At 65.7% G+C, this 115,343-nt stretch carries 109 protein-coding genes and 2 tRNA genes (2 of these 111 cut by a window edge); 26 read left to right on the forward strand and 85 right to left on the reverse strand.

The window, feature by feature from the left end; all coding sequences use genetic code 11:
- The 6 genes from CH290_RS13470 to rpsB all read right to left on the reverse strand — a co-directional run.
- Positions 1-485, reverse strand: partial view of a class I SAM-dependent methyltransferase gene (locus CH290_RS13470; protein ID WP_019664239.1) — the 5' portion only. The gene continues 229 nt to the left of window position 1, outside the view; 485 of the gene's 714 nt are visible here — the first part of the coding sequence; its start codon is at positions 483-485; its stop codon lies off the left edge, out of view.
- Positions 482-1,354 (reverse strand): phosphatidate cytidylyltransferase, encoded by an 873-nt coding sequence (locus tag CH290_RS13475; protein ID WP_051104842.1) that lies wholly within the window; start codon positions 1,352-1,354, stop codon positions 482-484. Before CH290_RS13475 ends, CH290_RS13470 begins: the two co-directional genes overlap by 4 nt.
- Before the next feature lie 90 nt (positions 1,355-1,444).
- Positions 1,445-2,002, reverse strand: coding sequence for a ribosome recycling factor (gene frr / locus CH290_RS13480; RefSeq protein ID WP_019664241.1), 558 nt, complete (start codon positions 2,000-2,002; stop codon positions 1,445-1,447).
- 58 nt (positions 2,003-2,060) lie between these two features.
- Positions 2,061-2,789 (reverse strand): UMP kinase, encoded by a 729-nt coding sequence (pyrH, locus tag CH290_RS13485; RefSeq protein WP_019664242.1) that lies wholly within the window; start codon positions 2,787-2,789, stop codon positions 2,061-2,063.
- A gap of 222 nt (positions 2,790-3,011) precedes the next feature.
- The gene (tsf, locus tag CH290_RS13490; RefSeq protein ID WP_033189587.1) at positions 3,012-3,836 is read right to left on the reverse strand and encodes a translation elongation factor Ts; all 825 of its coding nucleotides are present in this window, start codon (positions 3,834-3,836) and stop codon (positions 3,012-3,014) included.
- 92 nt (positions 3,837-3,928) lie between these two features.
- On the reverse strand, positions 3,929-4,789 hold the full coding sequence (gene rpsB, locus CH290_RS13495) for a 30S ribosomal protein S2 (protein ID WP_019664244.1): 861 nt from the start codon (positions 4,787-4,789) through the stop codon (positions 3,929-3,931).
- A 336-nt stretch (positions 4,790-5,125) separates the two neighbouring features.
- Between rpsB and CH290_RS13500 the strand changes: the two genes are divergently transcribed.
- Complete coding sequence (locus tag CH290_RS13500) at positions 5,126-5,641, forward strand: M23 family metallopeptidase (RefSeq protein WP_020110287.1); 516 nt, start codon at positions 5,126-5,128, stop codon at positions 5,639-5,641.
- On the opposite strand, the gene CH290_RS13505 is transcribed toward CH290_RS13500, so the two are convergent.
- From CH290_RS13505 to CH290_RS13565, 14 genes are all read right to left on the reverse strand, one after another.
- On the reverse strand, positions 5,638-6,990 hold the full coding sequence (locus CH290_RS13505; protein WP_033189586.1) for a MinD/ParA family ATP-binding protein: 1,353 nt from the start codon (positions 6,988-6,990) through the stop codon (positions 5,638-5,640). The two genes, CH290_RS13500 and CH290_RS13505, sit on opposite strands and share 4 nt — an antisense overlap.
- Positions 6,991-7,171: 181 nt before the next feature.
- Positions 7,172-8,095, reverse strand: coding sequence for a tyrosine recombinase XerC (locus CH290_RS13510; RefSeq protein WP_019664247.1), 924 nt, complete (start codon positions 8,093-8,095; stop codon positions 7,172-7,174).
- A gap of 51 nt (positions 8,096-8,146) precedes the next feature.
- Positions 8,147-8,929 (reverse strand): siderophore-interacting protein, encoded by a 783-nt coding sequence (locus CH290_RS13515; protein ID WP_019664248.1) that lies wholly within the window; start codon positions 8,927-8,929, stop codon positions 8,147-8,149.
- Positions 8,930-9,007: 78 nt separating this feature from the next.
- The gene (gene dprA / locus CH290_RS13520) at positions 9,008-10,132 is read right to left on the reverse strand and encodes a DNA-processing protein DprA (protein ID WP_019664249.1); all 1,125 of its coding nucleotides are present in this window, start codon (positions 10,130-10,132) and stop codon (positions 9,008-9,010) included.
- A complete protein-coding gene (locus CH290_RS13525) occupies positions 10,129-11,637 on the reverse strand; it encodes a YifB family Mg chelatase-like AAA ATPase (protein ID WP_019664250.1) in 1,509 nt (502 codons plus the stop codon). Before CH290_RS13525 ends, dprA begins: the two co-directional genes overlap by 4 nt.
- Complete coding sequence (locus CH290_RS13530) at positions 11,637-11,990, reverse strand: YraN family protein (protein WP_020110310.1); 354 nt, start codon at positions 11,988-11,990, stop codon at positions 11,637-11,639. Before CH290_RS13530 ends, CH290_RS13525 begins: the two co-directional genes overlap by 1 nt.
- Before the next feature lie 273 nt (positions 11,991-12,263).
- A complete protein-coding gene (locus tag CH290_RS13535; protein WP_019664252.1) occupies positions 12,264-12,602 on the reverse strand; it encodes a histone-like nucleoid-structuring protein Lsr2 in 339 nt (112 codons plus the stop codon).
- A gap of 199 nt (positions 12,603-12,801) precedes the next feature.
- Positions 12,802-12,960 carry a hypothetical protein gene (locus CH290_RS30270; protein WP_019664253.1) on the reverse strand — a complete coding sequence of 53 codons (159 nt, stop codon included), beginning with the start codon at positions 12,958-12,960 and terminating at the stop codon, positions 12,802-12,804.
- Positions 12,961-12,972: 12 nt separating this feature from the next.
- Positions 12,973-13,278, reverse strand: coding sequence for a DUF2469 domain-containing protein (locus CH290_RS13540; RefSeq protein ID WP_019664254.1), 306 nt, complete (start codon positions 13,276-13,278; stop codon positions 12,973-12,975).
- A 43-nt stretch (positions 13,279-13,321) separates the two neighbouring features.
- Positions 13,322-14,059 carry a ribonuclease HII gene (locus tag CH290_RS13545; protein ID WP_080738245.1) on the reverse strand — a complete coding sequence of 246 codons (738 nt, stop codon included), beginning with the start codon at positions 14,057-14,059 and terminating at the stop codon, positions 13,322-13,324.
- A gap of 13 nt (positions 14,060-14,072) precedes the next feature.
- Entirely contained in the window at positions 14,073-14,858 is a 786-nt protein-coding gene (gene lepB, locus CH290_RS13550) for a signal peptidase I (RefSeq protein ID WP_019664256.1), read from the reverse strand.
- Between the two features lie 119 nt (positions 14,859-14,977).
- Positions 14,978-15,319, reverse strand: coding sequence for a 50S ribosomal protein L19 (rplS, locus tag CH290_RS13555; protein ID WP_026347639.1), 342 nt, complete (start codon positions 15,317-15,319; stop codon positions 14,978-14,980).
- 201 nt (positions 15,320-15,520) lie between these two features.
- Entirely contained in the window at positions 15,521-16,345 is an 825-nt protein-coding gene (locus tag CH290_RS13560) for a hypothetical protein (protein WP_441347085.1), read from the reverse strand.
- Positions 16,346-16,390: 45 nt separating this feature from the next.
- Positions 16,391-18,739 carry a Tex family protein gene (locus CH290_RS13565; RefSeq protein ID WP_033189585.1) on the reverse strand — a complete coding sequence of 783 codons (2,349 nt, stop codon included), beginning with the start codon at positions 18,737-18,739 and terminating at the stop codon, positions 16,391-16,393.
- A 64-nt stretch (positions 18,740-18,803) separates the two neighbouring features.
- Here CH290_RS13565 and CH290_RS13570 point away from each other — a divergent pair, with 64 nt between their 5' ends.
- A complete protein-coding gene (locus CH290_RS13570; RefSeq protein WP_230621008.1) occupies positions 18,804-19,760 on the forward strand; it encodes a serine hydrolase in 957 nt (318 codons plus the stop codon).
- A gap of 8 nt (positions 19,761-19,768) precedes the next feature.
- Here CH290_RS13570 and trmD read toward each other — a convergent pair whose 3' ends face one another.
- The 26 genes from trmD to CH290_RS13700 form a co-directional block, all read right to left on the reverse strand.
- On the reverse strand, positions 19,769-20,470 hold the full coding sequence (trmD, locus tag CH290_RS13575; protein ID WP_033189583.1) for a tRNA (guanosine(37)-N1)-methyltransferase TrmD: 702 nt from the start codon (positions 20,468-20,470) through the stop codon (positions 19,769-19,771).
- Positions 20,470-21,000, reverse strand: coding sequence for a ribosome maturation factor RimM (rimM, locus tag CH290_RS13580; protein ID WP_019664262.1), 531 nt, complete (start codon positions 20,998-21,000; stop codon positions 20,470-20,472). Before rimM ends, trmD begins: the two co-directional genes overlap by 1 nt.
- 9 nt (positions 21,001-21,009) lie before the next feature.
- Positions 21,010-21,252 carry an RNA-binding protein gene (locus CH290_RS13585; RefSeq protein WP_003939023.1) on the reverse strand — a complete coding sequence of 81 codons (243 nt, stop codon included), beginning with the start codon at positions 21,250-21,252 and terminating at the stop codon, positions 21,010-21,012.
- Positions 21,249-21,722, reverse strand: a complete 474-nt coding sequence (gene rpsP / locus CH290_RS13590) for a 30S ribosomal protein S16 (protein WP_019664263.1) — start codon at positions 21,720-21,722, stop codon at positions 21,249-21,251. The genes CH290_RS13585 and rpsP overlap by 4 nt, the downstream gene beginning before the upstream one ends.
- Positions 21,723-21,892: 170 nt before the next feature.
- A complete protein-coding gene (locus tag CH290_RS13595) occupies positions 21,893-22,732 on the reverse strand; it encodes a CPBP family intramembrane glutamic endopeptidase (protein WP_020110315.1) in 840 nt (279 codons plus the stop codon).
- A complete protein-coding gene (locus tag CH290_RS13600) occupies positions 22,729-23,814 on the reverse strand; it encodes an amidohydrolase family protein (RefSeq protein ID WP_020110316.1) in 1,086 nt (361 codons plus the stop codon). Before CH290_RS13600 ends, CH290_RS13595 begins: the two co-directional genes overlap by 4 nt.
- A gap of 7 nt (positions 23,815-23,821) precedes the next feature.
- On the reverse strand, positions 23,822-25,378 hold the full coding sequence (ffh, locus tag CH290_RS13605) for a signal recognition particle protein (protein WP_026347641.1): 1,557 nt from the start codon (positions 25,376-25,378) through the stop codon (positions 23,822-23,824).
- Positions 25,379-25,500: 122 nt separating this feature from the next.
- On the reverse strand, positions 25,501-26,337 hold the full coding sequence (locus CH290_RS13610) for a M23 family metallopeptidase (protein WP_019664267.1): 837 nt from the start codon (positions 26,335-26,337) through the stop codon (positions 25,501-25,503).
- Positions 26,338-26,536: 199 nt separating this feature from the next.
- On the reverse strand, positions 26,537-29,104 hold the full coding sequence (locus tag CH290_RS13615) for a [protein-PII] uridylyltransferase (protein ID WP_026347642.1): 2,568 nt from the start codon (positions 29,102-29,104) through the stop codon (positions 26,537-26,539).
- On the reverse strand, positions 29,094-29,432 hold the full coding sequence (locus tag CH290_RS13620; RefSeq protein ID WP_019664269.1) for a P-II family nitrogen regulator: 339 nt from the start codon (positions 29,430-29,432) through the stop codon (positions 29,094-29,096). The genes CH290_RS13615 and CH290_RS13620 overlap by 11 nt, the downstream gene beginning before the upstream one ends.
- A gap of 78 nt (positions 29,433-29,510) precedes the next feature.
- Entirely contained in the window at positions 29,511-30,770 is a 1,260-nt protein-coding gene (locus tag CH290_RS13625) for an ammonium transporter (protein WP_170947592.1), read from the reverse strand.
- Positions 30,771-31,041: 271 nt separating this feature from the next.
- Positions 31,042-32,439, reverse strand: a complete 1,398-nt coding sequence (gene ftsY / locus CH290_RS13630) for a signal recognition particle-docking protein FtsY (protein ID WP_033189582.1) — start codon at positions 32,437-32,439, stop codon at positions 31,042-31,044.
- 61 nt (positions 32,440-32,500) lie between these two features.
- Positions 32,501-36,145, reverse strand: a complete 3,645-nt coding sequence (gene smc / locus CH290_RS13635) for a chromosome segregation protein SMC (protein WP_094620651.1) — start codon at positions 36,143-36,145, stop codon at positions 32,501-32,503.
- Positions 36,146-36,225: 80 nt separating this feature from the next.
- Positions 36,226-36,501 carry an acylphosphatase gene (locus CH290_RS13640; RefSeq protein ID WP_019664273.1) on the reverse strand — a complete coding sequence of 92 codons (276 nt, stop codon included), beginning with the start codon at positions 36,499-36,501 and terminating at the stop codon, positions 36,226-36,228.
- Positions 36,498-37,412, reverse strand: coding sequence for an SMP-30/gluconolactonase/LRE family protein (locus tag CH290_RS13645; RefSeq protein ID WP_019664274.1), 915 nt, complete (start codon positions 37,410-37,412; stop codon positions 36,498-36,500). The genes CH290_RS13640 and CH290_RS13645 overlap by 4 nt, the downstream gene beginning before the upstream one ends.
- A gap of 1 nt (position 37,413) precedes the next feature.
- Positions 37,414-37,842, reverse strand: coding sequence for an OsmC family protein (locus tag CH290_RS13650; protein ID WP_033189928.1), 429 nt, complete (start codon positions 37,840-37,842; stop codon positions 37,414-37,416).
- A gap of 19 nt (positions 37,843-37,861) precedes the next feature.
- Entirely contained in the window at positions 37,862-38,734 is an 873-nt protein-coding gene (gene mutM, locus CH290_RS13655) for a bifunctional DNA-formamidopyrimidine glycosylase/DNA-(apurinic or apyrimidinic site) lyase (protein ID WP_020110323.1), read from the reverse strand.
- Positions 38,727-39,506 carry a ribonuclease III gene (rnc, locus tag CH290_RS13660; RefSeq protein ID WP_033189929.1) on the reverse strand — a complete coding sequence of 260 codons (780 nt, stop codon included), beginning with the start codon at positions 39,504-39,506 and terminating at the stop codon, positions 38,727-38,729. The genes mutM and rnc overlap by 8 nt, the downstream gene beginning before the upstream one ends.
- A gap of 23 nt (positions 39,507-39,529) precedes the next feature.
- On the reverse strand, positions 39,530-39,712 hold the full coding sequence (rpmF, locus tag CH290_RS13665; RefSeq protein WP_080733022.1) for a 50S ribosomal protein L32: 183 nt from the start codon (positions 39,710-39,712) through the stop codon (positions 39,530-39,532).
- Positions 39,713-40,357: a YceD family protein gene (locus CH290_RS13670; protein ID WP_179275209.1), complete on the reverse strand. Its 645-nt coding sequence runs from the start codon at positions 40,355-40,357 to the stop codon at positions 39,713-39,715.
- 137 nt (positions 40,358-40,494) lie between these two features.
- Complete coding sequence (locus CH290_RS13675; protein ID WP_019664279.1) at positions 40,495-41,262, reverse strand: DivIVA domain-containing protein; 768 nt, start codon at positions 41,260-41,262, stop codon at positions 40,495-40,497.
- Positions 41,263-41,413: 151 nt separating this feature from the next.
- Positions 41,414-41,902 carry a pantetheine-phosphate adenylyltransferase gene (coaD, locus tag CH290_RS13680; protein ID WP_033189930.1) on the reverse strand — a complete coding sequence of 163 codons (489 nt, stop codon included), beginning with the start codon at positions 41,900-41,902 and terminating at the stop codon, positions 41,414-41,416.
- A complete protein-coding gene (gene rsmD, locus CH290_RS13685) occupies positions 41,899-42,483 on the reverse strand; it encodes a 16S rRNA (guanine(966)-N(2))-methyltransferase RsmD (RefSeq protein ID WP_051104844.1) in 585 nt (194 codons plus the stop codon). Before rsmD ends, coaD begins: the two co-directional genes overlap by 4 nt.
- Before the next feature lie 31 nt (positions 42,484-42,514).
- Entirely contained in the window at positions 42,515-45,913 is a 3,399-nt protein-coding gene (locus CH290_RS13690) for a pyruvate carboxylase (RefSeq protein WP_033189931.1), read from the reverse strand.
- A gap of 137 nt (positions 45,914-46,050) precedes the next feature.
- Positions 46,051-48,324: an ATP-dependent DNA helicase RecG gene (gene recG / locus CH290_RS13695; RefSeq protein ID WP_033189932.1), complete on the reverse strand. Its 2,274-nt coding sequence runs from the start codon at positions 48,322-48,324 to the stop codon at positions 46,051-46,053.
- A 28-nt stretch (positions 48,325-48,352) separates the two neighbouring features.
- On the reverse strand, positions 48,353-50,038 hold the full coding sequence (locus tag CH290_RS13700) for a DAK2 domain-containing protein (RefSeq protein WP_033189933.1): 1,686 nt from the start codon (positions 50,036-50,038) through the stop codon (positions 48,353-48,355).
- A gap of 229 nt (positions 50,039-50,267) precedes the next feature.
- Between CH290_RS13700 and rpmB the strand changes: the two genes are divergently transcribed.
- Both rpmB and CH290_RS13710 read left to right on the forward strand, forming a co-directional pair.
- Positions 50,268-50,459 carry a 50S ribosomal protein L28 gene (rpmB, locus tag CH290_RS13705; RefSeq protein WP_008717389.1) on the forward strand — a complete coding sequence of 64 codons (192 nt, stop codon included), beginning with the start codon at positions 50,268-50,270 and terminating at the stop codon, positions 50,457-50,459.
- Between the two features lie 172 nt (positions 50,460-50,631).
- Entirely contained in the window at positions 50,632-51,420 is a 789-nt protein-coding gene (locus tag CH290_RS13710) for an enoyl-CoA hydratase-related protein (RefSeq protein ID WP_371828594.1), read from the forward strand.
- 12 nt (positions 51,421-51,432) lie between these two features.
- Here CH290_RS13710 and CH290_RS13715 read toward each other — a convergent pair whose 3' ends face one another.
- Entirely contained in the window at positions 51,433-52,125 is a 693-nt protein-coding gene (locus tag CH290_RS13715; RefSeq protein ID WP_026347647.1) for a uracil-DNA glycosylase, read from the reverse strand.
- 49 nt (positions 52,126-52,174) lie between these two features.
- The gene (locus CH290_RS13720) at positions 52,175-53,290 is read right to left on the reverse strand and encodes a thiamine-phosphate kinase (RefSeq protein WP_033189935.1); all 1,116 of its coding nucleotides are present in this window, start codon (positions 53,288-53,290) and stop codon (positions 52,175-52,177) included.
- 47 nt (positions 53,291-53,337) lie between these two features.
- On the opposite strand from CH290_RS13720, the gene CH290_RS13725 reads away from it, so the two are divergent.
- Together CH290_RS13725 and CH290_RS13730 are read left to right on the forward strand one after the other, a co-directional pair.
- Entirely contained in the window at positions 53,338-53,574 is a 237-nt protein-coding gene (locus tag CH290_RS13725; RefSeq protein ID WP_020110330.1) for an Lrp/AsnC ligand binding domain-containing protein, read from the forward strand.
- Positions 53,575-53,608: 34 nt separating this feature from the next.
- The gene (locus tag CH290_RS13730) at positions 53,609-54,202 is read left to right on the forward strand and encodes a DUF3515 domain-containing protein (RefSeq protein WP_019664290.1); all 594 of its coding nucleotides are present in this window, start codon (positions 53,609-53,611) and stop codon (positions 54,200-54,202) included.
- An 18-nt stretch (positions 54,203-54,220) separates the two neighbouring features.
- Here CH290_RS13730 and CH290_RS13735 read toward each other — a convergent pair whose 3' ends face one another.
- On the reverse strand, positions 54,221-55,327 hold the full coding sequence (locus CH290_RS13735) for a D-alanine--D-alanine ligase family protein (protein WP_283164032.1): 1,107 nt from the start codon (positions 55,325-55,327) through the stop codon (positions 54,221-54,223).
- Positions 55,328-55,385: 58 nt separating this feature from the next.
- Positions 55,386-56,384, reverse strand: a complete 999-nt coding sequence (locus CH290_RS13740; protein ID WP_019664292.1) for an NAD(P)H-dependent glycerol-3-phosphate dehydrogenase — start codon at positions 56,382-56,384, stop codon at positions 55,386-55,388.
- A 162-nt stretch (positions 56,385-56,546) separates the two neighbouring features.
- Here CH290_RS13740 and cofC point away from each other — a divergent pair, with 162 nt between their 5' ends.
- From cofC to CH290_RS13755, 3 genes are all read left to right on the forward strand, one after another.
- Positions 56,547-57,200 (forward strand): 2-phospho-L-lactate guanylyltransferase, encoded by a 654-nt coding sequence (gene cofC / locus CH290_RS13745; RefSeq protein WP_306436863.1) that lies wholly within the window; start codon positions 56,547-56,549, stop codon positions 57,198-57,200.
- 151 nt (positions 57,201-57,351) lie between these two features.
- Positions 57,352-59,499, forward strand: coding sequence for an RNA degradosome polyphosphate kinase (locus CH290_RS13750; RefSeq protein WP_371828049.1), 2,148 nt, complete (start codon positions 57,352-57,354; stop codon positions 59,497-59,499).
- Positions 59,499-60,434, forward strand: coding sequence for an NUDIX hydrolase (locus CH290_RS13755; protein WP_020110333.1), 936 nt, complete (start codon positions 59,499-59,501; stop codon positions 60,432-60,434). The genes CH290_RS13750 and CH290_RS13755 overlap by 1 nt, the downstream gene beginning before the upstream one ends.
- 128 nt (positions 60,435-60,562) lie before the next feature.
- Here CH290_RS13755 and CH290_RS13760 read toward each other — a convergent pair whose 3' ends face one another.
- The 3 genes from CH290_RS13760 to leuC form a co-directional block, all read right to left on the reverse strand.
- Positions 60,563-61,261, reverse strand: a complete 699-nt coding sequence (locus CH290_RS13760; protein ID WP_019664298.1) for an HU family DNA-binding protein — start codon at positions 61,259-61,261, stop codon at positions 60,563-60,565.
- 148 nt (positions 61,262-61,409) lie between these two features.
- Positions 61,410-62,027, reverse strand: a complete 618-nt coding sequence (gene leuD / locus CH290_RS13765) for a 3-isopropylmalate dehydratase small subunit (protein WP_019664299.1) — start codon at positions 62,025-62,027, stop codon at positions 61,410-61,412.
- A gap of 69 nt (positions 62,028-62,096) precedes the next feature.
- A complete protein-coding gene (gene leuC / locus CH290_RS13770; RefSeq protein ID WP_020110334.1) occupies positions 62,097-63,539 on the reverse strand; it encodes a 3-isopropylmalate dehydratase large subunit in 1,443 nt (480 codons plus the stop codon).
- 166 nt (positions 63,540-63,705) lie between these two features.
- Here leuC and CH290_RS13775 point away from each other — a divergent pair, with 166 nt between their 5' ends.
- From CH290_RS13775 to CH290_RS30275, 3 genes are read left to right on the forward strand one after another with little or no spacing between them, the layout of a single operon-like run.
- On the forward strand, positions 63,706-64,407 hold the full coding sequence (locus CH290_RS13775) for an IclR family transcriptional regulator (RefSeq protein WP_033189937.1): 702 nt from the start codon (positions 63,706-63,708) through the stop codon (positions 64,405-64,407).
- Positions 64,408-64,465: 58 nt separating this feature from the next.
- Positions 64,466-64,975 carry a pyridoxamine 5'-phosphate oxidase family protein gene (locus CH290_RS13780; RefSeq protein WP_033189938.1) on the forward strand — a complete coding sequence of 170 codons (510 nt, stop codon included), beginning with the start codon at positions 64,466-64,468 and terminating at the stop codon, positions 64,973-64,975.
- A 52-nt stretch (positions 64,976-65,027) separates the two neighbouring features.
- On the forward strand, positions 65,028-65,195 hold the full coding sequence (locus CH290_RS30275) for a DUF5302 domain-containing protein (protein WP_020110335.1): 168 nt from the start codon (positions 65,028-65,030) through the stop codon (positions 65,193-65,195).
- A 57-nt stretch (positions 65,196-65,252) separates the two neighbouring features.
- Here CH290_RS30275 and CH290_RS13785 read toward each other — a convergent pair.
- Positions 65,253-65,325 (reverse strand) — tRNA-Glu (locus tag CH290_RS13785).
- A 103-nt stretch (positions 65,326-65,428) separates the two neighbouring features.
- A tRNA-Gln gene (locus CH290_RS13790) sits at positions 65,429-65,500 on the reverse strand.
- Between the two features lie 206 nt (positions 65,501-65,706).
- On the opposite strand from CH290_RS13790, the gene CH290_RS13795 reads away from it, so the two are divergent.
- Complete coding sequence (locus CH290_RS13795; RefSeq protein ID WP_170947594.1) at positions 65,707-67,254, forward strand: bifunctional 3'-5' exonuclease/DNA polymerase; 1,548 nt, start codon at positions 65,707-65,709, stop codon at positions 67,252-67,254.
- Here the strand turns inward: CH290_RS13795 and CH290_RS13800 are convergent.
- Genes CH290_RS13800 through CH290_RS13810 form a run of 3 tightly spaced genes read right to left on the reverse strand, consistent with a single transcriptional unit; the run spans position 67,221 to position 70,513 of the window.
- On the reverse strand, positions 67,221-68,201 hold the full coding sequence (locus CH290_RS13800; protein WP_019664305.1) for a YihY/virulence factor BrkB family protein: 981 nt from the start codon (positions 68,199-68,201) through the stop codon (positions 67,221-67,223). The genes CH290_RS13795 and CH290_RS13800 overlap by 34 nt on opposite strands.
- A 31-nt stretch (positions 68,202-68,232) precedes the next feature.
- Positions 68,233-69,705 (reverse strand): glutamate--tRNA ligase, encoded by a 1,473-nt coding sequence (gene gltX, locus CH290_RS13805; RefSeq protein WP_033190001.1) that lies wholly within the window; start codon positions 69,703-69,705, stop codon positions 68,233-68,235.
- Between the two features lie 34 nt (positions 69,706-69,739).
- Positions 69,740-70,513 (reverse strand): fumarylacetoacetate hydrolase family protein, encoded by a 774-nt coding sequence (locus CH290_RS13810; protein ID WP_026347653.1) that lies wholly within the window; start codon positions 70,511-70,513, stop codon positions 69,740-69,742.
- Between the two features lie 146 nt (positions 70,514-70,659).
- Between CH290_RS13810 and CH290_RS13815 the strand changes: the two genes are divergently transcribed.
- On the forward strand, positions 70,660-71,859 hold the full coding sequence (locus CH290_RS13815) for an MFS transporter (protein ID WP_033189940.1): 1,200 nt from the start codon (positions 70,660-70,662) through the stop codon (positions 71,857-71,859).
- Positions 71,860-71,958: 99 nt separating this feature from the next.
- On the opposite strand, the gene CH290_RS13820 is transcribed toward CH290_RS13815, so the two are convergent.
- From CH290_RS13820 to CH290_RS13840, 5 genes are all read right to left on the reverse strand, one after another.
- The gene (locus tag CH290_RS13820; protein ID WP_020110337.1) at positions 71,959-72,969 is read right to left on the reverse strand and encodes a 3-isopropylmalate dehydrogenase; all 1,011 of its coding nucleotides are present in this window, start codon (positions 72,967-72,969) and stop codon (positions 71,959-71,961) included.
- Between the two features lie 41 nt (positions 72,970-73,010).
- A complete protein-coding gene (gene serA / locus CH290_RS13825; protein ID WP_033189941.1) occupies positions 73,011-74,606 on the reverse strand; it encodes a phosphoglycerate dehydrogenase in 1,596 nt (531 codons plus the stop codon).
- A 176-nt stretch (positions 74,607-74,782) separates the two neighbouring features.
- The gene (ilvC, locus tag CH290_RS13830) at positions 74,783-75,784 is read right to left on the reverse strand and encodes a ketol-acid reductoisomerase (protein WP_019664311.1); all 1,002 of its coding nucleotides are present in this window, start codon (positions 75,782-75,784) and stop codon (positions 74,783-74,785) included.
- Between the two features lie 60 nt (positions 75,785-75,844).
- Positions 75,845-76,348, reverse strand: coding sequence for an acetolactate synthase small subunit (ilvN, locus tag CH290_RS13835; RefSeq protein ID WP_019664312.1), 504 nt, complete (start codon positions 76,346-76,348; stop codon positions 75,845-75,847).
- Entirely contained in the window at positions 76,345-78,297 is a 1,953-nt protein-coding gene (locus CH290_RS13840; protein WP_019664313.1) for an acetolactate synthase large subunit, read from the reverse strand. The genes ilvN and CH290_RS13840 overlap by 4 nt, the downstream gene beginning before the upstream one ends.
- Positions 78,298-78,556: 259 nt before the next feature.
- Here CH290_RS13840 and CH290_RS13845 point away from each other — a divergent pair, with 259 nt between their 5' ends.
- Both CH290_RS13845 and ilvD read left to right on the forward strand, forming a co-directional pair.
- On the forward strand, positions 78,557-79,066 hold the full coding sequence (locus tag CH290_RS13845; RefSeq protein WP_230621035.1) for a PH domain-containing protein: 510 nt from the start codon (positions 78,557-78,559) through the stop codon (positions 79,064-79,066).
- A 55-nt stretch (positions 79,067-79,121) separates the two neighbouring features.
- Positions 79,122-80,963, forward strand: a complete 1,842-nt coding sequence (ilvD, locus tag CH290_RS13850) for a dihydroxy-acid dehydratase (RefSeq protein WP_033189943.1) — start codon at positions 79,122-79,124, stop codon at positions 80,961-80,963.
- Positions 80,964-81,016: 53 nt separating this feature from the next.
- On the opposite strand, the gene CH290_RS13855 is transcribed toward ilvD, so the two are convergent.
- Positions 81,017-81,889, reverse strand: a complete 873-nt coding sequence (locus CH290_RS13855; RefSeq protein ID WP_019664316.1) for a DoxX family protein — start codon at positions 81,887-81,889, stop codon at positions 81,017-81,019.
- Between the two features lie 78 nt (positions 81,890-81,967).
- Between CH290_RS13855 and CH290_RS13860 the strand changes: the two genes are divergently transcribed.
- The gene (locus CH290_RS13860) at positions 81,968-83,110 is read left to right on the forward strand and encodes a PQQ-dependent sugar dehydrogenase (RefSeq protein ID WP_033189944.1); all 1,143 of its coding nucleotides are present in this window, start codon (positions 81,968-81,970) and stop codon (positions 83,108-83,110) included.
- Between the two features lie 55 nt (positions 83,111-83,165).
- Here CH290_RS13860 and gatB read toward each other — a convergent pair whose 3' ends face one another.
- On the reverse strand, positions 83,166-84,671 hold the full coding sequence (gene gatB, locus CH290_RS13865; protein ID WP_020110342.1) for an Asp-tRNA(Asn)/Glu-tRNA(Gln) amidotransferase subunit GatB: 1,506 nt from the start codon (positions 84,669-84,671) through the stop codon (positions 83,166-83,168).
- 94 nt (positions 84,672-84,765) lie between these two features.
- Here gatB and CH290_RS13870 point away from each other — a divergent pair, with 94 nt between their 5' ends.
- Positions 84,766-85,230: an acyl-CoA thioesterase gene (locus CH290_RS13870; RefSeq protein WP_208601162.1), complete on the forward strand. Its 465-nt coding sequence runs from the start codon at positions 84,766-84,768 to the stop codon at positions 85,228-85,230.
- A 3-nt stretch (positions 85,231-85,233) separates the two neighbouring features.
- On the opposite strand, the gene CH290_RS13875 is transcribed toward CH290_RS13870, so the two are convergent.
- From CH290_RS13875 to CH290_RS13885, 3 genes are all read right to left on the reverse strand, one after another.
- Positions 85,234-86,265, reverse strand: a complete 1,032-nt coding sequence (locus tag CH290_RS13875) for an ATP-dependent 6-phosphofructokinase (RefSeq protein WP_026347655.1) — start codon at positions 86,263-86,265, stop codon at positions 85,234-85,236.
- Positions 86,266-86,340: 75 nt separating this feature from the next.
- Positions 86,341-87,003, reverse strand: coding sequence for a response regulator (locus tag CH290_RS13880; RefSeq protein WP_019664321.1), 663 nt, complete (start codon positions 87,001-87,003; stop codon positions 86,341-86,343).
- A gap of 101 nt (positions 87,004-87,104) precedes the next feature.
- Positions 87,105-88,346, reverse strand: coding sequence for a sensor histidine kinase (locus tag CH290_RS13885; protein ID WP_019664322.1), 1,242 nt, complete (start codon positions 88,344-88,346; stop codon positions 87,105-87,107).
- Positions 88,347-88,513: 167 nt separating this feature from the next.
- Between CH290_RS13885 and CH290_RS13890 the strand changes: the two genes are divergently transcribed.
- Together CH290_RS13890 and CH290_RS13895 are read left to right on the forward strand one after the other, a co-directional pair.
- The gene (locus tag CH290_RS13890; RefSeq protein ID WP_033189945.1) at positions 88,514-89,155 is read left to right on the forward strand and encodes a hypothetical protein; all 642 of its coding nucleotides are present in this window, start codon (positions 88,514-88,516) and stop codon (positions 89,153-89,155) included.
- Positions 89,152-90,513, forward strand: a complete 1,362-nt coding sequence (locus tag CH290_RS13895) for an alpha/beta-hydrolase family protein (RefSeq protein ID WP_027498572.1) — start codon at positions 89,152-89,154, stop codon at positions 90,511-90,513. The genes CH290_RS13890 and CH290_RS13895 overlap by 4 nt, the downstream gene beginning before the upstream one ends.
- A 2-nt stretch (positions 90,514-90,515) precedes the next feature.
- On the opposite strand, the gene CH290_RS13900 is transcribed toward CH290_RS13895, so the two are convergent.
- The 3 genes from CH290_RS13900 to gatC are packed head-to-tail and all read right to left on the reverse strand — an operon-like array spanning position 90,516 to position 93,351.
- Positions 90,516-91,577: an alpha/beta hydrolase gene (locus tag CH290_RS13900; RefSeq protein ID WP_020110346.1), complete on the reverse strand. Its 1,062-nt coding sequence runs from the start codon at positions 91,575-91,577 to the stop codon at positions 90,516-90,518.
- A 5-nt stretch (positions 91,578-91,582) separates the two neighbouring features.
- On the reverse strand, positions 91,583-93,055 hold the full coding sequence (gene gatA, locus CH290_RS13905) for an Asp-tRNA(Asn)/Glu-tRNA(Gln) amidotransferase subunit GatA (protein WP_033189946.1): 1,473 nt from the start codon (positions 93,053-93,055) through the stop codon (positions 91,583-91,585).
- A complete protein-coding gene (gatC, locus tag CH290_RS13910) occupies positions 93,052-93,351 on the reverse strand; it encodes an Asp-tRNA(Asn)/Glu-tRNA(Gln) amidotransferase subunit GatC (protein WP_026347656.1) in 300 nt (99 codons plus the stop codon). Before gatC ends, gatA begins: the two co-directional genes overlap by 4 nt.
- Positions 93,352-93,653: 302 nt before the next feature.
- Here gatC and CH290_RS13915 point away from each other — a divergent pair, with 302 nt between their 5' ends.
- A complete protein-coding gene (locus tag CH290_RS13915; protein ID WP_019664328.1) occupies positions 93,654-94,304 on the forward strand; it encodes an ACT domain-containing protein in 651 nt (216 codons plus the stop codon).
- A 1-nt stretch (position 94,305) separates the two neighbouring features.
- On the opposite strand, the gene ligA is transcribed toward CH290_RS13915, so the two are convergent.
- From ligA to CH290_RS13955, 8 genes are all read right to left on the reverse strand, one after another.
- Entirely contained in the window at positions 94,306-96,492 is a 2,187-nt protein-coding gene (gene ligA / locus CH290_RS13920) for an NAD-dependent DNA ligase LigA (protein WP_020110348.1), read from the reverse strand.
- Between the two features lie 40 nt (positions 96,493-96,532).
- Positions 96,533-97,552 carry a methionine synthase gene (locus tag CH290_RS13925; protein WP_019664330.1) on the reverse strand — a complete coding sequence of 340 codons (1,020 nt, stop codon included), beginning with the start codon at positions 97,550-97,552 and terminating at the stop codon, positions 96,533-96,535.
- A complete protein-coding gene (mnmA, locus tag CH290_RS13930; RefSeq protein ID WP_019664331.1) occupies positions 97,549-98,640 on the reverse strand; it encodes a tRNA 2-thiouridine(34) synthase MnmA in 1,092 nt (363 codons plus the stop codon). The genes CH290_RS13925 and mnmA overlap by 4 nt, the downstream gene beginning before the upstream one ends.
- Complete coding sequence (locus CH290_RS13935) at positions 98,640-99,878, reverse strand: cysteine desulfurase family protein (RefSeq protein WP_027498573.1); 1,239 nt, start codon at positions 99,876-99,878, stop codon at positions 98,640-98,642. The genes mnmA and CH290_RS13935 overlap by 1 nt, the downstream gene beginning before the upstream one ends.
- A gap of 121 nt (positions 99,879-99,999) precedes the next feature.
- Positions 100,000-100,941 (reverse strand): lysophospholipid acyltransferase family protein, encoded by a 942-nt coding sequence (locus tag CH290_RS13940; RefSeq protein WP_033189947.1) that lies wholly within the window; start codon positions 100,939-100,941, stop codon positions 100,000-100,002.
- Positions 100,938-101,768, reverse strand: a complete 831-nt coding sequence (locus tag CH290_RS13945) for a GNAT family N-acetyltransferase (protein ID WP_019664334.1) — start codon at positions 101,766-101,768, stop codon at positions 100,938-100,940. The genes CH290_RS13940 and CH290_RS13945 overlap by 4 nt, the downstream gene beginning before the upstream one ends.
- Before the next feature lie 148 nt (positions 101,769-101,916).
- On the reverse strand, positions 101,917-102,873 hold the full coding sequence (locus tag CH290_RS13950; RefSeq protein WP_019664335.1) for an electron transfer flavoprotein subunit alpha/FixB family protein: 957 nt from the start codon (positions 102,871-102,873) through the stop codon (positions 101,917-101,919).
- A gap of 45 nt (positions 102,874-102,918) precedes the next feature.
- Entirely contained in the window at positions 102,919-103,719 is an 801-nt protein-coding gene (locus CH290_RS13955) for an electron transfer flavoprotein subunit beta/FixA family protein (RefSeq protein ID WP_019664336.1), read from the reverse strand.
- A gap of 221 nt (positions 103,720-103,940) precedes the next feature.
- Here CH290_RS13955 and CH290_RS13960 point away from each other — a divergent pair, with 221 nt between their 5' ends.
- Genes CH290_RS13960 through CH290_RS13970 form a run of 3 tightly spaced genes read left to right on the forward strand, consistent with a single transcriptional unit; the run spans position 103,941 to position 107,559 of the window.
- Positions 103,941-104,732, forward strand: a complete 792-nt coding sequence (locus CH290_RS13960; RefSeq protein ID WP_019664337.1) for a class I SAM-dependent methyltransferase — start codon at positions 103,941-103,943, stop codon at positions 104,730-104,732.
- A gap of 32 nt (positions 104,733-104,764) precedes the next feature.
- Entirely contained in the window at positions 104,765-106,315 is a 1,551-nt protein-coding gene (locus tag CH290_RS13965; RefSeq protein ID WP_170947595.1) for a 1,4-alpha-glucan branching protein domain-containing protein, read from the forward strand.
- Entirely contained in the window at positions 106,312-107,559 is a 1,248-nt protein-coding gene (locus tag CH290_RS13970) for a glycosyltransferase family 4 protein (protein ID WP_019664339.1), read from the forward strand. The genes CH290_RS13965 and CH290_RS13970 overlap by 4 nt, the downstream gene beginning before the upstream one ends.
- Here CH290_RS13970 and CH290_RS13975 read toward each other — a convergent pair.
- The gene (locus tag CH290_RS13975) at positions 107,542-108,318 is read right to left on the reverse strand and encodes an acyltransferase (RefSeq protein WP_019664340.1); all 777 of its coding nucleotides are present in this window, start codon (positions 108,316-108,318) and stop codon (positions 107,542-107,544) included. The genes CH290_RS13970 and CH290_RS13975 overlap by 18 nt on opposite strands.
- A gap of 269 nt (positions 108,319-108,587) precedes the next feature.
- Between CH290_RS13975 and CH290_RS13980 the strand changes: the two genes are divergently transcribed.
- Positions 108,588-109,898: an outer membrane protein assembly factor BamB family protein gene (locus tag CH290_RS13980; protein WP_230594063.1), complete on the forward strand. Its 1,311-nt coding sequence runs from the start codon at positions 108,588-108,590 to the stop codon at positions 109,896-109,898.
- Here CH290_RS13980 and CH290_RS13985 read toward each other — a convergent pair.
- From CH290_RS13985 to CH290_RS14005, 5 genes are read right to left on the reverse strand one after another with little or no spacing between them, the layout of a single operon-like run.
- Complete coding sequence (locus CH290_RS13985) at positions 109,865-111,067, reverse strand: THUMP-like domain-containing protein (RefSeq protein ID WP_020110355.1); 1,203 nt, start codon at positions 111,065-111,067, stop codon at positions 109,865-109,867. The two genes, CH290_RS13980 and CH290_RS13985, sit on opposite strands and share 34 nt — an antisense overlap.
- 33 nt (positions 111,068-111,100) lie before the next feature.
- Positions 111,101-112,138, reverse strand: a complete 1,038-nt coding sequence (locus CH290_RS13990) for a class I SAM-dependent methyltransferase (protein WP_019664343.1) — start codon at positions 112,136-112,138, stop codon at positions 111,101-111,103.
- A 57-nt stretch (positions 112,139-112,195) separates the two neighbouring features.
- A complete protein-coding gene (locus tag CH290_RS13995; RefSeq protein ID WP_019664344.1) occupies positions 112,196-112,975 on the reverse strand; it encodes an enoyl-CoA hydratase/isomerase family protein in 780 nt (259 codons plus the stop codon).
- A gap of 28 nt (positions 112,976-113,003) precedes the next feature.
- Positions 113,004-113,804: an NUDIX hydrolase gene (locus CH290_RS14000; RefSeq protein ID WP_020110357.1), complete on the reverse strand. Its 801-nt coding sequence runs from the start codon at positions 113,802-113,804 to the stop codon at positions 113,004-113,006.
- A 34-nt stretch (positions 113,805-113,838) separates the two neighbouring features.
- Positions 113,839-114,681: an ABC transporter ATP-binding protein gene (locus CH290_RS14005; protein ID WP_020110358.1), complete on the reverse strand. Its 843-nt coding sequence runs from the start codon at positions 114,679-114,681 to the stop codon at positions 113,839-113,841.
- Between the two features lie 31 nt (positions 114,682-114,712).
- Between CH290_RS14005 and glgX the strand changes: the two genes are divergently transcribed.
- Positions 114,713-115,343, forward strand: the 5' portion of a protein-coding gene (glgX, locus tag CH290_RS14010) for a glycogen debranching protein GlgX (protein WP_020110359.1). Its footprint extends 1,523 nt past the window's final position; the window shows 631 of its 2,154 coding nt (coding positions 1-631); the start codon lies at positions 114,713-114,715; its stop codon lies beyond the right edge, outside the window.

The following is a 115,343-nucleotide window of genomic DNA, read 5'->3' on the forward strand; positions in this document are numbered from 1 at the left end:
TTCGGCAGGTCGGCGCGCATCCAGTCTCCGTAGGGCGACGACGAGACGTCGAGATCCACCACGACGAGACTTCCACCCGGAGTGAGCACTCGCAGCGCTTCGGTGATCCCCGGCCCCGCCCCGACGCCGAAGAAGTAGGCCGTTCGGGCGTGCACCAGATCCACGGACGAGTCCGGCAACGGTAACGATTCCGCGTGACCCGCGACCACCTCGACGTTGTGCAGGCCGCTCACTCGTGTCGCAGCCGCCTCCCGGAGTGGCTCGTGCGGCTCGACGCCGATGACCCGACTCGCGTCGGCCGCGAAGTCCGGCAGATGGAATCCTGTTCCGCATCCGACGTCGACCACGACGCGGCCGGCCCAAGGAACCACCGCACGCAGATACCGTGGGATGTTTCCGTCGGCGTCCTGCGCCAGATTCTCCGCCTCGTAGATCTCCGGCCAGTGCCAGATGTTCGGGCTGGGGATGGTGCGGGGATCCGTCACAGCAGGATCGCGAACACCAGCCACGCTACGAAAGCCGACGGAAGCAACGAGTCCAGACGATCCATGATGCCGCCGTGACCCGGTAGCAGCGTACCCATGTCCTTGATCCGGAGATCGCGCTTGACCTGAGATTCGATGAGGTCGCCGAGCGTACCCGTCACCACGAGCACGACGCCGAGGAGAACGCCGATCATGGAGTTGGCGTCGAGGATGAGTGTGACCGTCAGAAGGCTGCCGATCACGCAGAACAGTAACGACCCGGCCAGACCTTCCCAGGACTTCTTGGGACTGATCGCCGGGGCCATCGGGTGCTTGCCGAACAGCACCCCGGCAACATATCCGCCGACGTCGGAGCAGACGACCGCGATCAGGAACACCAGAACCCGTCCCGCACCGTTCTCTTCCAGCACCATCAGCACGGCGAACGAAGCCAGAAGCGGTAGCCAGCAGGCCACGAGAACGGTGACGGCGAGTTCGCGCAGGTAATTCTTCGGTGCCGATCCAAGCCCCTGCTGCAGCAGCAGCCAGACCATGCACACCAGCACGGTCGCCGCCGTGGCACTCAGCACACCCGTCGTACCCCACGGCCATCCGGACCAGATGATCGCTTGACCACCGGCGATGAGCGGGATACGCGGAACCAGAATGCCCGCCTCACGAAGACGCTTGGACACCTCGTAGGTCGCGACCGCCAGCGCGACGGCGACCACTCCTATCCACACCCGCGGCGCGAACACCATGATCAGGATCAGCGATATCCCCAGACCACCACCGACGCCGATGGCGGCGGGAAGATTACGGCCGGCCTTGCCGGGCGACTTGGCAGCTGCACTGCCCGTACCGTTCGGGTCGGGTGCGGCAGACCCCAGTGGTCGTTCCGTACCCGCCACGACGCTGTCTCCTTGCTTCACGTGTTCCACTTCGGTTCCGCGAGGACCCGACCTCCGCAGCGCGGAAGGTCAGACCTCCATCAAATCCGCTTCCTTACGCTTGACGAGCTCGTCGATCGCGGCGGTGTACTTCGACGTCGTCTTGTCGAGCTCGTTCTCGGCCCTGACGACCTCGTCCTCGCCTGCCTCGCCGTCCTTCTGGATGCGCTTGAGCTCTTCCATGGTCTTGCGTCGGACGTTGCGGATGGACACCTTGGCGTCCTCGCCCTTGCCCTTGGCCTGCTTGACGAACTCGCGGCGTCGTTCCTCCGTCAACTGGGGCACCCCGATGCGGATCAGGTTGCCGTCGTTGGTGGGGTTCACGCCCAGGTCGGAGTTCCTGATCGCGGTCTCGATGGGGCCGAGCTGAGCAGCTTCGTACGGCTTGATGACGACGAGCCGAGCCTCGGGGACGTTGATGCTCGCGAGCTGGGTGATCGGGGTGGGCGCCCCGTAGTACTCGACGACGATGCGATTGAACATGCCGGGATTCGCGCGGCCGGTACGGATGCCCGACAGATCGTCGCGGGCGACGGTGACAGCCTTCTCCATCTTTTCTTCTGCGTCGAAGAGCGCTTCGTCGATCACGGTCTGTCCTCCATAGTTCTTGCCGGCATCCCGGCTCCTCGTTCGTCGGTCACGTCGTTCACGACTTGACCAAAGTACCGATGCTCTCGCCTGCAACCGCACGCGCGATGTTGCCCTGCGTCAACAGGTTGAACACCATGATCGGCATCTGATTGTCCATACACAGGCTGAAGGCGGTGGCGTCGGCGACCTTCAGTCCCTTCTCGAGCACCTGCCGATGCGTGATGGAGTCGTACATCGTTGCCTCGGGATCGAGCTTCGGGTCGGCGGAGTACACCCCGTCGACGGCCTTGGCCATGAGCAGCACTTCCGCGCCGATCTCGAGTGCACGCTGAGCGGCCGTGGTGTCGGTGGAGAAGTACGGCATTCCCATCCCGGCACCGAAAATGACCACTCGGCCCTTCTCGAGATGACGCCGTGCGCGTAACGGGAGGTACGGCTCCGCCACCTGCCCCATGGTGATCGCGGTCTGCACACGGGTCGCGACGCCCTGCTTCTCCAGGAAATCCTGCAGTGCGAGGCAGTTCATGACCGTACCCAGCATGCCCATGTAATCGGAGCGCGAACGATCCATACCGCGTACCTGAAGCTCTGCTCCGCGGAAGAAGTTTCCACCGCCGATGACGACGGCTACCTGGACGCCCGTGGAGACCACTTCGGCAATCTGTTCGGCTACGTTGTTGACGACATCCGGGTCAAGGCCGACCTGGCCTCCTCCGAACATCTCACCACCCAGCTTCAGCATCACTCGCTTGAATCCGGGGCGGTCGGTGGCGGGATCGGTCATTGCTCTCCTCGGTTCTCGCCTTCTCGAATGCGCACGGTGAAAAAGGCACTTCGAAGCACCTACGGTCTCATCCTGCCCTATCGGCAGCGTCGCGGGCGACACCGCCCACGACGCGTCGGCACTCGGCCACGCCGGTCCCGACACGGACGATGCCGCCCGCTCGACGTGTGTCGAGCGGGCGGCATCGCAGGTGACCGATTTCGTCGACTCACGAGAAGTCGATCAGTTCGCCCCGACCTCGAAGCGTGCGAAACGCACCAGCGTCGCGCCTGCCTCGTCGAGGATGGCCTTCACGGACTTCTTGGAATCCTGGACCGAGGACTGCTCGGTCAGCACGACATCCTTGAAGAATCCGTTGACACGGCCTTCGATGATCTTCGGCAGAGCCTGCTCCGGCTTGCCTTCCTCGCGTGCGGTCTCCTCGGCGATACGACGCTCGGACGCGACGATCTCCTCGGGAACCTCGTCACGCGTGACGTACTTGGCCTTGAGTGCGGCAACCTGCATGGCTGCGCCGCGAGCGGCCTCGGCTGCGGCTTCGCCCTCGCCGGTGTACTCGACGAGAACGCCGACGGCGGGGGGAAGATCTGCGCTGCGCTTGTGCAGGTAGGTGGCCACGGGTCCGTCGAAGGACACGACGCGACGGATCTCGAGCTTCTCACCGATCTTGGCCGAGAGCTCCTGCAGGGCGGTGTCGACGGTCTTGCCGTCCAAGTCGAGTGCCTTCAGCGCGTCGACGTCGGCGGGCTTGCCTTCGGCGGCAACAGCGGCGACGGAATCCGCGAACGCCTGGAACTCCTCGTTCTTCGCGACGAAGTCCGTCTCGGAGTTGATCTCGACGAGGACGCCACCCTTGGCGACGACCAGGCCTTCGGCGGTGGACCGCTCGGCGCGCTTGCCGACGTCCTTCGCGCCCTTGATGCGCAGCTGCTCGACGGCCTTGTCGAAATCTCCGTCGGTCTCGGCGAGTGCGTTCTTGCAGTCCATCATTCCGGAGCCGGTGAGCTCACGGAGCCGCTTGACGTCAGCGGCGGTGTAGTTCGCCATGTTGAGCGAGCCTCCTCGAATGCTGTGGGTATGGGTCGTCACGCGCGAAGGGCCCTGGGCGGGGTGTATCCCCCGGCCCAGGACCCGTTCGATCAAGCCTGTGTTGCAGGTGCTTCCGCAGCAGGCGTCTCGGCCGGAGCCTCGGCAGCTGCTTCCTGCGTAGCCTCGGCAGCGGGCGAAGCCTGAGCGAGCTGCTCGAGCTCCCACTCGGCGAGGGGCTCGCCTGCGCCGACCTCGGGCTTCGCGTCGGTCGAGGTGTTCTGGCCCGCGCGAGCCTGGACACCCTCGGCCACTGCAGAGGCGACGACCTTGGTCAGCAGGGCTGCGGAACGAATTGCATCGTCGTTGCCCGGGATCGGGTAGTCGACGACGTCGGGATCGCAGTTGGTGTCGAGGATCGCGATGACCGGGATCTTCAGCTTGCGAGCCTCACCGACGGCGATGTGCTCCTTGTTGGTGTCGACGATCCAGATGGCCGAGGGAACCTTGGCCATGTCACGGATACCACCGAGGGTGCGGTCCAGCTTGGTCATCTCACGCGTGAGCATGAGGATTTCCTTCTTGGTGCGTCCCTCGAAGCCACCGGTCTGCTCCATCGCCTCGAGCTCCTTGAGGCGGAGAAGGCGCTTGTGGACCGTCTGGAAGTTGGTGAGCATGCCACCGAGCCAGCGCTGGTTGACGTAGGGCATTCCCACGCGGGTCGCCTCGGCGGCGATGGACTCCTGCGCCTGCTTCTTGGTGCCGACGAACAGAACCGTGCCACCGTGAGCGACGGTTTCCTTGACGAACTCGTACGCCTTGTCGATGAAGGTCAGAGTCTGCTGCAAGTCGATGATGTAGATGCCGTTGCGGTCGGTGAAGATGAATCGCTTCATCTTCGGGTTCCAGCGACGGGTCTGGTGTCCGAAGTGTGTGCCGCTGTCGAGCAGCTGCTTCATGGTTACTACAGCCATGGCTGAATAACTCTCTTTCGATTGCCGGTTGACGCAGAGTGCCGTGTGACCTCTGCCCTGGCGACCGCTGGCTGCCGGACCCGCTCGCATCGATGCGGGACCGCCGACAACCGGTTACGAAGTACGTGCCACCGAGGTGGATACTTGCGTTACGCGGACGCGCGAAGTCGACCCGTGCAGGCACAGGTCGCTCACACAGTGTACGACGTCCGCGCCCCTGGTCATAACCGGCCTCCGACGACAGTCGCATACAAGCCTGTGGATGAAGGATTTCGCTATCCACAGGCAGAGCCTCACGGCGTCGGTCGGCGCTGACCTGTCGTGCACGCTGAGGCGATGCGAAAACTCGTCGGTCGTTCAGCGACAACTCTTCTCGTCACCATCGCCCTCGTGGTCGCCGTCCTTCCACCGGTAGGCGCAACGCCGGCCCGTGCCGACGGCACCGGATTCACGTGGCCGCTGGCACCCCGCCCGCACGTGCTCCGCGCGTTCGACCCACCCGAGCACGACTGGCTACCCGGTCACCGGGGTGTCGATCTCGCGGGCGTGGACGGACAGAACGTTCTGGCTGCAGGCGAAGGAACCGTCGTCTTCGCCGGAACCGTCGCGGGCAAGCCCGTGGTGTCGATCGATCACCCGAGTGGCTTGCGGACCACGTACGAGCCGGTACGTGCGGCGACGTCCGCGGGTACCCGGGTCGGACGCGGCGACGTGATCGGGGTTCTGGAAGCAGAACACCCCGGCTGCGATGGAGCATGCCTTCACTGGGGGGTGCGTCGCGGACGCGACTATCTGGATCCGACCGTCCTCGTCGAACGTGCACCCGTTCGACTCAAGCCGCTGACGTCCTAACGCCAGCTCGGTCCGGAATGACGGCCCGACGCAGCGGGGAAATCATCCGCGACCATTGCCGCGAGTTCGACGAAGGCAGCCCTGGTCTGAGGTCGCAACAGATCGAGGTCCACGACAGCGCCCTCGGCCAGGTGCTCGTCGAACGGCACGACGAGCACGGCACGACACCGTTCCAGAAAGTGCTGGGTCAACAAGTTCATGTCGACGGCAGACGAACCGGGACGGACCGAACTGATGACGACGACGGTGCGCTCGACGAGGTGGCCGTACCCGTGCAGCTGCAGCCAATCCAGGGTGGCGGCGGCGCTCCGAGCACCGTCCACGGCCGGTGAAGACACGAGCACGAGCGCGTTGGCGAGCTGAAGCACACCGTTCATCGCCGAGTGCATGATCCCGGTACCGCAATCCGTCAGAATCAGGTTGTAATACACCTGCAGCATCTCGATGACGGACCGGTAGTCCTGCTCGCCGAACATCTCCGACGCGGCAGGATCACGTTCTCCGGCAAGGACTTCCAACCGACTGGGAGCCTGCGACGTGTGTGCACGAATATCCGAGTACCGGCGGATGTTCGGCGCGTCCGCCAACAGATCGCGCACGGTGGACGACGTCTGCCTCGGAACCCTCTCGCCGAGCGTGCCGAAATCCGGATTCGCGTCCACGGCGATCACACAATCCCCGCGGAGCGACGCGAAGGTGGCACCGAGACCCAGCGTGGTGGTCGTCTTGCCGACGCCGCCCTTCAAGGAAAGGAAGGCGATGCGGTAGTCACCGAGCACGGGCTGCCGAATGCGTTCCACCTGGTTGCGGTAGCGCTCCTCGGCAGTCGACTCGCCTGGATTGATGACGCCGCCGGTGAGCCGGTGAACGCCCCGGCGCCACCCGGAGGTGGACGCACGTTTGGGTCGGCGGAGCAAACTGTCTGGGGCGAGATCCTGACTGGTCGGCTGAAAGCGAGGGTCGTGCGGCTGGCCTCCGGGGAACCCACCGCGATCGCGGTCGTCGGAAGTACCGGCCGGGCCCGGCGCCCACGGCGGGGTCCATTCCTCCGGACGCGGGGTGCCCGCGGACGGTCTCGCAGCGGGCGGTCTGTCAGCGGGCGGCGCAGGTGCGTCGGGCTGGGACGGCGACGTGAACCTGGGCGGCGCGGGCTGCCGTTCCGAACCGCGCGGAGTCTGCCAGGGCGGAGCTTGACGTTCCCCGTTCATCGACGTCCCGGTGAACGGAGCCTGGTGAGCGGTGCGTACCGGCTCGACGGGCGTGGTGCTGGGTCGAGCTGCACCGTTCGAGCCGGTCTGGGCACGTATCGACCACGCCGCCGATGCGCCGTGCGTGTGCTCGCGGTCCACGGTCCCCCCGTCTCCACAATCATGGGCATGTTCTGTGTCACTCACGGCAGTGCCGGAAGGACACCGGATATCCGAACACGACATCTCTTCGAGCCCGGAATACTTCGCAAGCGGTCTGTTTCCTACGACGCTACCAAACACTTGCGAATCAGCATGTGGCAGCGCTCACGCGGCGAGCAGGTCACGCCCGCGGATGCGCCCTGTCGTGGACCGCGCGCAGACGGTCGACCGACACGTGGGTGTAGATCTGAGTGGTGGCGAGTGACGAGTGCCCGAGAAGTTCCTGCACCACCCGCAGGTCGGCTCCCCCTTCGAGAAGATGGGTAGCTGCAGAATGCCTCAACCCGTGCGGGGCGAGGTCAGGTGCACCCGGCACGGAGGCCAGGACCTCGTGCACGGCCGTGCGGGCCTGACGCGGATCCAACCGTCCCCCACGACGTCCCAGCAGGAGCGCGCCGCCGGACCGCTCCGTGGCGAGCTCCGGGCGTCCGTGCGCGAGCCACTGGTTCAACGACTCCGCCGCCGGCCCACCGAACGGCGCGGACCGCTCCTTGTCCCCCTTTCCGATCACGCGGACCACCCGACGCTGATCGTCGACGTCACCGATGTCGAGTCCGCAGAGCTCGCTGACGCGGATTCCGGTGGCGTAGAGCAGCTCCACGACGAGCCGGTCCCGCACGGCGATCGGATCGAGTTCCTCGGCTCCGACCTTCGCCCACGACATCGCTTCGTCGGCTTGGTTCTGCTTCAGAACGGACGGAAGATGCCTCCCTGCCCGGGGGGCCGACAGTCGCAGCGCTGGATCCGTGTTCATTCGGCCTGTTCCGACGCACCAGGCCGTGAAGGATTTCGCCGACGACGTCCGTCGAGCCAACGACGTTCTGGCCGCCCCGCTTCGGGCCTGCGAGGCCAGCCAGGATCGAAGCACCTGCAGGTCGAGCCCACTCAGTTCACTCGTCTCGTTCACGCCGACGACGTAGTTCAGCAGCGATTCGGCGTCGCGCAGGTAAGCACGGACCGTGTGCGGCGAACGGTCGCGACCCAGTGTCAGATACTCCGCGTACTCGTCGAGATGGACTCTCAGAGTCGTCGGCAAGGCATCCATACCCGTAAGACTCTCCGCCGCGGCGCCCGTCGGCAAGCGGACGCGCGGGCGTCAGGCAGATGCGCCGGACTCGGCCTGAGCCAACTCGCGCTTCCACTCACGGAACTTCTCTTCGGTCCGTCCTCGACGCCAGTACCCGGAGATCGACGCCCAGTCGGCGGGCACTCCGCGTTCCTTGCGGACGTATCCACGCAGGTTGTGCATCACGGCCTGCGCCTCGCCGTGAATGAAAACCTGGGCGCGGCCCGGCAACCACTCCGTCGATTTCACGGCCTCGATCAGCGGAGCGTTGTCCCCTGCCTTGTCGTCCTCCACCTCGTTGGACGGGGCGCCCCGATGCACCCAGGTGACGTCGACGACGGCCAGCGTCTCGAAGTAGATCTCGTCCTTGCGGTCTGCGACCTCGACGAACACCTTGGCAATCGCGTCCTCGGGAAGCGATTCGACCGCCGCGGCGATCGCCGGGATCGCGGACTCGTCACCGGCGAGTAGGTGCCAGTCCGCCTCGGGCTTCGGACGGTAGGCCCCGTTCGGGCCGTACACACCGATCTGTTCCCCGGGCTGCACGCGTGCTGCCCATGGACCGGCAACACCCTCGTCACCGTGCACGACGAAGTCGATCGCGATCTCGCGCTTCCGAGTGTCGACCGATCTGACCGTGTAGGTCCTGAGCACCTCGTCGTCACCCTGAGCGAAGATCAGCTTGACGTAGGAATCGGTGAAGTCGGTCGGCGTGAATCCGTCGAAGCCCGGGTCGCCGAGGTAGACCCGATGCATGTGGGGCGTCAAGGCCTCGGTACGGAGGACGGTCAGAACAGTTTTCTCGCGTGCCACGTGGTTTCAGCCTTTCCGAGCTGTCTCGTGCGATCGGTGAGTAAGTATTACCTAAATAGGCTACCGGTCCCGACGTCGTCATGGCCGCACCAGCCGGAACCAGCCGGTGTCGTCACTGGAGACGAAACCCTCGAGTTCGAGCAGCGGCAGCACCGATCGCACCTTCGCGACGGGCACGGACGATGCCTCCGACAACTCCTGCGGGGAGCGCGTTCCTGTCGCGGGTAGCGCTTCGTACACCAGCAAGGCGTTGTCGGACAGCGCGTCGAGGTCACGAAACATCGAGGGACGACCTTCTCCGACTTCCCCGGACGGTCCGGCTTCGGCCACGACGTCGTGGGCGTCGGCCACGAGGCGCGCCTCACCTTCGCGAATCATCCGGTGGCACCCCTTGGACGACGCGGAGGTGACGGGTCCTGGCACCGCCAGCACCGGCTTTCCGAGTTTGTGCGCCCAGGCTGCGGTGTTGCGTGCACCGCTCCTCCACCCCGCTTCGACGACGACGACCGCGGATCCGAAAGCAGCGACGATCCGGTTGCGTGAGAGGAAGCGATGGCGAGCCGGGGTAGTACCGGGCCCGTACTCGCTGATGACCGCACCACTGTCGGCGATCCTCTGCAGCAACCTCGAATGCCCCGATGGATAGGCACGGTCAACGCCGCAGGCCAGTACGGCGACCGTTCTGCCGGACACGCCGAGGGCGGCACGATGCGCGGCTGCGTCGATTCCGAACGCGGCACCCGACACGATGGTCCACCCGTCGACGGCAAGATCGCCGGCGATCTCGGCGGTGACGTGTTCCCCGTATGCCGTCGCCGCTCGGGTGCCGACGATCGAGACGGACCGCTCCACGAGCTCGTCGACGGGTGTGGCGCCGAGGACCCACAACGCGCACGGCCCGCACCGATCGGCACCCTCGCCGAGTCCGGCGCCGTCGAACGCCAGCAGTCGCCACATCGGCCATTCCGGATCGTCCGGAGTCACCAATCGTCCACCCAGTGTGTCCATCAGGTCCAGGTCGGCGGCTGCCGTGTCGACGTGCGACCGCACGGCGAGCCGCTCACCCAACGCGCCGCCGACGACCGCCGCTCGAGCCTCCTCGGGTCCGGCGGACAGCGCGAAGTCCAGCAGCGGACGGTGTGGGCCCTGCGCGGCCCGAGACAGGTACGCCCAGGCCAGTTTTCGCGGATCGTGCGTCCTCACGAGATACCCCTGTCCCTGAAATCCAATGCCGCTCCTACTTCTTCCAGGCCCGGCGCGTCGCTCCCCGCGAGATCGCTGAGCGTCCACGACACTCGAAGTGCTCTGTCGGCCCCTCGCGCCGTCAACGATCCGGTGCGCAGGGCGCGTTCGAGAGGTCGCAGCGCGGCGTTGCTCAACCTGAACTTCTGCCGCAGTGCGGGCCCGGGTACCTCGGCGTTGGTCGTCCATCCGAATTCACGCCATCGCTCCGCTGCGGCGTCTCGCGCACCCGTCACACGTGATCGAACCGCGTCGGTCGACTCGCCCACGTCGTCCACCAACGCACCCGTCGCCACCGCCTGCATCGCGATGCGTAGATCCACCCGATCCATCAGAGGCCCGGAAAGTTTTCCCAGATACTTGCGCCGAACCGTGGGTGCGCAGACACAGTCGGCACTTCGGGCGGGCGCACACGGACATGGGTTGGCCGCGAGAATCAGCTGGAACCGTGCAGGGTAACGAGCAACTCCGTCGCGTCGTGCGATCCGGATCTCCCCATCTTCGAGCGGAGTTCGCAGCGCTTCCAACGTCTTGGCGCCCATCTCGGCGCATTCGTCCAGGAACAACACTCCCCTGTGTGCGCGGCTGACGGCGCCGGGTTTGGCCATTCCCGTGCCACCGCCGACCAGCGCACTCACGGTGGTCGTGTGGTGAGGTGCGATGAACGGCGGCGCCGTGATCAGCGGCCGATCCCCCGTCAACGTTCCTGCCACCGAGTGGATTGCCGTGACCTCCAGCGACTCCGCATCGGTCAGCGAAGGGAGGATGCCGGGAAGTCGTTGCGCCAGCATCGTTTTGCCGATACCCGGAGGACCGGTCAGCATGATGTGGTGCGCGCCTGCTGCGGCGACCTCCAGTGCCCACCGTGCCTCCTCCTGCCCCACGACCTCGCTCATGTCCGGGTACACGGCATCGTCGCTCGGCACCGACGGAACACCCCGATCGAGCACCGTCTCGCCGCGGAGCCACGCGACGACCTCGGTCAACGACGACGCGCCCAGAACCTCGATTCCCTCGACCAGACTGGCTTCGGCCAGTGCGGACGACGGTACGACCACCCGTTGCCACCCGGCCCGTTCGACGGCCATGACGGCGGGAAGTACTCCGCGCACACCTCGCAGTCGACCGTCGAGCGCCAACTCCCCGAGAAAGACCGCACTTTCCGAGGATCGCCGTGGTATTTGCTTCGCCGCATCGAGAACCGCCAGAGACAGTGCCAGGTCGTACACGGATCCGACTTTCGGCAGCGTCGCCGGCGACAACGCCAACACCACTCGCGTGTCCGGCCAGGTGGCACCGGAGTTGCTGACCGCGGCCTTCACACGGTCCCTGGATTCGTTCAATGCCGTATCCGGCAGCCCGACGAGGTGAATTCCCGGCAAGCCGCGTCCGATGTCTGCTTCGATCTCGACCACTTGACCGTCCACGCCGCTGACGGCCACCGAGAATGCGCGCCCCAACGCCATCAGAACACCCCGCGCAGATGCGAGACCGCGGGATCACCGTCGTTGCTCATCACGATCGCGACCACATCGAACCGGATACGCACCCACGGGCCGCCGCGTTCGTCGAGCCATGCGAGAGCCAACCGTCTGATTCGCTGCTGTTTGGTGTAGGTCACCGACTCTGCGGGAGTCCCGAATCCGGTACCCGACCTCGTCTTCACCTCGACGAAGACCGTGACGTCCCCGTCACGGGCGACGATGTCGAGTTCACCGTGTCTGCACCGCCAGTTTCGGTCGATCAGCTCCATCCCGTTGTCGACCAAATGCAGCGCGGCCAAGGCCTCACCGCGCGCCCCCAATTCCTGATTCGACACTCGTCCCCCTCGCGGTCGTCGGTTCGCCGAGTGGGCAGAACCTGATGGAACGATGCACGAGGGGACGATCGACGGAACGGTGAATTCCCACGTCGAATTCTGCCCTGTGGAATTCACGAGAACTGTGGATGACGGACGTGCCCGAGACCGAAATACTCGGGATCATGTCGGTCTCGAATGGTAAGGCCGAACGCGACGCCGAACAGTGCCCGGACACGACGATGCCCCCGCTGTTGCACAGCGGGGGCATCCGAAAGACACCAGGTGGTGACGCTAGTGCGCGGCCTCGTACGCAGCCTGAACGTCCTGGCTGATTCGTCCGCGAGCACTCACTTCGTGACCGTTCTCCCGCGCCCAGGCTCGGATGTCCTGAAGATCGGTCTTGGCGCGGGAAGCGGACCCGGATCCCTTACGAGGTTTACGACCGGACACCTTTTCTGCGTGCTCGATCCAGAACGCAAGTTGTTCGTGAAGTTCGTTTGCGTGCTTCAGGTTCAAATCGATCCGGTACTGGTTGCCACCGATTCCGAATTCGATGGTTTCCCCTTGCCCCTCTTTGATGACCGATCCGTCGACATCATCGATCATTTGGACGAGAGTCTTGCGCGCCATGTCCGAACCTCTAACCGTCAAAGGAATATGCTGATCGATTCTTTTTACCACCGTGTATCGCCGGTTTCAAAAGAATGAGTGCGATTCACAGCACGGTGTCAGGAAAGGAGAAATCGAGATCGGCGCGCGTTTTACGCATAGAATTCTTCGATCTGTTGCACCACAACGCAATCCGTCATCGAACGAAACTGCACGCGAGCTAGGGACCGAGTAACTGCCAGGCGACCTGACCTACCACCAAGCACACCGCAGCGACGCCGATCAATTGCGCAACGACCATTACGTTCCGTCGGCGCCGACGGCGGCCGAAGAGGTACACGATCGCCGCGAGCACCAACAACCAGACGGTGACCGACACCGAATGTTCCCGCTACTCGGGCAGCCGGAGGTCCGGCTTTTCGAGTTCCTCGATGTTGACGTCCTTGAACGTGATCACCCGGACGTGCTTGACGAAACGGGCCGGGCGGTACATATCCCACACCCAGGCGTCGGACATACGAAGTTCGAAATAGATCTCACCGTCCGCGTTGTGCGGAATCAGCTCCACCGAATTGGCGAGATAAAAGCGTCGTTCGGTTTCCACGACGTAGTTGAACTGCCCGACGATGTCCCGGTACTCCCGGTACAACGAGAGCTCCATCTCGGTTTCGTACTTTTCGAGATCTTCGGCACTCATCGGTTTTCTCTCATCCTCGTTCTTGCTCGACGTCGAAGGTTCATCATCGCGCACTCCGCTCGTCCAGGTCCATTCGGCCCAGCACGGATGCAACCGCGTCGGCGCCCCTCTTCGCTGCGGACACGTTCGCGTACGACATTCGATGCTCGGCGCACGGGCCGAGCTCGGTCATCGCCGCCGCATGAACCTTCGTGCTGTATCCCTTGTGCACCGCGAAACCATATCCGGGAAACCGCGAATCCATGTCGACCATGACCCGATCGCGGGACACCTTGGCCAGGACGCTTGCCGCGGCGATGCAGGCGGCAGTCGCGTCTCCGCCGATCACCGGAAGCGATGGAGCCGGCAGGCCCGGCACCCGGAACCCGTCGGTCAACACGTAACCGGGAGTCGTTCCCAGACCTGCCACGGCGCGACGCATCCCCTCGATGTTGGCGACGTGGACGCCGATCCGATCGATTTCCTCGGCCTCGATGAACACGACACTCCAGGCGAGGGCCAACCGGGTGATCTTGGGGAACAGTTCCTCGCGGCGTTTCTCGGTCAGCTTCTTCGAATCGTTCAGGTCGGCCAGCGACGCGTACGGTTTGGGGCCCAGGATGCAGGCTGCAACGGTCAGCGGACCCGCACACGCGCCTCGACCCGCCTCGTCGACGCCCGCTACCGGTCCCAGACCGCCTCGATCGAGGGCCGACTCCATCGTCCGTAGGCCCGAGGACCTACGAATGACAGGGCGGGGTGGCCACGGCGGGCGGCCACGCGATCGACTGGTACTGACCATCGGTGCTGTCGGCTCACTGCCCCTGGATGTCCGGGGAGTCCAGGGTCCCCCAGCGCGAGGGCGGAAGTGCGATCAAGAACGCCTTGCCGATGACGTTGTCGACGGGAACCGTGCCCATCAGTTCGTCGGATACGTGAAACCTGGAGTCGGCGGAGTTGCTTCGGTTGTCTCCCATGACCCACAGGTTGCCTTCGGGGACCGTCACCGCGGGGAAACAGCGTCCGGATTTCAATTCGGTGTCACACGTCAACGTCCCTGGTGTGAACGGGAAATCCATTTGTACGTACGGCTCGTCCAACGGTTTGCCGTCGACGAGAACCCGTCCCTGATCATCGCAGCACTCGACTGTTTGGCCACCGGTCGCGATGACTCGCTTGACCAGATCGTTCTCGTCCGGAGCCACTATGCCGATGAGCGAACCCACTTCTTGGGCCCCGCGGACGATCGTGTTGTCCGATCGCGTGGACACGAAGTCGCTGTTCCACGAATCCGGCCCACGGAAGACGACGACATCTCCTGGTTTCGGATCGCCGAAGCGGTAGCCGATCTTCTCCACGACGATCCGGTCCCCGGTGCATCCGGCACAACCGTGCAGCGTCGGCTCCATCGACTCGGACGGAATCAGATACACGCGTGCGATGAATGTCTGCAGCAGAAAACTCAGGACCAGAGCGACCAGAACGAGGATCGGCAGTTCACGCCAGAACGAACGCTGCTTCTTCTTTTCCTTGCGGGGTGCAGTCGGCTCCTCGGAGCGCGACTCGGATCGATCGTGTGGATCCTGCGGGGCATCTGACACCGCACCAGATTAGCCGCACCCGGTTTCCGCGATCGACCGGTACACCGAAAGCACGACAGCCGCACCACCCCTGACGGGGCGATGCGGCTGTCGTGTCAATACGGCCGGACGCGCTTACTTCAGCGCTTTTCCTTGATCTTGGCGGCCTTGCCACGCAGATCGCGGAGGTAGTACAGCTTGGCGCGACGAACGTCACCGCGGGTGAGGACGTCGATCTGCGCGATGTTGGGGCTGTGGACCGGGAAGGTGCGCTCGACACCGACGCCGAACGACACCTTACGAACGGTGAACGTCTCACGAACGCCACCACCCTGGCGGCGAATCACGACGCCCTTGAAGATCTGCACGCGCTCTTTCGAGCCTTCGATAACCTTGACGTGCACGTTGAGCGTGTCGCCGGGGCGGAAGTCAGGAATGTCGCTGCGCAGCGACTGCTTGTCCAAGAAATCCAGAGTGTTCATCGGTGTGGCCATCCTTGCGTTCTTCGCACGAGTAGAGGAACCGAGCGGTACCGCACGTTCGGAAAGAAATCCGACTACACGGAACTCGGCTGGTTCGTACTCCGATTAGGTCTGTGCCTGGTACAGGCAACCCGACCATTGTGCCAGACCGCCGAGGGTAACGCGAAATCGCCTCGGCGACCGCCGGCGGGCGTTTCGGTGTCACTCGGTCGGGGCAGGCGCCGCCTGAACTGTCCGGTCCAGTTCGTCCTCCGTCGCCGCGAGCGCGTGGTCGATGCTGGGCTTTCCTGCCACCAGATCCTGCAGGTAGATCTTCGCGCGAATCGCGGGACGACGAATGGTGCGTTCTCGCCGCAACGAGCGTTCCATCTTCCGGGGTCGGCGGGTGTAACGCCACCGCGCCCACGGCGAGCCCGGCCTGCCCAGACGAAGGGCGCCGACGAACAGGATGGGAGCGAAGAACAACCCGATCAATCCGGTCCAGATCTTCCCCTTCGCCAGCACGACAGCGCACAGTGCGAGATGGGCCAACGCCAGTGCAACGAACCCCGCCCGGACCACCGGGTCGGCGTCCGCGCGGATATCGGCGATGTTCAGCAGCGCAAGCGGGTGAAAACCGAGCAGCAGCAACCCCGTCCCCGCGACGGCGACGAACACGGCGTCGACGGATGCTCGGCCCTGCTCGGACCAGTAGACGTCCTTCAGATAGAACACCAGCGCGAACTCGTCGAGAACGAGTGCAGCGCCCACGCCGAACAGGGCTGCGAGGACGGCTCCCGTCTCCCGAGTGCCGTCCTCGAACACCGCAACGAGCGAGATGCCGGACACGAGCATGAGCACGATCCCGAAGACGACGTGGTGGACGTGCTGGCCCCCGGGAGTGATGTTGCCCGGCCACCACTTCACCTGAGCCCGAATCATCCTGACGCTGAGCCTGATCAGCAGAAACCCGGCGAGGAAGCCGAGAAGGAAGCAGAGCAACGGCAGTCGTCCGTGCGCGACGATCTCGCGATCCAACCAACTCACCGCTGCATCGTGCTCCTCGTGGACGGGCGTGCCACCCGTCGCATGCTACTTACCGAATCCGGCCTTGCGCAGCGCATCGGCCATCGACCCACCGGCAGGCGCGGCGGCCTGCCGTCCACCGCGGTTCTCCCGCCGGGGCTGCTGACGCCGGTCCTGGCCGTCACCACCGCGTGGAGCGCCCGCGCCGCGGGAACCACCACCGCGGGGACCACCGGTGCTGCGCGGCTTGTCCTTCGCGGACGCACCCGGCTCGTCGTCGAGGCGCAGACTCAGCCCGATGCGCTGGCGCGGAATGTCGACCTCCATGACCTTGACCTTCACGACGTCGCCGCTCTTGACGACTTCCCTGGGGTCCTTGACGAAGTTGTGCGACATCGCGGAGACGTGAACGAGCCCGTCCTGATGCACACCGACGTCGACGAATGCTCCGAACGCCGCAACGTTGGTGACCACGCCCTCCAGAGTCATCCCGGGCCGAAGATCCGCGACCTTCTCGATTCCGGCCGCGAAAGTGGCCGTCTTGAATTCGGGGCGCGGGTCACGGCCGGGCTTCTCGAGTTCGGTGATGATGTCGCTGACGGTCGGTATTCCGAACCGGTCGTCGGCGAAGGTCCGTGGGTCCAGTCCGCGGAGCAGCGACGTGTTGCCGATGACCTCGCGTACGCCGACTCCTGCCGAATCGACGATCTTGCGCACCACGGGGTATGCCTCGGGGTGGACACTCGAACGGTCGAGCGGATCGTCCCCGCCGGAGATACGGAGGAAGCCCGCGCACTGCTCGAATGCCTTGGGGCCCAGGCGCGCAACATCCTTCAGTTTGGATCGGCTGGCGAACGGACCGTGTTGATCGCGGTGCGCCACGATACTTTCCGCCAAGGACCCGGCGATGCCGGACACACGGGACAACAGCGGCACCGAAGCCGTGTTGACATCCACACCCACCGCGTTCACCGCGTCTTCGACGACGGCACCGAGCGAGCGCGCGAGAAGGGACTCGGAGATGTCGTGCTGATACTGGCCGACACCGATGGATTTGGGATCGATCTTGACCAGCTCGGCCAGCGGATCCTGGAGACGACGCGCGATCGACACCGCACCGCGGATGGACACGTCGAGTTCGGGAAGCTCGCTCGATGCGTAGGCCGAAGCGGAATAGACCGACGCGCCTGCCTCGGACACGACGATCTTGGTCAGACCTGCCGCCGGGTACTTCGCGATCAGCTCCGCCGCCAACGAATCGGTCTCGCGTGACGCAGTGCCGTTGCCGATGGCGATGAGCTGCACGGAATGTTTGGCCGCCAACGCTGCCAGGGTGGCCAGAGCCTGATCCCACTTGCCCTGCGGCTTGTGCGGATAGATCGTGTCGTAGTCCACGACCTTTCCGGTGGAATCCACGACGGCGACCTTGGTTCCGGTGCGGAACCCCGGGTCGAGCCCCATCGTCGCGCGGTTGCCTGCCGGTGCCGCGAGCAACAGGTCCTTCAGGTTGGAGGCGAACACGTCGACGGCGTCCTTCTCCGCGGACTGACGCAGTCGCATGCGAACGTCGATCGCGAGCGTCACCACGAGCTTGGTTCGCCACGCCCACCGGACGGTGTCGAGCAACCAGCGGTCCGCGAGACGACCACGATCCGCGATGCCGAACTTCGCGGCGATTCGACCTTCGTACACCGTCGGGACGCCGGGGGCCTGCTCCTCCTGCTCGGGTTCGAGGCCGAGCGAGAGCACCTCCTCCTTCTCTCCACGCAGTGCAGCGAGAATGCGGTGCGACGGCAGGGTCGTGAACGGCTCGGAGAATTCGAAGTAATCGGCGAACTTCGCGCCCTCGTCTTCTTTGCCCTTGCGCACCGTCGAGGTCAACTGACCACGGGTCCACATGAGTTCACGAAGCTCACCGACGAGATCGGCGTCCTCGGCGAACCGCTCGACCAGAATGGCCCGTGCACCGTCGAGTTGCTCGGTGTCGAACGACGCAGGATCGGTGTCGGGGTTCGTGATGAGTGCGTCGGCGACCGGTTCGTGGCCGGCTTCGCGAGCGATCTGAGCCTTGGTGCGCCGCTTCGGCTTGAACGGCAGGTAGATGTCTTCGACACGGGCTTTGGTCTCGGCGAGCGTCAACGACTGTTCGAGCGCCTCGTCCAGCTTTCCCTGCGAGCGAATGGACTCGATGACTGCGTCACGACGCTCGTCGAGCTCACGCAGGTAGCGCAGGCGCTCTTCGAGTTGCCGCAGTTGCGCGTCGTCGAGCATGCCGGTGACTTCCTTGCGGTACCGGGCGATGAACGGGACCGTCGATCCGCCGTCGAGAAGGTCCACCGCTGCGGCGACCTGACCCTCGCGGACGTCGAGTTCCTCGGCTATGCGCTTGTTCACAGTTTTCAGAGCAATCGTCACGGCGCACGACCCTACAGCTAGTGTGGGACATGTTGTTCGACGGACCAGTGTGGGAGAACTCGAGATGTCCAGGCCGATGCAAGTCCTGGCAGTTTCCTGCGCCGCACTCGTCGCCGCGATAACGGTTCTCTTCTCGGGCTGCAGCGTCCCCGAGGACTCGGCCGTCAGCGGCACCCCGAGCACGAGCGAATCACCATTTCCCGATACCGAGGTCGTCGACGACCTCGACCTCGACTCCCGCATCCCCGAAGCACTCCGTTCCTCCGTCGAACGCGGCGCCGACGTGGACTTCGCGTTGTTGGATCGCGTGACCGGAGAATACTTCGCCGCCGGTGACACCGAACAGATCGAGACGGCGTCGGTGTCGAAGCTCTTCATCGCGGACGACGTACTGAAGGGCGCGGAACTGGCAGGCGTACCGGTCGACGCCGACGACCTGGAGGCGATGACGACGATGCTCGAGTCGTCGGACGACAACGCCGCGAACACCCTCTGGTACAAGTACGGCGCGGGTGACATCGTCACGCGCATCGCGCAGCGATACGGGCTGACCGCAACGGCGCCGCCGTGGGACGGCCAGTGGTGGAACACGACGACGACGGCCGCCGAACTCGTGCGCTACTACTCTGCGGTGCTCGACGGGTCCGGTGGGCTGTCCCCCGCGTCGACCTCGCTCATGATCGGCCTTCTCCGCGAGTCGACTCCCGTGGCCACCGACGGTTATCACCAGCATTTCGGCATCGTGGACGGACTTCCCGGTGAGCCGGTGCACGCCATCAAGCAGGGGTGGATGTGTTGCATCGCGGATCGCTGGCTGCATCTGTCCACCGGCACCGTGGGCGTCGACAACCGCTTCGTGGTGGCCATGATCTCGCGGGAAGAGATCCACTACGAGGACGACATGGATCACTACCCCGATACCGCCGTGGTGGACGTGACCGACGACAGCAGCGCTCAGCATGCGCGTGACACACTCACCGGGTTCGTGACGATGTTGTTCCCGGACGGGAAGCTCGACTGACCGGGCTTCTACAGGTCGGACTGCCCGTCCGAATCGGCGAGCAGGTCCGGTCGTCGTTCCCGCGTCCGGGCAAAGGACTGCTCGCGCCTCCACGCCGCGATTCTGGCGTGGTCACCGGAGAGCAGAACGTCGGGGACGTCGTGCCCTCTCCACGTCACCGGTCGCGTGTAGCTCGGCCCTTCCAACAACCCGTCGGAGAACGAATCCTCCTGATGGGATTGTTGGTTTCCGAGTACGCCCGGCATCAGTCTCACGACGGCTTCGCTCATGACGAGCACGGCGGCTTCACCGCCGATGAGCACGTAATCGCCGATGCTCACTTCCTCGACGCGTGCACGCGTCGAGGCTTCGTCGAATACCCGTTGGTCGATACCCTCGTAACGTCCGCACGCGAACACCAGATGCTGTTCCCGAGACCATCTTTCGGCTGTGCGCTGCGTGAACGGCACCCCGGCAGGGGTGGGAACGACCAGAAGAGACTCCGGCGTCAGAACGTCGTCGAGCGCATCACCCCACACCGTGGGCTTCATGACCATTCCCGGTCCACCGCCGTACGGAGAATCGTCGACGGCCTTGTGCACGTCGTGGGTCCAGGCGCGCAGATCGTGCACGTCGACGGACACGAGACCCTTGTCGATTGCCTTGCCCAGCAACGCTGTTCGAAGCGGCTCCAGATACTCCGGGAAGATGGTCACCACGGAGAGGCGCATCACGGCTCCGGATCCAGCAAACCCTCGGGTGGATCGATCACGACACCGTCGGTCAGCGATACGGACGTGACGATCGCCGCGACGAACGGGACCAGAATCTCGGCGCGGGATCCGTCGGCCGGTGAGATCGACAGCAGCTCTCCCGCGGCGGAGTGGAGCACTTCCTTCACCGTCCCGACCTCGGTGCCGTCGACGTGGCGGACCGACAGGCCTTCCAGTTCGTGGTCGTAGAATTCGTCCGGATCGTCGGACGGGGGCAGGTCGTCCGACTCGACGAAGAACAGGGTGCCGCGAAGGGCATCGGCGGCCGTCCGGTCCGCTATGCCCTTCAAGCGCAGCAGAAGCCGCCCGGAGTGTTCCCGGGCGGCTTCCACTGTGTAGGACATCGTGTCGGTTCGGTTACGTGGTGCACGTCCGCGAAGCTCCGAGCCGACGGCGAAGCGGGCATCGGGATCGTCGGTGCGAACCTCGACGACCAGCTCCCCTTTGACGCCGTGCGACTTCGCCACACGACCGACTACGAGTTCCATCGTCGGTTCTTATTGATCGGTGTCGACGACGTCGACGCGGATTCCGCGTCCGCCGATACCGGAGACGAGCGTGCGCAGCGCGGTGGCCGTGCGGCCGCCGCGTCCGATCACCTTGCCGAGATCGTCGGGATGCACGTGCACCTCGACGGTGCGCCCGCGGCGTCCGGTGATCAGCTCGACGCGTACGTCGTCAGGATTGGCGACGATGCCGCGAACGAGATGTTCGACGGCATCGGCGACAACTGCACTCACTTCTCAGCAGCCTCGGCGGCCGGCGCGTCTGCCGTCTCGGTGGCAGCGGCGTCGTCGGCCTTTGCAGCGTCGTCGGCCTTGGGGGCCTTCTTCTTCTTGGCCGTGGTTGCGTCACCGAGCGGCTCGGCGTCGGCCTGAGCGAGTGCTGCGTTGAACAGGTCCAGCTTGGACGGCTTGGGCTCTGCGACGCGCAGGGTGCCCTCGGCGCCGGGGAGGCCCTTGAACTTCTGCCAGTCACCGGTGATCTTCAGCAGAGCCTCGACGGGCTCGGTCGGCAGAGCGCCGACGCCCAGCCAGTACTGTGCGCGCTCGGAGTCGATGTCGATGATGCTGGGGTCCTGCTTGGGCTCGTACTTGCCGATGGTCTCGATCGCACGGCCGTTGCGGCGGGTGCGAGAGTCGGCGATGACGACGCGGTAGTGCGGGGTGCGGATCTTGCCGATACGCATGAGCTTGATCTTGACAGCCATGAAGGTGAAGCCTCTTTCGTTGTGGTCACGGCGCAATTCAGCGGTGCGCACGGACTGCGCACCCGGTTTTGCGTTGATGGGGGTGTTGTGACCGCCGTACGGTACGTAACCGGTGACGGGCGAACAGCGTCTTATTGTGCCAGACGCACCCCGATGTCGGTTAATCGGTGTCAAGCGACGAGCAGAATCGCCAGCGCAGGGAGCGCATTGTTGGTCGAGTGGGCGATCGTCGACGACATCACCGAGCCGGATCTCATGCGTGCGATACCGATGGCCAGGCCTCCCCACACGAGAATCACGAGCCGCCATCCCTCCCGGTGCCAGAGCGCGAACGCAACAGCGGTGACGACGAGAATCACCCACTTGTTTCCCAGCCACGCACCCCGCATCGGGGGTACACGCCGTTCGAGAGCGCCCCAGGCCATGCCGCGAAACATCACCTCCTCACAGAACGGTGCACCGAGCCAGATCCACAGAGCCAGAACGATTTTCCACGTCGGCGACAACACCCCGAGCCCGGCGAGGGGCACCTGGTCCCCCAGGTCCGTCTGCGACAGTACGACCAAGGCCAGCACGATCGCGCCCGCCAACGCTGCAAGACCCCAGATCAGACCCGTTCTGAGTTGGTTGCCGAACTCCGTCGCGGAGGTGGGAAGGCCGAAGTCGACGACGGGCCCGTTGCCGCGCCTCCAGCTGATCGCGAGCGACAACGTCAGGGCAGCCAGGCTCGGAAGCATGATCGCCAACACGTAGACGCCCGGCACGTCGGTGTCGAACACCAGGGGCGCGAGAAGGAAGCCCGCGAGGTTGACGAGCAGTACCGTCGACGCCGCCGGGATTCCCCACCGACCACGCGGCCGTCGGCGCGCGGCGGCCTCCTCGGCTCGCCAGTACGAGGCAGAACCGGAACTGTCGTGGTGCACCGCATTCATCGGTGCCATTCCCGTCCAGCTGGGCTCGCCGGACCGGTCGGGGCCGGTGCGCGGGTCGGGTCCGTAGGGTGATGTCACGCTGGGCGCTTGGTCGGAATTCCGCGCAATACGATCACGTCGGGCGAGGACAGTACATCCGGCCCGGTTCGTGGGTCCTCGGAGTACACGAGCAGATCGGCCGGCGCCCCGTGCTCGAGACCGGCTTGGCCGAGCCAGGTCCGCGCGTTCCAACTGGCAGCGCCGAGTGCGTCGGTGGGAGACATCCCGATACGGGTGAGTGCATGGACCTCGTCGGCGATCCGGCCGTGCCGAATCGATCCGCCTGCGTCGGTGCCCGCGAAGATGGGCACACCCGCGTCGTGCGCGCGACCCACCGTGTCCGCGACGCGTGAATGCAGGTCGCGCATGTGGCGTGCGTACACCGGATACTTCGTCGCGGAATCGGCGATCGACGGGAAGGTCTCGATGTTGACGAGTGTCGGTACCAGTGCGGTCCCGTGCTCGACCATCATGTCCACGGTCTCGTCGGTCAGCCCGGTACCGTGCTCGATGCAGTCGATGCCCGCACCGATCAACCCGGGCAGCGCATCCTCACCGAACACGTGCGCGGTGACGCGTGCACCCTCCTCGTGGGCGGCGTCGATCGCTGCCTTCAAGATCTGTTCGTCCCACAGCGGGCGCAGATCCCCGACACTGCGGTCGATCCAGTCCCCCACGAGCTTGACCCAACCGTCCCCGAATCGGGCTTGCTGACGGACGGCGTCGGGTAACTGCGATTCGTCCTCGATGTCCACCGCCAGACCGGGGATGTACCGCTTCGGCGACGCTATGTGCCGTCCCGCCCGAATGATTCGCGGCAGGTCCTCGTAGTCGTCGAGGACACGCGTGTCCACCGGTGATCCGGCGTCGCGCAACAGCAGAGCCCCCACGTCACGTTCGGTGCGGGCCTGCTCGATCGACCCCGCCAGATCCTCGTGGCCGCCGCCGTACTTGATGCCGACGTGGCAGTGCGCGTCGACCAGCCCGGGAAGGATCCAACCGTCGTCCGCAAGCGTGTCGGCTCCCGCGACGGGCTCCGACGACACCGCGCCGTCGACTATCCAGATCTCGACGAGGCTCTCGGACGGAAGTGCCCGTCCTCGTACCCGATACGCGGCCACGGCCGATCTACTTCTTCGGCAGCTTCAGCTGTGACAGGTCGATGCCTTCGAGTCCCGGAGGAAGCTGGTCGAGCCCTTTGGGCATGGACGACAGGTCCGGCATGCCCGCAGGCATACCTCCGGGCATGCCCGGGAAGCCGCCGCGGATCTTGGGCTGAGTCGGCCCCCGACCGCCCTTCTTGCCTTTCTTGCCCTTCTTGTTCCTGACCTGCTTGCGCGCGCCCGGCATGCCCATCCGGCCTGCCATGGCGGACATCATCTTTCGAGCTTCGAAGAAACGATCGACGAGTTGGTTGACGTCGGAGACCTTCACGCCCGAGCCGTTGGCGATACGCAGACGACGTGACGCGTTGATGATCTTGGGGTCGGTGCGCTCCTGCGGCGTCATGCCGCGAATGATTGCCTGCACTCGATCCAACTGCTTCTCGTCGACGTTGGCCAGTTCTTTCATCTGGCCGGCGCCGGGCAGCATGCCCAGGAGATTGCCGATGGGGCCCATCTTGCGAACGGCCATCATCTGTTCGAGGAAGTCGTCGAGCGTGAGCTGGCCGGAGCCGATCTTGTTGGCCGTGGCCTCGGCCTGCTCGGCGTCGAAATGCTGCTCGGCCTGCTCGATCAGGCTGAGTACGTCACCCATACCGAGGATGCGGCTGGCCATGCGGTCGGGGTGGAAGACGTCGAAGTCCTCGAGCTTCTCACCGGTCGACGCGAACATGATGGGCTCGCCGGTCACCTCGCGGACGCTCAGTGCCGCGCCGCCGCGTGCGTCGCCGTCGAGCTTGGTCAGTACGACACCGGTGAATCCGACGCCGTCCCGGAAGGCCTGCGCGGTGCTGACCGCGTCCTGGCCGACCATCGCGTCGAGGACGAACAGTGTTTCGTCCGGCTGAACCGCGTCGCGAATACCCGCGGCCTGGTTCATCAGGTCGGTGTCGATACCTAGGCGGCCTGCGGTGTCGACGATGACGATGTCGAATTGTTTGGCGCGAGCCTCGGCGACGCCTGCGCGTGCGACCTCGACGGGATCGGCTGCCGAGATGCCGAGCGCGTTCTCCCCGCCGCCGATGGACGTTCCCGGGTGGGGCGCGAACACCGTTGCGCCTGCCCGTTCACCGACGATCTGCAGCTGGCTGACCGCGCCCGGGCGCTGGAGGTCACACGCGACGAGCAAGGGTGTGTGCCCCTGGTCCTTCAGCCACCTGGCCAGCTTGCCCGCCAGCGTGGTCTTACCCGATCCCTGAAGACCGGCGAGCATGATCACCGTCGGCGGGGTCTTCGCGAACTGCAGGCGGCGGGTCTCGCCTCCGAGGATCCCGACGAGTTCCTCGTTGACGATCTTGACGACCTGCTGCGCGGGGTTGAGAGCACCCGAGACCTCCGCGCCCTTGGCGCGCGTCTTGATGCGGGTGATGAACTCGCGGACGACGGGCAGAGCCACGTCGGCCTCGAGCAACGCGAGCCGGATCTCACGGGCCGTGGCGTCGATGTCGGCACCGGAGAGCCGCCCCTTGCCCCGCAGGTCCTTGAGGGTTCCGGTCAACCTGTCGGAAAGGGATTCGAACACCGATTGCACTCCTGAGCCGATAGCGAGTATTAGCCGACAGCGGGTCGAGCCTGCCGCCCCGCCACGTACGTCGCACCCAGCCTAGCGCCCGCGGCGCTGAGGCGTGGACAGCGCGTGCTCGGTCAAGCGTTGCGCGCGGTGTCGTTCCACGTCACGGACACTCCCCGCGTGGCCAGCCAGACGGACGGATCGGTCTTGATCCCGGACGCGTCGTGCACCTCGAAGTGAAGGTGCGGGCCGGTGGACTGGCCGCGATTTCCGACCGTCGCGATCTGCTGACCTGCGGCGACCTGCTGCCCTTCGGCGACCTCGTAGGTGTCCACGTGGCCGTAGACCGTCTCGGTCCCGTCGGCGTGCAGCACTTTGACCCACAGGCCGAAACCGGACGCAGGTCCCGCGGCCGTCACCACTCCGTCGGCGGCTGCGAGTACCGGCGTGCCGATCGGGGCAGCGATGTCGATCCCGCCGTGGTGCGTACCCCAGCGCTGACCGAACGTGGAGGTCAACACTCCGGACACCGGCTGCACTGCTTTGTCCTTGAGAGGTGCAAGCCCCTGCAGCAGATCCTGCGCCGCGGCACCGACATCGGGAAGACCCAGTGCGGGCAGATCAGAGGTGTCCGGGATCTCGACACCCGGCGGCAACTGGAAGCCCTCCGGAATCAGGTTCTCCGGCAATTGAACTCCGGCGGGCAACTCGAAGCCCGCGGGAAGCAGATTCTGCGGAATTCCGAAGGGTTGACTCGCCGCGGGGGCGTCGGGCAGCGGAGCCGGAGCCGCCGTGGCGGTCCCGGTTCCCAGTTGCGCCGCACCGGCGACGATCGCACCTGTTGCGGCGACGATGGTCGCCGTCTTGATTCCCGAATCCTTCGAATCGTCCTGAGCTCTGTGACGCCCGCGTGGTGTCGTCGAATCTGTCGTGGTCGGAACATAAATGTTCGACCGCCGGTGGGCTCCCACAGTCAGTACCTCATCAGTCGTCGGCGAGGCATGGAAAAACGCCCCGAGCAGGGCTGTTTCGCATGCATTGCGCTCTCGTTCACAAGTTGTTCCTGTGGCGAGAAACGTAACAAAACGATCTCGCCCGCAGACACCGTAACCGAATCTTTATGAAAACTCACAAGCGCAGTCGGAACGGCGCGTCGATCGGTACGCCGGGTCAGGTTCCTTCCGGCTTTTCCGGAGGTTTCGGTGGTTCCGGAGCGGGGACCACCGCGAGCAGCGCTCGCTCGATGTCCTCCCTCGTCGCCCGCGTGTCGGTTCCCGACAGATCGATGCAGAACGCATCGACGACGGACGTACCGAGCGTGGCCACCCGCGCCCATCTCACGTCCGCGCCCAGCTTCTCCAACGCAGTCGCAAGACGGCACAGCAGCCCGAGCCTGTCCTCGGCTCTGAGCTCGAGCACCACCTGCCCCGAGTCCGACCCGTCGAACCACAGCACCCGCGGAGGCGCTTGCGCGTACACGACAGGAACTGCCGAGTCGTCCTCCGGCTCGGTCGACTCCCCGGCCCGATCGTCCAGCGGAATCGGCTGAGCGTCCCGTTCCTTGGCATCGAGCAACGCGATCAGGTCCAGTTCACCCGCCTGGGCACGAATGATCTCCTGACGCAGCAGCCCAGCTTGAGGCGGCGTCCCGAACAGCGGCGCGACGGCGAACGAATTGACCGCCGAACCGTCGTGACTGCCCAGCGACGCCGACAGCACGCGCAACGAGTGCAGCGCGAGCACACCGGCAGCGTCGGACAGCAGACCCGGTGTGTCCGGAGCGACGACGGTCACGACATAGGTGTGCATACCGTCGGTCGGCTGCAGATCGACGTGTACGCCGCCCTTCTCCGCCAGAGCGATGTGCGCGGGATCGAGCGGGTCGGGCGTCGGCAGGCTTTCGCCCGCCATCACCATGCGGCATCGGCGCACGAGTTCCCGGATCAACGACGCCTTCCAGTCACCCCATACTCCGGGCCCGGTCGCGAGGGAATCGGCTTCGGCGAGTGCATGCAGCAGTTCCAGCAGAACCGTGTCCGCACCGAGAGTGTTCACGACGGTCTCCACCGTCGCCGGGTCGTCGAGGTCGCGGCGGGTCGCGGTCTCCGGAAGGAGAAGGTGATAGCGAACCATTGCACTGAGCAATGCGACGTCCGACGGCCACAGCCCCAGCCTGTTTCCGATCTGCGTGGCGAGTTCCGCGCCGACCACACTGTGGTCTCCCCCGCGTCCCTTTCCGATGTCGTGGATCAAAGCGCCGAGCACCAGAAGATCCGGGCGAGCCACCCGTGTCGTCAGAGCACTTGCGTACGCGGCGGTTTCGACGAGGTGCCGATCCACCGTCCAGGTGTGCACGGCGTCGCGGGGCGGAAGATCCCGCACCGCACCCCATTCGGGAATCAACCGACCCCACAACCCTGTTCGGTCAAGCGCTTCGATCGCGGCAATGGCGCGACGTCCGGAACCGAGCAGAACGAGCAAGTCGTTGAACGCTTCCTTCGGCCACGGCTCGCGCAGTTCGGGGGCGCTGTCGGACAATCGATTGAGCGTCGACGCCGACATCGGCATCCCCGTCTGCGCCGACGCGGCGGCCACTCGCGTGATCAGTCCGGGATCCTTCCCCGGACGTGCATCGCGCGCGAGCACCACTTCACCTGCATGCTCGACGACTCCCTCGTCCAGCGGGCGACGGACCGGTGCGCGGCGCAGCCGCGAGAGCCCGCGTCGTGGAAGGGAGTTCCCCGCAGTACGCAAACCCACGTCCACGGAATAGCTGATGGTTCGGGCCGAGTCGCTGAGAACGCGCGCGAGATCGAATCGATCGCCGATACGCAACGCGGCACCGATCTCGTCGGCGTCCTGTGCCCGCAGTTGATCGCGCGCTCGACCGGCGACACGGTGAAGTTCGGTGCGGACATCGAGAAGTCGACCGTGCGCGAAGGCCAGTCCGCCGCCGGGAGACGACGGGCCGAGACCGGGCATACCGTCGGTCAGTTGCGCGATGGCGAGGGCGTCGAGGAGCTGGACGTCGCGGAGCCCGCCCCGGCCACTCTTGAGATCAGGTTCGGCGCGGTGGGCGATTTCACCGCTTCTGGACCACCGCGAGGAGGTCTGAGTGATGAGTTCGTCGAAGCGCGACCGTATTCCGGTACGCCACTCCCTACGTACCCCGCCGATCAGCAAATTGCTCAGTTCCACGTCACCGGCGATGTGACGAGCTTCGAGCATCCCGAGCGCCGCGGTCATGTCCGTCGCGGCGACCTGCAGTGCCTGCGGCACCGTCCGCACGCTGTGGTCGAGCTTGATGTGCGCGTCCCACAGCGGATACCAGAGTTTGTCGGCGACCTCGGCGACGATCTCGGGGCTCATGTCGTCGTGCAGCAGAATCAGGTCGAGATCGGAGTACGGAAGCAGTTCGCGCCGCGCGAGGCCACCGACAGCCACGATCGCGAATCCCGAATCGGGTTTGATTCCCAGCTCGGATCCCTTGGTGGTGAGCCAGAACTCGTGTAGATCGACGAGGGCTTGCCGCAGCGAGGGCGCGTCGAGTCGACGGTTGCGTGCCCCGCCGTCGAGCAGCTGTTTCCTGGCGCGCGCGAGGTCGGCGGCCGCGCCGGACCTGTCGTTCGACGCCGAGCCCTTCGGTGTGGAGCCCTTCGAGACCGACGGCCCCGATCCCCCGGCGTGAGCCGAGGAATCGAGGCCGCCTGTCCGAGACCCGTGTGGGTCAGAGCGCATCGGCGCCACGTTCTCCGGTACGCACTCGGATGACCGAGTCGACCGGCGAGACCCATACCTTGCCGTCGCCGATCTTGCCGGTGCGAGCGGCTTCGACGATGACCTCGACGACCTTCTCGACCGCCGCGTCGTCGACGACGACCTCGACGCGCACCTTCGGAACGAAGTCCACGGAGTACTCGGCGCCGCGGTAGACCTCGGTGTGGCCCTTCTGGCGCCCGTATCCCTGAACTTCACTGACCGTCATGCCAAGCACGCCGGCCTGTTCGAGGCCCGTCTTGACGTCCTCCAGCGTGAACGGTTTGACGATTGCCGTGATCAGCTTCATTGTTCTGCTTCCCTTCACAAGCTCTTGATGTGCCCGGTTGCATGCGGAGCGAGGGTTCTCGCTCTTATCTCTACCTTGTCAGGCGAAGTCGTACGCGGTCTCGGCGTGTTCTGCCTCGTCGATTCCGTTGGCTTCTTCCTCGTCGGACACACGCCACCCGAGCGGCTTGAGAGCAAAGGCGATGACCGCGGTGACGATGGCGGTGAAGATGAGTGCGAACAGCGCGATCACGATCTGCACGACGAGCTGCTTGTAGTCACCACCGTAGAACAGGCCGGTCTCGGAACCGAGGAAGCCGATCGCGATGGTGCCCCAGAGGCCGGCAACGAGGTGCACGCCGACGACGTCGAGCGAGTCGTCGTAACCGAACTTGAACTTCAGGCCGACAGCAAGTGCGGAGAGGACACCTGCGATGACGCCGAGGATCATCGAGCCGACAGGCGTGAGTGCTCCCGCGGCGGGGGTGATGGCCACGAGGCCTGCGACGATGCCCGACGCGGCACCGAGGCTGGTGGCGTGTCCGTCGCGGATGCGCTCGGTGATGAGCCAGCCTGCGATGGCGGCCGCGGTGGCGGCAGTGGTGTTGACCCAGGCGAGTCCGGCTGCGCCGTCGGCAGCGAAGGCGGAACCGGCGTTGAAGCCGAACCAACCGAACCACAGGAGTGCCGCACCGAGCATGACGAACGGGAGGTTGTGCGGCCGGAAGGCGATCTTGCCGAAGCCGATGCGCTTGCCGATGATGAGGGCCAGGACGAGGCCTGCGATGCCGGCGTTGATGTGAACGACCGTGCCTCCGGCGAAGTCGATCGGCGCGACCGAGGCAACCAGTCCGCCTTCTCCGTCGTCGGTGGTGCCGAAGATCTTCGCGGCGAGCCCGTCCTCGGAGCCCGAGAGCAGTCCGCCACCCCACACCATGTGTGCGAGCGGGAAGTACGCGAGGGTGACCCAGATACCTGCGAATGCGAGCCACGTTCCGTACTTGACGCGGCCTGCGATGGAGCCGGAGATCAGGGCGACGGTGATGATCGCGAAGGTGACCTGGAATGCAACATCGATGATGTTGGCGTATCCCCACGCTCCGGCGATGAAGTTACCGTCGGCGTCGGTGATGGAATCCTTGAGACCGAAGAACTCGAAGGGGTTGGCGAACAGGCCGCCGATGTCCTCGGTTCCGTACGACATCGACCATCCCCACAGGAAGTAGATGATCGCGACGACGGTCATCGACCCGAACGACATCATCATCATGTTCAGGACGGATTTCTGCTGCGACATTCCGCCGTAGAAGAACGCCAGGCCCGGCGTCATCAGCAGCACCAGTGATGCTGCGATCAGCATCCAAGCGGCGTTGCCGGAGTTGGCCAATACATCCTCGGGACTCACGTACACCCTCCATTTCTCCTGCGCTACCGGTCGGTGCGCCGTCAAGAACAAAGAGTGGTTTTAAGAAGTTTCATCGATGACACTCTGGTGTTTCGCTCATGTGAACGCATGGGCGAAATCTGTTGCCAATACGTTTCGTCCAGGCCATTCGTATTTTTCGCAATCCCGCGCTCACCCGATTTCGGACGGCGTGAGCCCTCACGCGGTCCGAAATCAGGGGGCGGAATCAGCCGAGCAACGCGTCGACGAATGCCTCCGGCTCGAAGGGCGCGAGATCGTCCGCACCCTCGCCGAGACCGACGAGTTTCACGGGCACACCGAGCTCACGTTGCACCTGGAAGACGATGCCGCCCTTCGCCGTACCGTCGAGCTTGGTGAGCGCGACGCCGGTGATGTTCACCACTTCTGCGAACACCCGGGCCTGGGTCAACCCGTTCTGGCCGACGGTGGCGTCGAGCACGAGGAGCACGTCGTCGACCCGCGCGCGCTTCTCGATCACGCGCTTCACCTTGCCGAGCTCGTCCATCAACCCGGACTTGGTGTGCAACCGACCCGCCGTGTCGACCACGACGACGTCCACGCCCTGCTCGATACCCTTGGTCACGGCATCGAACGCGACTGCGGCCGGATCAGCGCCTTCCTTGCCCCGCACGACGTCGGCACCGACTCGCTCGGCCCAAGTCTGCAACTGGTCCGCAGCGGCAGCACGGAACGTGTCCGCCGCGCCGAGCAGAACTCGACGACCGTCCGCCACCAGCACGCGCGCAAGCTTGCCCGTCGTGGTCGTCTTACCGGTGCCGTTCACTCCGACCACCAACAGAACCGCAGGGGTTCCTTCGTGTGGCAGGGCCTTGATGGAGCGATCGAGCTCGGGGCGCAGCTGAGACACCAGAATCTCCTTCAGCAACGCCCGCGCGTCGGCCTCGGTTCTGATGCTCCTCGCTGCCATCTGCTGCCGCAGTGCCGTCATGATTTCCTGCGTCGTGGTCGATCCGAGGTCCGCGATCAGCAGCGTGTCCTCGACCTCTTCCCACGAGTCCTCGTCCAGGTCTCCACCGCCGAGCAGGCCCAACAGGCTCTTGCCCACGGCGGACTGCGACCGTGACAACCGGCCGCGAAGTCGATCGAGCCGCCCGTCGGTGGGCGCGATGTCGTCGAGGACTCGGCCGGCCGGCTCGGGCTCCGGTGTCGGCTGGGTCTCCGGTGCCGGCTCAGGCTCCGGTGTCGGCTGGGGCTCCGGTGCCGGCTCGGGCTCCGGTGTCGGCTGGGTCTCCGGTGCCGGCTCAGGCTCGGGTGCCGGCTCAGGCTCGGGAGTCGGCTCAGGCTCGGGAGTCGGCTCCGGCGTCGGCAGTGGCTCGGGTGACGGCTCGACGACTGGTTCGGGCCTGACGACGGGCTCGGGTCTGACGACGGGCTCGGGCTCGGCGGTTGCGGTGCCCTGGCTGAAGGAGAATCCACCGCCCGCCTTGTACCCACCGGAACGGTCTTTCTGCTCCTCGATCGTCGGGGTGTCGGACGACTTCAACGAGACACGGCGCCGACGGGACAGCACCAGCCCGGTGACGAGTGCGACGACAAGGACGGCCAGAACGGCCGCGAGGATGATCCACGCTTGGCTACTCACGTGTCCATCTTGTCAGGGCGGCGGGCTCTTCGAGTGCGCGGGCGTGCGCTGCGCCACTCCGTCAGGGGGTGGGCGCGGCCGCTGTTTCCTCGTCCGGCGCGGTCACGCTGCCGATCGTCTCCACACGGTCGCGGTTGAGCCGCTGCGAAATGACGGTCGTGATGCCGTCGCCCCGCATCGACACTCCGTAGAGAGCGTCGGCCACCTCCATCGTCGGCTTCTGGTGGGTGATCACGATCAGCTGAGACTTCTCCCGCAGTTGTTCGAACAAGCCGATCAAGCGCCGAAGGTTGGTGTCGTCGAGTGCGGCCTCCACCTCGTCCATGACGTAGAACGGGGACGGTCGGGCGCGGAAGATCGCCACCAGCATGGCCACGGCAGTCAGGGACTTCTCGCCACCCGAGAGCAGCGACAACCTCTTGACCTTCTTGCCAGGCGGACGTGCCTCGACCTCGATTCCGGTCGTGAGCATGTCTCCGGGCTCGGTCAGGATCAAACGTCCCTCGCCTCCCGGAAACAGCTTTGCAAAGACCTGCGTGAACTCCCGCTCGACGTCGAGCCAGGCATCGGTGAAGACCTGCAGGATGCGCTCGTCGACGTCCGCGACGACGTCCAGCAGATCCTTCCGAGCCGATTTCACGTCCTCCAACTGGGTGGACAGGAAGTTGTAGCGCTCCTCCAGTGCGGCGAACTCCTCCAGTGCGAGGGGGTTCACCTTGCCGAGAGTCGCCAGGTCACGTTCGGCTCGCTTCGCTCGCTTCTCCTGAGTGAGGCGGTCGAACCGCATCGGGGCCGGTGCGACCACTTGCTCACCGCGTTCCTTCGCGGCTTCGTACTCGGACATCTCCAGCTCGGTCGGCGCGAGCGCGACATCGGGTCCGTACTCGGCGACCAGATCGTCCAGGCCGATTCCGTGCTGCTCGAGAATCGTCGACTCCAGCTGTTCGATGCGAAGCGCCGCCTGCGCACGCGCCACCTCGTCACGGTGAACGGCGTCCGTGATGGACGCCAACTGGCCCTGCAGTGCACGGACCTGTTCTTTGACGCGTTCGAGTTCTGCCGTGGTGTTGGCGCGCTGTTCGGCCAGTTCGTCCCGGCGGGCTGCGGCGGCTGAGACGACATCGGCGAGTCGGGTCGCCACCCGCTCCCCTGCCGTGGCAACCGATTCCGCGACGGCAGCGGCGTGACGTCGAGCGATCATCTCCCGTTCCGCACGGGCCCGAGTCTCGCGCTCGGCCCGCGCCGCGCGACGCAAGGAATCGGCCTTTCCGCGTAGTGACTGAGCTCGTTCCTCGGCGGTGCGTACGTTCAGCCGTGCCTCCACCTCGACCGATCGCACCTCGGCCAGCGCTGCAGCTGCTGCCTCGCGCGCGTAGGTGGAGTCCTCCGAGTCGGGAGCGTCGGACGATTCCGACTGCTCGTCCTCGGCAAGACGGAGACGTTCCTCGAGCTCGGCGAGTGCCTGCAGCGCGTCCTCGCGACCGCTCTCGGCCTTGGCTCGCTGATCGGACAACCGCGCGGACTCCGCGTGCGCCGATCTCGCCAGCTGGCCCAACCGGCCGAGTTGTTCGTAGACCGCGGACATCGCCGCGTCGGATTCGTTCAACGCCGCCAGTGCCTGCTCGGCGGACTCACGCCGATCGGACTGCTCTGCCAGTGCACCCGACAGCGCTGCTTCCAGTTCGGCGGATCGACGTTCCGCTGCGGCGAGTTCGACGGTCGACGTGTCGATCGCTGCCTGCACTTCCAGCGTGCTCGGTCTACGGTCGGATCCGCCCGACACCCAGCCGGAGTCGATGTAATCGCCCGCAGTGGTCACGGCGCGGACACCGGACACGGTGCCCATGACCGACTGCGCGTCGTCGAACGACGAGACGATCACGACGTCCCCGAGCAGCGACTGCATGGCCGACGCCAGCGGCTCGGGGTAGTCGACCACGTCCAGTGCCCACCGCGCACCGTCGGGCAGGACCCCCGGCTTCGGGCGCTCGGCCGAACCCGATTCGAAGACCAGCACGGCGCGACCGCCGTCGGCTTCGTGCAATGCACGGACCGCGTCGCGAGCGACCTCGTACGAGTCGGCGAACACTGCGTCGGCGGCGGGCCCCATCGCCACGGCGACGGCCACGTCGAACCCGTCTTCGACGGTGATGCGCTCGGCCAGTAGCCCTGCAACGCCGGCCTGGCCGCGAGAGGTGAGCCAGCCCGCGCCGTCCTTGCGCTCGAGCCCCATGGTCAGAGCTTCGATGCGAGCCTGGTACGACGCCACTTTCTTGCCTGCGACACGGTCCTCGTTCTGCAATTCCGTGACACGAGCGTCTGCGCTGCGCAGCGCGGCGACGGCGCGCTCGTAGTGCGTGTCGAGGCTCAGCTCACTCGCGTCGAGACCGGAGATCTGGTCCTGGACGCTTTCGAATTCTTCCTGTGCCCGGTCACCTCGTTCGCGTGCCTCGTCGATCGCGACGGAGAGCCGGGCGACTTCGGCGTCGATGGATTCCGCCTTCGTTCGGAAAGTGTCGACCTGGCCCGACAACCGCGCGAACCCCTCACGACGGTCGGCGACGGCACGAACGGCCGCCATGTGTGCTCGTTCGGCCTCCGCGGCGGCGGACTCGCGCTCGGCCAGTTGATCGCGTGCCACTTCGAGATTTTCACGAGCGATCTCGACGGCCTCGACGAGCTCGAGCTCCTCCTCCGCCACGCGGTCGGCCTGTTGCTCGAGTTCGTCGGGATCCTGACCGCGGCCTCCTGACGGAGCCGAGTCGAGATGGCGGGCGCGCTCCTTCGCGATCCTGATGGTCGCGTTGACGCGCTCGGACAGCGCAGACAGCTGAAACCAGGTCTGCCCGGCAGCCTCGGCGCTCGGCGTGAGTCTCGCTACCGACTGTTCCAGTTCACCGAGCGCGACGTTGCCTGCTTCCAGGGTGTCCTGGACGGCTGCGTACTGTTCCCGCGCGGCGGCTTCGTCCTGCGTCTGGTTGGCGAATTCCTCACGGCGGGCGACCAGATCGTCCGCCGCGAGCCGCAGCCGCGCGTCGCGCAGGTCGGCTTGCACGGTCTGGGCTCGTCGGGCGACCTCGGCTTGTCTGCCGAGCGGTTTGAGCTGACGCCGCAGCTCGGCCGTCAGGTCCGTCAACCGCGCGAGGTTGGCCTGCATGGCATCGAGTTTGCGTACGGCCTTTTCCTTGCGCTTTCGATGCTTGAGGACACCAGCGGCTTCCTCGATGAACGCACGTCGGTCCTCGGGACGCGATTCCAGGATCGCCGCCAGACGACCCTGTCCGACGATGACGTGCATTTCACGTCCGATACCCGAGTCGCTCAGCAGCTCCTGTACGTCCATGAGGCGGCACGAGTTGCCGTTGATCTCGTACTCACCGGCACCGTCGCGGAACATGCGCCGCGTGATGGAGACCTCGGTGTAGTCGATGGGAAGTGCGCCGTCGGAATTGTCGATGGTCAACGTCACCTCGGCACGACCGAGCGGTGCGCGCCCGGATGTGCCGGCGAAGATGACGTCTTCCATCTTTCCGCCGCGTAGTGCTTTGGCGCCCTGCTCGCCCATGACCCAGGTCAACGCGTCGACGACGTTGGACTTACCCGACCCGTTGGGTCCGACCACGCAGGTGATTCCCGGTTCGAATCGAAGAGTCGTCGCCGAAGCGAAGGACTTGAAGCCCTTCAGCGTCAGACTCTTGAGATGCATGGCGTTTGACAGTACCGGGTCGCACCGACGCGCGGGCACACGCACATCGCGTCACACGCGCGTCGGATCACCCCGGCGCGTCAGCGTTCGACGAAACCGATGATTCCGCCCCGGGGCGGGTCCCAGCTCTCGACGACGAGCGAGACCGACCCGGGCGTCGCGCCGCCGCGGAGAAGTGCCAGCAAGCTCTCCAGCCGGTCTCTCGGGCCTTCCGCGACCACCAGGACGCGGCCGTCGGACTGGTTGGTCGCCGATCCGATCAATCCCAGCTCGAGTGCGCGAGATCGCGTCCACCATCGAAATCCGACGCCTTGCACGTGTCCATGTACCCAAGCCGTCAATCGCTGGTCCGTCACGGCGTCAGCTTTCGCACGGATCCGTCGAAGCTCGTTGCGTACAAAGAATTGTCGTCCCAGCCCGGTCCACCGAACTCCACCGAGGACGTGAGCGGCACACCTGTGCCGACCACGCACGACGAACCCGTGGCGGGATCGACACGCAGAACGCGTCCGGCGAGATTCTGAGCCAGGTAGATCATGCCGTCGGGCCCGACGGTCATGTCGTCCGATGCAGTGAACGGACCGAACCCGTCGACGGGCAGGATTCTCGCCGGGCCGGCTGGATCGTCGACGTCGAGTGCGGTGATGCGCAACGACGGTTCGAACGTGTCGGCCACGTACAGCGCGTCTGCGTCCACCGCGATGCCGTTGGCGGTGCCGAGGTCGGTGCGGACGACCGACGGCACGTGCGGTGAGGCCGACGGAACGACGGTCAGACCTGTCGTGAGTCCGAGGTTGCGCGTGGTGAACAAAGTTCCGTCGTCCGTCCGTGCGAGACCGTTGGGCATCACGAGACCGGCGGCGTACGTGGAACGGACCCCCGACGACAGGTCCAGCATGTCCACGGTGCCGTCCGGCGTGTCGAAAAGACCTGCTGCGGTGCCGTTTCCGGTCGTGAAGTACAGCACCGAGCCATCGACGACCAATCCCCCGGGCGACGTCACGTCGTCCACGGCGACGGACCTGAGGCCGTCCTGCGAGAGCGCCTGGATCCGCCCGGGACCGAGAGGGGACGTCTCGGACAGGTACATCGTGCCGTTCTCGCCGAACGCGAGGTTCTCGAGCATGCCGTAGCCGGTGGCCACGGTACTGACCGACCACTCCGTGCACGCAGGCGCTGCGCTCGCGGCGGGAGCGGTCACCAGCAGTCCTGCGGCCAGCGTGCCTGCTACTACCGCAGCCCCGACCGTCGTGTCAGGCGTCCACACGTCAGTGGTCGATCTCGATGGCGAGACCGACCGTGGTGCCGGCCTTCAGGGTGCGACCGACGGTGCACACCTTGTCGATTGCGCGTTCGACGACGGTCAGGAGGCGTTGCTGAGCCTCCGGATCCAGTTCGCTCAGGTCGACCTTCAGGATCTCGCTCAGCTCCGGATACAGCTCGTTCTCGCGGTCGGCGGCACCGGATACCTCGACGGTGGCGTCGTAATTGTCGCCCAGTCTGCGGGACAGCGGCAGATCCGAGCTCATTCCGGTGCAGGCCGCGAGTGCAATTTTTAGCAGTTCGCCCGGCGTGAACACGCCGTCGACCGACTCCGATCCGATCAGAACCTCGGCACCGCGTGAACTCTTGCCGGTGTATCGGCGGGTTCCGGTGCGTTCGACCCAGAGTGAAGTAGGAGTGCTCGTCTCAGCCATGAGAGCCGATTGTAGGGGCCTAGCTCACCGGTCGGGTCGTGCGCGGTCGAGGTTGGCACTTGGGGCAGCTGTACGAGCTGCGGTTCATGAACTTCTCACGACGGATGGGGCTTCCGCACCGTGAGCACGGCAAGCCTTCCTGCCCGTACGCGTCGAGGGAGCGATCGAAGTATCCCGATTCGCCGTTGACGTTCACGTACAGGGCGTCGAACGACGTTCCGCCCTGCGCCAACGCTTCGCCCATCACGGCGTGCGCTGCAGTCAACAACCGACGCAACGCCGGCCTGCTCAAGGTCTCGGCGATACGGTTTCCGTGAATCTTGGCCCGCCACAATGCTTCGTCCGCGTAGATGTTTCCGACACCGGACAGAACGGTCTGATCGAGGAGCGCTCGCTTGATCTCGGTGTGTTTGCCTCGCAGGACGTTCACGACCGACTCCGCGTCGAACAGCGGATCGACCGGATCCCGGGCGATGTGCGCGACCGGTTCGGGAACGATGGTCCCGTCGACATCCGTCAGTGGTGCAATTGCCCAACCCCCGAACGTGCGCTGGTCGACGAAACGGAGATCTGCCCCGTTGTCCAGGCGTGCGCGGATGCGAAGGTGCTTCTCGTCCGGCACCGTCGGTGGCTGTACGAGCATCTGACCGCTCATTCCGAGGTGCACGACGACGGCGATGTCGCATGGTTCGAGAGGAAGCCACAGATACTTGCCACGACGCTCGGCGGCCGCGATGCGACGTCCGCGCAGCTGTCCGACGAAATCCCGTGACCCGGGGAGGTGCCTGCGGATCGCGCGTGGGTGCAGCACGTCGACCGATTCGATCGTGGAGCCGACCACGTGCGCGGCCAATCCGAGTCGGACTACCTCGACCTCGGGAAGCTCAGGCATTCACGTCGGGGTCGGTGTCGACGGACAGTGCATTCCAGGCAGTGCTGGCCGCCTTCTGCTCCGCTTCTTTCTTGTTGCGGCCGACACCGACACCGAGTGCACGGCCACCGACCAGAACGGTGGCGGTGAATTCCTTGTCGTGATCGGGGCCGGTCGACGAGATCTCGTACGCAGGTACCCCGAGCGACTGTTCTGCCGTCAGCTCCTGCAGGCTCGTCTTCCAGTCGAGTCCGGCACCCAGTCGCGGTGCCCGCTCGAGCAACTCCGCGAAGAGTCGGAGAACGACTTCCCGCGCGGTGTCGATACCGTGCTGAAGGTGAATAGCACCCAGTAGCGATTCCATGCCGTCGGCCAGAATGCTCGCCTTGTCTCGGCCGCCGGTCTGCTCCTCGCCCTTGCCGAGCAGGAGGTGTGCGCCGAGACCGCCGTCGCCGAGGCCGCGCGCGACCTCGGCGAGTGCATGCATGTTGACCACGCTCGCTCGGATCTTCGCGAGCTCACCTTCGGACTTCGCCGGGTGAGCCAGGTACAGCCGCTCGGTGATGGTCAGGCCGAGGACGGAATCTCCGAGGAATTCGAGTCGTTCGTTGGTGGGCAGACCTCCCCGTTCGTACGCATACGAACGGTGTGTCAGTGCCAAGGTGAGGAGTGATTCCTCCAGAACAACGCCGAGAGCGGCGAGGAGTGACCCATGGTCGTCCTCGCCGCTACCGGCTGTTGCACTCTTCTTCGTAGCTGAGCTACGTACAGCTGGGCTGCTTTTGTCGATCACAGCGCGTCCGATCCCGAGAAAGATCAGACTGCTGCTGCGACCTGGCGGCCCTTGTAGGTGCCGCAGGACGGGCACGCAATGTGGGGCAGGGTCTTCTCGCCGCAACCACGGTTGGGGCAGGTGACGAGGGTAGGCGCAGTGGTCTTCCACTGTGCACGACGCGACCTCGTGTTGGAACGCGACATCTTGCGCTTCGGGACAGCCACTTACTTCTCCTCGACTTCGTTGTTCACAAGTTCTGTGCTCGGTTCTGAATCCACGCCAAATTTGGCTGCAAGACCAGCCCAGCGAGGATCAAGTATGTCATGACTGTGGCCGGATTCCGCAATCGCCAGGCGAACGCCGCATTCGGGGCACAATCCCTCGCAGTCCTCGCGGCAGACGGGGTGCAGCGGAAGCTCCAGCCCGACGGAATCCACGATGACCGGTTCGAGGTCGATCCGATCGTCGAGAACGCGGTGAATCTCGTCCTCGTCGGTCGTTTCTTCCGTGACGCTGTCCGGATAGGCGAACAGCTCGGTGAGGTACAGATCCACCGAACCGGTGACCGGCTCCAGACAGCGGGTGCATTCGCCTGCAGTGTCGGCGCGGACGGTGCCGGTCACCAGCACGCCCTCGGACACTGCTTCGAGCCTCAGATCGAGTTCGACGGGAGTATCGGCTTCGATTGCGATTGCATCGAGTCCGATTCGGGTCGGCGCGGCCACCGTGCGCTGGATCTCCTTCATCGACCCCGGCCGACGGCCGAGGTTGTCGATATCCAGAGCGAAACCCGAGCCCGCGGAGGAACTGGGGGTACTGCGACGGGTAGACACAACGATTCTTTCTTCTCGAAAACATGGGAACGACATCACGACAAGTCGTCACCTACTCCCGTCGAGACGGGAGCGGGCAACCACTCAACGATACGCACGCACGCATATGTGGGCAAACTCGGGGGCGATCACGCCCCGACCGAAGTCCGATTCAGGCCCGATTCAGGCCCGATTCAGCGGCGTGGTCGACGAAAGTCGTCCGCCGTATCGGATCCGTAATCGGGGACCCCGGATCCGGTACGCAGTTGCTGACGACCGCGCCCGACGGATCGGATGGTGCCGGTGAGGAACTCCTCGAATTCCGCCAGCTTCGTGTCGACGTACACGTCGCATTCGCTGCGCATGCGGTCGGACTCGGCGTGGGCGCTGTCTATCACCCGTGCGGACTCGGCGTGCGCAGCCTGCACCACCTCTGTCTGTGCGACGAGTCGTGCCTGCTCCTCGGTCCCGTCGGCGACGGACCGATCGTAGGAGGCCTGGCCGGCCTCGATCATGCGATCAGCCTCCGACCGTGCCCTGCTCGTGAGGGCGTCGTATTCCTGCTGTCCCTGCTCGACGGTACGTTCGGCAGAGTCGGTGGCGTCGTCGACGAGCTGTTCCGCGTGCGCCTTCGCTTCGGCGACCATGCGATCGGCCTGAGCTTTGGCGTCGGCGAGAATGCGGTCGGCAGAGTCGCGAGCATTCTCGACCGTGTCCTGCGCCTCGTTGTTCGCGGACGTGACGGTCTTCTCCGCCGTCGCCCGCGCGTCGCCGACCAACTTGTCCTTGTGGTCGAGAACATCCTGGGCGTCGTCGAGTTCTCCGGGAATGGAGTCGCGAACGTCGTCGAGAAGTTCCAGCACATCGCCACGAGGTACGACGCAGCCGGCAGTCATGGGAACTCCGCGCGCCTCCTCGACGATGGCAACGAGTTCGTCGAGTGCCTCGAATACGCGGTACACCGCCCACCCCAATCGTCTAGGTACTTCTAGGTACTGGCCGTGGTCGGTCCAGTGACTGCCAGTTTGCCTGGTGATCGCCACGTCTGCGAAACACCGACGTCGGTGTGTCGCTCGATGTGGGCGGCGCGGCCGCACGTGGCGGCCGCCGTGCTCACTCGGCCGCGCGCTCCGCGATCCTGGCCAGCAATCGTGTGTGCACGTGCTCGGGCACCATGTCCGCGACGTCACCGCCGAACGTCGCCACCTCCTTGACCAACGAGCTCGACAAGAAGCTGTACGTCGGGTTGGCCGGGATGAACAGCGTGTCGACACCCGAGAGCTTCTGGTTCATCTGAGCCATCTGCAGTTCGTAGTCGAAATCGTTCGCTCCGCGCAGTCCTTTCACGATCGCGGTGTACCCCTGCTCCTTGGCGTAGTCCACCAGCAATCCGTACCACGACGAGATCCGTACGTTGTCCAGATGCGCTGTCGCTTCGGCGATCATCTCGATGCGCTCGTCCACCGTGAAGAGTCCACGCTTGCTCTTGTTGATCATCACGGTCACCACGATCTCGTCGAACTGCGCTGCAGCTCTTGTGATGACGTCGAGGTGACCGTTGGTCACCGGGTCGAAGGATCCAGGGCACACCGCTCCAGTCATGGCTGCACGCTATCACCGGCGGGTTCGTCGTCCGTGGTGGCGATCTCGATGCGCGTCTCGCCGTATTTCTTGACCTTCTCCGGCAGCAACCCAGGGGGCCACACGGTTTCGGCCGAGCGACTCGATCGCTCGAGGACGACGACGGCGTCGTGTGCCAGCCATCCTCCCTCCACGAGGGCTTCGAGCATGTGTCCGACGGCGGCGTCGGTCACCGCGTAGGGCGGGTCGGCCAGCACCAGATCGAACGCGGTGTCCGCCGACCCTGCCAACACCGACGCGACCGGCGCACAGCGGACCGATGCCCCGGCGATTCCCACCGCTGCGGCGTTCTCACGGGCCACTGCCGCGGCACGCGCGTCGGACTCGACCAGCACCACTTTGTCGGCCCCGCGGGAGAGCGCTTCGAGTCCGAGCGCTCCGGATCCGGCGAACAGGTCGAGCACCGAGGCGCCCTCGAGATCCATTCGGGCACCCAGTGAACTGAACACCGCCTCGCGCACTCGCTCCGATGTGGGGCGAGTGCCGCGAGGCGGCACCTTCAGCTTCCGGCCTCCCGCGATGCCTGCGACGATCCGAGTCATCCACGGGAGTTTACTCATCCGGCGTTCACGGCTAGTCCGCCGAATCACCGCCGATGACGATGAGTAGGTCGCCGCCTTCGACCTGCTGGACACCACCGATCGCGAGCCGCGAGACGACACCGGCCTTGGGAGCGGTGATCGCCGCTTCCATCTTCATGGCCTCGATCGTGGCGACGACGTCGCCTGCTGAAACGTTGTCGCCCTCGGACACCGACAGCGTCACCACTCCGGCGAACGGTGCGGGCACGTGACCCGAGTTGGCTTTGTCCGCCTTCTCGACCGACGGAACGTCCGAGCTGATCGAGCGGTCGCGGACCGACACGGGCCGCAACTGTCCGTTCAGAATGCACATCACCGTGCGCATTCCGCGCTCGTCGGCGTCGGATATCGCTTCGAGACCGATGAGCAGCTCCACGCCCTTCTCGAGCTTGACTCGGTGCTCCTCGCCCTGGCGCAGACCGTAGAAGAACTGATTGGCGGACAATCTGGAAGTGTCGCCGTACTTCTCGCGGTGCGCAGCAAGCTCGGCGGTCGGACCGGGAAACAGCAAGCGGTTGAGCGTGTCTCGGCGCTGCGCCGAGGTTCCGTCCAACGCCTTCTCGTCCTCGGCCGAGACGGGGGTTTCCTCCTTGGGCTCCGACCGTCCCTCCAATGCCTTGGTCCGCAAGGGCTCCGGCCAACCACCGGCAGGTGTGCCGAGCTCGCCGCGCAGGAAGCCGACGACCGAGTCGGGGACGTCGTACTTGCGCGGATTCTCCGCGAACTCCTCCGCCGAAGCGCCCGCGCCGACCAGAGCGAGCGCCAGGTCGCCGACGACCTTCGACGACGGGGTGACCTTGACCAGACGGCCCAGCATCCGGTCCGCCGCAGCGTAATTCGCCTCGACGGTCTCGAACCGGTCGCCGAGACCCAGCGCGATCGCCTGCTGACGGAGGTTGGACAGCTGGCCTCCTGGGATCTCGTGGGTGTACACACGGCCGGTGGGCGCCGGGAGTCCGGACTCGAACGGCGCGTAGACCTTTCGCAGCGCTTCCCAGTAGGGTTCGAGATCGCACACTGCTTGCAGATCGAGGCCGGTGTCGTACTCGGAATGTGCCGCGGCAGCGACGATCGCGGACAGCGCGGGCTGACTCGTCGTACCTGCCATCGCGGCGCTGGCACCGTCGACCGCGTCGGCTCCTGCTTCCCACGCCGCGAGATACGTCGCCAGCTGACCACCAGGGGTGTCGTGCGTGTGCACGTGCACCGGCAGATCGAAGTTGGACCGCAGCGCCGTCACCAGAGTCTTCGCTGCCGGGGCTCGCAGCAGACCAGCCATGTCCTTGATGGCGAGCACGTGCGCACCGGCGTCGACGATCTGCTCCGCGAGCTTCAGGTAGTAGTCCAGCGTGTAGAGCGACTCGTTCGGATTCGACAGATCACCGGTGTAGCTCAGCGCCACTTCCGCTACGGCCGTTCCGGTTTCACGGACGGCGTCGATGGCGGGACGCATCTGATCGACGTTGTTGAGCGCATCGAAGATCCGGAAGATGTCGATACCGGTGTCGGTGGCCTCGGCCACGAACGAACGCGTCACCTTCTCCGGGTACGGGGTGTACCCGACGGTGTTCCGCCCGCGTAGCAACATCTGCAGCGCGATGTTCGGTACCGCTTCGCGCAGCGCTGCGAGCCGCTCCCACGGATCCTCGTGCAGGAACCGCAGCGCCACATCGTATGTCGCTCCGCCCCACGCCTCGATGGACAGCAGTTCCGGGGTGGTGCGTGCCACGTAGGGCGCCACCATCAACAGACCCGACGTGCGCACGCGAGTGGCGAGCAGCGACTGGTGCGCGTCACGGAACGTCGTGTCGGTGACGCCGACGGCCTTGCGGTTACGCAGGTCCCGGGCGAAGCCCTCGGGTCCGAGCTCGAGGAGACGCTGGCGGCTGCCGTCGGGAATCGGTGCCGAGAAATCGACCTCGGGCAGCTTGTCCTGGGGGTAGACCGTGGAGGGCCGCTCTCCGTGCGGCTTGTTGACCGTCACGTCGGCGAGGTACGTCAGGATCTTGGTACCGCGGTCACCGGATGTGCGGGCGGTCAACAGCTCCGGGCGTTCCTCGATGAACGAGGTCGTCACCCGTCCGGCCGTGAAGTCCGGGTCGACGAGCACGGCCTGCAGGAACGGGATGTTGGTCGCGACGCCGCGGATACGGAATTCGGCGACGGCCCGACGCGCACGCGCGACGGCAGTGTCGAAATCGCGTCCTCGACAGGTGAGCTTGACGAGCATCGAGTCGAAGTAGGCACCTACCTCGGCACCGAGGGTGGTGCCGCCGTCCAAGCGAACACCCGCGCCGCCCGGTGTGCGGTAGGCGGTGATGCGGCCGGTGTCGGGGCGGAATCCGTTGGCTGGGTCTTCGGTGGTGATGCGGCACTGCAGCGCGGCGCCGCGCAACGCGATGTTGTCCTGGCTCAGGCCCAGATCGGCCAGGGTCTCCCCCGACGCGATTCGGAGCTGGGACTGTACGAGGTCGACGTCGGTCACTTCTTCGGTGACCGTGTGCTCGACCTGGATTCGCGGGTTCATCTCGATGAAGACGTGGTTACCGCGGGTGTCGAGCAGGAACTCCACCGTTCCCGCGCAGGAGTACCCGATCTCTTTCGCGAAGGCGACGGCATCCGCGCAGATCTTCTCTCGAACACCGTCGGGCAGGTTGGGCGCGGGAGCGAGCTCGATGACTTTCTGGTGACGACGCTGCAGGCTGCAGTCGCGCTCGAAGAGGTGGACCACGTTGCCCTGGCCGTCGGCGAGGATTTGCACCTCGATGTGGCGCGGATCGATGACGGCCTGCTCGAGGAAGACAGTGGGGTCGCCGAAGGCGGATTCGGCCTCACGAGCAGCGGCCTCGATCGACTCACGCAACTGAGCAGGCTCGGCGACGCGGCGCATTCCGCGGCCACCACCACCGGCGACTGCCTTGACGAACACCGGAAACGTCATCGATTCCGACGCCGCGACCAACTCGTCGACGTCGCTCGACGGCTCCGACGACGCCAGCACCGGCAGGCCTGCACGTTTGGCGGCCGCGATGGCCCGTGCCTTGTTGCCCGTCAGCTCCAGCACCTCGGACGACGGACCGACGAACGTGATGCCCGCCTCGGCACATGCGGCCGCCAGATCCGGATTCTCCGAGAGAAAGCCGTAGCCGGGGTACACCGCGTCGGCGCCGGAGCGTTTGGCGGCAGCGACGATTTCGTCGACGGACAGGTACGCGCGAACGGGGTGACCCTTCTCGCCTATCTCGTATGCCTCGTCGGCCTTCGTCCGATGAACCGAGTTACGGTCCTCGAACGGGAAGACGGCCACGGTAGCGGCACCCAACTCGTACGACGCGCGGAACGCACGGATGGCGATCTCACCGCGATTGGCAACCAACACTTTGGAGAACATTGGCCAAACCTACCGCCGAAGATCACCGCCGATGGGCAACCCGTCTCGAAATGTGGGATGAAAAGCCCAACTGCAGCATCTGAAACGGTGCAGTCCCGAAAATGCCGGAGCTCGTACCCCTCCGATCCGGCTCCGTTTCAGGATTTGTCGAGATACTCCGCTCGGTCCGATCGCCACGCGGACTTCATCATCGACGCGATCCCGGGATGGCGTTCCAGGTCGGGATCGCCGTCGAAGATGGTGCGCGCGCAGGAGTGCGCGTCGTCGATGACGTCCTCGTCCTCGATCAGTGACAGCAAGCGCATGCTGCTGACGGTTCCGGACTGTGCCGCACCCAGGACGTCGCCTTCCTTACGAGTTGCGAGGTCGAGATTGGCCAGTTCGAATCCGTCGTTGGTCGAGGCCACGGATTGAAGACGGGAGAAGGACTGCCCGTGCGGACTGAGCTGGCTGATCATGATGCACAGACCTTGGTGGCCGCCACGCCCGATTCGGCCGCGGAGCTGATGCAACTGGCTGATCCCGAAACGGTCCGCGTCCTCGATGACCATGACCGTCGCGTTGGGGACGTCGACGCCGACTTCGACGACCGTGGTGCACACGAGAACGTCGATCTCGCCTGCATTGAATGCGGACATGGCTGCGTCCTTGTCGTCCGGGTGCATACGCCCGTGCAGAAGGCCTACTCGGAGATCGGCCAGGGGCCCGGTGCTCAGCAGCTCGTACATCTGAAGCGCCGACTTGGTCTCCGGGAGGTTCGGACCGTCCGTCATCGCGCTCCTGGTCCGTCTCTTCTCCAGCTGCTTTTCCTCGTCGTCGCCGATTCGCGAGCACACGACGTAGGCCTGCCTGCCCTGGGCGACCTCCTCACCGATGCGTTGCCATGCCCGATCGACCCACGCAGGTTTCTCTGCGGAGGAGACGACACTGCTGACGATGGGGGAACGTCCGCGCGGCAATTCGTCGAGGATCGAGGTCTCCAGGTCGCCGAGGGACGCGAGCGCGATGGTGCGCGGAATCGGCGTCGCCGTCATGACGAGCAGATGCGGACTGATGCCGTCCTTCGCCTTACCGCGCAGCGCGTCGCGTTGCTCGACGCCGAAGCGGTGCTGCTCGTCGACGACGACCATGCCGAGATCCATGAACGACACCCGGTCCTGGATCAAGGCGTGGGTTCCGATGACGATGCCCGCGTCACCGGTCACGACGTCGAGCAGCGCCTTCTTCTTCGCCGCCGTTCCCATCGACCCGGTCAGCAACGTGACCCGGGTGGCGAGGTCGTCCGCACCCAGTTCACCGGCGCCCGCGAGGGTGCCGAGCATCGAGGTGATCGAGCGCGCGTGCTGAGACGCGAGAACTTCGGTCGGAGCCAGCAGTGCGCACTGATGGCCTGCGTCGACCACCTGCAACATCGCCCGCAACGCGACGATCGTCTTTCCCGAGCCGACTTCACCTTGCAGCAGCCGCGACATGGGGTGCCCACCGGACAGGTCGGCGGAGATCTCGCCGGCGACCTTGCGTTGACCCTCGGTGAGGGTGAAGGGCAGCCGACGCTCGAACTCGGCTGCGATCCCGTCCTCGCGTGCGACACATACCGGGGCGGTCCGGGTCGACACGTCGCGCCGCCTGGCGGCGAGTACCAATTGCACCGCCAGTGCTTCGTCGAACTTGAGGCGATCCCTGGCGTGCTTCTTCTCTTCGACCGAATCCGGAAAGTGAATCCAACGGAGCGCGGTGTCCAGGGAGACCAGACCTCGCTCGGCCAGCACGACGTCGGGAACCGGGTCCTCGACCGGGGCAAGTCTGTCGAGAACCCACCGGACGCCCCGCATGAACGTCCAACTCTCGACGTCCTTGGATGCCGCGTACAGCGGTACGAAACTGCGCTCGAAGATCGTCATGTCGACACTGCCGGAGTCGTCGACGGCGCCCCGCGCCACGCCTGCCAGCGCGCCGCCGCCGACGATGCGACCGGAGGGAACGACGGCTCCGTCCTCGTCGTCACCGCCGAGGATCACGTAACCGGGGTGCGTGAGGTTCCACTTGCGGCCGAAATACTTGACCTTTCCCGAGAACATGCCTTTTTTGCCGGGCAGCAGCACGTGCTTCAGCTTGTGCGGGCTGAAGAACGTCGCGTCGATGACCTGCCCTTCGGCGGCCAAGGACACCGCGAGGAATTGGCCTCTTCTCGCTTTCATGTCCTTCAGAACCGCGGAGGTGATGGTCGCGACGATGGTGATGTGCTCACCCTCGGGCGGCTCCTTCTCGGTGAGCTCGGCGCCCTGGGTCATGTACCGGATCGGGTAGTACCTCAGCAGATCTTCGACGGTGTGCAGGTCGAAGTGCTGGGCGAAAGGTTCGGCGACCTTCGTGCCGAGGACCGCGTCGAGGCGATCTGCCATGTCCACCATCGTCGTTACCTACCCGACCCTCTCTCGTTCACTCCACGCCCAACTGGACCACGTCGCCGGGTTGCCCTCCCGTGTAGAGCATCACCTCGACCCCGGGGTGCCGATCCGCGACATGGCGAGCGAGCACATCCACGACGTCGTGTTCTTCGTCGCCGGTGCCGGGCGCACCGCGCAGCATCGTCACCATCTCACCTCCCACCGACAGAAGTTGGTCCAGCAGTACTCGTCCGGCAGAGATCACATCTGCGCCGATCACGACGACGTCGTGTCCGACCAGACCGAGGCCGTCACCGGGCTCGCACGTCCCCACCCAGGTCAGAGACCGTTCTTCGGCAATCCTGAGCGAAGCCCACCGAGTGCCCGCTGCAGCCTCGGACATCGCGTAGGCATCGTCGACGGCCGCGCGGGCTGGATTGTGCACGGCGAGCGCGGCCAACCCCTGCACCATCGACGACGACGGCAGCATCAGGACCTCCTTCCCTGCCGTGCGGGATGCGATGGACACCGACACCAGTTCCTGGGCGGACAACGCGCCGTTCGGCAGAACCAGCACCTCGGTGTGCGGGGCTCCGACGATTGCGGCACACAGTTCCGCCGGACCCACCTCGGCGGTGTCGCAGCGCAGTACCGCGGCTCCTTCGACGCTGTACAACTCTTCCGCTCCGTCGCCTGCGACGACCGCGAGAATGTCGCGTCCGCGGACGCCTCCCGGGTGGTCACCGTCGGTTCCGTGGCTGTCGGCGTGGGAACCCCCTGCGTCGAGTACCTCGATTCGAACGTTCTGCAGTTGCCCGAACTGCAGTCCTGCCTCGACTGCGAGGCCTGCATTCGCCGTGTGCACGTGCGCGGTCCACGATCCCGCGCCGTCGCCTGCGACCACGACCGAATCGCCGAGTTCGCCGAGGGCGGTGCGCAATCTCGGCACATCGTGATCGTCCATACCGCGGATGGAATAGAGCACTTCGAAACCCAGGGCGGGCCGTGCGAGGCGATGTACGGGGACGACCGTGGCGTCGACAGCAGGTCGCACGGTTCCGAGCTCGGTTCGGTGGTATCGCCGACGCGTCACCTCGGTGCCGGTCACGATCGACGCGAGCGCGTCGAGCATCACGACGAGACCGAGTGCACCCGCGTCGACGACTCCGGCGACGTCCAGGGCAGGTAGTTGGGTGCGGGTTGCCTCCAGAGCCGACGCCGCGGCCTCCGATGCGCTCGACGCGACCGCCTCCAAGTCGCCGGGCGGGCGGGACTGCGCTGCCGTCGACGCAGCCGCGAGGACGGTCACGATGGTGCCTTCCATCGGAACGCTCACCGCTTCGAGAACCAGGTCTCCCGCACGGGCCAACGCAGCCTGCACTCCTGCGCCGTCGAGGGCACCTGCGGCGCACTGCTCGGCGACCGCCCTCAGCACCTGGGACACGATGACACCGGAGTTTCCGCGCGCCCCGGACACGGCTCCGCGGGCGAGAGCCGCGGCCGCCTCGGACAGCGTGGCGTCGGCTCCGACGGTGCGCATGCACTCGACGGCCGAGCGGACGGTGAAGACCAGGTTGGTCCCGGTGTCCGAATCGGGGATCGGGAAGACGTTGAGTTCGTTCATCTCGTCACATCGATCGCTCAGTCCGTCGACGCACCGATAGGCCCACTGCTTGATCAGGTCGACGGTGAGCTCGGTGTGCGGTCGACGAATCCGGCCGCCGGACTGCTCACCCATCTGCGCCGCTCCCCCGATTTCGCCTGCTTCGTCCCGAGCAACAGTAGACTCGAAGTACCCGCGAGTGCCGGTCAGGCACCGACGGTGGGCTGGCGGTTTGGTTAATCTGCACCGCGCCGCTATTCTTGCAGGGTTGCCCGATGAGGAGCGGCGTGTTCTTGCACGTCGAGGTTCGTCGGGCGTACGTCCCACTGTTAACGATCAATCATCTATCAAGGAGTTCGCGACTATGGCTGCCGTCTGCGACGTATGCGCCAAAGGGCCCGGCTTCGGTAAGTCGGTCTCGCACTCGCACCGACGGACCAACCGTCGTTGGAACCCGAACATCCAGACCGTTCACGCCCAGGTTGCCCCCGGTAACTCGAAGCGTATGAACGTCTGCACCTCGTGCCTGAAGGCCGGCAAGGTGGTTCGCGGCTGATTTCAGCCCCCGAGCAACGAGAGAGCCCCCGCCACCGAAATCGGTGGTGGGGGCTTTCTCGTGCGGTGAGAACTTGCGCCGAGAACGTGCACCGAGAGGACGTGGACCAACAAGTGCGGATCCACCCACCGCGATGTATGTGGACGAGCACGGCCGCGTTACAGTGCGAAGCGTGATCGAAACCGAAAGTACCGGCCACGTGGAACTACTCGACGGTGTACTGCACATCACCGTGGCGACAGACGCTGCAGGTACCTCGCTGGACGGCAACGCCATGGTTGCCGGTGCGGACGCACTGCATGCTCTCAACTCCCGTGAGCTTGCTGCGGGAAGCGTCCTTCTCGTCGGCTCCGGGAAGAATTTCTGCGCGGGTGGAAACGTCCGTGCTTTCGCTTCCGCGCCCGAACGCGGCGCGTACGTGCGCACCGTCGCCGACGCGTTCCACCGCTTCGTGCTCGAGCTCGCCGCTGCCACCGTGCCAGTCGTGGCCGGAGTCCAAGGCTGGGCAGCAGGCGCGGGTATGAGTCTGGTGTGTCACGCCGACGTGGCCATCGGCGGCCGCGCCACCAAACTTCGTCCCGCCTACCCCGGCATCGGGTTCACTCCCGACGGCGGACTGACGTGGACACTTCCTCGCATCGTCGGCCCGGCACGAGCACGCGACATTCTGCTGAACGATTCGATCCTGAACGGAGAGGAGGCAGTTCGCCTCGGCATCCTCAGCAGGCTCGTGGGTGACGACATCATCGGAAGCGAAGCCGAACGTCTTGCACGAACCCTCGCGGCCGGGCCGACCCAGGCGTTCCGCGGAACCAAGGCATTGCTTCAGAACTCGGAAACCAACACTCTCGCAGAGCAACTGGAAGCCGAAGCCGCATCGATCTCGGCTGCTGCCGACGGACCGACGGGACGAGAAGGAGTGGACGCGTTCGTGGAGAAGCGCCGCCCCGACTTCAGCTGAGGCAGAGCACCGTCACGGCAGCGCCCAGTCGATCGGCTCGTGTCCGGCTGCGTCGAGTATGTCGTTCACTCGGCTGAACGGCTTCGAGCCGAAGAAACCGCGGGAAGCGGACAGCGGAGACGGATGCACCGATTCGACGACGGGTGTGCGGCCGAGCATCGGCTTCAACGTAGCCGCATCTCGGCCCCACAGGACTGCGACCAGTCCGGCCGAGTCCTTCTTCTCCTCCCGTTCCACCAGCGCTCGTATTGCCTGCTCCGTCACAGGTTCCCAGCCCTTGCGGCGATGCGACGCCGCGGCACCCGGCTCGACCGTGAGCACACGGTTGAGCAACAACACTCCCTGATCTGCCCAGGGGGACAGATCACCACTGGTGGGAGTCGGCAGACCCAGATCTTCCGAGTACTCCTTGAAGATGTTGGCGAGACTTCGCGGTACCGGCCGAACATCCGGCGCCACCGAGAAGCTGAGCCCGACGGCATGTCCGGGCGTCGGGTACGGATCCTGGCCGACGATCAACACTCGAACGTGGTCGAAGGGTCGAGTGAAGGCCCGTAGAACGTTCTCACCGGACGGCAAGTACGAACGGCCGGCGTCCATTTCGTCTCGGAGCCACTGTCCCATGCGGGCGATGTCGTCCCGCACCGGATCGAGCGCTGCGGCCCATCCGGGGTCGACGAGGTCCTCGAGTGGCCGTGCTGTCATCGACATCTCCTGTTCTCGTGTGTCCCGCTGTGTCCTCCGTCGACGGGGGTCAGGCACCGAAGCTCGACCACCCGGCGGTGCCGGCGAACGGTACCCCGTCGACGGTGACGCGCTGAGTGGCCGAGCCGTCGGACCGTGCTGCACCGACGCGGCCGATCACCGTCCAGCCCGCCGGCACGGTAGCGGCGTCGGAGAACGTGGCCGCGAACGCGTGATCCTCACCGCCGCCGAGCACCCACGCCAATGCCGACGCTCCCAGTTCTTGTGCGGCGGAACGAAGATCGGCGCCGATGTCGAACGCGTGCGCATCCAGATCCATGGTGACCGACGACGCCACGGCGACATGCCCGAGGTCCGCGACGAGTCCGTCGGAGATGTCGGTGAGCGACGTGGCGCCGGCGAGTGCGGCCGTCCGACCCTGCTCGTAGTCGGGACTCGGCACCCGGTGTGACGACACGAGACCGTCGTGCCCCGATATCCCGGCGCGGATCACGTCCAGTCCGGCTGCCGACCGACCGAGATCGCCGACGACGGCGACGACGTCGCCGACGGATGCGCCGGACCGCAGCACAGCCGACCGACCTTCCAGATCTCCGAGCGCCGTGATGGATATCACCACATCGTTCGTTCGCACGAGATCGCCACCGATGATCGATGCACCCGCGCGCTGCGCCTCGCCCCACAAGCCACGGTAGAGGCCGTCCAACACAGCCACATCGGTGTCGGACGGGCATCCGAGGGCAACGAGAAAGCCTGTGCATCGTGCGCCCATCGCTGCGATGTCGGCAGCATTCTGGGCGATGGCCTTACGTCCGACGTGCTCCGGCGAGGACCAGTCGAGCCGAAAGTGCCTGCCCTCGACCAACATGTCCGTCGCCGCGACGACTCGGCCGTCGCTCGCGGTGACGATAGCGGCATCGTCGCCCGGTCCGAGGACGGTGTATGAGGACTGCGTCCACCCGGAGGTGATGCGGTCGATGACGCCGAATTCGCCGACGTCGGCAACAGTCGAACCGGGAGCGCCGGGTTCGGTACGGGATCCGATCGTCTTCCTCTTTTCCGTCTGCGCGGAGCACGGTTCGACACTGCGGTACCTTCTTACCGACCGGTGAGCGTCCAGAACAGGACGACATGCTCCGGCCGGACAGCACGCAATGTGATTCAACCGACCTTACCTTCGGGTGCGGCGGGGACGAAAGGAAAGGGCCGACCATGGTGCACGCCTTCATCCTGGTACAGACCGAAGTGGGACGTTCGGCTCTTGTGGCGGCTGCGCTTCGCGACGTCCGCGGGGTCGAGTCCGCGGAGGCCGTTCTCGGCCCGTACGACGTCGTGGTCCGTGTCGCAGCCGAGAACGACAGCACACTCGCAGTCGTCGTCGGCGAGATCCAGAAGGCCGACGCGATCACGCGGACGCTGACCTGCCAGATCGCGGACACCCCCGCCTGAGCGCGGGCACCGCCAGGAAGTCACACTCGAAACGATGACCAGCGAACCGAATTCGATCGAACCCGCTTCCACGGACACCGATACGCCCGAGCAGCGACGCCACCCGGCGGTGATCGCGACCGCCGTCGCGCTACCGGTCGCGCTGCTGATCGGCGTGATAGTCGCGGCCGTGACCGTCTCCGGCTCGTCGACTCGTCCGCCGGAAGCATTGGGGCCGGTCGACGCCCCGTCCGCCGAGAGCGCCGACTGCACCGCGGTGCTCGATGCTCTCCCCGATTCGCTGGGCGATTACGCCCGCGCCGAGCTGGTCGATCCGGCACCGGTCGGCGCCAGGGCATGGGCACCGGACGACGACGTGTCCGAGCCGATCGTGTTGCGCTGCGGACTCCCCCGCCCGCTCGGGTTCGACGTCGCGTCGTCGTTGCAGGTGATCAACGGGGTGCAGTGGTTCGAGGTCTCCGGCGCGGACTCCGGTCTCGATGCGAGCACCTGGTACACCGTCGACCGTCCGGTGTACGTGGCGCTGACGGTTCCCGGCGGCTCCGGACCGACGCCGCTCCAGGACGCGTCGGACGCGATTTCCTCGGCCTTGCCCCAAACGCCGCTGGACCCGGCGCCCCTCGAGTGACGCGTCGGATCTCGATCGTCAGCGCAGGCCCGTTCCTCGGGCCTGCGCGGTCTCGATGAGGGTGTCGATCAACGCCGTGTAGTCCAGCCCGGTGGCGCCCCACATCTTGGGGAACATCGATATCGACGTGAATCCGGGCATGGTGTTGATCTCGTTGATGACCGGTCCGTCGTCGGTGACGAAGAGGTCGACGCGCGCGAGTCCTTGGCAGTCGAGCGCACGGAACGAATCCACGGCGATCCGGCGGATCTCGTTACTCGTCTCCTCGGAAAGCACTGCGGGGACGTCGAATTCGCACACATCGTCGAGGTACTTGCTGTCGAAGTCGTAGAACGAGTGATCGTCGGCCGGTGCGTCCGGCAACCGGATCTCGGCGACCACACTCGCGCGCACAGTGCCGTCGGGGAATTCGAGAACTCCACATTCGACCTCGCGACCGGTGATGGCGCCTTCCACGATCACCTTCGGGTCGTGGGAGCGGGCGTGAGCGATCGCGTCGGCGAGTTGATCCCAAGAGGTGATCCGCGTGATGCCGATCGACGAGCCTCCGCGGGCGGGCTTCACGAACGCAGGCAACCCGATGTAGTCGCGCTGCTCGGGAGTCGCGGTGTCGTCGCCGCGCCGCAGCACGATCTGCCGTCCGACGGGCAATCCGTCGGCCGCCAGTAGTTTCTTGGTGAATTCCTTGTCCATTCCGGCCGCACTCGCGAGCACGCCCGGGCCGACGTAGGGAACTCCGGCGAGTTCGAGGAGGCCCTGGATGGTGCCGTCCTCGCCGTAGGCGCCGTGGAGAAGTGGGAACACCACGTCGACCGACGACAGCACGGCTCCGGCGTCGTCGGCGTCGAGGGAGAGCAGGTCGCCCGCGCGCGACGGGTCCGTCGACAGAGTGAGCGCGCGGGAATTCCGGTCCACGCTCGGCAGAACCCGGCCGTGAATGGCCAGTTCTTCGAGGTCGGACGGACCGAGAACCCAGGCGCCCTCCGACGTGATCCCGACGGGCACCACGTCGTAGCGCTCCCGATCGATGTGCCGGAGGACACTTCCTGCGGAGACGCAGGACACCGCGTGCTCGTTGCTTCGTCCGCCGAACACCACGGCGACTCTGGTACGCGTTTGACTCACGGTCATCCACCGTACCGTCCGCGCATTTCAGTGCGTGGACCCTCACATGCTTTGCGCGCTATTCGGGCTTGATACGACGTCCGAGCAGATGACCGACGGCGTCGGGAACGGACAGTCCCGCATGGCAGACGCGGTGAACGGCATCGGTCAGCGGCATCTCGACGTCGTAGCTCTCGGCGAGGGCGCGCACCGACGTACACGATTTCACGCCCTCGGCTACCTGACCGTGTGCCGCCTCCTGAGCACTCTCCATCGACCCGCCCGCACCGAGCCGCTCACCGAAGGTGCGGTTCCGCGACAGAGTCGACGAGCACGTCGCGACGAGATCGCCGACGCCCGCGAGCCCGGCGAGGGTTGCGGGTTTCGCGCCCAGCGCGGTTCCGAGTCTGATGATCTCCGCAAGGCCCCTCGTCATGATCGACGCGAGCGTGTTCTCGCCGTACCCGACTCCGCTGGCCATGCCACAGGCGAGTGCGATGACGTTCTTGCATGCCCCACCGATTTCGCATCCGATCACGTCGGTATTGGTGTAAGGGCGGAAATAACCTGTGGCACATGCCTTCTGAACTTCGAGGGCGCGGCGCGAATCGGAGCATGCGATGACGGTTGCCGCGGGTTGACCCTCCGCGATGGGGCGCGCGAGGTTCGGCCCGGACAGCGATGCGATACGGCTCGGATCCGCTCCCGTGACCTGAGCGATGACCTGGCTCATCCGCAGGAGAGTGCCGGTCTCGATCCCCTTGGCCAACGAGAGCAACGTGGCCTGCGCGGGTATCGCGTCCGTCCAGTCCTGGAGATTGGCGCGCAACGACTGCGACGGAACTGCGAGAACGACGATGTCGGCGCCGTCGAGTGCACGCGCGGGATCACTGGTGGCAGTGATGTTCTCGGGAAGCCTGATGTCGGGGAGGTAGTCGGAGTTGACGTGTTCGGACGCGATCGTGTCCGCGAGTTCGGACCGCCTCGCCCACATCGTCACGTCGGTTCCGGCGTCCGCCAGCACCTTCGCGTATGCGGTCCCCCAAGACCCTGAACCGAGTACCGCTGCTCTCGTCATCGCTGGCCACCTTCTTGATCCGTTTCGGAACGTCTCGATCACACTCGTGCGGCCCGCGCGCGCCGCCGCCTCACACTAACGTCCGGTCGTTGCCCGCGTAGTTCGATCGCGCCGGAGAGGTCGAACGGCCTCGCTGCCGGTGACGCTGGCAGGATCGAGGTCATGAGTAGCGCGCACGTGGTGATTGCAGTCAAGGATCTGGCCGCAGCCAAGACCCGCTTGGCCGATGCATTCGCCGACGCCGACCGCGCCCGTCTGGTCGTTGCGATGTTTCGAGACACCGTCGTCGCAGCCCGGGCAGTCGATCAGGTCGCTGCCGTCACCGTGGTCACTCCCGATCCATCCATCGCCGACGCCGCCCGGAGTCTCGGCGCACGGGTCGTCGGTGAACCGTGCGATCAGGATCCGCTCGATTCGGTGGCACGACTCAACTCCGCGTTCGAGGCAGCCGCTTCCCTGGTGCGTCAGGAGGGGAAGGACGACATCATCGCGCTGCAGGCCGATCTGCCTGCCTTGCGCACGTCCGAACTCGCCGAGGCGTACATGATGTCCTCGGGTCATTCCCGGTCGGTGGTCAGCGACCACCACGGCACGGGAACCGCCGCGTTGATCGTCGACGGTGCCGCGACCGATTTCAGTCCGCTCTTCGGCCCGGCGTCCGCGAAGCGACATCTGGAATCGGGTGCTTTCGATCTGACCGGGGTGTGGCCGGGGCTTCGACTCGATGTCGACACGATCGACGACGTCCGGGCCGCGCACCGACTCGGTGTCGGTCCTGCGACCGGTGAGGTACTGCGTTCGCTCGGCTGGAACTAGATTCGTCGGCCGCTCGTTCCTTCCACGAGATTCGCCGATCCGAGTTTCACCCGACACCGCAATAGGGGATGATCGAGCCGTGAGCAACAGCGAAACCGAGACCGACGCAGCCTCCCCGTCAGGGCAACCATCCGGTACCGAGGAGCGCCCGGTGGTTCCACCGCCGGCGACCTCGCCCTCGGGCAGCCCGGCGGCGTTGCCCGCAGCCACCGAGCCGCATGCCCCGAACGCCAAGGATTCGCTTCCCGAGAACCGTTACCTGAACCGCGAATTGAGTTGGCTGGACTTCAATTCGCGTGTTCTCGCTCTCGCCGAGGATTCGTCGCTCCCGTTGCTGGAACGCGCGAAGTTCCTGGCGATCTTCGCATCGAATCTGGACGAGTTCTACATGGTTCGTGTTGCGGGGCTCAAGCGTCGCGACGAGACGGGCTTGTCCGTCCGTTCCGCCGACGGCCTCACTCCTCGCGAGCAACTGGCTCTCATCGGCGAACGCACTCAGGAGTTGGCGCGCCGACACGCGCGTGTCCTTCTCGATTCGATCCTGCCGGAGCTCACATCGGTGGGGATCGAGATCATCCGCTGGTCCGACCTCGACGCGGACGAGCGTGAACGCCTGTCCACATACTTCCACGAGCAGGTCTTCCCCGTCCTCACACCGCTGGCCGTCGACCCGGCGCACCCGTTCCCCTACATCAGCGGGCTGAGTCTCAATCTGGCTGTCACGGTGAAGGATTACGCAACGTCGGGTGAACACTTCGCGCGCGTCAAGGTCCCCGACAACGTGGACCGCTTCGTTCGCGTCCGACGCGGTGACGGCGGCCAGAGCGTGGACGCCTTCCTGTCCATGGAAGAGGTCATCTCCGCTCACCTCGACGTTCTCTTCCCGGGCATGGACGTGGTGGAGAGTCACGCGTTCCGCATCACGCGCAACGCGGATTTCGAGGTCGAGGAAGATCGCGACGAGGATCTGCTCCAAGCATTGGAACGCGAGCTGGCTCGTCGTCGGTTCGGCTCACCGGTGCGCCTCGAGATCGCCGACGACATGACCGAGCACATGCTCGAACTCCTGCTGCGTGAACTCGACGTCGACCCCGGCGACGTGATTCAGGTGCCGGGCCTGCTCGACCTGTCCTGCCTGTGGCAGGTGTACGGCGTGGATCGGCCCAACCTGAAGGACGCACCGTTCGTTCCGGCGACGCACCCCGCCTTCGGCGAGCGCGAGACTCCGAAGAGCGTGTTCTCCACGCTGCGCGACGGCGACGTGCTGGTGCATCACCCGTACGATTCGTTCTCCACGAGCGTTCAGCGCTTCATCGAGCAGGCCGCGGCCGACCCTCAGGTCCTGGCGATCAAGCAGACTCTGTATCGCACGTCCGGTGATTCACCGATCGTCAACGCTCTGGTCGACGCCGCGGGTGCGGGCAAGCAGGTCGTCGCGCTGGTGGAGATCAAGGCCCGATTCGACGAGCAGGCGAACATCGAATGGGCACGCAAGCTCGAGAAAGCGGGCGTCCATGTCGTCTACGGTCTCGTCGGCCTGAAGACACACTGCAAGACGTGCCTCGTGGTGCGGCGCGAAGGCTCGGTCATTCGTCGCTACTGCCACATCGGAACCGGAAACTACAATCCGAAGACTGCCCGGATCTACGAGGACGTCGGCTTGTTGACCTCCTCCCCGGAGATCGGCGCCGACCTGACGGATCTGTTCAATTCGTTGACCGGCTACTCACGGAAGACCAGTTACCGCAACCTTCTCGTCGCACCGTACGGGGTTCGCCGTGGAATCATCGAGCGAATCGAAGCGGAGGTGGAGCACCACCGCAACGGACGTGACTCCGGAATCAGGCTGAAGGCCAACGCCTTGGTCGACGAGCAGGTGATCGACGCGTTGTATCGAGCATCGGCGGCCGGTGTCCCCGTGCACGTCGTCGTCCGAGGGATCTGCGCGTTGAAGCCGGGAGTACCGGGGCTCAGCGAGAACATCGAGGTCCGTTCCATTCTCGGTCGATTCCTCGAACACTCGCGTGTCCTGCATTTCCGGGGTTCCGACGAATTCTGGATCGGCAGTGCGGACATGATGCACCGCAATCTCGATCGACGGGTGGAAGTGATGGCTCAGGTGAAGGATCCACGCCTCACCGCTCAGCTGAACGAGATCTTCGAATCCGCTCTCGACCCGACGACACGATGCTGGATCCTCCGCCCCGACGGCGGATGGGCAGCGTCACCGGCACAGGGCGAGACCGTCCGCGAGCACCAGGTGGAATCCATGCGACGCCGGCGGAATCAAGGCTCCTGATGTCGGGTTCCGACAACTCGTTGCGCGCCAACATCTTCGCTGCGGGCGCGGTTCTGTGGCGTCACACACCCAACCGCGCCGGCGAGATCTCCGTCGCACTGGTCCACCGTCCCAAGTACGACGACTGGTCGTTCCCCAAGGGCAAGCTCGACCCGGGTGAGACGACGGTCGGCGCGGCGGTGCGAGAAGTGGCGGAGGAGACCGGATTCGACGTACGCCTCGGTCGCTACCTCTCGAAGGTCACCTACCCGATTCCCGGTCACCGCAAGTTGAAGAAGGTGGACTACTGGGCGGCCGAGGCCATCGGAGGCGAGTTCGAACCGAACTCCGAGGTCGACGAACTTCGCTGGGTCACCCCGTCCGACGCGGCGGACCAGTTGTCGTATCCGATGGATCACAAGATCCTTCGTCGTTTCCTCAAGCAGCCGGCGGACACCGACACCGTGCTGCTGGTTCGTCATGCCAAGGCCGGTCGACGATCACGATATCGAGGAGACGATGCACTTCGCCCGCTCGATGCCGTCGGAGAGACACAGGCTGCGGCGCTCGTGCCGTTGTTGTCCGCGTTCGGAGCCGACAAGTTCCACGCGGCGAATCGTCGGCGCTGTGTATCGACGATTCAAGCCTCGGCGGACGAGAAGGGAGAGCAGATAACCCTCGAACCGCTGCTGTCCGAGGAGGGCTACTGGGCCGAGTTGCACGATGCTCGTCGCCGCGCGGTCGCCATCTCCGCTCTCGGTGGCGTCCGCACCATCTGCAGCCAAGGGAAAGTCATCCCGGATCTGCTGCAGTGGTGGGCGGACAGGGACGGTGTCGCACTACCGCCCAACCGTAATCGCAAGGGCAGTGTGTGGGTTCTGTCGTTCCACGACGGCACGATGATCGCCGCGGATCACCTTGCGAGTCCGCTGCCGGTCATTCCCGCGGACGGTTGATGTTCGCCGACGGTTGATGTTCGCCGACGGTCGACAGAGTGCACGACGAGGGCCCCGGACGTGTCGTACGTCCGGGGCCCTCACCGATCCGCGAGAGTACTGCTGTGCGAGATCTCTGCTGTGCGAGACTACTTGCGTGCGGTGCGCTTTGCCGGAGCCTTCTTGGCCGCGGTCTTCTTTGCTGCAGTCTTGGCCGGAGCCTTCTTGGCTGCTGCAGCGGTGGTCTTCTTCGCTGCAGTCTTGGCCGGAGCCTTCTTGGCTGCTGCCGCAGTGGTGGTCTTCTTCGCTGCGGTCTTGGCCGGAGCCTTCTTGGCCGCAGCAGTGGTCTTGCGAGCAGTCGTCTTCGCCGGAGCTGCCTTCTTGGCGGGAGCTGCTGCCTTGCGCGCAGTCGTCTTGGCCGGAGCTGCCTTCTTGGCGGCGGCGGTCGTCTTACGAGCGGTGGTCTTGACGGCCGCCTTCTTGGCTGCGGTCTTCTTTGCTGCCGCAGTCTTCTTGGCGGGCGCGGACGCCGAACCGCGCTTGACGGCAGGTCCGGTGGCGGGGAGCTTCTGTCCACCGGCGATGACTGCCTTGAACTGAGCACCCGGGCGGAATGCCGGGACGTTCGTCGGCTTCACGCGGACGGTCTCGCCGGTACGCGGGTTACGAGCCACGCGGGCTGCGCGACGCCGCTGTTCGAACACACCGAATCCGGTGATGGTCACGCTCTCGCCACGGTGAACCGCGCGCACGATGGTGTCGACGATGTTCTCGACAGCCTCTGTGGCGCTCCTCCTGTCAGACCCCAACTTCTCGGTCAGGGCGTCAATCAGCTCTGCCTTGTTCATGGATTTCCTCCGCAATATTGTGGCCCATCGTCGGACCGACTACTACAACGGTAAACCCCAAGGCGTCAAGAGTCTATGAGCCACGCCAATTCTCATCCGGCGTGGCGGAAAGATTCACGGGCTCAATGCGTGTCGAAGGCCGTTTTCGCTACCCCTCGGACGGCTCCTCGATGCGCGCCGGGAGGGTTGTCGGTTTCCATGAAGGCCTTGACTTTTCATACTCGGCAATGGCCTCTACCTGGCGTAATGTCAATCCGATGTCGTCGAGACCCTCGAGCAGACGCCATCTCGTGTAGTCGTCAATGGCGAAGCGCACCACCAAGGTTCCAGCGGTCACCGTCTTCGATTCCAGGTCGACGAGAATTTCCAATCCCGGCTGCTCTTCGAGTGCTTTCCAGATCAATTCGACGTCACTTTGGTCGACTTCGGCGGCGAGCAGACCGGCCTTGCCCGCGTTGCCGCGGAAGATATCGGCGAACCGAGACGCGATCACGACCCGAAAACCGAAGTCCGATAGCGCCCACACCGCGTGCTCGCGGGACGACCCCGTTCCGAAGTCGGGTCCGGCAACGAGAACCGAGCCCTTGTCGTACGGGGCGACGTTGAGCACGAAGTCCGGATCGTTGCGCCATGCCGAGAACAGACCGTCCTCGAACCCGGTGCGAGTCACACGTTTCAGGTACACGGCAGGAATGATCTGATCCGTGTCCACGTTCGAGCGACGCAGCGGGACGCCGATTCCTTTGTGGCGGGTGAAGGGTTCCATCGAAAAATCTCCTAAGAAGTACAGGTTTCGGAAAGACTTGATCGGGCAACGCCGGTTCAGGCTCCGGAGCTAGGGGCTGCTGGGCGCGTCCACGAGATCGGCGGGCGACGACAGAGTTCCGCGCACCGCGGTGGCAGCGGCCACCAACGGTGAGACGAGGTGCGTCCGGCTTCCCTTGCCCTGACGGCCTTCGAAGTTTCGGTTCGAGGTCGATGCCGACCGCTCCCCCACAGCAAGCTGATCCGGGTTCATTCCCAGACACATCGAGCACCCGGCCTGACGCCACTCCGCTCCCGCTGCCGTGAAAATGTCGCCCAGTCCCTCTTTCTCGGCCTGCGCACGAACGCGCATCGACCCGGGGACGATCAGCATCCGAACACTGTCGGCGACCTTCCGGCCTTCCAGAACCTCGGCCACGGCGCGCAGGTCCTCGATACGCCCGTTGGTGCACGAGCCGACGAACACCGTATCCACCGCTACCTCACGCAACGGCGTACCCGCCTCGAGTCCCATGTACTGCAAGGCTTTCTCGGCAGCGACCTTCTCGCTCTCGTCGACGATGTCGGCGGGATCGGGCACCCGCTCGCCGAGAGGGGCACCCTGACCGGGGTTGGTTCCCCACGTGACGAACGGCGTGAGCGTCGAGGCGTCGATGTGCACTTCGTTGTCGAACACGGCGTCGGGGTCGGTCTTCAGCTCTTCCCATGCTGCAACCGCGGCATCCCAGTCCTCGCCCTGCGGCGCATGGGGGCGTCCCTTGATGTACTCGTAGGTGATCTCGTCGGGGGCGATCATTCCGGCGCGCGCCCCCGCCTCGATCGACATGTTGCAGATGGTCATTCGAGCCTCCATCGACAACTTCCTGATGGCTTCGCCGCGGTACTCGAGCACGTACCCCTGGCCGCCACCGGTTCCGATCTTGGCGATGACCGCGAGGATGAGGTCCTTGCTCGTCACTCCGGGCGCCAGGTCACCGTCGACCGTGATGGCCATCGTCTTGAACGGACGAAGCGACAGCGTCTGCGTCGCCATCACGTGTTCGACCTCGCTGGTGCCGATTCCCATCGCGATGGATCCGAACGCACCGTGCGTGGAAGTGTGACTGTCTCCGCACACCACCGTCATTCCCGGCTGCGTCAATCCCAACTGGGGGCCGATGATGTGGACGATGCCCTGATCCAGGTCGCCCATGGGGTACAGGCGAACACCGAACTCCTCGCAGTTCCGCCGCAGCGTGTCCACCTGAGTGCGCGACACGACGTCCGCGATCGGAGCGAAGATGTCCGCCGTGGGGACATTGTGGTCCTCGGTGGCGATCGTCAGATCGGGCCGACGCAGTGGACGGTCGGCCAACCGCAGACCGTCGAATGCCTGAGGGCTGGTGACTTCGTGGATCAGGTGGAGATCGATGAAAATCAGATCGGGCTCGCGCGAGGCACCCTCGCCTCCGCCCCGAACCACTACGTGCTGATCCCACACCTTTTCCGCCAGGGTGCGTGCTGTGCCGGCCATAAGAACACCAACCATTCCTCGTGTGCGTCGCGCCGGTGGACTACGGGCTGGCCCACCTCGCGTGTACGGTGCCGAGACGTAGCGCGGCGACCCGAATCCCCGACGGACGGATCCGCGAGGCGACCCAGAATCGTGATCTCATAATGCGAGACGCTAGTATCGACCTATGGGACAGCATAGCGGCATCGGCGTTCTCGACAAAGCAATGGGTGTCTTGTACGCAGTCGCGGAGGAGCCGTGCACGTTGAACGATCTGTGCACCCGCACCGGCCTTCCGAGAGCGACAGCGCACCGTCTGGCTGTCGGCCTCGAGATCCATCGGTTGCTGGCGCGCGATTCCAACGGACTGTGGCGGCCGGGCCCAGGCCTCGCCGAACTCGCATCGACCGCGTCGGACACCCTGGTCGAGGCCGCGGCCTCGGTCCTGCCCCGGCTCCGCGAGATCACCGGAGAAAGCGTCCAGATCTTTCGCTGCGAGGGCACGGTTCGCGTATGCGTCGCGTCGATGGAACCCCCGACCGGGCTTCGAGACACCGTCCTCGTCGGTGCGCGTCTTCCGATGACGGCCGGCTCGGGTGCCAAAGTCCTACTGGCGTGGGCCGATACGAACACCCAACGAGCAATCCTTTCCGACGCCGAGTTCGGTGAACGAGTCCTCGCCGAGGTTCGGCGACGCGGGTGGGCCCAGAGCGCCGGGGAACGCGAGCCCGGCGTGGCCAGCGTGGCCGCACCCGTTCGCGATGCGATGGGCAATGTCGTTGCAGCAGTGTCGGTCTCGGGACCGATCGACAGAATCGGACGCCGCCCCGGTGTGCGGTGGGCCGCCGACCTCCTGGCCGCTGCCGAAGCCTTGCACAAGAGACTCTGAGCGCGCGCCTGCCCGGAAGCACCGCGGGCGCGGCACCGACTCTGATAGAGAAGACGGCGTGGGAATCAACCAGCGCGCACAGATAACCATGACCGACGACGAGATCGCGACATTTCTGGACAGAAGCCGAATCGCGAACCTTGCGACCATCGGCCGCGACGGAACGCCTCACCTCGTCGCGATGTGGTACGCCCTCGTCGACGGCGAAATATGGTTCGAGACCAAAGCGAAATCGCAGAAGGCCGTCAACCTACGGCGAGATGCGCGGGTCACCGTACTGATCGAGGACGGCTTGACCTACGACGCGTTGCGCGGAGTCTCCATCGAGGGACGGGCGGAGATCGTCGACGACGCCGACGCGATCGCCAAGGTCGGAATCAGCGTGTGGGAGCGCTACACCGGCCCGTACAGCGACGAGGTCCGCCCCCTCGTCGACCAGATGATGAACAAACGCATCGCGGTCCGGGTCGTCGCCGACAGGACCAGGTCGTGGGACCACCGCAAGCTCGGCCTCCCGGCGATGCCTCCGGGTGGTACGACGGCGGAGTTCCTGTCGAAAATCGAGTGAAACGCGAGCGTCGGGTGCGGTACGTTGCCTTCACCCTGTGTGAGGAGCGATCATGACCGAACCGACCAACGACGATCTGAAGAAGAAATTCCGCGAAGCGCTCGACAAGAAGAACCACCGTGCGACGCAGTCCGTCGACCACAAGGACGGCACGTCCAAGGTGAACAACGCTCACGGACCCGCCGATCATCAGAAGATGTTCCGACGTAAGAGCGTGTAGATCGACCGAAAACGAAAATGGGCTCCCATCGCGAACGATGGGAGCCCATTTTCTACGTAGCCCCGACGGGATTCGAACCCGCGCTACCGCCTTGAGAGGGCGGCGTCCTAGGCCGCTAGACGACGGGGCCAGGAACTTGCACTGTACTTCTGGTAAATATTCTTGCTCTTCCGAAGAAGCTCGACAAGCTTAACCGGAAGGCGCTCGGCGACCAAATCGCTTCCGAACGCTTGCTGGGGTACCAGGACTCGAACCTAGAATGGCGGTACCAGAAACCGCTGTGTTGCCAATTACACCATACCCCAATGACCTTCACCGTGATCCACATCAGCTGCTGTGTGCACCGCGTTTCGAGCCGGGATAGAGACTATCAAAGGACACCGGTGTTTCTCCAAATCGCCAGGTCAAACGGTCCGCAAGCACCGGGTGAACCCGTCGGACAACCCCGATGGAGCCGCCGACCGGCGGCTGGCGCAGACTTTCACTCGATGAGAACAACGAACCACAGCCGGTGAGGGTCGTCGTCGCCCCGACGGGCAATTCGACCGTGCTCGTCGAACTCGCCGACGACGGGACACCGGCGGGACCTCCCACCGAACTCGTCGACGCAGTCGACACCATCGCTCGGCTCGAGACCGACCGACATCCGCGATGGGTCTGGGAGAGTACGGCCCGCACCTATCCCACGCTGCTGCGGGCAGGGGTTCGCGTCGACCGGTGTCACGATCTGTCTCTCACCGAGGCGCTGTTTCGAATGCGGCAGGGCGAGCTCTACGTTCCCCAGGCCGCAGTATCGGACGACGAGTCGACCCTGTTCGACGCATACCGTTATCCCACCGTCGATTCCGTCGTCGCCTGGTATCGAGACCACGAATCTCGAATCGGAGACTCACGTCGGCTACGCCTGCTGACGGCCGCCGAATCCGCGGGCGCACTCGCCGCGGCCGAGATGTCCTACACCGGACTGCCGTTCTCGAGCTCGATGCACGAGGCCCACCTCCGCCAAGCACTCGGTCCACGGCCGGCCGACGGCGACAGACCTGCCGAGATGCTCGCACTGGAGGACGAGATCAGCGACGCGTTCGGCCGACGCGTGAACCCGAACTCGCCGCCCGAGGTCCTCGCCGCGTTCGCGCGAGCAGGTGTCGAGGTGACCTCGACGCGCGCCCATGTGCTCCGGACCGTCGACCATCCCGCGGTTGCTCTCCTGCTGCGACATCGAGACCTGGCCAAACTGTTCAGCACCAACGGATGGTCGTGGGCGGACACCTGGGTGCGCGACAACCGGTTTCGTCCGGTCTACGTACCGGGTGGCGTCGTGTCCGGGCGCTGGGCGAGCCGGGGCGGCGGAGCGCTCCAGATTCCCAAGCCGCTGCGCGGTAGCGTCGTTGCCGACCCTGGACACGTACTCGTCATCGCCGACGCCGGGCAATTGGAGCCCCGGATTCTCGCGGCGCTGTCCGGAGACCCGAACATGATCGACGCAGCGGGAGCGGACGATCTGTACGCGCCGGTCGCCGCTGCGGCTTTCGCCGGGGATCGCGCCAAGGCCAAGGTAGCCGTTCTCGGAGTCCTGTACGGGGCGACAGCCGGCGAAGCCCGGTCGCTGCTCGCCATGCTGCGCAGGCGGTTCCCCGTCGCGGTGGAGTACGTGGAACGCGCCGCCCGGGCGGGTGAGCGCGGGGAAATCGTGCACTCGCACCTCGGACGCGCGTGCCCTCCCCCGACCCCGGAGTGGTACGCCCACGGTGACGCACACGCGCGAGGACGATTCACGCGCAATTTCGTCGTGCAGGCCACCGCGTCGGAGTGGGCCCTGTGTCTGCTGGCCGATCTGCGCCGTCGGTTGGCGGACGACCCAGGGTCGGGCGAATTGGTGTTCTTCCAACACGACGAGGTGGTCGTGCACACACGGCACCCCGAGCGCGCGACGGATCACGTCGTGGCGGCCTCGGACACGGCAACCAGACTTCTGTTCGGAGACACGCAGGTTCGATTCCCTCTCGATCTCGCCGCCCGGGAATGCTACGCGGAGCCGGACTTCTCGTCACCCGCGTGATCGTTGCCCCGGGGGCCGTCGAACGTCACCTCGATCTCCTCGAACCCCTTGCTTCGCTGCGCCTCTGCCTGCCCGGTGTAGGTCAACCTGTCCCCCTCGGTCAGCTGGACGTCGTCGGTGAACGGTGTGAGAAGTGCACGGGGGTAGAGCTTGTCGACTCTGACCACGTTGATCTCGACGGCGATGACGACGAGAACCGCCGCGATGTACATGAACGCGAGCACACCCAGGACAACTGCAAACACACCGTTGGTGACCGACGCCCGCGACACGACGTACTTGATGTAGACGCCGCCGAACGTCTGCAGCAGCTGCCAGATCACCCCGGCGACGATCGCACCGGGCAGCACGTCGGTCAGTGACAACGAGCGCGCCGTGGCCAGACGGAATGCGACGACGAACACCCCGACATTGAGCACCAGCACGGCCCCGAGCACGACGACGCCGCTGATTCGGCCGAAGTATCCTGCCGAACTGGCGACGTTGACTGCCGTGATCGCCAGTACGGCAACGCCGACGGTACTCAGTAGCGCCAGACCACGCACTCGAGCGAAGATCGGATCGGGACGAAGGTTCTTCGGCACGGCCCAGGCCGTGTTCATGGCGTTCTGAACCGCGACGGCCACCCCCAGTCCGCCGTAGAGCGAGCCGAGCACACCCACCACCAAGCCGAGTGTTCCGCCACCGATCCGTTCTGGTTCACCGACGTCCTGTCCGATGATCGGAATCTGGCTGAGAGCGGAGTCGAGGATCTGCTGCTGCAACTCCGGATTGCCCGCCAGCACGATTCCCAGAATCGTCGACGCGAGCAGCAACAGCGGAAACAGCGACACGAACGCGTAGTACGCGATCAACGCAGCGAGGTAGCCGCCCTGATCGTCGACGAACTTGTAGATCACGGCAAGCGGGAAACCCAGGACCGGATGTCTGCGTTGCATCCGGTCCATCCGCGCGGTGACGCTCACCGGAACATGTCGGTCAACCGACCGTTGCCCGCGCTGCAGCGAGCCTGGCCAGAGTTTTCTCGCGCCCGAGCAGTTCCATCGACTCGTACAGCGGAGGGCTGATGTGCGAGCCGGTCAGCGCGACGCGCACCGGAGCGAACGCCTTGCGCGGTTTCAGCTCCAGACCGTCGATGAGGGCAGATTTCAGCGACTCCTCGAGGTCGGCCGTCCGCCATTCCGGCAGGGCCGTCAACGCTGCGATCGTCGCATCGAGCACCGGACCGGCGTCGGCGCCGAGGTTCTTCGCGGCAGCCGCGGGGTCGATGTCGAAATCGGCGTCGGCAACGTAGAGGAACTTCAGCAATCCCCACGCATCCGACAACACGACGATTCGGGTCTGCACGAGGTCCGCCGCGACGGCGAACTGCGCCTCGTCGATCTCGGCGGGCAGGTGCCCCTGCTCGGTGAGGAAGGCGCGGAGCCGCGCCGCGAAATCGGCAGGCTCCAACAGCCGAATGTGCTCGGCGTTGATCGCGTCGGCCTTCTTCTGGTCGAATCGGGCCGGGTTGGAATTGACCTTCGAGATGTCGAACGCGGCCACCATCTCGTCCAGCGAGAACACGTCGTGGTCGTCGGAGATGCCCCAACCGAGCAGGGCGAGGTAGTTGAGCAGGCCCTCGGGCAGGAATCCGCGGTCGCGATGAATGAACAGGTTCGACTCGGGATCGCGCTTGGACAGTTTCTTGTTGCCCTGCCCCATCACGAACGGTAGGTGACCGAACTCGGGGGCCTTCTCCGCTACCCCGATGCGGACCAACGCCTCGTACAACGCCAGCTGACGCGGCGTCGAGGACAGCAGATCCTCGCCGCGCAACACGTGGGTGATCTTCATCGACGCGTCGTCGACCGGATTGACCAAGGTGTACAAAGGGATTCCGTTTCCGCGCGTGAGCGCGAAGTCAGGCACGGTACCGGCCTTGAAGGTGGTTTCCCCGCGCACGAGGTCCACCCAGGACAGGTCGTGACTCGGCATCCGAAGCCGCACAACAGGTTTACGCCCCTCGTCGAGAAAAGCCTGCTTCTGCTCCGCGGTGAGGTCTCGGTCGAAGTTGTCGTACCCCAGCTTCGGATCCCGGCCCGCCGCCTTGTGCCGCGCCTCGACTTCCTCGGGCGTGGAGAAGCTCTCGTACGCCTCGCCGGCGTCGAGCAACTGTTGCACGACGCCGAGATGCAGATCCCTGCGCTGCGACTGACGGTACGGCTCGTACGGACCGCCCACCTCGGGGCCCTCGTCCCAGCTCAGACCGAGCCAGCGCAGTGCGTCGAGGATTGCCGCGTAGGACTCCTCGGAATCGCGGGCCGCGTCGGTGTCCTCGATCCGGAAGACGAACTTCCCACCGTGATGACGTGCGTACGCCCAGTTGAACAGCGCGGTTCGAATCAGGCCGACGTGGGGCGTGCCCGTCGGCGACGGGCAGAATCGGACGCGTACTTCGGTGGAGGTCATGTTCTCGCTCACGTTCGATCGGTGGTGTGGTTCTCTAGTTCTTCGCTGCGACGGGGTTGGTCAGAGTTCCGATGCCCTCGACCGTGATCGACACGGACTGGCCGGCCGTGATCGGCCCGACGCCCTCCGGAGTGCCGGTGAGGATCACGTCACCCGGCAACAACGTCATGACTGCCGAGACCCATTCGATGATCTTCGGAATGTCGTGCAGCAGCAGCGACGTCCGGCTGCGCTGCTTCACCTCGCCGTCGACCTCGGTCTTGATCTCCACGTCCGACGCGTCGAGCGACGTCTCGATCCACGGGCCGAGCGGGCAGAACGTGTCGTGGCCCTTGGCCCTCGTCCACTGACCGTCCTGGCGCTGGTGATCGCGCGCCGACACGTCGTTCGCGACGGTGTATCCGAGCACCACATCGAGAGCCTTCGCCGCCGGCACGTCCTTGCACGGCCGACCGATGACCACCGCGAGCTCGCCCTCGTAGTGCACCTCGTCGGATGTCGGAGGCAGGACGATCGGCGCGCCGGGCCCGACGATGGAGGTGTTGGGCTTGATGAAGATGACCGGAGACTCCGGAGCCTGGCCACCCATCTCGGCTGCGTGGGCAGCGTAGTTCTTGCCGATGGCGATGACCTTGCTCGCCAGAATCGGCGCCAGGAGACGAACATCGGCCAGGGGCCACGAACGACCGGTGAAGGTCGGTGTGCCGAAAGGATGTTCGGCGATTTCCTTCGCCGTCTGCTGGTCACCTTCCCCTTCGATACTCACGAATGCCACACCATCAGGACTTGCAATTCGACCGAGACGCATGTCGAAAGTCTATCGACCCACCTTCGAGCCCTCGGCACGCCCGTCCGATCCCGACCGGACAGCAGGTGTAGCATCGTCTTTCGAGTTCACGATGCAAGACAACAATTCCACATGATGGGATTCACCACAGTGAGACGGCTACGCGAATGACGACTACCGAAGACACGACACACACCGCCGGTGCCCGCAAATGGGTCATGCTCGCACTTGGAATGCTCGCTCAGACCTCCGGTGCTGTATTCATCAACGGCGCAGCATTTCTCATCCCGTCGCTCCACGAAGATCGCGGGTTGAGCCTCGCCGCAGCCGGACTCGTCGTGGCCATGCCGACGGTCGGAATCATGCTGACACTCATCGCCTGGGGTGTTCTCGTGGACAGGATCGGCGAAAAGCTGGTGCTCGCCATCGGCCTTGCACTCACCGCCGCGGCCGGCTTCGCCGCCGTGTTCACGACGTCGGTCGTCGTTCTCGGTCTGTGCCTGCTCCTGGGTGGAATGGCTGCCGCGAGCGCCAACAGCGCCTCGGGGCGCGTCGTCGTCGGTTGGTTCCCGCCGGCACGACGCGGACTGGCCATGGGAATCCGGCAGATGTCCGTTCCACTGGGCGTCGCCATCGGTGCACTGCTCATCCCACCGATCGCACGCGATCACGGCGTCGGTGCTGCTCTCCTCGTACCCGCGATCATCTGCGCCGTCACGGCAATCGCCTGCTTAGGCATCATCGACCCACCGCGGCCCGACCGCGCAGCCGCGGAACGAGCCGGTCTGCTGGCCAACCCGTACCGCACCAGCAGCCAACTGTGGCGCATCCACTCGACGTCGGTTCTACTCGTCGTCCCTCAGTACGTCGTGTGGACCTACGCTCTGGTGTGGTTGATGTCGGACCGAGGGTGGTCCGCCGCATCCGCGGGCATCCTCGTCACCCTGACGCAGATTCTCGGCGCCTTCGGACGCATCGGCGTCGGCGCACTGTCGGACACGCTCGGTAGCCGCATGCGACCGCTCCGGTGGGTCGCCGTGTCCACGACGGTGACCATGGTGGTCCTGGCGGTCACCGATTGGTTCGACTCCCCGGTGTCCATCGCGGTGATGGTGGTCGCGTCGGTCGTCACCGTCGCGCCGAACGGCCTGGCGTTCACGGCAGTCGCCGAAGTCTCCGGCCCGTACTGGAGCGGACGCGCTCTCGGCGCTCAGAACACCGGACAATTCATCGCCGCGTCCATGGTTCCGCCCGCATTCGGCGCACTCGCGGCCATCAGCTTCCCCCTGGCGTTCGCCGTGTCCTCGGTATTCCCCGCCCTCGCCGTTCCGGTCATCCCCGACGACCAGCAATCGCCGGACACCTAGAACCGAACGTGCCGTCCCCCATTTTCGGAGCGAAAGTGCCGTTCGGTCAGTCAGACTGACCGAACGGCACTTTCGCTCCGAAGACAGGGGGTACAGCCGCTACAGCGCTGCTGCGATTCTGGCTCCGATGTCGGCGGTGCTTGCTGCGGCCGAACCTCGGGAGGCGAGGTCGGCGGCGACGGCGGCTTCGACGCGCTCTGCATTTGCGGTGTCGCCGAGGTGTGCCAGCAGCAGGGATACCGACAGGATGGCTGCGGTCGGGTCGGCTTTGCCCTGTCCTGCGATGTCGGGCGCGCTGCCGTGGACCGGTTCGAACATCGACGGGTTGGTTCGCGTCGCGTCGATGTTTCCGCTGGCGGCCAGGCCGATGCCGCCGCTGACTGCAGCGGAGAGGTCCGTGACGATGTCACCGAAGAGGTTGTCGGTGACGATGACGTCGAACCGGCCCGGGTCGGTGACCAGGTGGATCATCGCAGCGTCGATGTGCTGGTAGGCGACCTCGACGTCCGGGAATTCCGTGGAGACTTCCTCGACCGTACGTGCCCAGAGGCTGCCGGCGAACGTCAGCACGTTGGTCTTGTGCAGCAGCGTGAGGTGCTTCCTGCGTGCCACGGCCCGCGCGAATCCGTCACGGACGACGCGTTCGACGCCGTAGCGGGTGTTGACGCTGACCTCGGTGGCCACCTCGTGCGGGGTGTTCACCCGGAGCGCCCCGCCGTTTCCGGTGTAGGGACCCTCGGTGCCTTCACGGACGACGACGACGTCGATGTCCTTGTTGCCCGCGAGCGGCCCGGTCACGCCGGGGTACAACTTTGCCGGACGCAGGTTGATGTGGTGATCGAGCTCGAACCGTGCACGAAGCAACAGTCCGCGCTCGAGCACGCCGCTGGGGACCGACGGATCTCCGATGGCACCCAACAGGATTGCGTCGTGGCCTCGGATCTCGTCCAGCACGGAGTCCGGAAGAAGCTCGCCGGTCGCGTTGTAGCGGCGTGCACCGAGGTCGTACTCGGTCTTCTCGACTCCGGGGACGACGACGTCGAGCACCTGCAGTGCTTGGTCGACGACCTCGGGGCCGATTCCATCTCCGGCGATGACGGCGAGCTTCATGTACTCCTCGTTCTTGTCGAGCGATCAGGGGTGAGAGACGGTCAGGAAAGATCCACGAGTTCGATGGTCGACGCACCCACGGCCGATGCGATGCTCGAGCTGAGCTCGGACGGTACGTCCTTGTCGACGCGGAGCAGGATGGTCGCGCCGTCACCCTCGGAGTCCTGGCTCAGTGCTGCCGCCTGGATGTCGATTCCTGCGTCGCCGAGCAACGTGCCGATACGGCCCAGGCTGCCGGGCTGGTCGGTGTAGTTGACGATGAGGTTCTTGCCCTCGGCGCGAAGGTCGAAGTTGCGTCCGTTGATGTTGACGATCTTCTCGACCTGTGTGGTGCCGGTGAGCGTTCCTGCGACGTTGAGGACGGATCCGTCGCCGTAGACGGCGCGGACGTCGACGACGCTGCGGTGGTTCTCGCTCTCGGGGGCCTTGGTGACCTCCGCGGTGACGCCGCGCTCCTCGGCGAGCGAGGGAGCGTTGACGAAGGTGACCGAGTCCTCGATCACGGCGGAGAACAGTCCACGCAGCGCCGAGAGCTTCAGGATCTCGACGTCCTCGGCAGCGAGTTCTCCGCGCACGTCGACCGACAGCGACGCGGGAAGTTCGTCGGACAGGGCGCCGAGCAGCACGCCCTGCTTGCGGACGATCTCGAGCCACGGCGAGACCTCTTCGCCGACGGCGCCGCCCTTGACGTTGACGGCGTCGGGGACGAATTCCCCTGCGAGAGCGAGCAGCACGGATTTGGCGACGTCGGTGCCGGCACGGTCCTGAGCCTCGGTGGTCGAGGCTCCGAGGTGCGGGGTCACCACGACCTGCGGGAGTTCGAACAGCGGGCTGTCCGTGCACGGTTCGGAGGCGTAGACGTCGATGCCTGCGGCGAAGACGTGGCCGCTGGTGATGGCGTCGGCCAAGGCCTGCTCGTCGACGAGTCCGCCGCGTGCTGCATTGACGACGATGACCCCGGGCTTGGTCTTCGCGAGAGCCTCCTTGCCGATGATTCCCTTGGTCTCGGGGGTCTTCGGCAGGTGCACGGAGAACATGTCGACGCGGGTCAGCAGTTCGTCGAGGCTGACGAGCTCGATGCCGAGCTGCGCGGCACGAGCAGCGGAAACGTAGGGATCGTAGGCGATGATGTGGGTCTCGAACGCGGCGAGACGCTGCGCGAAGAGCTGACCGATACGGCCGAGTCCGACGACACCGACGGTCTTGCCGAAGATCTCGACGCCGTTGAACTTGCTGCGCTTCCACTCGTGCTGACGGAGGGTGGCGTCGGCCGCGGGAATCTGGCGGGCGGCGGACAGCAGCAGTGTGACGGCGTGCTCGGCGGCGGTGTGGATGTTGGACGTCGGTGCGTTGACGACGAGTACTCCGCGCTCGGTGGCTGCGGGTACGTCCACGTTGTCCAGGCCGACGCCTGCGCGAGCAACGATCTTCAGGTTGGTGCCGGCTGCGAGCACTTCCGCGTCGACCGTGGTCGCGGAGCGGACGAGAATCGCGTCGGCCTCGGGGACCGCGGCGAGCAGTGCCGGGCGGTCCGGGCCGTCGACCCAGCGAACCTCGACGCCGTCGCCGAGTGCCTCGACAGTGGACTGCGCAAGTTTGTCGGCGATCAGAACGACAGGACGGCCTGGCTGGCTCACGTGAAGAACTCCCTAGATAGGTCGAGGTGACGGTAGCGGTCGATCGGGTCTTGCGTGTGCGGTGCGGGACAAGTTTAGAGGCCGAGGGGAACCGAGTGGGGTTCACCCTCGTCGAACGAGTGAAGGGCACCCTCACGGATGCCCTTCACTCGGGTTACATCGGATTCGACGTCGGATCAGGCCGTCTCGGTGATCGGGCGGTCGACCCAGCTCATCAGGTCGCGCAGCTTCTTGCCGGTGACCTCGATGGGGTGCTCGGAGTTGGCCTTGCGCAGGCCTTCGAGCTCGGTGTTGCCGTTCTCGACGTTGGCGACGAGACGACGGGTGAACTCACCGGACTGAATATCGGCGAGGATGGCCTGCATCCGCTTCTTGGTGTCGGCGTCGATGACACGAGGCCCGGACAGGTAGCCACCGAACTCCGCGGTGTCCGACACCGAGTAGTTCATGCGTGCGATGCCGCCTTCGTAGATCAGGTCCACGATCAACTTCAGCTCGTGCAGCACCTCGAAGTACGCCATCTCCGGCGCATAGCCGGCCTCGACCATGACCTCGAAGCCCGTCTTGATCAGCTCTTCGGTACCGCCGCACAGCACAGCCTGCTCACCGAACAGGTCGGTTTCGGTCTCTTCCTTGAACGTGGTCTTGATGACGCCGGCGCGAGTGCCACCGATGCCCTTGGCCCACGACAGTGCCAGCGCCTGACCCTCACCCTTCGGGTCCTGATCGATCGCGATGAGCGCGGGAACACCCTTGCCGTCGACGAACTGACGACGCACGAGGTGGCCCGGCCCCTTGGGAGCGACCATGCCGACCGTGACGAACTCGGGAGCCGTGATCAGATCGAAGTGAATGTTCAGGCCGTGACCGAAGAACAGCGCGTCGCCGTCCTTCAGGTTCGGCTCGATCTCTTCCTTGAAGATCGACGCCTGCGCGGTGTCCGGTGCCAGCACCATGATCACGTCGGCCCACGCGGAGACCTCGGCGGGGGTGCCGACCTTCAGGCCCTGCTCCTCTGCCTTGGCGCGGGACTTCGATCCCTCTTTCAGGCCGATGCGGACGTCGACGCCCGAGTCGCGCAGGCTCAGCGAGTGCGCGTGGCCCTGGCTTCCGTATCCGATGACGGCGACCTTGCGGCCCTGGATGATCGACAGATCAGCATCGTCGTCGTAGAACATCTCGACTGCCACTGGTTAATACCTTTCCTCTTGTTTGAGCATGTTCATCACATGTGGTCGCTAACGCGACGCAGTGATCGATTTCGGTCCACGTCCGACGGCAACGACTCCCGACTGAACTATTTCTCGAATTCCATAGGGGTCCAACATCTTCAGCAGCGCATCCAGCTTGGAGCGCGTACCCGTGGCCTCGACCGTGACAGCCTCGGGTGACACGTCGATCACCTTGGCGCGGAAGAGGTTCACGGTCTCGATGACCTCGCTGCGTACGGTCGAGTCGGCGCGCACCTTGATGAGCACCAATTCGCGGGCAACCGACGAGTCGTCGTCCTGCTCGACGATCTTGATGACGTTGATCAACTTGTTCAGCTGCTTCGTCACCTGCTCGAGCGGGAACTCGTCGACGGTGACGACGATCGTCATTCGGGAGATCCCCGCGATCTCCGTGCCGCCGACCGCAAGTGAGGAGATGTTGAATCCGCGACGCGAGAAGAGTGCGGCGACGCGTGCCAGAACACCTGGCTTGTCCTCGACGAGGACGCTGAGGGTGTGGCTGGTACTCACTTGTCGGTGCCTTTCTCGTGCAGGGCGTTGCCGTGTGCCTGCTCGCGTGCCATTGCCTCGTGGATGACGGCGGGTTCGGCCACCGAGGCCTCGTCCTCGTCGAACAGAGGTCGGATTCCGCGGGCGGCCATGATCTCGTCGTTACCGGTGCCTGCGGCGACCATGGGCCAGACCTGCGCGTCGGCGCCGACGATGAAGTCGATGACGACGGGACGGTCGTTGATCGCGCGAGCCTGTGCGATGACCGCGTCGACGTCTTCCTCACGCTCGCAGCGAATTCCGACGCAGCCCAGGGCCTCGGCCAGCTTGACGAAATCGGGGATGCGCTGGGCGCCGTGGGTTCCCAGATTGGTGTTGGAGTACCGCTCCTCGTAGAACAACGTCTGCCACTGACGGACCATGCCGAGGTTGCCGTTGTTGATGAGTGCGACCTTGATCGGGATTCCCTCGACCGCGCAGGTGGCGAGTTCCTGGTTGGTCATCTGGAAGCAGCCGTCGCCGTCGATCGCCCACACCTCGGCGTCGGGAAGGCCCATCTTGGCGCCCATCGCCGCCGGAACGGCGTAGCCCATGGTGCCGAGTCCACCCGAGTTGAGCCACGTGCGCGGCTTCTCGTAGTTGATGAACTGCGCGGCCCACATCTGGTGCTGGCCGACGCCTGCGCAGTAGATCGCGTCGGGTCCGGCGAACTTGCCGACCGAGGAGATGACGAACTCCGGCGACATGCTTCCGTCGCTGGGGCGGTCGTAGCTCAGCGGGTACGTCTTGCGGATTCCGTCGAGGTACGCCCACCAGTCGCCGAGGTCGACGGTGGTGCCCGTGGCGCGATCGGCACGAAGCGCCTCGATCAACTCGACGATGACCTCTTTGCAGTCACCGACGATCGGCACATCCGCATAACGATTCTTGCCGATCTCGGCAGGATCGATGTCCGCGTGGATCACCTTCGCGTTCGGCGCGAACGACGAGAGCTGTCCGGTGACGCGGTCGTCGAACCGGGCGCCGAGCGTGATCAACAGATCGCTGCGCTGCAGGCCGGCCACAGCGGCGACGGTGCCGTGCATGCCCGGCATACCCAGATTGAGCTTGTGGGTGTCGGGGAACGCTCCGCGCGCCATCAACGTGGTGACGACGGGGATGCCGGTCAATTCCGCGAGTTCGAGCAGTTCTGCCGACGCGTTGGCCTTGATGACACCGCCACCGACGTACAGGACGGGTTGCTTGGAGTCGGCGATGTACCGAGCTGCCTCACGAACCTGCTTGCCGTGCGGCTTGGTGACCGGACGGTATCCGGGCAACCGCATCTCCGGTGGCCACGAGAACGTGGTCTGTGCCTGCAGGATGTCCTTGGGGATGTCGACGAGGACCGCACCCGGACGACCGGAGGACGCGATGTAGAACGCCTCGGCCATGATGCGTGGGATGTCGACGCCGTCGGTGATCAGGAAGTTGTGCTTGGTCACGGGCATCGTGATGCCGGAGATGTCGGCTTCCTGGAACCCGTCGGTGCCGATGAGACTTCTCGCGACCTGGCCGGTGATGGCGACAACGGGAACGGAATCCATCTGGGCGTCGGCGAGCGGTGTGACGAGGTTCGTCGCTCCTGGGCCGGAGGTCGCCATGCAGACGCCGACGCGGCCAGTGGCCTGCGCGTACCCGGTGGCTGCGTGCCCGGCGCCCTGTTCGTGACGAACGAGGACGTGGCGAACCTTCTTGGAGTCGAAGAGTGGGTCGTACACCGGAAGAACGGCTCCACCCGGAATGCCGAATACCGTGTCGACGTCGAGTTCCTCGAGTGCTCGGACGACGGACTGTGCGCCGGTCACCTTCTCGGGTGCGACGTGGCGACGCGATCCGTCGACGGCGCCGTTGATGTCCGGTGCCGACGAGCTGGCGTTTGCTCCCGACTTACGAGTCGAGGGCCCTGGGCGTGCGGTTGGTGCGCTCACTAGTGCTTCCTCAGGATGAAAGATGTAGCTGGGCGATCTCTGGGCAAGAAAAAACCCCCGTCAGCCGAGGCTGTACGAGGGTGGCGCGTCGATGCGAGTTGGTCGAGAACCGGCTCAGGCGTTGACGCGCCGGCCGATTACGAGTATCCAATTCCGCTTCACGCGCTCGACGGTAGGCGCGCGCATAGGGAAGAGTCAAACTCGTCACGACGCAATCCCATTATGTGAGATCGCGTAGGTGCAATGCGAAGATGAAGGGGTGTCGTCTTCGCAGCAGTCCGAACCACCGGATACATCATCCCATACGCCCGTTCCCGCGCCGCAGGTCATCCGTATCTCGCGCCTGTCGCTGGTAGGAGTCGGCATGCTGTTCATCGGCGTGGCCTTCCCCGCCGCCAGTTGGCCCGCAGCGTTCGGATGGCTCGTGCTGATCCCGATCATCGCTGCCGTGTGGGTGTTCCGCGTTCGTACCGTCGTCAGCTTCGACGGTCTCGCGATACGTAGATTGTTCGGCTCCGAGTTCGTCGCGTGGGAAAACGTGCGCGGCATTCACTTCCCGAACCGGCGATGGGCGCGCGTGGTCCTGACCGATAAGTCCGAGAAGTCGCTGCCGTTGGTTCGCTTCGACCGACTTCCGGTTCTCGCGGCGGCGAGCGGCGGGCGAATCACCGATCCCTATGCGGCCGCAGCCGAAGCCGACAGGACGGCAGAAAAGGAACAAACAGCGGACGCGGACCGAGAAGCCGAGCCAGGCGCCTCGACTTCCTGAGCCGGGAGTAACCTCGATCGGGCGAGAAACCGCTATTGATCGAGGAAGAGAAGCCATGCCGCCGCTACGGTCACGAGTTACCACTGTCGGACGCAACGCCGCGGGCGCACGCTCGCTCTGGCGCGCCACCGGAATGACGGATTCGGATTTCGGCAAACCGATCGTGGCAATTGCCAACTCCTACACGCAGTTCGTGCCCGGGCACGTGCACCTGAAGAACGTCGGTGAGATCGTCGCCGACGCCGTACGTGCCGCGGGCGGCGTACCGCGCGAGTTCCACACCATCGCCGTCGACGACGGTATCGCCATGGGGCACGGCGGCATGCTCTATTCGCTTCCGAGCCGCGAGATCATCGCCGACTCGGTCGAATACATGGCCAACGCACACACCGCCGATGCTCTCGTGTGCATCTCCAACTGCGACAAGATCACGCCGGGAATGCTCAATGCCGCGATGCGACTGAACATTCCGGCCGTGTTCGTCTCGGGTGGGCCGATGGAAGCAGGCAAAGCCGTCGTCGTCGGCGGCGTCGCGCAGGCACCGACGGACCTCATCACCGCGATCTCGGCCAGTGCGAACGACGCCGTGTCCGAGGAAGGCCTGGACGAGGTCGAGCGCAGTGCGTGCCCGACGTGCGGTTCGTGCTCGGGCATGTTCACCGCCAACTCGATGAACTGCCTCACCGAGGCCCTCGGACTGGCACTGCCCGGCAACGGATCCACGCTCGCCACGCACAAAGCCCGGTACGCGCTGTTCGAGCGCGCAGGCACCACCATCGTCGAGGCCGCGACCAAGTACTACCGCGACGGTGACGAGTCCGTTCTGCCGCGCAACATCGCAACCCCTGCGGCGTTCCGCAACGCCATGGCACTCGATGTCGCGATGGGCGGGTCCACCAACACGGTGCTGCACACCCTCGCCGCGGCGCAGGAGGGCGAGGTCGACTTCGATCTCGACACCATCGACGCCATCAGCCGCAAGGTTCCGTGCCTGTCCAAGGTGTCCCCCAACTCCGATTACCACATGGAAGACGTGCATCGGGCAGGCGGAATCCCCGCGCTGCTGGGCGAACTCCGCCGCGCGAACCTGCTCGAGACCGACGTCTCCACCGTGCACACGAAGAGCTTCGACGAGTGGCTGGACACGTGGGACATTCGCTCCGGCACGGCGTCGGACGAGGCGTTGGAGCTGTTCCACGCGGCGCCGGGCGGCGTTCGGACCACCGAGCCGTTCTCCACCGAGAACAGGTGGTCCTCGCTCGACACCGATGCCGTCGGCGGCTGCATCCGCGACAAGGAACACGCGTACACCGTCGAAGGTGGTCTGGTCGTCCTGCGCGGAAACATCGCACTCGACGGGGCGATCCTGAAGACCGCGGGCATCGACGAGGAACTGTTCTCGTTCCAGGGCCCGGCACTGGTCGTCGAGTCTCAGGAAGAAGCGGTGTCGGCGATCCTGCAGAAGAAGATCCAGCCCGGTGACGTCCTCGTCGTCCGATACGAGGGCCCCAAGGGCGGACCGGGCATGCAGGAAATGCTGCACCCGACGGCGTTCCTCAAGGGAGCCGGACTCGGCAAGCTCTGTGCTCTCGTCACCGACGGACGCTTCTCCGGTGGCACGTCCGGGCTGTCCATCGGCCACATCTCCCCCGAGGCGGCCGCGGGCGGAGTCATCGGACTGGTCGAGAACGGTGACCAGGTGCGTATCGACGTCGCCTCCCGCACCCTCGAGATCCTCGTCGACGACGCCACCCTGGAGACCCGTCGGGCCAAGATGGAGGCGTCGGAGCGGCCGTGGCAGCCGGTGGATCGTCAGCGCACGGTCACCACGGCACTGCGTGCCTACGCGGCACTGGCGACCTCCGCGGACAAGGGCGCGGTTCGGTACGTCCCCTGACCTCACGTGAGTGGAAATGTAAGTCCTGACCTACATTTCCACTCACAACGGGATCAGGTCGCGATCGGGTTGGCTCCGTTGAGGAAGATCCACAGGCAGACCCCGGCGGCGATACCCAGGATCAGCGCGACGAAGGATCCGAAACGTGGACGCGTCGCCCACCCTCGCCGTCCGTCGAAGGCGATCTTTCCCGGCCCGGTGAGGATGATCGCCGCAGCGGCGACTCCCAGTACCGTCTCGTACTCGACTCCTGTCGGCGCGAAGAACTGCAGCCCCGGCTCGGCGGCCTGCTTGAACAGCCACGCGTTGATGATGACGCTCAGCACCGCGGCGCCGGCGAACGGTGTCGCCAGACCGAGGATCAGCAAAGCGCCACCCGCGGTTTCACCGACGGCCCCGGCGATGGCCAGGATGTCCGCGCGGTCGTAACCGGTGTCTTCGAGCAGTGAGCGGAACCCGTCGAGACCGGGTCCGTTCCACACACCGGTCAGTTTCTGCAGGCCGTGCACGAGGAAGATTCCGCCGACTACGAGACGCAGGAGAAGCAAGCCGAGATCCGTCGTACCGCGCCGGGCCGGAATTTCGACCGTCTCGGTGCGCACGACCGGTTCCGGCGCGTTCTGATCCGCCGCGAACCGATCCGACGAGCCGGTGCCGTACCCCGCCGCGGCAGGGGTGGTCGGCAGGAATTCGGTGGGCTTGTCGGAGTAGGCGGTGCTGCTGTCGGGCGCGATCGGCTCGTCGAAACGTGAGGGACGAAACGACGAGGGGATCTGTTCGGTCGGGTACGCCCCGGATCCGCTCTTCCCGAAGTCCAATTCGTCCTCGGTCCGAGGCTGGAGTTTTTCGGTCGGCTGGTCGTATGGGCTCGACGCGGGCTCGTAGCCGGTGTCGGGCCGCTCTTCGTCGCGAGGCTTGTCGGTCACAGCTTCAACAGTAGAGCGAGTCGGTGCCGATTCAGCCGTATTGAGCCCGGGCGCGGCGCCTCGAGTAACGTTTCGTACATGAAGTTGGTGCGAGCGTCGTCCCGAACCGCAACTACCGTCGCCGTCCTGACGATGACCGTGGCCCTGGCGGCCGGATGTGCTCGGTTCGACGATTCCACGGCCAGCCCGTTCACCCCCGAACCGTCGTTCGGCGCCGCCGAGATCGATCCCGCGGATCCGGACGCCCCACCCACCTCGACGACACCGAGCGGTCCGCAACCGCAGCCGGGTCCCTGCATCGATCTGGACCCGAACGTCATCGCGACGTGCCTCGACCCGACGGGTGGGCTCGTGATGCTTCCCGGTGGCGCCTCCGCATTGGTCGCCGAACGCCTCACCGGACGGATCATGCAGGTCACCCAGGGCCAGTCCCCCGTCGAGATCGCGCGCCTCGACGTCGACGCCGACAGCGACGGGGGCCTGCTCGATCTCGCGTTGTCGCCGAGCTTCGCCGAGGACGGTCTGATGTACGCGTACATCACGACTGCATCGGACAACAGAGTCGTGCGCATCGCGGCAGGCGACACACCCAAGAACGTGTTGACCGGAATCCCCCGGGGTGCACAGGGGAACCGCGGCGCGTTGGATTTCCTCAACCCAGGTCAGCTGTTGGTGCTGACCGGTGACGCCGGAAACCCAGCATCCGCAGCCGATCCGGCGTCGCTCGCAGGCAAGCTTCTGAGGGTCGACTCGCTGGTCCCCGGCCAGAGCGGTCCACCCCCGCAGGTCGCCCTCAGTGGCATCGGAACCGCGGGAGACGTGTGCATCGATCCGTCGGGCGGAATCTGGGTCACCGACCGGACAGCAGTGGAGGATCGGCTCCAGCGCATCGATCCTCTCGGCGCGGTCGTGTCGCCGGTGTGGACGTGGCCGGATCGACCGGGCGTCGCCGGCTGCGGCGCAGGGGACGGGGCGGTTGCCATCTCCCTGACCGACGCCAAGGCCATGGCCGTCCTCGTCACCGACCCCGACACGGGAGCAGTCACCGCGGCACCGTCGCTGCTCGTCCAGGACCGCTACGGCCGTCTCAACGGCGCTGCGATCGCACCCGACGGCCAGATCTGGGCGGGCACCGTGAACAAGAACGGTGATGCACCGGGCCCCAACGACGACCGCGTCGTCAAGATTCCGGTCCCGGCGGGCGGCGGCGGATTCGACTAGAGCCGAACGGCCCCGGCGGCGAGCACCGCGGGGGTCGTTCGATCACGTCCTTGAATCAGCTGCACGCAGCGAGGACCAGTTCCTTGACCCTGGCCGCGTCGGCCTGACCGCGAGTGGCCTTCATGACGGCGCCGACGATCGCGCCCGCGGCTTGAACTTTGCCGGCGCGAATCTTGTCGGCCACACCGGGATTGGCAGCGAGCGCCTCGTCGACTGCAGCCTGCAACTTGGTGTCGTCCTTCTCGACGACGAGCCCGCGTGCCGCCATGACCGCAGCAGGCTCACCTTCACCGGCGAGGACGCCGTCGACGATCTGACGCGCGCCGTTGTTGTTGACCTTGCCGTCGGCGACGAGGCCGGCCACCTCGGCCACCTGTGCAGGCGTGATCGCCAGAGCGTCCAGTTCGACGCCCGCGACGTTCGCCTTCTGAGCCAGGTAGGAGACCCACCACGAGCGCGCAGCCTGCGGCGTCGCACCGGCGTCGACCGTCGACGCGACCAGATCCAGCGCGCCGGAGTTCACGAGGTCGCGCATCTCCTCGTCGGAGACACCCCAGTCCGCTTGGATGCGCGCCCGGCGCAGCCACGGGAGCTCGGGAAGCGTCGCGCGGAGTTCCTCGATCCAGGCCGCGTCGGGAGCGACGGGCGCGAGGTCGGGCTCCGGGAAGTACCGGTAATCCTCGGCAGTTTCCTTCTTCCGGCCCTTCGACGTGGTGCCGTCGGACTCCTGGAAGTGCCGTGTCTCCTGCACCACCTCGCCGCCGGACTGCAGAACGGCCGCCTGCCTGCGCATCTCGTAACGCACGGCGACCTCGACGCTCTTGAGCGAGTTGACGTTCTTCGTCTCGGTGCGGGTACCGAACTCCGACGCCGACTTCTCCATCAGCGACACGTTCGCGTCGCAGCGCAACGAACCCTGGTCCATGCGAACGTCGGACACGTCGAGCGCTTTCAGCAGATCCCGCAACGCCGTCACGTACGCGCGGGCGACCTCAGGGGCGCGTGCACCGGTGCCGGTGATGGGCTTGGTCACGATCTCCACCAGCGGAACACCGGCACGGTTGTAGTCGAGCAGCGAGTGGCTCGCGCCTTCGATCCGTCCGGTCGCGCCGCCGACGTGCGTCGACTTACCCGTGTCCTCCTCCATGTGCGCCCGTTCGATCTCGACGCGGAACGTACTTCCGTCGTCGAGCAGTACGTCGAGGTATCCCTCGGTGGCGATCGGTTCGTCGTACTGCGAGATCTGGTAGTTCTTCGGCTGGTCCGGGTAGAAGTAGTTCTTCCGCGCGAACCGGCCCCACGGGGTGATCGAGCAGTTCAGTGCGAGACCGATGCGGATGGCGGACTCGACGGCCGCGGAGTTCACCACCGGCAGTGCACCGGGAAGGGACAGGCAGACCGGGCACACCTGCGTGTTCGGCTCGGCCCCGAACGCCGTCGGGCAGCCGCAGAACATCTTGGTGGCTGTGCCCAGCTCGACGTGGACCTCCATGCCCAGAACTGGGTCGAAACGGGCAAGCACGTCGTCGTAATCGATCAGATCGACCAAGGCAGCAGTCATGCACACGAGTTTATGCGCTGGCAAGAACGCGCGAGTAACCAGTGGTGCTCGCTACGGTTGGCCGGTGACGGACACCTCGAAGCAGACGCTGTACATGACCGTGCTGATGACACCCGACATGGCGAACTTCTCCGGCAACGTTCACGGCGGGACGATTCTGAAATTCCTGGACCAGGTGGCGTACGCCTGCGCGAGTCGGTACGCGCAGGCGTACGTCGTCACCCTGTCGGTGGACCGCGTGGTGTTCCGCGAACCGATCCATGTCGGCGAACTCGTGACATTCTCCGCGTCGGTCAACTACACCGGACGTACATCCATGGAAGTCGGCATTCGCGTCGAGACCGAGAACATCCAGCGCGGCGAAACCCGTCACACGAACAGCTGCTACTTCACCATGGTCGCCGTCGACGACACGGGCACACCGCTCGAGCTTCCGCCGCTCGAACCGTCGACCGCTCTCGGACGGCAGCGCTTCGAGGCGGGCCGACGCCGCCGCGATCTTCGTCGCGACAACGAGCACCGCGAGTCGCAGATCCGACAGGAAGCCGGCCGTCTCTGAAGATCAGCCGAAGAACGCCGCCGCGTCGACGTAGCGGCTCTCCGGTACGCGCTTGAGTTGCTTGACCGCCTCGGCGAGCGACACCAAACCGATCTCGGCGCCGCGCAGGGACACCATCTGACCGAAGTCACCTGCATGCGCTGCGTCGGCTGCATTGACCCCGAATCGGGTGGCCAGCACCCGGTCGTACGGAGTCGGGGTTCCGCCGCGCTGAACATGCCCCAGCACCGTGGTTCGTACTTCCTTGTTGATGCGACGCTCGATCTCCTGGCCGAGCTGATGCGCCACCCCGGTGAACTTCACGTGACCGAACTCGTCGATGCCGCCGTCGCGCAACGCCATCGACCCTTCCCGCGGCTTCGCACCCTCGGCGACGACGCAGATGAAATGCGAGTCACCGCGCTGGAAGCGCTTGCGCACTAGATCGCAGACTTCCTCGACGTCGAACGGATGCTCGGGAATCAAGGTCATGTGCGAACCCGACGCCAGACCGGCATGCAACGCAATCCATCCCGCGTGCCTGCCCATCACTTCCACCAACATCACACGCTGATGTGACTCGGCGGTGCTGTGCAGCCGGTCGATCGCGTCGGTCGCGATGGTGAGTGCGGTGTCGAATCCGAACGTCACGTCCGTGCAGTCGATGTCGTTGTCGATCGTCTTCGGTACCCCGACGACGGGCACACCTTCCTCGGACAGCCAGTTGGCCGCCGTCAACGTTCCCTCGCCGCCGATGGGGATGAGGACGTCGATCCCGTTGTCCTCCAGCGTTTCCTTGATCCTGTCGAGACCGGCCCGGAGCACCTCCGGATTGGTGCGTGCCGTACCGAGGATCGTCCCGCCCTTGGTCAGCAGTCGATCGTTGCGATCGTCGTTGCGCAACTGAATCCGGCGGTTCTCCAGCAGACCACGCCACCCGTCCTGGAATCCGACGACGGTGGAGCCGTACCGCGCATCCGCCGTCCGAACCACCGCACGGATCACCGCATTGAGCCCGGGGCAATCACCGCCGCCCGTGAGAACTCCGATGCGCAATTTTTCGCCTCTCGTCGGTTCCATACTCACACCGTAATCCGGCTGGACTGTCTGGTCATTTCGCAGCGCCGCCACTCACCCGGGTGTGACGACTCCGCTCTCGTACGCCAGCACCACTGCCTGGGCGCGGTCTCGGAGGTCGAGTTTGCCGAGCACTTTGCCCACATGGGTCTTGACGGTCTGCTCGGCGACGAACAGAGTTGCGGCGATCTCGGTGTTCGACAGGCCCTTGGCGATCAGCTCGAGCACTTCGCGTTCGCGCGGGGTGAGTACCGACAGCTGTGCCGGCGGCTGCTTGGCCGTGCCGCGACGTGTGGTGACGTCGGCGATCAACCGGCGTGTCACCGACGGCGCCAGCAACGCCTCACCCGAGGCGACGACGCGCACTCCCCGAATCAGTTCGTCGGCGGGTGCGTCCTTGAGCATGAACCCACTGGCTCCGATGGTCAGCGCCTCGTAGACATAGTCGTCGATGTCGAACGTGGTGAGCATCAGGATGCGGACGGGAGGATCGAGCGACGCGCGGAGTATCGCGCGTGCGGCGTCGAGTCCGTTCATCTGCGGCATACGGACGTCCATGAGAACGACGTCGGGGCGCAGTCGCTTCACCTCGGTGACTGCGGTGGCTCCGTTGTCCGCGTCCCCCACGACGCTGATGTCCGGTTGAGCGGCGAGCAAGGCACCGAAACCCTGCCGCACCATTGCCTGATCGTCTGCGATGAACACGGTGATGGCCACGGATGACACCCTATGTCCTGACGTAGTCGGTGGGCCGGATCAGACTGGGGCCCGATCAGAATGGGCCACGATCACAATGGGGCCGATCAGGCTGGGGCCGATCAGGCGGCGGGCCCGGTGACGGGAAGCGCGGATGCCCCGAGAGGAACCGTCTCCGCTTTTCCCGGAAGCCGAGCGATGACCTCGAATCCGCCGTCGGACCGAGGGCGGGCGTCGAGCCAACCGGACACTCCGACCGCGCGATCGCGCATCCCGGTGATGCCATGACCTCCCGTGCCGCTGCTTCCGTCGCTCGCGCCGGCGCCGTTCGAGTCGACGGCCCGATCGTTGATCACTTCGAGGTAGGTGACGTCCGGTGCGTAGTGGAGTCGTACTCGAACCTCGCTACCGGGAGCGTGCCGAGAGGCATTGGACAACGATTCCTGCACGATCCGATACAGCGCGAGTCCTGTGGTCGCCGACACCGCGTCGGCACCGCCGAGGATCTGCCAGCTGAGCCGAACCCCTGCGCGCTGGGTGTTCTCGAGCAGCGTCGTGATGTCTCCTGCCCCGGGCGCAGGCGCGTCGTCGGCCACCACTCCGTCACTGCGCAGAACCCCGAGCATTCCGCGGATCTCGTTCAGCGCCTCCCGTGCAGTTGCCCCGATCGATTCGAATTCCGCAGCCGCCGAGGGCGATACGTCGTCGACTCGGTACGGAGCGCTCTGCGCCTGCACCACCACCAACGACATATGGTGGGCAACCACGTCGTGAAGATCGCGTGCGATCTTGGCCTTCTCCTCGAGAATCGTTCTGCGCGCACGTTCGAGCTCGCTGACCTCCTCCTGCTTGGCCAGTTGCCGCCGCGACAGGACCAGCCAGCGAATCAGCAGGCCGAACACCACGATCGCGGTCAGTCCGACACCCCACCCTATTCCGTCGTTGCCCGGTGCGTATCCGAGAAACAGCAGGACGGTCGCAACCCAGGTGACCGCCACGACCGGTAGTGCGCACCGAAGACTGACGGAAAGTACGAGCGCGAGAAGCACGAGGAGGTGTGTCACCTGCCACGGAAAGTCGTACCCCGGCAAGCGATCGAACGCAACCGGGATCACTACGGCCGAGCCGGCCGAAACAGCCCATCCGAGAGCGGGATTCGCACGGACGAGCACGAAGGGAAACACGGCGAGAGCAGACACGATCGGCATGATCGGAACCGGCACGTCGTGAGTGACGTGCAACGTCGGCCACGCGATGGAGTACAGAATCGCGGTCACCGCGAGGATGGTGACGTCGACGCCGCGTCCTGGCGGAACCAGCCGTCGAAATCGTGTCGCCTTCTCGGTCCTACTGAATATGCCCACGAGAAGAACAGTAGGAACTCGCGAGCGAAAAGTCATCGTACCGAGGGGTGAGATCGACCTACCCCCGCGGTAGCACTTCGCGCAGCCGTCACGCACCACGACGGCACGTCGAAACGGCACTTCGGGACGATTACCGATTCGGTGTTCGATTCCTAGCGTTCGTAGCCATGACAGCGAGAGCGAAGTACGTCGTCGGCACCGTGGTGGTCGGAACCATGCTGGGCATCGGAGTCGGCACGGCGATGCCGGTCGCCGACGCAGACATCTCGGCACCTCGCCGGACCGCGGCGACCGTCGCCATCGAGGCCCTGGTCGACGACGACGCAACGGCCGCCATCGGTGCGATACCGATCGGCTTCGAGAACGAGTACTACCGCCCCACGCTCGAGGACGGGAGGGCAGTGGCACCGGACGGGGACTGCTCGTCGCCCGTCCCACTACCCACAGACTTCGAATCCGCCTGCAAAGCACACGATCTGGGGTACGACCTGCTGCGGTTCGGCGCGGCGCACGGCGCGCCTGCATCCCCCGACGCCCGTACACGCCTCGACGCCGCGTTGAGCACGTCGATGGACGACGCCTGCGACGGCAGACTCGGAACCTGGTCCCGCGCGAGCTGTTTCGTGATGAGCGATATCGCAAGCACTGCAGTCGACTTCAACTCCTGGCGCCAGAACTACCGATCGCCGGCGCCGGAGCCCGCCCTGCCTTTCCTGATCACCGGTGGCGTCCTGACGACGGCCGCCGCCGCCGCGACGACCGTCGCCGGTGCCGTTCTGCGCCGTCGTAGCCCGGAGGTACTCGCATGACGTTCGTACTCACGCCCACGACAACGACCCCGCCGGCACCGACGAACCTGCATGCTGTTCCCGCGGTTCCTCGGGTGAGCACGTCGCTGCTTCTTGCACTGTCCGTCGCGGCATCCCTGTCGCCGTCGTTGCTGCCCCGAGCGTCTCTGGTCCAGGCGGTGGTGACCGGCTTGTTCGCCGCGGCAGCATTGGTCGTCTCCGCGGTAGCGCACCGGATCACGTCCCGGGTGCACCGGACCTGTCCGCGACCGCGAGCTCGCCGCGTAGCCCTCGGCCTGGCACTGCTCACCGTCGGTGCGGTCGGGATCGCCGACGCGCAGTGGCAGAACGGAGTGCGCGAGTCCTGGGGAGTCCCTCGTGTGGGTCCGATGTACTGGATCGAAGTCGTCTGCGGTTCGGTCTCGGTCTGTGCTCTTCTGGTCGTCATCGGAATCGGCTCGGCCCGCGGAGCGGGCAAACTCGGGGCGATGCGACTGCTGGCAACGACAGCCGTCGCGGCCGTTGCGGTATCGGTCTTCGGATTCGACTGGGCACGTGAGTCTTTCGCACAGCGATATGCGCAGGCGGACCTCGTATCGAGCACAGTTCAGGAGCACGCGGTCGACCCCGTCGGTGGTGTCTCGGTCGGGGTGCAGGGTCAGCGGTTCCTCGCGGGAGGCGAGGGCAGCACGGCCGTGCGCACGTACGTCGGGCTGCGTGCCGCTCCGACGTACGGCGAACGCGCAGAATTGGCTGCGGACGAACTGGAGCGGTCCGGCGGTCTGGCCAAGGCGCACGTCGTGATCGCCGTGCCCACCGGATCGGGATGGGTCGACGAGAACGCGGTCCGGGGGTTCGACGAACGATTCGGTGGTGACGTCGCGACAGTCGCTCTGCAGTACTCGGACCAACCGAGCTGGGCGACGTTCCTGTTCGCGGAGGACGCTGCGATCGAATCCACCCGAGCCCTGCGTGTGGCCGTGGAAGCGAAGCTGGCTGCGCTCGACGAGGACCGCAGACCGAAGCTGCACATCTACGGCCAGAGCCTCGGCTCGGTGGCAGGGAGCGCTGCGCTGCAGCCGGATTCGTCGGCGGTCTGCAGCACACTGTGGGCCGGTCCCCCGGCGAACAAGGTGGATACCGGACAAGGCGTCGTTCTGGCGAACACATCCGATCCGGTGGTGTGGTGGTCGAGCGAGCTGATCTTCTCACCACCGGATCTGACGAAGGCACGAGTCGACGCACCGGTGCCACAGTGGATTCCGTTGGTCTCCTTTGCACAGACGTCGGTGGATCTGCTCTTCGCGCTCGATGCGCCTGCGGGCCACGGCCATCGGTACGGGGAGGATCAGGGAACAGGCCTTCTCGATTGTGGGTAGATCTACAGTCCCATTCGGGTCCCGAGCCAGTCCATTTCACGTTCCAGGGCCGGTGCCCACACATCCATGGAATGGCCGCCGGGAAGTTCGGAATACTGGACGGACAGCCCGTCCGCGGCCGCAGCGGCGAACAGTTCGCGAGTCTGAGGCTCGAACTCCGTGTCCTCGGAGCCGACGACGAACGCGCCGGAGGAGTTCGGAAACGTCTTCTCGCGCAGGAGAGTCAGCGGAGTCCACTGGTCGAAACGTCGAGTCGACTCGGCGCTACCGTCTCCGAACGCAGCGGTGATCGAGTCCTCGCGCGTGCCTCGGCGGGGTTCGTCCTCACCGGAGATGTCCAGAAACGTCGGGTAGATCCCCGGGGCGGTCAGAGCCGTTTGCACGGCGCAGGTGCCGCCGTAGGAGTAACCGCCGATTGCCCACGCGCTCGGATCCGTGTCCACCCGCATCGTGTGCCGGATCCATGCGGGCACGTCCACCGACAGATACGTGGAGACGTTGCCCAGATGCGAGTCCATGCACATCGGGTTGGGAGTGGGCTCGCCCCATTCGTCGACGGAGCCCATGGGGTCGGACTCGCCCAGCGCGTCGGCCACCACCACGACGGGCGCATGGCCGTCGTGGGACGCTGCGTAGGTATCCATCGTGTCGGCCAGGTGTCCACCGTCGATCCAGTCGACGACATGACCCGGTTGGCCGGTCAGCAGGACGAGCACCGGCGGAGCCGCGTCGCCGGGAGTTCCGTAGAACGGAGGGGTGTAGATCGCAGCCGGACGTGCATGAAACCCGGAGGTCTCACCCGGAATCACCGCGCCCGTCACGGTGCCCCTGGGCGGATGCCCGAGTGCTGCCGCGAGCGTGGGCGTATGCCAGATCTGAGTGTTCAGCGCAGCGAGTACGCCGCAGACGAGTGCTGCGGACAGCGGGATCAGCATCACACGTCGCCGCAACAGAATCCACCCCAGCGTGCACACCAGCGCCAGGACCAGAGCAGGCAGGATCACGGTGTCGATTCGAAGGTGCACGACGCCCAGGGCGGCGTCGTGCACCGAACGAATCGTCACGTGAGTCAGCGCAGCGCGCCGCGCGCAGTCTCGTAGGCCGCGCCGATGCGGTACAGCCTGTCGTCGGCGAACGCCGGTGCCATGATCTGCAAACCGACGGGCAGTCCGTCCTCGGAGGCAAGACCCGACGGCACCGACATCGCACAGTGGCCGGCGAGGTTCGTCGGCAACGTGCAGAGGTCGTTGAGGTACATGGCAATCGGGTCGTCGACCTTGTCCCCCAGAGGGAACGCCGTCGTCGGAGTGGTCGGCGACACCAGCACGTCGACCTTCTCGTACGCGTTGTCGAAATCGCGAGCGATCAGAGTCCGCACCTTCAGCGCCTGACCGTAGTACTCGTCGTAGTACCCGGCGGACAGCGCGAAGGTGCCGATCATGATGCGGCGCTTCACTTCCGCGCCGAACCCTTCTGCGCGCGTGATCGCCATGACCTGCTCGGCACTGTGCTTACCGTCGTCGCCCGCACGAGCTCCGTAGCGCATGCCGTCGAACCGGGCGAGGTTGGAGGACACCTCCGAAGGGAGGATCAGGTAGTACGCCGCGAGCGCGTGAACGAAGTTGGGGCACGAGACCTCGACGACCTCCGCACCGAGCGACGTCAACGTCGCCACGGCGGCATCGAACGAGGAGATGACCCCGCTCTGATAGCTGTCGGAGTGCAGTTCCTTGACCACACCCACACGCACACCCTTCAGGTCGCCGCCCGCTCCTTCGCGGGCGGCGGCCACCACGGACGCCACCGAGGTGTCGACGGACGTCGAATCACGGGGGTCGTGACCGGCGATGACCTCGTGCAGAAGCGCGGTGTCCAACACCGTGCGCCCGCAGGGCCCGCCCTGGTCGAGCGACGACGCACACGCGATCAGGCCGTACCTGGACACCGTGCCGTAGGTGGGCTTGGTGCCGACGGTGCCCGTCAACGCTGCAGGCTGGCGAATGGATCCACCGGTGTCGGTTCCGATCGCCAGCGGAGCCTGATGCGACGCCAGCGCGGCAGCACTGCCGCCGCCGGATCCACCGGGAATGCGTGTGGTGTCCCACGGGTTCTTGGTCGGACCGTACGCGGAGTTCTCCGTGGACGAACCCATCGCGAACTCGTCCATGTTCGTCTTGCCGAGCAGCGGAATTCCCGCCGACCGAAGTTTCGAGGTGACCGCCGCGTCGTACGGGGAGATCCAGCCCTCGAGCATCTTCGACGCACACGTCGTCGGCATGTCCGTGGTGGTGAACACGTCCTTCAGCGCCAGCGGCACACCGGCAAGTGCCGACGCCGGGGCCTCTCCCGCACCGATGGCCTCGTCGACCTCCTTGGCGGCAACCAATGCGGCGGCGCCCGACACGTGCAGGAACGCGTGGATGTCCCCGTCGACCTTGTCGATGCGGTCCAGATGAGCCTGAGTGACCTCGACGGCCGATACCTCGCGCGCGTGAATCTTCGACGCCAGGTCGGACGCGTCGAGCGTGGTCAGGTCGGTCATTCGCTCTCTCCCAGAATCTGCGGCACTGCGAATCGATCTTCTTCGGCGTTGGGAGCCTCGGCCAGAGCCTGCTCGGGCGTCAGGCCAGGGACGATCACGTCCGGGCGCGTGACATTGGTGATCGCACTCGGATTGGCCGTCGGCGTCACATCGTCCGCAGCCACCTCGGCCACTGCCTTCACATGGTGAAGAATCGAATCCAGCTGGCCGGCGAACTCGTCCAACTCGGCTTCGCTGAGCGCAAGCCGAGACAGCCGGGCGAGGTGAGCCACCTCGTCGCGGGAGATATCAGGCACCGCGTAGACCCCTTTCACACATATGACGACGCACCGCGAAAAACACGCGGCCGCCGTCAACCTTATCGGGGCCCTCGTCGCTGCCTCCACTCCCGGTTGGCTGGGTCATTCCTGCAGGCTCCACTCCCGGTTGGCTGGGTCATTCCTGCAGGCTCCACTCCCGGCTAACTCGGTCCCACCCAGATGTCGCGAAGGTCACGGCCGGTGCGGCAGTTGCGCCCCGAGAGGCCGACAGTGCGAGGATGGCTCGCGGTGTTTCACCCACGAAGTTCTGTCATCTCTCGTAAGCGAAAGGGCGCGACATGTCCTACCTGCTCCGCGTTCAGCTCCCCGACCGACCGGGCAGCCTCGGCTCGCTCGCCGTCGCGCTGGGTTCTGTCGGTGCGGACATTCTGTCGCTCGACGTCATCGAACGCGGCGACGGTTACGCCGTCGACGACCTCGTCGTGGACGTACCGCCCGGCGCCCTGCCCGACACGCTGATCACCGCCGCCGAGAATCTGACCGACGTTCGGGTCGACTCCATCCGGCCGTACACCGGTGTGCTCGACACCCATCGTGAACTGGAGTTGATCGACCGGGTGGCCGCGGCGACCGACGACAGGCTGCAGGTGCTGGTCGATGGAGCACCGCGGGTACTGCGGGTCGGCTGGAGCGTCGTGGTAGCGACAGGTCCGCACGGGGCCTACCGCGTCGTGGGCAGCTCGGGTGCACCGGAGACACACGCAACAGACATGCCGTGGATGCCGTTGGCACACCCGGCTTCCCTCGACGGTGACGCCGAGTGGGTGCCGCAGGTATGGCGCGACATGGACACGAAGATCGCCGCGGCGCCGCTCGGCGCCTCCGGGACGGTCTTGATGCTCGGGCGCCCGGGAGGACCGGACTTCCGTCCCTCCGAGGTCGCGCGGCTCGGCTACCTCGCAGGTATCGTCGCCACCGTTCTCGGCTGAGCTACGCGTCCTCCCCCGCGTCGTCCGCGGCATCGTCAGCTTCCGCCTCGGCATCAGGATCCGGCTCCCGCACTGCATCGGGGCCTTCGGTGAGAAGTACGGTGAATCCGGCCTCGTCCAGCACCGGTACGCCGAGCTCGACGGCCTTGTCGTGCTTGCTGCCCGGCGACTCGCCGACGACGACGAATGCGGTCTTCTTCGAGACCGAACTCGCGGCTTTGCCTCCGCGCACCAGAATGGCTTCCTTCGCCTGATCACGGGAGTAGTTCTCCAGCGATCCGGTGACGACGATCGACATGCCCTCCAGGTTTCGGACGATGGACTCGTCGCGCTCGTCCTCCATCCGCACACCCGCCGCACGCCATTTCTCGACGATCGTGCGGTGCCACGGCACTCTGAACCACTCGGATACGGCCGTGGCGATGGTCCCGCCGACTCCGTCGACAGCAGCGAGTTCCTCGTGCGACGCGTTCTCGATGCGCTCGAGACTGCCGAACTCGCCGGCGAGCGCGCGGCCCGCGGACGGTCCGACGTGGCGGATGGACAGGCTCACCAGCACGCGCCACAGAGGGCGGTCCTTCGCCTTGTCCAGGTTGGCCAACAATCGTTTTCCGTTGGCGGACAACGCCCCGGCCTTGGTGCGGAAGATGCCGGTCTCGAGCAGGTCGTCCTCGGTCAGCGAGAAGATATCGCCCTCGTTCTCGATCACCCCGGCTTTCAGGAGGTCGGTCGCGGCCTCGTAGCCGAGCCCTTCGATGTCGAACCTGCCTCGTTCTGCAACGAAGAACATACGTTCACGGAGTTGCCCCGGGCAGAACTCGGAGTTGGGGCACCGAAGGTCGGCGTCTCCCTCCTTCGCCGGTGCAAGCGTGGTTCCGCACTCGGGACACTCGGTCGGCATGACGAACTCGGTCTCGTCGCCGGTGCGGGCGTCGACGACAGGCCCGAGAACCTCCGGAATGACCTCGCCTGCCTTTCGAATGGTCACGGTGTCCCCGATCAGGACACCCTTGCGTTTGACCTCGGAGCCGTTGTGCAGCGTTGCCAGGGAAACGGTGGAACCGGCCACCAACACGGGCTCCATGTAGGCGAACGGGGTGACGCGTCCGGTGCGGCCGACACTCACCCGGATGTCGAGAAGCTTGGTGGTCACTTCCTCCGGCGGGTACTTGTAGGCGATTGCCCAGCGCGGCGCGCGCGAGGTGGTCCCGAGCCGACGATGCAGACTCATCTCGTCGACCTTGACGACGAGGCCGTCGATCTCGTGCTCGACGTCGTGCCGGTGTGTGTCCCAGTAGGCCACCTTCTCCACGACGGCATCGATTCCCTCCACACGCGTCGTGTGGGACGACACCGGAAGCCCCCATGCCTTCAGCGCCTCGTAGGCATGCATCTGAGTGTCCGGAGCGAACCCCTCCATGCGGCCGAAGCCGTGGCAGATCATGCCGAGTCTGCGTTTGGACGTGACCGCCGGGTTCTTCTGACGCAGCGAACCTGCCGCCGAGTTACGTGGGTTCGCGAAGGGCGGTTTGCCTTCCTCCACGAGCGAGGCGTTGAGTGCCTGGAAATCCTCCAGCCGGAAGAACACCTCGCCGCGCACCTCGAGGAGGGTCGGAATCGGGTGATCTTCGCTGGCAGTCAGTGTCTCCGGAATGTCGGAGATGGTGCGGGCGTTCAGCGTCACGTCCTCGCCGGTTCTACCGTCACCGCGAGTGGCACCGCGGACGAGCTTACCGTTCTCGTAGACCAAGTTGAGTGCCACGCCGTCGATCTTGACCTCGCACAGGTAGTGCAGGCCTGCGGAGCGATCACCCACTTCGGTCTCGACACGCTTGGCCCATGCCCGCAGTTCGTCGTGATCGAAGACGTTGTCCAGACTCAGCATTCGCTCGAGGTGGTCGACCGCGGTGAACTCCGTCGCGAACCCGCCACCGACCAACTGGGTCGGCGAATCCGCCACGCGCAATTCGGGATGGCGCTCCTCGAGCTCGGTCAGCTCACGCAGCAACGCGTCGAACTCACCGTCCGAAACGATCGGCGAATCCCGGACGTAGTAGCGAAACTGATGACCCCGTACGTCCTCGGCAAGCTGCTGCCACCGCTCCTTGTCCTCACTGGAGGCCGGAGTGCCCGTCGCCCGATCGTCGGCGTTCTCGGTCGCGGCAGTCGGTGCAGTCGATTCGTCCACACTCGAACATTAACGGACCCCACCGACACTCGAGACGCTGCTAGAGCGAGTCGGGTGCGTCCTGAAAGGCGTCCGCGACATTGCCCGCCAGTTCGAGCGCCTGCCTGGCCCACTCCGGCGTCGCCCCGGCCAACCCACACGCGGGAGTGACCGACACCTGAGTCGACAGAACGGACCGCGGAAATCCGAGCCGGTCGACGAGTGTCACCGCGGGTGCCGCGACCTCACGCCACGTCGGCACCTTCTCCGGCCGCACCGCAGGCACCAGGCCGAGCATGATCGTCTTGCCCGCCTGGAGAAACTCTCCGATGCCGTCGAGGTCACGTGCGCCGAGCTGCGCCACGTCGAGTGCAGCGGCCTCCGCGGCGCTTCGGCGCAGCAGGTCCAACGGCACGTCCGCACCGCAACAATGCACGGCGGTAGGCACTCCGACCCCGCGCAGCACGGAGTCGATCAGATCCAACGCCTCGGGCTCCGGTACGGCCCGCACCGGATCGAGTCTGGTCACCCCCGACAGCGAACCAGCAAGAACTGCAGGCAAACTCGGCTCGTCGAGTTGCACCACGACATCGACACCCAGCCGTGACCGAAGCTCGGCGCACTGCTGCCGCAAGCCCTCGGTCAACGAACCCGCGAAGTCGCGAACCGCGCCCCGGTCGGTCAACACTCGGTGCGCACTGCGCAGCTCGACCTGGGCCGCCATCGTGAACGGACCTGCAGCCTGCACCTTCAACACGTGATGGGTCGCGGCGAAGCCACCCGTCTCCCAGAGTTCTTCGAGAACGTCGAGATCCTCGTGCAACAGATCTTCGGCGCGGCGACCCGTCAGAGACTTGCGCTGCGACACGCGGTAACCCGACGTGCGCACGTCGAGTTCGATGTCCACCATCAACGCGCCTGTCCTGCCGATGGTGTCCGCACCGAGTCCACGAGCCGGTAGCTCGACGATGTGCGGCAGTGCAGGCAGCTCACCGAGAACGATCGAGGACGCCTCTCGAACGTCGGTGCCGGGCCACGACCCGATGCCCGTCGCCAGCGCCCCGAAGACGCTGGCGCTCACTCGCTCTCGGAACGAGTGCCGGCAATGGTGGAACTGCCGATGACGATGTCGCCCTGGACGTCGCGGCGATACAACACAGCCGCTTGTCCCTTCGCCACTCCGGTCAGTGCACTGCGAAGCTGAATGTCCACTCCCCCGTCGGCGGTTGCTTCCGCAACTGCTTCGGTGAGCCCACCGTGCGCGCGAACCTGCACGACACATTCGATCGGCCCCGTGGGTGCGACACCATCCGTCCAGATCGCACGGTCGCCGGTGATTCCCCACACGTCGAGGCGAGTAGCGGACCCGACGATGACGTTGCCGCTGTCCGGCTCGATAGCGGTGACGTACCGAGGCTTTCCATCCGCGGCAGGCCCGGACACGCCGAGCCCCTTGCGTTGACCGATCGTGAAGCCGTGCACACCCTCGTGGTCCGCCAGTTCCGCCCCCGTGTCCGCGTCGACGACCTTGCCGGGACGGATACCGATCTTCGCGCCGAGGAACGCACGCGTGTCACCCGACGGGATGAAGCAGATGTCGTGACTGTCCGGCTTGTCCGCCACCGCGAGTCCGCGTGCCGCGGCTTCCTCGCGGATCTCGGACTTGGGGGTGTCCCCGATGGGGAACATCGCCCGGGAAAGCTGATTGTGCGTCAGCACCGCCAACACGTAGGACTGGTCCTTGTCGGCGTCGACGGCACGGCGCAACACGCCGTCGTGCAGCTGGGCGTAGTGCCCCGTGGCCACGGCGTCGAATCCGAGGGCGAGCGCACGGTCGGCGAGCGCGGAGAACTTGATCTTCTCGTTGCACCGCAGGCACGGATTGGGCGTCTCGCCCGCAGCGTACGACTCGACGAAGTCGTCGATGACGTCTTCCTTGAATCGGTCGGCGAAGTCCCACACGTAGAACGGGATCCCCAGCACGTCCGCGGCTCGGCGCGCATCCCCGGCGTCTTCCTTGGAGCAGCAACCGCGGGAACCGGTGCGCAAGGTCCCGGGCTCGGTCGACAGTGCGAGATGGACGCCGACGACGTCATGGCCCTCGTCGACTGCGCGGGCAGCCGCCACTGCCGAATCCACTCCGCCGCTCATTGCAGCCAGTACACGCATCAGCGCTGTCCTCCCCGAGCTCCTACGCTCGCCAATCCCGCTGCGCGGGCTCGTTCGATTACTTGCGGCAACGCTGCCAGCAGTGCGTCCACGTCGTTGTCGGTCGATTCCGGTCCGAGCGAGAAACGCAGCGATCCACGGGCGATCGACGGATCCGCGCCCATCGCGATCAACACGTGACTGGCGCTGGCCACACCGGCGGTGCAGGCGGACCCCGTCGAACATTCTATGCCCGCCGCATCCAGCAGCATCAGCAGGGAATCTCCCTCGCAGCCGGGGAAGGTGAAGTGGGCGATACCCGGTAGCCGTCGATCGTCGATCGGGCCGTTGACGATCACCTCCGGATCGATCGCACGCACGCCCCTGACCATCTTCTCGCGCAACCGCTCCGCATTCGCATGACGGGTGTCGAGGTGGGCGACGGTGTCCTCGAGCGCCGCGGCCATCGCGACGACCGACGCGGTGTCGTGCGTACCGGATCGGACGTCACGCTCGTGGCCGCCTCCGTGCAACAGCGGGACACACGCCGTCGTGCGTCCCAGCAGCAGGGCACCGACGCCCTGAGGTCCGCCGAACTTGTGCGCAGCGACACTCATGGCGGACAGGCCGCTGGCGCCGAAATCGACGCGCAGGTGCGGGATGGCCTGAATCGCGTCGCTGTGCATCGGCACGTCGTACTCCCGAGCGATCGCGGACAGCTCGGCAATCGGCATGATCGTGCCGACTTCGTTGTTCGCCCACATGATGGTCACCAGCGCCGTCCGATCCGCCCCGACGGCCAGCTCCGCACGGAGGGTGTCCGGGTGGACTCGGCCCCGAGAATCGACCTCGAGCCAGGTGACCTCTGCGCCCTCGTGGTCAGCGAGCCACTCGACTGCGTCGAGGACCGCATGATGCTCGACCGCGCTGGCGATGATTCTGGTCTTCGACGGATCCGCATCACGGCGAGCCGCGAAGATCCCCTTCACCGCAAGGTTGTCGCTCTCCGTTCCCCCTGAGGTGAAGATCACCTCGGACGGGCGCGCTCCGAGGTGTTCGGCGATCGACTCCCTCGACTCCTCGACCCTCCGGCGGGCGGCCCTGCCGGATCCGTGCAGCGAGGACGCATTCCCGACGGTGGCGAACACTGCCGTCATCGCTTCGATGGAGGCGCGGGACATGGGCGTCGTCGCAGCATGATCGAGGTACACGGGTGCACTCGCGCGGGGGGCAGCAGCCGAACTGCGGGCAGAAGGCATAACGCTTCAAGGATAGCCGGTGATCACCGGTGCCCCTCGCACCCGTGACACCCGCCCACCCGTCACACCTGCCCCCGTCCCACCTGCCCAGCCACGACACCCGTCCAGCCGAGGTTCCTGCTCAGCGGTGCACCGGTCGCTGCGGGGCTCGGACGACGTCGAGGGTGACGACATCGTGCACGGTCGGGTCGAGCCGATCACCGGATCGCGCCGCCGCCTCGCAACGCCTCGCGAGATCCCGACGGTCGGAGCCCGGCGCCTCGGGAGCGGTCAGTTCCACGCGCGCGACGATTCCTTTCAGCCGCAGGATTCGGCCGATCGACTGACCGATGGTCTCGTCGCCGACGAAGCACGTCGCCGTCGTACGAGCAGAATTTCCGTCTACGTACGCGAGCCGGACCGGCTGCACCCAGGTCTCGGTGTCGATCGCGGCCTGGAACATCGCAGGCCGGAACGAGCCGTACGCCTGTCCGCACCAGGTCGTCGCTTCCGGGAACACCACAACCGTTCCACCGCCGCGCAGTCTGTCCGCAACCTGGTCGACGGTCCCCGGGAGCGCACGTAGTTTCTGCCGGTGAATGGGAAGCACCTTCATTGCCCTGGCCAACAGGCCCAGTACCGGCCACTCGATCAGGTCGCCGCGGGCGACGAACGTCGCCGGTCGCAGTGCCGTCAGGACCAGTACGTCCGTCCAGGAAATGTGTCCGGCCACGACGAGCGCGCCGTGTTCGGTACGGGAGCGTTCCCGATCCGACCGCGGGTCGTGGACGCAGAGCCCGATACCGACGGCGAACAGCAACATCCGCGCACCGAATCGAGTGACGCGCCTGCGCAGTCGGGGTGAGACCACACCGACGGCGATCAGTACCGGAAGTAGCGCGACCGCGAACAGCGCGACCAGAATGCGCAGTGCGACCACCACCGAACCCACGGTTGCGCTCCCGCGCGCGATGCAGCCGTCTCCGCACGGGCTGGACGGCATCCACGCATGATCCACCACCTGTTCCGTCACGGCCGATTCGGCTGCGCGGCCGGACGAGTCGACGATGTTCGATGCGGTCATCCCTGTCCCCTCGTCTCGTAGGTGTTGGCCGCGCTTCTCAACCGGTCCAGGTACCGAGTGTTGGCATCGCTCAGCCCGAGCAGTGCGACGAAATCCGCGACACCGAAGTCGGGGTCGTGCGACGGTTCTCCGCACACCACCGCGTTCAGTCGCAGGTATCCGCGAAGCAGCGGAGGGATCGATGTGCGAGCAGGGGCCACGATCTCGTCGAGACCGCGGCCGTCGACCACGACGGGGTTACGTGGGATCACGCGGCGGTCGGGTGCCGATCCATGCTTGTCCAGCAGGAAGTCGCGGACGCCTCGGACGTTCGCCCCCGGAACGTCGTCGGCGGACGCCTGCATGGGTACCGATACGCATCCCATGACCCATTCGAGGCCGGTCACTTCGAGGTAGTGCAGGATTCCAGCCCACATGAGTCCGAGGACGGAGCCGGATCGATGCTCGGGCCGCACGACGGCGCGTCCCATCTCGACTACCGAGGATGCGGACGGATTCAGGGCTGTGAGATCGAATTCCGTTGCGGTGTAGTAACCCCCGGCTGCGATGGCGGCGTCGGGAGTGAGCATGCGGTAGCAACCGACGAAGTCGTCGGTTGTGTTGTCGCGGACGAGAAGATGGTCGCAGAATTCGTCGAAGCGGTCGGCGTCGCGGCCGCTGGGATCTCGGGGGATGTCGTATCCGGGTTCGGACGCGAACACGTCGTAGCGGAGTTTCTGAGCGGCGTCGCGATGATCTCGGTCGGTGGACAGGACGAGCGAATAGCGGTCGGCGGCGGCTCGGCCCTTCGTGGCCGTCTCGGGCACGGACGATGCACGCGAGTTCATGACTGAAGTGGTCATGCAAGTTGTCTAACGAGCCGCGGCCACGTCAGCGCATCAGGTGGGTAACGTGTCCGAACACGTTGCGTGAACGACAGAAACGCCCCCACCCCCGAAACGGGGAGGCGGGGGCGTGTCGTCTGTCCGGGCGATATCAGCCCTTGTGCTTCTTCACCGCTTCGGTGAGCTGAGGTGCGACGTTGAACAGGTCGCCCACGATGCCGTAGTCGGCGATCTCGAAGATGGGTGCTTCTTCGTCCTTGTTGACTGCGACGATGGTCTTCGAGGTCTGCATTCCGGCGCGGTGCTGGATGGCGCCGGAGATGCCGAGTGCGATGTAGAGCTGCGGGGAGACCGTCTTACCGGTCTGACCCACCTGGAACTGACCCGGGTAGTAACCGGAGTCCACCGCTGCACGCGACGCACCGACCGCTGCGCCGAGCGAATCGGCCAGGTCCTCGACGACGTTGAACTTGTCCGCACTGCCGACGCCACGGCCACCGGACACGACGACGGTCGCTTCGGTGAGTTCCGGGCGGTCGCCACCGACGATCGGGTCACGCGAGGTGACCTTGACGACGCCGTCTTCCTGTGCCGGTACCTCGACGGTTTCGCGGCTACCCGCGCCTGCCTTCGGCTCGGCTTCCACGGCGCCCGGACGCAACGAGATGACGGGGACGTCTCCGTTGGCCTTCGCCTCGACGGTGAACGCGCCACCGAAGATCGAGTAGGTGGCACTGCCGTCGCCGTTCACGGCGATGACGTCGTTGTGCAGACCGGAGCCCAGGCGCGCCGCGAGGCGTCCCGCGACTTCCTTGCCTTCGATGCTGGCTGCGGTGATGATCGCGGCGGGCGAGACGGACTCGGCGAGTGCCGAGAGTACGTCGACCTTGGGGGTGATGATGAAGCCGTCGATGTCGTCGGACTCTGCGGCGTAGATCTTCTCCGCGCCTGCCTCGGTCAATGCGTCGGCCAGCTTGTCGGTGGTACCGGCGGGACCGGTGACGACTGCCGACGGCTCGCCGAGTGCACGGGCCGCGGTGATCAGCTCGGTGCTGACCTTCTTGAGGGTTCCCTCGACGTGCTCCACGAGCACGAGTACTTCTGCCATGACTTGCTCTCCTTAAGTGGTCTGCGCGGCGTTACGTCGGCGGGATCAGATGATCTTCTGGCCTACGAGGTAGGTGGCGATCTTGTCGCCGCCGTCGCCCTCGTCGGTGACCCGCTCGCCTGCAGTCTTGGGAGGCTTGGGGGTGGACGACGTGACGGTCGTTCCTGCGTTCTCCACGCCGACGATGCCGTCTTCGACGCCGATCTCGGCGAGCGTGATGGTCTGCACCGTCTTCTTCTTCGCGGCCATGATGCCCTTGAAGGACGGGAAGCGCGGCTCGTTGATCTTCTCGGTGACGCTGACGATGGCCGGCAGTGCAGCCTCGAGGCCGAAGATGCCCTCGTCCGTCTCGCGCTCGCCCGACACGGTGCCGTCGGCGACGGTCAGCTTGCGGAGCTGGGTGAGAGCGGGAATCTGGAGGTACTCGGCGATGATCGCCGGTACAGCGCCCGTACGGCCGTCGGTGGCCTCGTTACCCGCGATGATCAGATCGGCGGGCTCGTCGTTCTCGAACGCGACGTTTCCGAGCGCAGCTGCCAGCGCGTACGCAGTCTGGATGGCGTCGGACCCGTGGAGCGAGGGGTCGTTGAGGTGCACGGCGCTGTCGGCACCCATGGACAGAGCCTTGCGGATGGCATCGGTGGCGCGGTCGGGGCCTGCGGACAGCACCTTCACCTCGCCGCCCTGTGATTCCTTGATGAGCAGGGCTTCTTCGACGGCGCGCTCGTTGATCTCGTCGAGAACGGCGTCGGCTGCCTCGCGGTCGAGCGTGTAGTCACCGTCGGTGAGTTTGCGCTCGGACCACGTGTCGGGAACCTGCTTGATCAAAACAACGATGTTCGTCATGGGTCTGCGTCGACCTCCTGGTCATGTTCCGCTGATTCGTAGGGTGAATCGGGTCGTGCCTTATGGGTTCTTGCTGTTCTAGGCCCTGCCGTAGATTACCCCATGTTTAGTTACTGGTGGGTAACTTACCGCATTTCCGATCCGACAATACATCCGCCCCCTCCTGATCGGACGCCACTGCCGATGGTTCTTCTCCGGACCTAGGCACTACCCTCTCGTCGGTGAGCGAATCATCGACAGCCAACGCGGACGCACCGCTCCCCCTCACCGGCGAGCGCACGGTTCCTGGCATCGCGGAGGAGAACTACTGGTTCCGCCGACACGAGGTCGTGTACGAGCACCTGCTGGGGCGGTGCCGGCACCGCGTCGTCCTCGAGGCGGGATCGGGAGAAGGGTACGGCGCCAACATGATCGACGCCGTTGCCGAGTCGGTCACCGGCGTGGACTACGACGCAGGCGCCGCCGCTCACGTGCACGATCGGTATCGCGGAGTCCGCATGCTCCGCGGCAATCTGGCGCAGCTGCCCCTTCGCGACGACTCGGTGGACGTGGTCGTCAACTTCCAGGTGATCGAGCATCTGTGGGATCAGGGGCAGTTCCTCGACGAGTGCTTCCGGGTCCTCCGCCCGGGTGGAGAGTTGCTCGTCAGTACACCGAATCGCATCACGTTCTCCCCGGGGCGAGACACTCCGTTGAATCCGTTCCACACGCGCGAGCTGAACGCCGACGAGTTGTCGGAGCTGCTGGAACAGGCCGGTTTCACCGTCGACGTGATGACCGGTGTTCATCACGGGTCCACGCTGCGCGATCTCGACTCCAAACACGGAGGGTCGTTCATCGACGCTCAGATCGAGCGCGCACTCGCCGGGGAGCCCTGGCCGGCAGCCCTCTCGGCCGATGTCGCATCGATCACCACGGCAGATTTCGACATCCACCCGACGGACATGGACGGGAGCCTCGACCTGGTCGCCGTCGCGATCAAGCCTCACGGCGGAGCTGCGGTGAGCGGGTGAGCACACCTTCACCGAAGGTGACCGAACCGGGCATGTTCGCTCTGGTTCTGCACTCGCACCTGCCCTGGCTCGCCAATCACGGCCGATGGCCGGTCGGCGAGGAGTGGTTGTACCAATCGTGGGCGGACTCCTATCTGCCGCTGACGGACATGCTCTCGACGCTCGCCGACGAGGGACGTACCAACCTGCTCTCGCTCGGAATCACGCCGGTGCTCGCCGCTCAACTCGACGACCCGCATTGCCTTGCGGGGATGCATCATTGGCTCGGAAACTGGCAGCTGCGCGCACACGAGGCAACCGATCGCGCGATGTCGATCCGCGAACACAGAAGCGCTGCACGGGCACTCGACACATTCGAAACGAAATGGCGGCACGGCGGATCACCGGTCGTTCGCACACTCGTCGACGCAGGAACGGTCGAACTGCTCGGCGGTCCCCTCGCCCACCCCTTCCAACCGCTGCTCGATCCGAGACTGCGCGAATTCTCGCTGTCCGAGGGGCTTTCCGACGCGGCGAGGCGGTGGGGCACACGGCCCACCGGCATCTGGGCACCAGAGTGTGCGTACGCACCGGGGATGGAAGTCGGATACGCAGACGCAGGGGTCACCCATTTCATGGTCGACGGCCCATCCCTGCGAGGCGACACGACGCTCGGGCGACCGGTGCGAGAATCCGACGTCGTCGCGTTCGGGCGCGATCTCGAGGTCAGCTATCGCGTGTGGTCGCCGAAATCCGGTTACCCCGGGCACGCCTCGTACCGCGACTTCCACACCTACGACCATGCGACCGGGCTCAAGCACGCCCGTGTCACCGGGCGAACCGTCGACTCGGCCGACAAAGAGCCCTACGATCCAGCCGCCGCGTCCGCCGCGATCGACATCCACGTCGCGGATTTCGTCGACACGGTCAGGCGCAGGCTCCGCTCCGAGTCCGATCGCATCGGTCGACCCGCACTCGTCGTGGCGGCGTTCGACACGGAACTGTACGGCCACTGGTGGTTCGAGGGCCCGGTGTGGCTCGAACGCGTCCTGCGAGCCCTGCCGGAAGCCGGGATCGACGTCGGAACCCTGGACGACGCTCGCACCAAGGGATTCGTCGGCGCACCGGTCCAGTTGACCGAGTCCTCGTGGGGGTCGGGCAAGGACTGGCGCGTGTGGAACGGAGACGCCGTACGCGATCTGGTTGCACTGAACGCCGAGGTGGTCGAGGCAGCACTGAGCGCACTCGACGGTCAGCGCACGATGGACGGGCAGCGATCGGGCATGCCCGAATTGCGCAACAGGGTGAACGACCAGATTCTGCGTGAGACACTCAACACGGTTGCCAGTGACTGGGCGTTCATGGTCAGCAAGGACACGGCGGCCGGATATGCGCGTCAGCGCGCGCATGTTCACGCCCACGCTCTCCGGGAGATCGCGGACGCGGTCCGCGGTGGTCGTCACGACGACGCGGAGCGGCTCGCACGCGGGTGGAACCAGGCAGATGGGCTGTTCCCGGCTCTCGACGCTCGTCGAGTGGCAGGAAAGTACGACCCGAAGAACCTGCAGCACGGATCGGGAGCTCGGAGGGGAGCACTGAAGTGAAGATTCTGATGGTCTCGTGGGAGTACCCGCCGGTCGTCGTCGGAGGGCTGGGCCGACACGTCCATCATCTGGCTACCGAACTCGTCTCCGCTGGGCACGAAGTCGTCGTTCTGGCGCGCCGCCCGACGGGCACCGATGCGTCGACCCATCCCACGCACCATCGCATCGACGACGGCGTCCTGGTGGTCGCGGTGGCCGAGGATCCCGCACACTTCGTCTTCGGCGAGGACATGCTGGCGTGGACCCTTGCCATGGGACACGCGATGGTTCGCGCCGGAATCGCACTCGGCAAACCGGGCCTTGGCGACGGCTGGCAACCCGACGTGGTCCACGCGCACGACTGGCTGGTGGCGCACCCTTCCATCGCGCTCGCCGAACACTTCGACGTCCCCCTCGTCTCGACGATCCACGCCACCGAGGCGGGCAGGCACAGTGGCTGGATCTCCGGCACGATCAATCGTCAGGTGCATTCCATCGAATGGTGGCTGGCCAACGATTCCGACGCGGTCATCACCTGTTCGGCGTCGATGAAGGACGAGGTCACTCGACTGTTCGGGATTCGCGACTCGGCGGTGTCGGTCATCAGGAACGGCATCGACATCCGCACGTGGAACTTCCGTCCTCGCCAGCCTCGCCAGGAACCCGCCACACTGCTGTACGTCGGCCGTCTCGAGTACGAGAAGGGCATACAGGACGTCATCGCCGCCATGCCGCGCATCCGTCGGAGCCATCCCGGCACCACGCTGCACATCGCAGGCGAGGGAACGCAGTTCGCGTGGCTGGCGGAGCTCGCCCGGACGCATCGGGTGACCCGCGCAGTCTCGTTCCTCGGATCGCTCGACCACACGGAACTGCTGTCCTGGCTCCACGGAGCCGACGCGATCGTCCTACCCAGCCGCTACGAGCCCTTCGGCATCATCGCTCTCGAAGCCGCCGCAGCGGGAACCCCGCTGGTGGCGTCGACTGCCGGTGGGCTGGGTGAAGCGATCGTCGACGGCGTGACCGGTCTGTCCTTCGAGCCGTCCGACGTCGCAGGCCTCGCCGCTGGGGTTCGGCGCGTTCTCGACAACGTCGATGCAGCTCAGGAGCGTGCGCACGCTGCCCGCGAGCGGTTGACCGTCGACTTCGACTGGAAGCACGTCGCGGAAGCCACCGCCCAGGTCTATCTGGCCGCGAAACGGAAGGTGCGGTATCCGCTCGCGCGGCCCACAATCGTCGAACGCGCTCTACCCGAGCGCAGTTGAGTCGCCGCGCGCAGCTTCCGCCGCCCTGAGTGCTTTCTTGCGTTCGATGTCCTCGAGCGCAGCGATGTATTTCGCGCGCTCGGCAGCACCGGCTTCCCAGTCGGCCTTGCGGTTGCGGACCACCTTGGCCGGTGCGCCGACGGCGATGCTGTAATCCGGTACGACACCTTTGACGACGGCGTGTGCACCGAGCACACATCCGCGGCCGACGCTGGTCTCGCGTAGAACCGTCACCTTGGCGGCGATCCAGGTGTCGGGACCGATCCGGACCGGTCCCTTGACGATCCCCTGGTCCTTGATCGGTGTGGTGACGTCGTCCATCCGATGGTCGAAATCGCAGATGTAGCACCAGTCCGCAACGAGCGTCGACGCACCGATCTCGATGTCGAGGTAGGTGTTGACGACGTTGTCCTTGCCGAAGACCACTTTGTCGCCGATCCGCAGCGATCCTTCGTGGCAGCGAATGGCATTGCCGTCGCCGATGTGTACCCATCGCCCGATCTCCAGCCGGGACAACTCGGGAGTCGAATGGATCTCGACGTTCTTGCCCAGGAACACCATTCCCCGAAGCACGACATGAGGATTGGCAGCCTTGAACCGAGCGAGCCGGTAGTACCGAACGAGGTACCACGGTGTGTAGGCCTTGTTCTTCAGCACCCAGCGGAGCGAGTCGCGGGTGAGGAACCTGGCCTGATCCTCGTCGCGTCGTCGGGATCCCCGCCAGCGTGAACGCAGCGGCGCGTTCCACATGCTCGTCATAGCCGTCCACCCTAGCGGCACTGCAGGGTGACTCGGAACGACCCGGGGACGGCAGGAGTGGAGCCTGCGGAATGACCCGGGAGGGCAGGAGTGGAGCTTGCGGAACGACCCGGGGACGGCAGGAGTGGAGCTTGCGGAACGACCCGATAGGGCACGAGTGGAGCCTGCGGGACGATCGGTGTGGACCGCTTTGGCCATCGCGACGGTGGCCGGGATAGTCTCTGTCCTTGAATCATGTGCGTCGGACACGGTCGAGGAGAAGTAACAAGGTGCTTGGCGGTAGAGCTGGTGTGGCTCGCGTGGTGTCGCTGGCGACCGTTGCAGCCCTGACCGCCGCGGCGTGCGGCGGGGGCGGCGAGGCAATCGACGCCTTCGCGCCCGACGGGTGGCCTGTCGTGCACGGTGACTCCCGGAACAGCAGCTCCACCGAGCATGTCGGACTGTCGGACGTTCGATTCGCGTGGTCGCGGCCGCTGGGGGCGACGACGTCGTCGCCGGTGTCGATCGCGGCGAGCGGTCAGATGTTCGTCTCGACGTTCGGTGAGGCCGGGTGCAATCTCTTCTCGTTCGAGATCGAGTCGGGCCGTAAGCGTTGGTGCAACCGTGTGGGGCCGTCCGTGGGCACCGAGACACCTCTGGTCGATTCCGTGGCCAATGTGTACGTCGGCGACGACGGTGGGTTCTCGTCGTTCAACGAGCACGGTCAATTGCGTTGGCGCACTCCCACCAACGGCGTTCCACGTTCTGCGCAGTTCCTCGGTGACGGTAGCGTTCTGGCTGTGACGCAGTTCGGTCAGATCAATGTCCTGGACACCCAGACCGGCAAGTCCGTCGTGCCGATCCACGATCTGATCGACCCTCCCGACTTCCTGGCCGAGCCCGGCGCCGATTTTCTTCCGCCTGCAACCGGTCTCGATGCGTGCGCGTCGGGTTCCGCCGAGTGCGCGGTGGCGGCCACGCCTGCCGTGGACCTGGATGCGTCGAACATCTATCTCGTTTTGTGGCGTTCGGGTGCCGTTGCACCGCAGTTGATCTCGCTGCACTACGACGCGGAGGCGACACCGTCGATCACGGAGCGTTGGTCGTCGGAACTGCTCCCGGCCGGAGTGTCGTCGAGTCCTGTTCTGTCGGAGGACGGCTCGACGATCTATCTCGCCGACGTCGACGGCCGGGTGTCCGCGTTCGACGCCTCGAACGGTGCGCAGCGGTGGACGTTCGGAGCCGGATTCGGTGCGAGCAACACACCATCGGTCGCGGGCGACGGTTCGATCGTCCCGTCGGGCGGCGAGGGGTCGGTGCGCTCCATCCGCGACGACGGCACCAGCGCGAGTGTCTCGTGGTCGCGAGATGATCTGCAGCAGTTGGGTACTCCGGTGAGCACCGCCGACGGCCGCATCGTCACGGTCGTCGGCCGGGGTGACGACGTAGTGCTCGTTGCGCTGGACTCGGCGAGCGGGGAGACGGTGTCCGAGCAGGTGCTCGACGGCGCCTCCGGCTCCACGGTCGGTACGTCGATCGGGCCGGACGGCCAGGTGGTCACGTCGACCTACCTCGGCGAGATCTTCACCTTCACGTCCTGATCGGTCCTGCCCGGGCGACGAGCCTGGCAGACGAACGCCACACCGGACCGGCCGATCCGCGTGATGATCACCGACAGTGCTGTGTCCCCCTTCAGCTTCAGGCGGGGCCGTAGCACTGCGGGGTCGACGTCCACGCCACGCACCAGGATCTCCACCGATCCGCATCCGTGCGCGGCAAGGGCCTGCCGCAACGATTTCTCCGAGTACTTGATCCGGTCGAGGATGCGGAATCCGTTCACGCCCTCGGGCACCGCGTTGCCGGTCAGGTATGCGATGCGCGGATCGAGTTGCCACAACCCGTGCCGAGCCCCGTAGTGACGAACGAGACCTGCGCGGACGATGGCTCCGTCGGGGTCGATCAACCACTCCCCGGGTTCGGCGGAGTCGATGTCGTCGGGCTCGGAATCGGTGATCTCGTAGGCGGATCCGTCGGAACTCAGTACCGACGCGCGCCGTGTGATCGACGTCGTGGACAGGCCGTCGGACCACAGGCACGCTTCCTTGACCCCGCCGTCGAGCGACACCAGTTCGACTTCACCGGCCCACCCGAGTGAGTCGAAATCCAAACCGGGAGCGCACTTGACGACGAGATCGCGGCCGGAGTACGTCTCGATCAGGTCCGGTAGCGGCGGCTGCAGAGCCGCAGGGTCATGGGTGCGTCTGCCTCCGGAACGTCGCCCGGGGTCGGCGAGCACGACGGTGCCGCGGGACACGGGGACGAGTGCGTCGGCGCGAACGACCGACGCCGCCGGAACGTTGTGGCGTGCCATGCGCAACCGCACCGGGTCGAGGTCGCTTCCCAGCACGGTCCGTGCGGTACGGACCAACGAGTCCAGTTCGGTGCCGATCGAGCAGGTGACGTCGTGCACGTCGCGGCCCGCGAGCCGCTCGGCACGGCGCCGCGCCACGATCGTCGGCGTCGCCTGCTGCACGGCGTCGTCGGTCAGCAGCCATGACTCGGCACCGTCGAGCTTGCCCGACGCCTTGCGCCGCACGGTGGTGGTCTCGACGAGCACGGCGGCGTTCTCGCCGAACCTGCTGCGTGCCGCGGTGACGTCCGCGAGCATGGATTGCCTGGTCAGCGCCCGGCCGGACATCCAGTCGAGCGCACCGACGCCGACATCACCGGTGAGGTAGTCGATGTCGGCGTCGGTGAAGGTGTAGCTCATGACAGTGCCGATACGTTCAGCGAGTGCGAACGGTCAGGACGGCTTCACACCGGTGATCATCACGTTGTAGAAGAATCCACGCGGCACGACGTGCTTGAGCACGTTCTCGTCGACCCAGCTGAGTGTCTTCCAGCCGCCGAACGCGAACTTGGCCCAGTTCCATCCCAGCTTCTCGGCGGGAACTGCTGCTTCGAACGTTCGGACCGGCCAGCCGAGCAGCGCTGCGGCGAACTCTTCCGTTCGCGCCTCGACGTCGACGGCACCCGCGCTCGCCGCGATGTTCTCGAGATCGCTCGGATCGAACGTGTGCAGGTCGACGACGGCTTCGAGAGCCGCGGCCCGCGAGGACTCGTCGAGTTCCTCCTGCGGCTTGCGCCAGCTCTCCAGGAACGGCAGTTTCGTGATTCGCGTGGTGGTTTCCCACGTAGCGCGGCCCAACCACCGAGCGTAGAAGTTTCCGACCGTCGTCGGCTCGCCGGCGAACACGAAGCGGCCCCCGGGCTTGAGCACGCGGAGTACCTCGCGGAGCGACTGCTCCACGTCCGGAATATGGTGCAGCACGGCGTGTCCGACGACGAGATCGAACGTGTTGTCCTCGTACGGGATGGTCTCCGCGTCCGCGACACGGCCGTCGACGTCGAGGTTCAGGTGCTCGGCGTTGCGCAGTGCCACCTTGACCATGCCCGGCGACAGGTCCGTGACCGAACCCTTCTTCGCGATACCCGCCTGCATGAGGTTCAGCAGGAAGAACCCGGTCCCACACCCCAGTTCGAGTGCGCGACCGTACGGCAGCGCGTCCTGCGCGTCGGGAGCGGAGCCGACCGCTTGATCGAACCGTCCGCGGGCGTAGTCGATGCAGCGCTCGTCGTACGAGATGGACCACTTGTCGTCGTACGTCTCGGCCTCCCAGTCGTGGTAGAGGACCTGGGCGAGCTTGGTGTCGCTCCGCGCGGCCTCCACCTGCTCCGCCGTGGCGTGCGGGTTGGGCGCGGGGTCCGGTACGACGTGGAGGCTGGAATCAGCGCCGGCCGCCTTGGTGTCGGACGAACCGTCGTGAGGGCTTGCAGTCATGAGGGCAGCCTACTATCCGGTAGGAAATGAACAAGTTCCAGTTTCGTGGTCAGGCGGTCACTCGCCGGTGAAGTCGGCCTTGCCCGGTCCGTTGGCGATGAACGACTCCATGCCGATGGTCCGATCCTTCGTCGCGAACAGAGCGGCGAACTGCTGAGCTTCGATCTTCAGGCCCGTGTGCAGATCCGTGTCGAGGCCCTGGTCGATCGACGCCTTGGCCGCAGCCAGCGCCCGCGAAGCACCCTTGGTGAACTGCGACGCCCATTTTCTCGCGGCGTTGTACACCTCGTCCGGGGCGACGACCTCGTCGACCAGTCCGATGCGGAGCGCTTCCTCGGCTCCGACGAATCGACCGGTGAAGACCAGATCCTTGGCCTTGCTCGGACCCACGAGCCGTGCCAACCGCTGGGTACCGCCGCCGCCGGGGATGACGCCGAGAAGCACTTCCGGCACACCGAGTTTCGCATTGTCGCCCGCAATTCGCCGGTCGGCGCTCAACGCGACCTCGAGGCCACCTCCGAGTGCGTAACCCGTGATCGCCGCGACGACGGGTTTGGGGATCTCGGACACCGACCCGAGTGCGGACTGCAGATCCCCGATGATGTCGGTCATCTGCGCGGGCGACAACTCCACCATTTCCTTGATGTCCGCACCGGCGGCGAAGACCTTCTCGCCGCCGTAGACGATGACAGCCTTGACCGACGAATCGATCGTCGCGGCACGCGCGGCGGCCCTGATCTCCTCTTGCACCTGACGGTTCAACGCGTTCATCGGTGGTCGATCCAAGCGGATGGTGCCGATACCGTCGGATACCTCGAGATTCACGAACTCAGCCATGTCCGCACACGCTACCGGGTGCCCGGTGTCATCTCCCCGACCACGGGTGCGCACTGCCCGCGTAGTAGGCCTCGTGGTCGGGAAAGTCGACCCGCAGTTCCCCGTCGACGTGGTAGAGGTTCGGCTGGATGGGAGTGATGACCGGTTCCGCGGCAAGGACGTCGGACACCGAGTCGAAGGCCGACAACCCGGCCAGTTGACTCCACGTGGGGGGAAGCAGAATCGTCCGTCCGCCGCGCCAGTCGTCCAGTGCGGATTCGAGTGACCGCCACCCGACCGACGCGGCCTCGCGCGTGTCACCGTCGGCGATCTGCCCTTCGGGCGTGACCGCGACGAAGAAGTGGGTGTCGTAGCGGCGCGCCTCGCCGTTCGGCGTGATCCAGTTGGACCACGGTCGCAGCAGGTCGGTCCGCAGGACCAGACCGTGGCGCTCGAGGAAGGCTGCGAAGGTGAGTTCGTGCCGTTCGAGTGCCGCCCGGTCGTCGGCGTAGACGGAGGTGTCACGCACAACCGAGTCGGGTGTCGGACCGGCGAGCAGCACTCCGCATTCCTCGAACGTCTCGCGGGCCGCCGCGCAGACGAGTGACGCAGCTCTGCGTTCGTCGACGCCCAGCCTGCTTGCCCACCACGAGGCGTCGGGCCCTGCCCAGGCCAGGTCGGCGTCACCGTCGGACGCGTCGACGCCGCCGCCGGGAAACACGGTCATGCCGCCGGCGAACGCCATGCCGGACACGCGCTCGAGGAGGAACACCTCGATTCCGGCCGTGGCATCGCGGACGAGGATCACGGTCGACGCGTCCCGGGCGGGCACAACTTCGGTCGGAGTCATCCTCGGAAACTACAACGTCCGATTGTCGGACGTGTCACCGGCGGTGCTGCCCGGCAGCTCGTGTCCGCCGAGCGAAGAAACGCCCGTCGACCCGATCGAGAGTGATCGACTGGCTGAATGCCTCCGTCAGGTTCTCGGCGGTGATCACGTCGTCGACGAGCCCCTGCGCCACCACACCACCTTCCTTCAGCAGCAGTGCGTGACTGAAGCCCGGGGGAATCTCCTCGACGTGGTGGGTGATCAGGACGGTGGCCGGTGCGTCGGGATCGGCGGCGAGATCCGCCAGTCGCGCGACGAGTTCCTCGCGGCCGCCCAGGTCGAGACCCGCGGCGGGCTCGTCGAGCAGAAGGAGTTCGGGGTCGGTCATCAACGCACGGGCGATCAACACGCGCTTGCGTTCGCCTTCGGACAACGTTCCGTACGTCCGCTGCGACAGATGTTCGGCTCCGAGACTCTCCAGCATGTCCACCGCGCGCTCGGTGTCCATGTCGTCGTACCGTTCACGCCACCGTCCCAGCACGCTGTATCCGGCGGACACGACCAGATCGCTCACCGTCTCGTCGGCAGGGATGCGATGAGCGAGAGCCGACGACGACAGTCCGATGCGCGTCTTGAGATCAGCGACGTTGGCCTTCCCCATCACTTCACCGAGGACGTGTGCGGTGCCCGACGTCGGATGCACCTCGGCGGCTGCGATCCGCATCAGGGAGGTCTTGCCCGCCCCGTTGGGTCCGAGCACCACCCATCGTTCGTCGAGTTCCACCTGCCAGGTGACCGGGCCGACCAGCGTCACCCCACCTCGCCTGATGAGTACGTCGTTGAAATCGATGAGCAAATCGGGATCCGGTTCAGACACGTGATCTATCTTGTCGCACATCCATCCCCCACACACGGCAGGATCTCGAAGCGTGTCGCCCTTCATTGATCACACCGACGATCGTCCCGCCTCCCGCGAGGAGTCCTCTCCTCCGGGCTCTCCGTTTCCGTTGGGAGCTACTGCGTCGGCAAGTGGTACGCAATTCGCGGTCCACTCGCCCGAGGCCGACGGCGTCGAGGTATGCCTTGTCGATCCCGACGGCTCCGAACGGCGCGTCGAACTTCGGGAGAAGACCTTCGGGATTCGGCACGGTTTCGTCCCCGGCGTGACCCCCGGCACCAGATACGGGTTCCGAGCGCACGGTCCGTGGGACCCGGCGGGCGGGCGACGCTTCAACGGCCGGAAGATTCTTCTCGACCCCGCGGGCCGGCAGATCGCCGGGCAGCTGGGCGACGCGCACGCCCTTCTCCCCTACGACGACGAGCCGTTCGGGCAACCGAGCACAGTCGATTCGCTCGGGCACATGCCGTTGTCGGTCGTCACCGACCCGGCCGTCCTGCGCGAGGTCGTCCGGCCGTCCGTTCCCTGGGATCGAACCGTGCTGTACGAGCTCCACGTCGGCGCCTACACCGCCAGACATCCGGACGTACCCGCGCAGCACCGAGGGACGTACCTGGGCCTCACGGCACCCGCGGTACTCCGACACCTGACCACACTCGGCG

Origin of the sequence: Rhodococcus sp. 06-156-4 (assembly GCF_002259345.1) — a bacterium.
Lineage (GTDB): Bacteria > Actinomycetota > Actinomycetes > Mycobacteriales > Mycobacteriaceae > Rhodococcoides > Rhodococcoides fascians_E.

What these genes read in the sequence shown, in the direction of transcription:
- CH290_RS13510 (WP_019664247.1), bottom strand. Translation starts at nt 8,095, where the DNA reads ATGGATGCCTTGCCGACGACTCTGAGAGTCCATCTCGACGAGTACGCG.
- CH290_RS13800 (WP_019664305.1), bottom strand. Translation starts at nt 68,201, where the DNA reads ATGGACCGGATGCAACGCAGACATCCGGTCCTGGGTTTCCCGCTTGCC.
- CH290_RS13810 (WP_026347653.1), bottom strand. Translation starts at nt 70,513, where the DNA reads ATGCGTCTCGGTCGAATTGCAAGTCCTGATGGTGTGGCATTCGTGAGT.
- CH290_RS13935 (WP_027498573.1), bottom strand. Translation starts at nt 99,878, where the DNA reads ATGCCTTCTGCCCGCAGTTCGGCTGCTGCCCCCCGCGCGAGTGCACCC.
- CH290_RS13700 (WP_033189933.1), bottom strand. Translation starts at nt 50,038, where the DNA reads ATGGGTGAGCAGTCCGGCGGCCGGATTCGTCGACCGCACACCGAGCTC.
- mutM (WP_020110323.1), bottom strand. Translation starts at nt 38,734, where the DNA reads ATGCCTGAGCTTCCCGAGGTCGAGGTAGTCCGACTCGGATTGGCCGCG.
- CH290_RS13760 (WP_019664298.1), bottom strand. Translation starts at nt 61,261, where the DNA reads ATGAACAAGGCAGAGCTGATTGACGCCCTGACCGAGAAGTTGGGGTCT.
- CH290_RS13615 (WP_026347642.1), bottom strand. Translation starts at nt 29,104, where the DNA reads ATGCGCTCTGACCCACACGGGTCTCGGACAGGCGGCCTCGATTCCTCG.
- CH290_RS13950 (WP_019664335.1), bottom strand. Translation starts at nt 102,873, where the DNA reads ATGGCAGAAGTACTCGTGCTCGTGGAGCACGTCGAGGGAACCCTCAAG.
- recG (WP_033189932.1), bottom strand. Translation starts at nt 48,324, where the DNA reads ATGGTGGACATGGCAGATCGCCTCGACGCGGTCCTCGGCACGAAGGTC.
- coaD (WP_033189930.1), bottom strand. Translation starts at nt 41,902, where the DNA reads ATGACTGGAGCGGTGTGCCCTGGATCCTTCGACCCGGTGACCAACGGT.
- CH290_RS13965 (WP_170947595.1), top strand. Translation starts at nt 104,765, where the DNA reads ATGTTCGCTCTGGTTCTGCACTCGCACCTGCCCTGGCTCGCCAATCAC.
- CH290_RS13820 (WP_020110337.1), bottom strand. Translation starts at nt 72,969, where the DNA reads ATGAAGCTCGCCGTCATCGCCGGAGATGGAATCGGCCCCGAGGTCGTC.
- ilvD (WP_033189943.1), top strand. Translation starts at nt 79,122, where the DNA reads ATGCCGCCGCTACGGTCACGAGTTACCACTGTCGGACGCAACGCCGCG.
- CH290_RS13570 (WP_230621008.1), top strand. Translation starts at nt 18,804, where the DNA reads ATGTCCAGGCCGATGCAAGTCCTGGCAGTTTCCTGCGCCGCACTCGTC.
- CH290_RS13620 (WP_019664269.1), bottom strand. Translation starts at nt 29,432, where the DNA reads ATGAAGCTGATCACGGCAATCGTCAAACCGTTCACGCTGGAGGACGTC.
- leuC (WP_020110334.1), bottom strand. Translation starts at nt 63,539, where the DNA reads ATGGCCGGCACAGCACGCACCCTGGCGGAAAAGGTGTGGGATCAGCAC.
- CH290_RS13955 (WP_019664336.1), bottom strand. Translation starts at nt 103,719, where the DNA reads ATGACGAACATCGTTGTTTTGATCAAGCAGGTTCCCGACACGTGGTCC.
- CH290_RS30275 (WP_020110335.1), top strand. Translation starts at nt 65,028, where the DNA reads ATGACCGAACCGACCAACGACGATCTGAAGAAGAAATTCCGCGAAGCG.
- CH290_RS13715 (WP_026347647.1), bottom strand. Translation starts at nt 52,125, where the DNA reads ATGACAGCACGGCCACTCGAGGACCTCGTCGACCCCGGATGGGCCGCA.
- gltX (WP_033190001.1), bottom strand. Translation starts at nt 69,705, where the DNA reads ATGACCTCCACCGAAGTACGCGTCCGATTCTGCCCGTCGCCGACGGGC.
- CH290_RS13730 (WP_019664290.1), top strand. Translation starts at nt 53,609, where the DNA reads ATGACCAGCGAACCGAATTCGATCGAACCCGCTTCCACGGACACCGAT.
- CH290_RS14000 (WP_020110357.1), bottom strand. Translation starts at nt 113,804, where the DNA reads ATGACTCCGACCGAAGTTGTGCCCGCCCGGGACGCGTCGACCGTGATC.
- rpsP (WP_019664263.1), bottom strand. Translation starts at nt 21,722, where the DNA reads ATGGCTGTCAAGATCAAGCTCATGCGTATCGGCAAGATCCGCACCCCG.
- pyrH (WP_019664242.1), bottom strand. Translation starts at nt 2,789, where the DNA reads ATGACCGATCCCGCCACCGACCGCCCCGGATTCAAGCGAGTGATGCTG.
- cofC (WP_306436863.1), top strand. Translation starts at nt 56,547, where the DNA reads ATGAGTAGCGCGCACGTGGTGATTGCAGTCAAGGATCTGGCCGCAGCC.
- rimM (WP_019664262.1), bottom strand. Translation starts at nt 21,000, where the DNA reads ATGGAACTCGTAGTCGGTCGTGTGGCGAAGTCGCACGGCGTCAAAGGG.
- CH290_RS13535 (WP_019664252.1), bottom strand. Translation starts at nt 12,602, where the DNA reads ATGGCGCGCAAGACTCTCGTCCAAATGATCGATGATGTCGACGGATCG.
- CH290_RS13525 (WP_019664250.1), bottom strand. Translation starts at nt 11,637, where the DNA reads ATGGCGTTGGGGCGCGCATTCTCGGTGGCCGTCAGCGGCGTGGACGGT.
- CH290_RS13860 (WP_033189944.1), top strand. Translation starts at nt 81,968, where the DNA reads ATGAAGTTGGTGCGAGCGTCGTCCCGAACCGCAACTACCGTCGCCGTC.
- CH290_RS13985 (WP_020110355.1), bottom strand. Translation starts at nt 111,067, where the DNA reads ATGAGCTACACCTTCACCGACGCCGACATCGACTACCTCACCGGTGAT.
- CH290_RS13625 (WP_170947592.1), bottom strand. Translation starts at nt 30,770, where the DNA reads ATGCTGATCGCAGCATCACTGGTGCTGCTGATGACGCCGGGCCTGGCG.
- CH290_RS13815 (WP_033189940.1), top strand. Translation starts at nt 70,660, where the DNA reads ATGACGACTACCGAAGACACGACACACACCGCCGGTGCCCGCAAATGG.
- CH290_RS13995 (WP_019664344.1), bottom strand. Translation starts at nt 112,975, where the DNA reads ATGGCTGAGTTCGTGAATCTCGAGGTATCCGACGGTATCGGCACCATC.
- tsf (WP_033189587.1), bottom strand. Translation starts at nt 3,836, where the DNA reads ATGGCGAACTACACCGCCGCTGACGTCAAGCGGCTCCGTGAGCTCACC.
- rpmB (WP_008717389.1), top strand. Translation starts at nt 50,268, where the DNA reads ATGGCTGCCGTCTGCGACGTATGCGCCAAAGGGCCCGGCTTCGGTAAG.
- CH290_RS13740 (WP_019664292.1), bottom strand. Translation starts at nt 56,384, where the DNA reads ATGACGAGAGCAGCGGTACTCGGTTCAGGGTCTTGGGGGACCGCATAC.
- CH290_RS13775 (WP_033189937.1), top strand. Translation starts at nt 63,706, where the DNA reads ATGGGACAGCATAGCGGCATCGGCGTTCTCGACAAAGCAATGGGTGTC.
- smc (WP_094620651.1), bottom strand. Translation starts at nt 36,145, where the DNA reads ATGCATCTCAAGAGTCTGACGCTGAAGGGCTTCAAGTCCTTCGCTTCG.
- ilvC (WP_019664311.1), bottom strand. Translation starts at nt 75,784, where the DNA reads ATGTTCTACGACGACGATGCTGATCTGTCGATCATCCAGGGCCGCAAG.
- rpsB (WP_019664244.1), bottom strand. Translation starts at nt 4,789, where the DNA reads ATGGCTGTAGTAACCATGAAGCAGCTGCTCGACAGCGGCACACACTTC.
- mnmA (WP_019664331.1), bottom strand. Translation starts at nt 98,640, where the DNA reads ATGCGTGTACTGGCTGCAATGAGCGGCGGAGTGGATTCGGCAGTGGCG.
- rsmD (WP_051104844.1), bottom strand. Translation starts at nt 42,483, where the DNA reads ATGACTCGGATCGTCGCAGGCATCGCGGGAGGCCGGAAGCTGAAGGTG.
- CH290_RS13545 (WP_080738245.1), bottom strand. Translation starts at nt 14,059, where the DNA reads ATGGTCAGTACCAGTCGATCGCGTGGCCGCCCGCCGTGGCCACCCCGC.
- CH290_RS14005 (WP_020110358.1), bottom strand. Translation starts at nt 114,681, where the DNA reads ATGTGCGACAAGATAGATCACGTGTCTGAACCGGATCCCGATTTGCTC.
- CH290_RS13540 (WP_019664254.1), bottom strand. Translation starts at nt 13,278, where the DNA reads ATGAGTGCCGAAGATCTCGAAAAGTACGAAACCGAGATGGAGCTCTCG.
- leuD (WP_019664299.1), bottom strand. Translation starts at nt 62,027, where the DNA reads ATGGAACCCTTCACCCGCCACAAAGGAATCGGCGTCCCGCTGCGTCGC.
- CH290_RS13975 (WP_019664340.1), bottom strand. Translation starts at nt 108,318, where the DNA reads ATGACGAGCATGTGGAACGCGCCGCTGCGTTCACGCTGGCGGGGATCC.
- gatB (WP_020110342.1), bottom strand. Translation starts at nt 84,671, where the DNA reads ATGACTGCTGCCTTGGTCGATCTGATCGATTACGACGACGTGCTTGCC.
- CH290_RS13755 (WP_020110333.1), top strand. Translation starts at nt 59,499, where the DNA reads ATGTCGGGTTCCGACAACTCGTTGCGCGCCAACATCTTCGCTGCGGGC.
- CH290_RS13650 (WP_033189928.1), bottom strand. Translation starts at nt 37,842, where the DNA reads ATGGCTGAGACGAGCACTCCTACTTCACTCTGGGTCGAACGCACCGGA.
- CH290_RS13670 (WP_179275209.1), bottom strand. Translation starts at nt 40,357, where the DNA reads ATGTCGTTCCCATGTTTTCGAGAAGAAAGAATCGTTGTGTCTACCCGT.
- CH290_RS13940 (WP_033189947.1), bottom strand. Translation starts at nt 100,941, where the DNA reads ATGACCGCATCGAACATCGTCGACTCGTCCGGCCGCGCAGCCGAATCG.
- CH290_RS13500 (WP_020110287.1), top strand. Translation starts at nt 5,126, where the DNA reads ATGCGAAAACTCGTCGGTCGTTCAGCGACAACTCTTCTCGTCACCATC.
- trmD (WP_033189583.1), bottom strand. Translation starts at nt 20,470, where the DNA reads ATGCGCCTCTCCGTGGTGACCATCTTCCCGGAGTATCTGGAGCCGCTT.
- rplS (WP_026347639.1), bottom strand. Translation starts at nt 15,319, where the DNA reads ATGAACACTCTGGATTTCTTGGACAAGCAGTCGCTGCGCAGCGACATT.
- CH290_RS13890 (WP_033189945.1), top strand. Translation starts at nt 88,514, where the DNA reads ATGACAGCGAGAGCGAAGTACGTCGTCGGCACCGTGGTGGTCGGAACC.
- CH290_RS13725 (WP_020110330.1), top strand. Translation starts at nt 53,338, where the DNA reads ATGGTGCACGCCTTCATCCTGGTACAGACCGAAGTGGGACGTTCGGCT.
- CH290_RS13690 (WP_033189931.1), bottom strand. Translation starts at nt 45,913, where the DNA reads ATGTTCTCCAAAGTGTTGGTTGCCAATCGCGGTGAGATCGCCATCCGT.
- CH290_RS13945 (WP_019664334.1), bottom strand. Translation starts at nt 101,768, where the DNA reads ATGAACTCGCGTGCATCGTCCGTGCCCGAGACGGCCACGAAGGGCCGA.
- gatA (WP_033189946.1), bottom strand. Translation starts at nt 93,055, where the DNA reads ATGACCGACCTGACCACGCTCGACGCGTCCGACCTGGCGTCGAAGATT.
- CH290_RS13870 (WP_208601162.1), top strand. Translation starts at nt 84,766, where the DNA reads ATGACCGTGCTGATGACACCCGACATGGCGAACTTCTCCGGCAACGTT.
- CH290_RS13990 (WP_019664343.1), bottom strand. Translation starts at nt 112,138, where the DNA reads ATGACTGCAAGCCCTCACGACGGTTCGTCCGACACCAAGGCGGCCGGC.
- CH290_RS13895 (WP_027498572.1), top strand. Translation starts at nt 89,152, where the DNA reads ATGACGTTCGTACTCACGCCCACGACAACGACCCCGCCGGCACCGACG.
- CH290_RS13915 (WP_019664328.1), top strand. Translation starts at nt 93,654, where the DNA reads ATGTCCTACCTGCTCCGCGTTCAGCTCCCCGACCGACCGGGCAGCCTC.